Annotated in this window: 104 protein-coding genes (2 of these 104 only partly in view); 62 read left to right on the top strand and 42 right to left on the bottom strand. The window is 72.0% G+C overall.

Annotated elements, in window-relative coordinates; genetic code table 11:
• A protein-coding gene (locus J2X26_RS21290; RefSeq protein ID WP_307494712.1) for a glycoside hydrolase family 2 protein crosses the window boundary here: on the bottom strand, positions 1–441 show its 5' portion. Its footprint begins 2,076 nt before the window's first position; the window shows 441 of its 2,517 coding nt (coding positions 1–441); the start codon lies at positions 439–441; its stop codon lies beyond the left edge, outside the window.
• A gap of 198 nt (positions 442–639) precedes the next feature.
• On the opposite strand from J2X26_RS21290, the gene J2X26_RS21285 reads away from it, so the two are divergent.
• A complete protein-coding gene (locus tag J2X26_RS21285; RefSeq protein WP_307494711.1) occupies positions 640–2,778 on the top strand; it encodes an alpha-galactosidase in 2,139 nt (712 codons plus the stop codon).
• Positions 2,779–2,828: 50 nt separating this feature from the next.
• On the opposite strand, the gene J2X26_RS21280 is transcribed toward J2X26_RS21285, so the two are convergent.
• Genes J2X26_RS21280 through J2X26_RS21270 form a run of 3 tightly spaced genes read right to left on the bottom strand, consistent with a single transcriptional unit; the run spans position 2,829 to position 5,957 of the window.
• Positions 2,829–3,653, bottom strand: coding sequence for a carbohydrate ABC transporter permease (locus tag J2X26_RS21280; protein ID WP_307494710.1), 825 nt, complete (start codon positions 3,651–3,653; stop codon positions 2,829–2,831).
• A complete protein-coding gene (locus tag J2X26_RS21275; RefSeq protein WP_307494709.1) occupies positions 3,650–4,624 on the bottom strand; it encodes a carbohydrate ABC transporter permease in 975 nt (324 codons plus the stop codon). The genes J2X26_RS21280 and J2X26_RS21275 overlap by 4 nt, the downstream gene beginning before the upstream one ends.
• Before the next feature lie 10 nt (positions 4,625–4,634).
• Positions 4,635–5,957, bottom strand: a complete 1,323-nt coding sequence (locus J2X26_RS21270) for an ABC transporter substrate-binding protein (protein WP_307494708.1) — start codon at positions 5,955–5,957, stop codon at positions 4,635–4,637.
• Positions 5,958–6,163: 206 nt separating this feature from the next.
• Here J2X26_RS21270 and J2X26_RS21265 point away from each other — a divergent pair, with 206 nt between their 5' ends.
• Positions 6,164–7,402 (top strand): ROK family transcriptional regulator, encoded by a 1,239-nt coding sequence (locus tag J2X26_RS21265; RefSeq protein ID WP_307494707.1) that lies wholly within the window; start codon positions 6,164–6,166, stop codon positions 7,400–7,402.
• A gap of 7 nt (positions 7,403–7,409) precedes the next feature.
• Here J2X26_RS21265 and J2X26_RS21260 read toward each other — a convergent pair whose 3' ends face one another.
• The 3 genes from J2X26_RS21260 to J2X26_RS21250 form a co-directional block, all read right to left on the bottom strand.
• Entirely contained in the window at positions 7,410–8,660 is a 1,251-nt protein-coding gene (locus J2X26_RS21260; protein ID WP_307494706.1) for a maltokinase N-terminal cap-like domain-containing protein, read from the bottom strand.
• Entirely contained in the window at positions 8,657–10,333 is a 1,677-nt protein-coding gene (treS, locus tag J2X26_RS21255; protein ID WP_307494725.1) for a maltose alpha-D-glucosyltransferase, read from the bottom strand. The genes J2X26_RS21260 and treS overlap by 4 nt, the downstream gene beginning before the upstream one ends.
• Before the next feature lie 86 nt (positions 10,334–10,419).
• A complete protein-coding gene (locus J2X26_RS21250) occupies positions 10,420–12,576 on the bottom strand; it encodes an alpha-1,4-glucan--maltose-1-phosphate maltosyltransferase (RefSeq protein ID WP_439897887.1) in 2,157 nt (718 codons plus the stop codon).
• On the opposite strand from J2X26_RS21250, the gene J2X26_RS21245 reads away from it, so the two are divergent.
• Entirely contained in the window at positions 12,575–14,002 is a 1,428-nt protein-coding gene (locus J2X26_RS21245; RefSeq protein WP_307494704.1) for an NAD(P)/FAD-dependent oxidoreductase, read from the top strand. The genes J2X26_RS21250 and J2X26_RS21245 overlap by 2 nt on opposite strands.
• On the opposite strand, the gene J2X26_RS21240 is transcribed toward J2X26_RS21245, so the two are convergent.
• The gene (locus J2X26_RS21240) at positions 13,999–15,645 is read right to left on the bottom strand and encodes an FAD-binding dehydrogenase (protein ID WP_307494703.1); all 1,647 of its coding nucleotides are present in this window, start codon (positions 15,643–15,645) and stop codon (positions 13,999–14,001) included. The two genes, J2X26_RS21245 and J2X26_RS21240, sit on opposite strands and share 4 nt — an antisense overlap.
• Before the next feature lie 50 nt (positions 15,646–15,695).
• Positions 15,696–17,834: an alpha/beta hydrolase gene (locus J2X26_RS21235; protein ID WP_307494702.1), complete on the bottom strand. Its 2,139-nt coding sequence runs from the start codon at positions 17,832–17,834 to the stop codon at positions 15,696–15,698.
• A gap of 197 nt (positions 17,835–18,031) precedes the next feature.
• Between J2X26_RS21235 and J2X26_RS21230 the strand changes: the two genes are divergently transcribed.
• Complete coding sequence (locus J2X26_RS21230) at positions 18,032–18,310, top strand: GNAT family N-acetyltransferase (RefSeq protein WP_307494701.1); 279 nt, start codon at positions 18,032–18,034, stop codon at positions 18,308–18,310.
• Here J2X26_RS21230 and glgX read toward each other — a convergent pair.
• Positions 18,307–20,493 carry a glycogen debranching protein GlgX gene (gene glgX / locus J2X26_RS21225; protein WP_307494700.1) on the bottom strand — a complete coding sequence of 729 codons (2,187 nt, stop codon included), beginning with the start codon at positions 20,491–20,493 and terminating at the stop codon, positions 18,307–18,309. The two genes, J2X26_RS21230 and glgX, sit on opposite strands and share 4 nt — an antisense overlap.
• A gap of 97 nt (positions 20,494–20,590) precedes the next feature.
• On the opposite strand from glgX, the gene J2X26_RS21220 reads away from it, so the two are divergent.
• The 4 genes from J2X26_RS21220 to J2X26_RS21205 all read left to right on the top strand — a co-directional run bounded on the left by J2X26_RS21220 (position 20,591) and on the right by J2X26_RS21205 (position 24,417).
• The gene (locus J2X26_RS21220) at positions 20,591–21,379 is read left to right on the top strand and encodes an electron transfer flavoprotein subunit beta/FixA family protein (protein WP_307494699.1); all 789 of its coding nucleotides are present in this window, start codon (positions 20,591–20,593) and stop codon (positions 21,377–21,379) included.
• A gap of 25 nt (positions 21,380–21,404) precedes the next feature.
• Positions 21,405–22,388 (top strand): electron transfer flavoprotein subunit alpha/FixB family protein, encoded by a 984-nt coding sequence (locus J2X26_RS21215; protein WP_307494698.1) that lies wholly within the window; start codon positions 21,405–21,407, stop codon positions 22,386–22,388.
• Between the two features lie 124 nt (positions 22,389–22,512).
• On the top strand, positions 22,513–22,902 hold the full coding sequence (locus J2X26_RS21210; RefSeq protein WP_307494697.1) for a PLD nuclease N-terminal domain-containing protein: 390 nt from the start codon (positions 22,513–22,515) through the stop codon (positions 22,900–22,902).
• A 36-nt stretch (positions 22,903–22,938) separates the two neighbouring features.
• Positions 22,939–24,417 (top strand): outer membrane protein assembly factor BamB family protein, encoded by a 1,479-nt coding sequence (locus tag J2X26_RS21205; RefSeq protein ID WP_307494696.1) that lies wholly within the window; start codon positions 22,939–22,941, stop codon positions 24,415–24,417.
• Between the two features lie 9 nt (positions 24,418–24,426).
• Here J2X26_RS21205 and J2X26_RS21200 read toward each other — a convergent pair whose 3' ends face one another.
• A complete protein-coding gene (locus J2X26_RS21200) occupies positions 24,427–25,428 on the bottom strand; it encodes a phosphotransferase family protein (RefSeq protein WP_307494695.1) in 1,002 nt (333 codons plus the stop codon).
• Positions 25,429–25,514: 86 nt separating this feature from the next.
• Between J2X26_RS21200 and J2X26_RS21195 the strand changes: the two genes are divergently transcribed.
• From J2X26_RS21195 to J2X26_RS21170, 6 genes are read left to right on the top strand one after another with little or no spacing between them, the layout of a single operon-like run.
• A complete protein-coding gene (locus J2X26_RS21195; protein WP_307494694.1) occupies positions 25,515–26,705 on the top strand; it encodes a cysteine desulfurase family protein in 1,191 nt (396 codons plus the stop codon).
• Positions 26,705–27,808, top strand: coding sequence for a tRNA 2-thiouridine(34) synthase MnmA (gene mnmA / locus J2X26_RS21190; RefSeq protein WP_307494693.1), 1,104 nt, complete (start codon positions 26,705–26,707; stop codon positions 27,806–27,808). Before J2X26_RS21195 ends, mnmA begins: the two co-directional genes overlap by 1 nt.
• Complete coding sequence (locus J2X26_RS21185; RefSeq protein WP_307494692.1) at positions 27,805–28,827, top strand: hypothetical protein; 1,023 nt, start codon at positions 27,805–27,807, stop codon at positions 28,825–28,827. The genes mnmA and J2X26_RS21185 overlap by 4 nt, the downstream gene beginning before the upstream one ends.
• Positions 28,824–29,210 (top strand): hypothetical protein, encoded by a 387-nt coding sequence (locus tag J2X26_RS21180; protein WP_307494691.1) that lies wholly within the window; start codon positions 28,824–28,826, stop codon positions 29,208–29,210. The genes J2X26_RS21185 and J2X26_RS21180 overlap by 4 nt, the downstream gene beginning before the upstream one ends.
• A gap of 46 nt (positions 29,211–29,256) precedes the next feature.
• Positions 29,257–31,461, top strand: coding sequence for an NAD-dependent DNA ligase LigA (gene ligA, locus J2X26_RS21175; RefSeq protein ID WP_439897886.1), 2,205 nt, complete (start codon positions 29,257–29,259; stop codon positions 31,459–31,461).
• Between the two features lies 1 nt (position 31,462).
• Positions 31,463–32,764, top strand: coding sequence for a GNAT family N-acetyltransferase (locus J2X26_RS21170; protein WP_307494690.1), 1,302 nt, complete (start codon positions 31,463–31,465; stop codon positions 32,762–32,764).
• Here the strand turns inward: J2X26_RS21170 and J2X26_RS21165 are convergent.
• Entirely contained in the window at positions 32,761–33,387 is a 627-nt protein-coding gene (locus J2X26_RS21165; protein ID WP_307494689.1) for a winged helix-turn-helix transcriptional regulator, read from the bottom strand. The two genes, J2X26_RS21170 and J2X26_RS21165, sit on opposite strands and share 4 nt — an antisense overlap.
• Positions 33,388–33,439: 52 nt before the next feature.
• On the opposite strand from J2X26_RS21165, the gene J2X26_RS21160 reads away from it, so the two are divergent.
• A complete protein-coding gene (locus J2X26_RS21160) occupies positions 33,440–34,732 on the top strand; it encodes an MFS transporter (RefSeq protein ID WP_307494688.1) in 1,293 nt (430 codons plus the stop codon).
• On the opposite strand, the gene J2X26_RS21155 is transcribed toward J2X26_RS21160, so the two are convergent.
• The 6 genes from J2X26_RS21155 to J2X26_RS21130 all read right to left on the bottom strand — a co-directional run bounded on the left by J2X26_RS21155 (position 34,727) and on the right by J2X26_RS21130 (position 39,643).
• Positions 34,727–35,476, bottom strand: a complete 750-nt coding sequence (locus J2X26_RS21155; protein WP_307494687.1) for an ABC transporter ATP-binding protein — start codon at positions 35,474–35,476, stop codon at positions 34,727–34,729. The two genes, J2X26_RS21160 and J2X26_RS21155, sit on opposite strands and share 6 nt — an antisense overlap.
• On the bottom strand, positions 35,454–36,443 hold the full coding sequence (locus J2X26_RS21150; RefSeq protein ID WP_307494686.1) for an ABC transporter substrate-binding protein: 990 nt from the start codon (positions 36,441–36,443) through the stop codon (positions 35,454–35,456). Before J2X26_RS21150 ends, J2X26_RS21155 begins: the two co-directional genes overlap by 23 nt.
• Entirely contained in the window at positions 36,440–37,222 is a 783-nt protein-coding gene (locus J2X26_RS21145) for an ABC transporter permease (protein ID WP_307494685.1), read from the bottom strand. Before J2X26_RS21145 ends, J2X26_RS21150 begins: the two co-directional genes overlap by 4 nt.
• Positions 37,223–37,226: 4 nt before the next feature.
• Positions 37,227–37,520 carry a thiamine-binding protein gene (locus J2X26_RS21140; protein WP_307494684.1) on the bottom strand — a complete coding sequence of 98 codons (294 nt, stop codon included), beginning with the start codon at positions 37,518–37,520 and terminating at the stop codon, positions 37,227–37,229.
• Between the two features lie 285 nt (positions 37,521–37,805).
• A complete protein-coding gene (locus tag J2X26_RS21135; protein ID WP_307494683.1) occupies positions 37,806–38,462 on the bottom strand; it encodes a ThuA domain-containing protein in 657 nt (218 codons plus the stop codon).
• A gap of 11 nt (positions 38,463–38,473) precedes the next feature.
• On the bottom strand, positions 38,474–39,643 hold the full coding sequence (locus tag J2X26_RS21130) for an ROK family protein (RefSeq protein ID WP_307494682.1): 1,170 nt from the start codon (positions 39,641–39,643) through the stop codon (positions 38,474–38,476).
• A 108-nt stretch (positions 39,644–39,751) separates the two neighbouring features.
• Here J2X26_RS21130 and J2X26_RS21125 point away from each other — a divergent pair, with 108 nt between their 5' ends.
• From J2X26_RS21125 to J2X26_RS21100, 6 genes are all read left to right on the top strand, one after another.
• On the top strand, positions 39,752–41,266 hold the full coding sequence (locus tag J2X26_RS21125; protein ID WP_307494681.1) for a sugar ABC transporter ATP-binding protein: 1,515 nt from the start codon (positions 39,752–39,754) through the stop codon (positions 41,264–41,266).
• A complete protein-coding gene (locus J2X26_RS21120; RefSeq protein WP_439897885.1) occupies positions 41,263–42,312 on the top strand; it encodes an ABC transporter permease in 1,050 nt (349 codons plus the stop codon). The genes J2X26_RS21125 and J2X26_RS21120 overlap by 4 nt, the downstream gene beginning before the upstream one ends.
• A gap of 52 nt (positions 42,313–42,364) precedes the next feature.
• Entirely contained in the window at positions 42,365–43,414 is a 1,050-nt protein-coding gene (locus tag J2X26_RS21115) for a substrate-binding domain-containing protein (RefSeq protein WP_307494680.1), read from the top strand.
• 104 nt (positions 43,415–43,518) lie between these two features.
• Complete coding sequence (locus J2X26_RS21110) at positions 43,519–44,664, top strand: Gfo/Idh/MocA family protein (protein WP_307494722.1); 1,146 nt, start codon at positions 43,519–43,521, stop codon at positions 44,662–44,664.
• Between the two features lie 3 nt (positions 44,665–44,667).
• Positions 44,668–45,669 (top strand): sugar phosphate isomerase/epimerase family protein, encoded by a 1,002-nt coding sequence (locus J2X26_RS21105; protein WP_307494679.1) that lies wholly within the window; start codon positions 44,668–44,670, stop codon positions 45,667–45,669.
• Between the two features lie 26 nt (positions 45,670–45,695).
• Positions 45,696–46,109, top strand: coding sequence for a pilus assembly protein CpaE (locus J2X26_RS21100; RefSeq protein WP_307494678.1), 414 nt, complete (start codon positions 45,696–45,698; stop codon positions 46,107–46,109).
• Here the strand turns inward: J2X26_RS21100 and J2X26_RS21095 are convergent, their stop codons facing one another.
• The 3 genes from J2X26_RS21095 to J2X26_RS21085 all read right to left on the bottom strand — a co-directional run bounded on the left by J2X26_RS21095 (position 46,110) and on the right by J2X26_RS21085 (position 47,802).
• A complete protein-coding gene (locus tag J2X26_RS21095) occupies positions 46,110–46,868 on the bottom strand; it encodes a PH domain-containing protein (protein WP_307494721.1) in 759 nt (252 codons plus the stop codon).
• Between the two features lie 5 nt (positions 46,869–46,873).
• Positions 46,874–47,041, bottom strand: coding sequence for a hypothetical protein (locus tag J2X26_RS21090; protein ID WP_307494677.1), 168 nt, complete (start codon positions 47,039–47,041; stop codon positions 46,874–46,876).
• Between the two features lie 185 nt (positions 47,042–47,226).
• Positions 47,227–47,802: a DUF5655 domain-containing protein gene (locus tag J2X26_RS21085; RefSeq protein WP_307494676.1), complete on the bottom strand. Its 576-nt coding sequence runs from the start codon at positions 47,800–47,802 to the stop codon at positions 47,227–47,229.
• A gap of 46 nt (positions 47,803–47,848) precedes the next feature.
• On the opposite strand from J2X26_RS21085, the gene gatC reads away from it, so the two are divergent.
• From gatC to J2X26_RS21065, 4 genes are all read left to right on the top strand, one after another.
• Entirely contained in the window at positions 47,849–48,148 is a 300-nt protein-coding gene (gene gatC / locus J2X26_RS21080; protein WP_307494675.1) for an Asp-tRNA(Asn)/Glu-tRNA(Gln) amidotransferase subunit GatC, read from the top strand.
• Between the two features lie 88 nt (positions 48,149–48,236).
• On the top strand, positions 48,237–49,751 hold the full coding sequence (gene gatA, locus J2X26_RS21075; protein WP_307494674.1) for an Asp-tRNA(Asn)/Glu-tRNA(Gln) amidotransferase subunit GatA: 1,515 nt from the start codon (positions 48,237–48,239) through the stop codon (positions 49,749–49,751).
• Positions 49,748–51,244, top strand: a complete 1,497-nt coding sequence (gene gatB / locus J2X26_RS21070; protein ID WP_307494673.1) for an Asp-tRNA(Asn)/Glu-tRNA(Gln) amidotransferase subunit GatB — start codon at positions 49,748–49,750, stop codon at positions 51,242–51,244. Before gatA ends, gatB begins: the two co-directional genes overlap by 4 nt.
• A 112-nt stretch (positions 51,245–51,356) precedes the next feature.
• Positions 51,357–51,902 (top strand): GNAT family N-acetyltransferase, encoded by a 546-nt coding sequence (locus J2X26_RS21065; RefSeq protein WP_307494672.1) that lies wholly within the window; start codon positions 51,357–51,359, stop codon positions 51,900–51,902.
• Here J2X26_RS21065 and J2X26_RS21060 read toward each other — a convergent pair.
• Complete coding sequence (locus J2X26_RS21060; protein ID WP_307494671.1) at positions 51,899–52,492, bottom strand: TetR/AcrR family transcriptional regulator; 594 nt, start codon at positions 52,490–52,492, stop codon at positions 51,899–51,901. The genes J2X26_RS21065 and J2X26_RS21060 overlap by 4 nt on opposite strands.
• A gap of 111 nt (positions 52,493–52,603) precedes the next feature.
• Here J2X26_RS21060 and J2X26_RS21055 point away from each other — a divergent pair, with 111 nt between their 5' ends.
• A complete protein-coding gene (locus J2X26_RS21055; protein WP_307494670.1) occupies positions 52,604–53,605 on the top strand; it encodes a hypothetical protein in 1,002 nt (333 codons plus the stop codon).
• On the opposite strand, the gene J2X26_RS21050 is transcribed toward J2X26_RS21055, so the two are convergent.
• A complete protein-coding gene (locus J2X26_RS21050; RefSeq protein ID WP_307494669.1) occupies positions 53,602–54,393 on the bottom strand; it encodes an SDR family NAD(P)-dependent oxidoreductase in 792 nt (263 codons plus the stop codon). The two genes, J2X26_RS21055 and J2X26_RS21050, sit on opposite strands and share 4 nt — an antisense overlap.
• 136 nt (positions 54,394–54,529) lie before the next feature.
• On the opposite strand from J2X26_RS21050, the gene J2X26_RS21045 reads away from it, so the two are divergent.
• Positions 54,530–55,453 (top strand): RNA polymerase subunit sigma-70, encoded by a 924-nt coding sequence (locus tag J2X26_RS21045; RefSeq protein WP_307494668.1) that lies wholly within the window; start codon positions 54,530–54,532, stop codon positions 55,451–55,453.
• Here the strand turns inward: J2X26_RS21045 and J2X26_RS21040 are convergent.
• The gene (locus J2X26_RS21040; RefSeq protein ID WP_307494667.1) at positions 55,450–56,793 is read right to left on the bottom strand and encodes a cryptochrome/photolyase family protein; all 1,344 of its coding nucleotides are present in this window, start codon (positions 56,791–56,793) and stop codon (positions 55,450–55,452) included. The genes J2X26_RS21045 and J2X26_RS21040 overlap by 4 nt on opposite strands.
• Before the next feature lie 75 nt (positions 56,794–56,868).
• On the opposite strand from J2X26_RS21040, the gene J2X26_RS21035 reads away from it, so the two are divergent.
• From J2X26_RS21035 to J2X26_RS21010, 6 genes are all read left to right on the top strand, one after another.
• A complete protein-coding gene (locus tag J2X26_RS21035) occupies positions 56,869–58,422 on the top strand; it encodes a peptide MFS transporter (protein WP_307494666.1) in 1,554 nt (517 codons plus the stop codon).
• Positions 58,423–58,445: 23 nt separating this feature from the next.
• Positions 58,446–59,108, top strand: coding sequence for a 4a-hydroxytetrahydrobiopterin dehydratase (locus J2X26_RS21030; RefSeq protein ID WP_307494665.1), 663 nt, complete (start codon positions 58,446–58,448; stop codon positions 59,106–59,108).
• Positions 59,109–59,491: 383 nt separating this feature from the next.
• Positions 59,492–60,781, top strand: a complete 1,290-nt coding sequence (locus J2X26_RS21025; RefSeq protein ID WP_307494664.1) for an extracellular solute-binding protein — start codon at positions 59,492–59,494, stop codon at positions 60,779–60,781.
• 8 nt (positions 60,782–60,789) lie between these two features.
• Positions 60,790–61,806: a carbohydrate ABC transporter permease gene (locus tag J2X26_RS21020; RefSeq protein WP_307494663.1), complete on the top strand. Its 1,017-nt coding sequence runs from the start codon at positions 60,790–60,792 to the stop codon at positions 61,804–61,806.
• Complete coding sequence (locus tag J2X26_RS21015) at positions 61,806–62,693, top strand: carbohydrate ABC transporter permease (protein WP_307494662.1); 888 nt, start codon at positions 61,806–61,808, stop codon at positions 62,691–62,693. The genes J2X26_RS21020 and J2X26_RS21015 overlap by 1 nt, the downstream gene beginning before the upstream one ends.
• A 98-nt stretch (positions 62,694–62,791) precedes the next feature.
• Positions 62,792–65,194: a beta-glucosidase family protein gene (locus J2X26_RS21010; RefSeq protein WP_307494720.1), complete on the top strand. Its 2,403-nt coding sequence runs from the start codon at positions 62,792–62,794 to the stop codon at positions 65,192–65,194.
• Positions 65,195–65,239: 45 nt separating this feature from the next.
• Here J2X26_RS21010 and J2X26_RS21005 read toward each other — a convergent pair whose 3' ends face one another.
• Positions 65,240–66,220, bottom strand: coding sequence for a LacI family DNA-binding transcriptional regulator (locus J2X26_RS21005; RefSeq protein WP_439897890.1), 981 nt, complete (start codon positions 66,218–66,220; stop codon positions 65,240–65,242).
• Positions 66,221–66,393: 173 nt separating this feature from the next.
• On the opposite strand from J2X26_RS21005, the gene J2X26_RS21000 reads away from it, so the two are divergent.
• From J2X26_RS21000 to ilvD, 6 genes are all read left to right on the top strand, one after another.
• Positions 66,394–67,695, top strand: a complete 1,302-nt coding sequence (locus J2X26_RS21000) for an ABC transporter substrate-binding protein (protein WP_307494660.1) — start codon at positions 66,394–66,396, stop codon at positions 67,693–67,695.
• Between the two features lie 5 nt (positions 67,696–67,700).
• Positions 67,701–68,738 carry a carbohydrate ABC transporter permease gene (locus J2X26_RS20995; protein WP_307494659.1) on the top strand — a complete coding sequence of 346 codons (1,038 nt, stop codon included), beginning with the start codon at positions 67,701–67,703 and terminating at the stop codon, positions 68,736–68,738.
• Positions 68,735–69,628 (top strand): carbohydrate ABC transporter permease, encoded by an 894-nt coding sequence (locus J2X26_RS20990; RefSeq protein WP_307494658.1) that lies wholly within the window; start codon positions 68,735–68,737, stop codon positions 69,626–69,628. Before J2X26_RS20995 ends, J2X26_RS20990 begins: the two co-directional genes overlap by 4 nt.
• A gap of 108 nt (positions 69,629–69,736) precedes the next feature.
• The gene (locus J2X26_RS20985; RefSeq protein ID WP_307494719.1) at positions 69,737–71,956 is read left to right on the top strand and encodes a glycoside hydrolase family 3 N-terminal domain-containing protein; all 2,220 of its coding nucleotides are present in this window, start codon (positions 69,737–69,739) and stop codon (positions 71,954–71,956) included.
• Between the two features lie 220 nt (positions 71,957–72,176).
• Entirely contained in the window at positions 72,177–73,466 is a 1,290-nt protein-coding gene (locus J2X26_RS20980; RefSeq protein ID WP_307494657.1) for an extracellular solute-binding protein, read from the top strand.
• Between the two features lie 103 nt (positions 73,467–73,569).
• Positions 73,570–75,300, top strand: a complete 1,731-nt coding sequence (gene ilvD, locus J2X26_RS20975; RefSeq protein WP_307494656.1) for a dihydroxy-acid dehydratase — start codon at positions 73,570–73,572, stop codon at positions 75,298–75,300.
• Between the two features lie 47 nt (positions 75,301–75,347).
• Here ilvD and J2X26_RS20970 read toward each other — a convergent pair whose 3' ends face one another.
• The 6 genes from J2X26_RS20970 to J2X26_RS20945 form a co-directional block, all read right to left on the bottom strand.
• A complete protein-coding gene (locus J2X26_RS20970; RefSeq protein ID WP_307494655.1) occupies positions 75,348–75,671 on the bottom strand; it encodes a winged helix-turn-helix domain-containing protein in 324 nt (107 codons plus the stop codon).
• Complete coding sequence (locus J2X26_RS20965; RefSeq protein ID WP_307494654.1) at positions 75,671–76,102, bottom strand: hypothetical protein; 432 nt, start codon at positions 76,100–76,102, stop codon at positions 75,671–75,673. Before J2X26_RS20965 ends, J2X26_RS20970 begins: the two co-directional genes overlap by 1 nt.
• A 109-nt stretch (positions 76,103–76,211) precedes the next feature.
• Positions 76,212–77,120, bottom strand: a complete 909-nt coding sequence (locus J2X26_RS20960) for a carbohydrate ABC transporter permease (RefSeq protein WP_055922676.1) — start codon at positions 77,118–77,120, stop codon at positions 76,212–76,214.
• Positions 77,120–78,055 (bottom strand): carbohydrate ABC transporter permease, encoded by a 936-nt coding sequence (locus J2X26_RS20955; protein WP_082571054.1) that lies wholly within the window; start codon positions 78,053–78,055, stop codon positions 77,120–77,122. The genes J2X26_RS20960 and J2X26_RS20955 overlap by 1 nt, the downstream gene beginning before the upstream one ends.
• Before the next feature lie 2 nt (positions 78,056–78,057).
• Complete coding sequence (locus tag J2X26_RS20950; RefSeq protein ID WP_307494653.1) at positions 78,058–79,317, bottom strand: ABC transporter substrate-binding protein; 1,260 nt, start codon at positions 79,315–79,317, stop codon at positions 78,058–78,060.
• Positions 79,318–79,343: 26 nt separating this feature from the next.
• Positions 79,344–81,554 (bottom strand): alpha-galactosidase, encoded by a 2,211-nt coding sequence (locus J2X26_RS20945; RefSeq protein WP_307494652.1) that lies wholly within the window; start codon positions 81,552–81,554, stop codon positions 79,344–79,346.
• A 112-nt stretch (positions 81,555–81,666) separates the two neighbouring features.
• Between J2X26_RS20945 and J2X26_RS20940 the strand changes: the two genes are divergently transcribed.
• Both J2X26_RS20940 and J2X26_RS20935 read left to right on the top strand, forming a co-directional pair.
• Positions 81,667–82,818: an ROK family transcriptional regulator gene (locus J2X26_RS20940; protein WP_307494651.1), complete on the top strand. Its 1,152-nt coding sequence runs from the start codon at positions 81,667–81,669 to the stop codon at positions 82,816–82,818.
• A 13-nt stretch (positions 82,819–82,831) separates the two neighbouring features.
• A complete protein-coding gene (locus J2X26_RS20935; RefSeq protein ID WP_307494650.1) occupies positions 82,832–84,529 on the top strand; it encodes a glycoside hydrolase family 13 protein in 1,698 nt (565 codons plus the stop codon).
• On the opposite strand, the gene J2X26_RS20930 is transcribed toward J2X26_RS20935, so the two are convergent.
• A complete protein-coding gene (locus J2X26_RS20930; RefSeq protein ID WP_307494649.1) occupies positions 84,508–85,299 on the bottom strand; it encodes a DUF2306 domain-containing protein in 792 nt (263 codons plus the stop codon). The two genes, J2X26_RS20935 and J2X26_RS20930, sit on opposite strands and share 22 nt — an antisense overlap.
• Before the next feature lie 175 nt (positions 85,300–85,474).
• On the opposite strand from J2X26_RS20930, the gene J2X26_RS20925 reads away from it, so the two are divergent.
• From J2X26_RS20925 to J2X26_RS20890, 8 genes are all read left to right on the top strand, one after another.
• On the top strand, positions 85,475–86,053 hold the full coding sequence (locus tag J2X26_RS20925) for a pyridoxamine 5'-phosphate oxidase family protein (protein WP_307494648.1): 579 nt from the start codon (positions 85,475–85,477) through the stop codon (positions 86,051–86,053).
• A 248-nt stretch (positions 86,054–86,301) separates the two neighbouring features.
• A complete protein-coding gene (locus J2X26_RS20920) occupies positions 86,302–88,146 on the top strand; it encodes an acetolactate synthase large subunit (protein WP_307494647.1) in 1,845 nt (614 codons plus the stop codon).
• Positions 88,147–88,149: 3 nt separating this feature from the next.
• A complete protein-coding gene (ilvN, locus tag J2X26_RS20915) occupies positions 88,150–88,674 on the top strand; it encodes an acetolactate synthase small subunit (RefSeq protein WP_055922650.1) in 525 nt (174 codons plus the stop codon).
• Between the two features lie 43 nt (positions 88,675–88,717).
• Positions 88,718–89,746: a ketol-acid reductoisomerase gene (ilvC, locus tag J2X26_RS20910; RefSeq protein WP_307494646.1), complete on the top strand. Its 1,029-nt coding sequence runs from the start codon at positions 88,718–88,720 to the stop codon at positions 89,744–89,746.
• 201 nt (positions 89,747–89,947) lie between these two features.
• Positions 89,948–90,502, top strand: coding sequence for an ASCH domain-containing protein (locus tag J2X26_RS20905; RefSeq protein WP_307494645.1), 555 nt, complete (start codon positions 89,948–89,950; stop codon positions 90,500–90,502).
• A 62-nt stretch (positions 90,503–90,564) separates the two neighbouring features.
• On the top strand, positions 90,565–91,629 hold the full coding sequence (locus J2X26_RS20900; RefSeq protein ID WP_307494644.1) for a 3-isopropylmalate dehydrogenase: 1,065 nt from the start codon (positions 90,565–90,567) through the stop codon (positions 91,627–91,629).
• A gap of 97 nt (positions 91,630–91,726) precedes the next feature.
• On the top strand, positions 91,727–92,836 hold the full coding sequence (locus tag J2X26_RS20895) for a branched-chain amino acid aminotransferase (RefSeq protein ID WP_307494643.1): 1,110 nt from the start codon (positions 91,727–91,729) through the stop codon (positions 92,834–92,836).
• Positions 92,836–93,861, top strand: coding sequence for a serine hydrolase domain-containing protein (locus tag J2X26_RS20890; RefSeq protein WP_307494642.1), 1,026 nt, complete (start codon positions 92,836–92,838; stop codon positions 93,859–93,861). The genes J2X26_RS20895 and J2X26_RS20890 overlap by 1 nt, the downstream gene beginning before the upstream one ends.
• Positions 93,862–93,867: 6 nt before the next feature.
• Here the strand turns inward: J2X26_RS20890 and J2X26_RS20885 are convergent, their stop codons facing one another.
• Positions 93,868–94,479, bottom strand: a complete 612-nt coding sequence (locus J2X26_RS20885) for a hypothetical protein (RefSeq protein ID WP_307494641.1) — start codon at positions 94,477–94,479, stop codon at positions 93,868–93,870.
• Positions 94,480–94,705: 226 nt separating this feature from the next.
• Here J2X26_RS20885 and J2X26_RS20880 point away from each other — a divergent pair, with 226 nt between their 5' ends.
• The 4 genes from J2X26_RS20880 (at position 94,706) to J2X26_RS20865 (ending at position 98,947) form a co-directional block, all read left to right on the top strand.
• On the top strand, positions 94,706–94,987 hold the full coding sequence (locus J2X26_RS20880; protein WP_307494640.1) for a hypothetical protein: 282 nt from the start codon (positions 94,706–94,708) through the stop codon (positions 94,985–94,987).
• Between the two features lie 297 nt (positions 94,988–95,284).
• Positions 95,285–96,907 carry a citramalate synthase gene (gene cimA, locus J2X26_RS20875; protein WP_307494639.1) on the top strand — a complete coding sequence of 541 codons (1,623 nt, stop codon included), beginning with the start codon at positions 95,285–95,287 and terminating at the stop codon, positions 96,905–96,907.
• A gap of 88 nt (positions 96,908–96,995) precedes the next feature.
• Positions 96,996–97,865, top strand: a complete 870-nt coding sequence (locus J2X26_RS20870) for a hypothetical protein (protein WP_307494638.1) — start codon at positions 96,996–96,998, stop codon at positions 97,863–97,865.
• A 23-nt stretch (positions 97,866–97,888) separates the two neighbouring features.
• Entirely contained in the window at positions 97,889–98,947 is a 1,059-nt protein-coding gene (locus tag J2X26_RS20865) for a lipoate--protein ligase family protein (protein ID WP_307494637.1), read from the top strand.
• A gap of 2 nt (positions 98,948–98,949) precedes the next feature.
• Here the strand turns inward: J2X26_RS20865 and J2X26_RS20860 are convergent, their stop codons facing one another.
• The 5 genes from J2X26_RS20860 to ybaK are packed head-to-tail and all read right to left on the bottom strand — an operon-like array spanning position 98,950 to position 101,058.
• On the bottom strand, positions 98,950–99,255 hold the full coding sequence (locus tag J2X26_RS20860; RefSeq protein WP_307494636.1) for a DUF202 domain-containing protein: 306 nt from the start codon (positions 99,253–99,255) through the stop codon (positions 98,950–98,952).
• The gene (locus J2X26_RS20855) at positions 99,252–99,617 is read right to left on the bottom strand and encodes a YidH family protein (protein WP_307494635.1); all 366 of its coding nucleotides are present in this window, start codon (positions 99,615–99,617) and stop codon (positions 99,252–99,254) included. The genes J2X26_RS20860 and J2X26_RS20855 overlap by 4 nt, the downstream gene beginning before the upstream one ends.
• 15 nt (positions 99,618–99,632) lie before the next feature.
• Positions 99,633–99,860 (bottom strand): hypothetical protein, encoded by a 228-nt coding sequence (locus tag J2X26_RS20850; protein ID WP_307494634.1) that lies wholly within the window; start codon positions 99,858–99,860, stop codon positions 99,633–99,635.
• Positions 99,857–100,561, bottom strand: a complete 705-nt coding sequence (locus J2X26_RS20845; protein ID WP_307494633.1) for a YggS family pyridoxal phosphate-dependent enzyme — start codon at positions 100,559–100,561, stop codon at positions 99,857–99,859. The genes J2X26_RS20850 and J2X26_RS20845 overlap by 4 nt, the downstream gene beginning before the upstream one ends.
• Positions 100,558–101,058 (bottom strand): Cys-tRNA(Pro) deacylase, encoded by a 501-nt coding sequence (ybaK, locus tag J2X26_RS20840; RefSeq protein WP_439897889.1) that lies wholly within the window; start codon positions 101,056–101,058, stop codon positions 100,558–100,560. Before ybaK ends, J2X26_RS20845 begins: the two co-directional genes overlap by 4 nt.
• A 75-nt stretch (positions 101,059–101,133) precedes the next feature.
• Here ybaK and J2X26_RS20835 point away from each other — a divergent pair, with 75 nt between their 5' ends.
• Positions 101,134–101,532, top strand: coding sequence for a YccF domain-containing protein (locus tag J2X26_RS20835; RefSeq protein WP_307494631.1), 399 nt, complete (start codon positions 101,134–101,136; stop codon positions 101,530–101,532).
• Here the strand turns inward: J2X26_RS20835 and J2X26_RS20830 are convergent, their stop codons facing one another.
• The 3 genes from J2X26_RS20830 to J2X26_RS20820 are packed head-to-tail and all read right to left on the bottom strand — an operon-like array spanning position 101,533 to position 104,792.
• Positions 101,533–101,793 (bottom strand): hypothetical protein, encoded by a 261-nt coding sequence (locus J2X26_RS20830; RefSeq protein WP_307494630.1) that lies wholly within the window; start codon positions 101,791–101,793, stop codon positions 101,533–101,535.
• Positions 101,794–101,821: 28 nt separating this feature from the next.
• Positions 101,822–102,217, bottom strand: coding sequence for an MmcQ/YjbR family DNA-binding protein (locus tag J2X26_RS20825; RefSeq protein ID WP_307494629.1), 396 nt, complete (start codon positions 102,215–102,217; stop codon positions 101,822–101,824).
• Between the two features lie 10 nt (positions 102,218–102,227).
• A complete protein-coding gene (locus tag J2X26_RS20820) occupies positions 102,228–104,792 on the bottom strand; it encodes a DEAD/DEAH box helicase (protein ID WP_307494628.1) in 2,565 nt (854 codons plus the stop codon).
• Between the two features lie 9 nt (positions 104,793–104,801).
• Here J2X26_RS20820 and rnhA point away from each other — a divergent pair, with 9 nt between their 5' ends.
• The 8 genes from rnhA to J2X26_RS20780 all read left to right on the top strand — a co-directional run bounded on the left by rnhA (position 104,802) and on the right by J2X26_RS20780 (position 112,755).
• Positions 104,802–105,290, top strand: a complete 489-nt coding sequence (rnhA, locus tag J2X26_RS20815; protein ID WP_439897884.1) for a ribonuclease HI — start codon at positions 104,802–104,804, stop codon at positions 105,288–105,290.
• Positions 105,291–105,308: 18 nt separating this feature from the next.
• Entirely contained in the window at positions 105,309–106,184 is an 876-nt protein-coding gene (locus J2X26_RS20810) for an oxygenase MpaB family protein (protein WP_307494626.1), read from the top strand.
• Positions 106,181–106,927: a glutamine amidotransferase gene (locus J2X26_RS20805; protein ID WP_307494625.1), complete on the top strand. Its 747-nt coding sequence runs from the start codon at positions 106,181–106,183 to the stop codon at positions 106,925–106,927. Before J2X26_RS20810 ends, J2X26_RS20805 begins: the two co-directional genes overlap by 4 nt.
• Before the next feature lie 194 nt (positions 106,928–107,121).
• Complete coding sequence (locus J2X26_RS20800; RefSeq protein WP_307494624.1) at positions 107,122–108,552, top strand: pectate lyase family protein; 1,431 nt, start codon at positions 107,122–107,124, stop codon at positions 108,550–108,552.
• A gap of 174 nt (positions 108,553–108,726) precedes the next feature.
• Positions 108,727–110,040 (top strand): TM2 domain-containing protein, encoded by a 1,314-nt coding sequence (locus J2X26_RS20795; protein WP_307494623.1) that lies wholly within the window; start codon positions 108,727–108,729, stop codon positions 110,038–110,040.
• Between the two features lie 112 nt (positions 110,041–110,152).
• Positions 110,153–111,517 carry a ferredoxin reductase family protein gene (locus J2X26_RS20790; RefSeq protein ID WP_307494622.1) on the top strand — a complete coding sequence of 455 codons (1,365 nt, stop codon included), beginning with the start codon at positions 110,153–110,155 and terminating at the stop codon, positions 111,515–111,517.
• Positions 111,514–112,020: an FMN-binding protein gene (locus tag J2X26_RS20785; protein ID WP_307494621.1), complete on the top strand. Its 507-nt coding sequence runs from the start codon at positions 111,514–111,516 to the stop codon at positions 112,018–112,020. The genes J2X26_RS20790 and J2X26_RS20785 overlap by 4 nt, the downstream gene beginning before the upstream one ends.
• Before the next feature lie 3 nt (positions 112,021–112,023).
• Positions 112,024–112,755, top strand: a complete 732-nt coding sequence (locus tag J2X26_RS20780) for an FAD:protein FMN transferase (RefSeq protein WP_307494620.1) — start codon at positions 112,024–112,026, stop codon at positions 112,753–112,755.
• Here the strand turns inward: J2X26_RS20780 and J2X26_RS20775 are convergent.
• Positions 112,727–112,941, bottom strand: partial view of a sensor histidine kinase gene (locus J2X26_RS20775; RefSeq protein WP_307494619.1) — the final stretch only. The gene runs 1,015 nt beyond the window's last position; the window shows 215 of its 1,230 coding nt (coding positions 1,016–1,230); its start codon lies off the right edge, out of view; it ends in the stop codon at positions 112,727–112,729. The two genes, J2X26_RS20780 and J2X26_RS20775, sit on opposite strands and share 29 nt — an antisense overlap.

Here is a 112,941-nt window from a genome sequence, read left to right as displayed (position 1 = left end):
TCCCAGGCGCTCGGCCTCGGCCTCGGCGTGGACCAGGGCGGACTGCAGCAGGACGCGCAGGCGCTGCGTCGTCGGGCGGACCAGGTCGCGGACGTCGAAGCGGTACGAGCGGTGCTGGTTGGCCGTCCGGCCGATCTCCTGCCCGTCGAACGTGAGGGTGGCGACCGTGTCGATGCCGTCGAAGACGAGGTCGACGCGCTCGTCGGCAGCGACCGGTGCGAGGTCCAGGTCGCGCTCGTACGCCCAGTCGGTGCGCCGCATCCACGCCAGGACCTCTTCGTTGCGGTCGAGGTACGGGTCCGGGATGAGGCCGGCCTCGAGCAGGGCCGTGTGGCTCGTGCCCGGCACGCGGGCGCGGACGCGACGGCCGTCGAGGTCGGTCGGGACGGGGCCGGCGACAGCGGTCAGCGACCAGCCGTCGTACAGGTCCTGGGTGTTCATCGTCGAGCTCCTGGGTCCGGGGGTCCGGCGCGTGTCCGCCGCATCCTCGCGACGGGCATCGTCGGCTCCCCCCGGGGAGGGGCCGATCGTCTGGCAAGTACCCTGGAGTCATTCTTAGACAACTGAATAAAGTAAGTCAATGACGCAGCGACGTAGCGTTGCACCGATCCCGCCCCGCCCGACCAGGAGACGCCTCTCGTGACCGCTGCCGCCCTCCCTTCCGAGCTCCTGCACCTGCGTGCCGCGGGGGTGAGCCTCGTCGTCGACCTCAGCGGTGGGACCCTGCCGCGGATCCTGCACTGGGGCGGTGACCTCGGCGAGCTGGACGGTCCGGCGCTCGAGGCCGCGCGCCGGGCGTGGGACGTCGTCGCGCACGGGTTCCCGGTCGACGGCCAGGTCGAGGTCGCGGTCCTGCCGCAGGAGTCGGCCGGGTTCCTCGGCACCCCGGGCCTGGTCGGGAGCCGGGCCGGGCAGGACTTCTCGACGCTGTTCGCCGTGCGCACCCACGAGGTCGTCACGACGGACGACGGGACGCAGCGGCTCACCGTGGACGCGGTCGACGACGCCGCGCGGCTCGTCCTGAGGCTCGTGCTCGAGCTCACCGCGCAGGGCCTGGTCCGCCAGCGGGCCGTGCTCACGAACGACGCCGACGAGGTCTTCAGCCTCGACGGGCTGCTGCTCACGCTGCCCGTCCCCGCCGTCGCGACCGAGCTGCTCGACTTCACCGGGCGCTGGGCGCGCGAACGCAGCCCGCAGCGCACGGCCTTCACCCACGGCACCCGGCTGCGCGAGAACCGGCGCGGACGCACGGGCTACGACGCCGCGTTCGTGCTCGTCGCCGGGACGGCCGGCTTCGCGAACCGCACCGGCGAGGTCTGGGGGCTGCACACCGCCTGGTCCGGCAACCACCGCTCGCTCGCCGAGCGCAGCCACTACCACCCGGGGCTGCTCGGCGGCGGTGAGCTCCTCGGGTCGGGCGAGGTGCGGCTGGGTCGCGGCGAGTCCTACGCCAGCCCGTGGGTCTACGGGTCGTGGGGAACGGGGCTCGACGCGCTGGCCGGCCGGTTCCACGCCTGGATGCGTGCGCGGCCGCAGCACCCGCGCTCGCCGCGGCCCGTCACGCTGAACACCTGGGAGGCCGTCTACTTCCAGCACGACCTCGGCCGGCTGACCGCGCTCGCGGACGCCGCGGCAGCCGTCGGTGCGGAGCGGTTCGTGCTCGACGACGGCTGGTTCGGGGACCGCCGCGACGACACCCGGGCGCTCGGCGACTGGTACGTGTCGGCCGACGTGTGGCCCGACGGGCTGCACCCGCTGGTCGAGCACGTCACCGGGCTCGGGCTCCAGTTCGGCCTCTGGGTGGAGCCGGAGATGGTCAACCCCGACTCCGACCTGGCCCGCGCGCACCCCGACTGGATGCTGCGCGTGCCGTCGCGGCTGCCCCGGGAGGCGCGCCACCAGCAGGTGCTGGACCTCGCCGTGCCCGACGCCTACGCGCACATCCTCGAGCGGCTCGACGCCCTGCTCACCGAGTACCCGATCGGGTACCTCAAGTGGGACCACAACCGCGACCTCGTCGATGCGGGCCACGGGGGAGCGCCCGGGGTGCACGGGCAGACGCTGGCCATCTACCGGCTGCTCGACGAGCTGCGCGCACTGCATCCCGGGGTGGAGATCGAGTCCTGCTCCTCGGGCGGAGCGCGCGTCGACCTGGAGATCCTGCAGCGCACCGACCGGGTGTGGGCGAGCGACTGCATCGACGCCTACGAGCGCCAGCAGATCCAGCGGTGGACCAACCTGCTGATCCCGCTGGAGCTCATCGGCGCGCACGTCGGCTCCGGCACGGCGCACAGCACGGGCCGTCGCCACGCCCTGTCCTTCCGGGCGGCGACCGCGCTGTTCGGGCACCTGGGGATCGAGTGGGACCTGCAGGAGGCCGACGAGGCGCAGCTGGCCGACCTCGGCGCGTGGATCGCCCTCTACAAGGAGCTGCGGCCGCTGCTGCACACCGGGACGGCCGTGCACGCCGACGTCGTCGACCCCGTCCTGGCGGTGCACGGCGTGGTCGCGCAGGACCGCGCCGACGCTCTGTACGCGGTGGCGATGACGGGCCGCTCGACGAGCACGTCACTACCGCGCGTCACCCTGCCGGGGCTCGACCCCGACGCGCTCTACGACGTCCGCCCGCAGGTTCCGGGCGACGACGTCGACCACGCACCGGCGTGGTGGACCTCGGAGGGGGTGCGGCTGCCCGGCCGGCTGCTCTCCGGCGTCGGGCTCGAGGCGCCGCTGCAGCTGCCCGAGCGCATCGCGTTGGTGCGGGCGACGCGCGCCTGAGTCGACGAGAGGGGGCAGCCCGACCGGCTGCCCCCTCTCGTGCGCGTGGACTACTTCGTCGCGCCCGACGTGAAGCCGTTGTAGATGTACCGCTGCAGGAACAGGAAGAGCACGAGGATCGGGATGATCGTGATGACCACGCCTGCCGAGATGATCTCCCACTGCGAGCCGTACGGGCCCTTGAAGTCGAACAGCGTGGTGGAGATGGGCCGCAGGTCCTTCGACGGCAGGTACAGGAACGGCAGGTAGAACTCGTTGTAGATCGCGATGCCCTTGATGATGACGACGGTCGCGATGGCCGGCTTGAGGTTGGGCAGGATGATCTGGAAGAAGATCCTCAGGTGCCCGGCTCCCTCGATCATCGCGGCCTCGTCCAGGGACTTCGGGATCGCCCGGATGAACTGCAGGAAGATGTAGATCGAGATGATGTCCGTGCCCATGAAGAGCAGGATCAGCGCGAAGCGGGAGTCGTAGAGTCCCAGCCCGTTGATGATCTGGAACGTCGCGACCTGCGTCGTGACACCGGGGACCAGCGTCGCGAGCAGGAACAGCCCGAGCACGGTGGCGCGTCCGGCGAAGCGGAAGCGGTCGAGCGCGTAGGCCGTGGCGGCACCGATCAGGATCGTGCCGACGATCGCGGCGCCGAAGATGAAGACGGTGTTGCCGAAGGCCTGGAGCATGTTGCCCCGGGTGAACGCCGTGACGTAGTTCTCGATGTTGCCCCAGTCGGTCGGCGGGGTCATCGGGCCCGTCGAGAGGAACTCCTGGCTCGTCTTGAAGGACCCGAACAGGATGAGGCCCAGGGGCAGCAGCATCACGATCGAGGCGACGACCAGGGAGACGTACTTCCCGGTGCTGGTAGCTGCACGGATCATGTGAGGTCGACCTCCTCCTCGGGGATCACCCGGCGTTGGATCCAGGTCACGATCAGCACGATGAGCAGGAGGACCACGGCCATCGCCGAGGCCAGGCCGACCATGTTGCGGTTGAAGGCCATCCAGACCGTCCTGATGACGAAGGTCTCCGTGCCGTTGGCGCCGCCCGTCATGACGAACGGGACCTCGAACACCGAGAGCGCACCGGAGATCGCGAGGATCAGCGACAGGCCGATGATCGGGCGGATCGACGGCAGGATGATGTACCGGAACTGGTGCCACCGGTTGGCCCCGTCGAGCTCCGACGCCTCGTAGACCTGGGCGTTGATCGACTGGATCGCGCCGAGGAACATGACGAAGTTCAGGCCCATGTAGCGCCACACGGACACCCCGGCCAGCGAGAAGTTCGCGACGTCGGGATCGCCCGTCCACTGCTGGATGAGGCTCTCGAGGCCGGCCGCCATGAGGATCGTGTCGATCCCGCCGCCCGGCTTCAGGAAGTTCAGGAAGATCAGGCCGATCGCGACCCCGTTGATCAGGTACGGGAAGAACAGGATGCCCTTCCACAGGTTCCTGAACCGGGTGTTGAACGACAGGATCGTGGCGAAGTACAGCGCGATCGCCATCTGCACGAACGAGGCGACGAAGTAGTAGAGCGAGACGTAGAACACGCGGACGTTGTCCGGGTCGGTGAAGACCTCGACGTAGTTGTCGAAGCCCACGACGTTCTTGGTCTTGTCGAGTCCGTCCCAGTCCGTGGCCGAGTACCAGAACATGTTGATGACGGGCGCGAACGTGAGAAGAAGCAGGAGCCCGACAGGGATCAGCAGGAAGTAGTACGGCGTGAGCCGGCGATACCACGCGGTGCCGCGGCCCGCACCGCCCCGGGGCTTCCGGGGGGTGCGGACCGCGTCGGACTTCTGCGCGGCCGCCGTCGTCGGGTCAGTGAGACCCGAGGGAGCGGTCGTCATGGGAGAGACCTCAGCCGGCCGAGGCTCGACCCTCGGCCCACTGGGCGTTGAGGTCGTCGAAGATCTGCTGCTTGGTACGAGCGCTCGAACGGGCGTCGTCGATGTTCTTCTGGCGGAACTTCGGGTCCGTCGTGACGATGCCGGACGCCGTGTCGATGTCCGCGAACAGGGACTCCTTGCCCTCGGGCGCCGGGTTCAGCGTGATGAGCTCGACCTGGTCGACGAAGCTCTCCAGGGCCGCAGGGACAGGACCGTCGATGATCGGCGACAGGCCGGCCTGCGACTCCGAGAAGCCCGACTCGTGGTTGAACCAGTCGATCCACGCGCGCGCGGTCGCCTTGTTCTTCGAGTTCACGTTGATGCCGAGGTTGTAGTCACCACCGGCGACGGAGTGGAACTTGCCGTCCACCTGCACCGGCGTGGGGGCGTACGCGATGTCCTCGCCGCTCGCACCGGCCGCCTCCGCGGCGGCTGCCATCTGCGGGATGGCCCACGAGCCGAGGACCATCGTCGCGACGTCGCCGGTGCCCAGGAGCCGCTTCGACTCCTCCCAGTTGGTGGTCGTCGGGTCGGCCTCCGTCAGGCCCTGGGCGACGGCGTCGTAGATCAGTCCGTCGACGACGCCGTAGTCGCTGTCCTCGGTCCAGGGGGTGTCGGACTCGACGATCTTGTTCTTCCAGTCGGGGTCGGCCGTGACCGCGCCGAGCCAGCCGTCCCACTGCGACAGCGGCCAGCCGTCCTTGTAGTTGGTGTACAGGGGTGCGACCTCGACCCCGTTGTCCTTGATGGCCTGGAGCGCGTCGAGGAACGCCTCGGGGGTGTCGGGGAACTCGGTGATCCCGGCTTCCTCCCAGACGCGCTTGTTGTAGACGAAGCCCTGGACGTTGCCGACGACGGGGATGCCGTACGACTGGCCCTCGAAGGACTTGTCGTTGATCCACTGGTACTCGGCGCCGATCTCCTCCTGGGTGCCCAGCGGCTCGAAGAAGTCGCCGTACTGGTCCGGGGTCACCGAGCCGGGGATCGCGAGCACGTCGCCGTAGTTGTCGGTGTTCATGCGCGTCTTCACCTCACCCTCGTAGTCGGTGAGGCCCTCGATCGTGACGTCCGTGACCTCGGGGTACTTGGCCTTGAACTCTTCGACGTACGTGTCGAAGGTGCCGTCCTCGACGAGGTCGGTGCGCCAGGTGAGCACGGTGATCTCACCCGAGGGGGTGCCGTCGTCGTTGGCCTCGTCGCTGCTGCCGCCACCGGACGAGCAGGCGGTGAGAGCGAGGAGCGAGCCGGCGGCCGCGAACGCCATGAGGCGGGTGCGTCGCTTCTGAGGGAACATCGTTGATCCTCTCGTCGGGCCGGCACCTCCGCGTGCCGACCAGGGTCTGATGAGGCACGGCGGCTCGGGGGTCGAGTGCACTGTGCTCCGGGTGGCATTCTTAGGCAAGTGAACAAAGTTAGTCAACGGGCGTGTCCTAGAAGCCTCGTGCCGTACCCGGATCGTTATGGTGTGCGACGAGGGGGACACCCCACGAAGGAGGACTGGTGAGCGGCTCCCAGCCGGGTCTCGGCGCCGCGCACGCGAGCAGCCGGTCGGCGATCCTGGATCTCATCCGGGCCGCCGGGACGATCAGCCGGGTCGAGCTGACGCGCGCGACGGGGCTCACCGCGGCCACCATCTCCACGGTGGTGCGGCGGCTCATCGACGACGGCCTCGTGCTCGAGGTCGGCCGTGCCGAGTCCACCGGCGGCAAGCCGCGCATGCTCCTGCAGCTGGACCCGTCGGCGCGCTACGCCGTCGGCGTCCACCTCGACCACGCCGGCATCACCTACGTCATCGCCAACCTCGGCGGCGCGATCGTCGCGCGCTGGCGGCGGCCCGGTGCCGGGTCCGACGACCCGCGCGAGGTCGTCGCACGAATCGCCGCCGAGATCCGCACGACCATCACGCGCGTCGGGGTGGACCCCAACAGGATCCTGGGGGTGGGCGTCGTCTCGCCCGGACCCATCTCCGCGTCCGCCGGGATGACCCTCACCCCGCCCGTGATGCAGCTGTGGGCCGAGTTCCCGCTCGGTGCCGCGCTCGAGGACGCGCTCGGGCTGCCCGTGCTGCTGGACAACGACGCGACGGCGGCGGCGATCGGCGAGTACTGGTCCGGCGGGATCGCCACCGGGTCGGCGTTCGCGGCGCTCTACATGGGCACCGGCATCGGCGCCGGGATCATCGTCGACGGCACCGTCTACCGCGGGTCCAGCTCGAACGCCGGCGAGATCGGGCACATCTGCGTCGACCTGGACGGCCCGACCTGCTGGTGCGGGAGCATCGGGTGCGTCGAGGTGCTCGCTGGTCCGGCTGCCGTCGTCGCCGCGGCTGAGGACGCCGGGCTCGAGATGCCGGGTCGCAACATCGCCGAGAAGTTCGGGTCGCTCGCGCGTGCCGCCAGCCGCGGCGAGGCCGTCCCGCTGCAGCTGCTCCAGCGCTCGTCGCGCTACCTCGGCGTCGCGGCGCAGACCCTGGCCAACGTGCTCGACCTCGAGCTCGTCATCCTCACGGGACCGGCCTTCGCGCTCGCGGGCTCGCTGTACCTGCCCGAGATCGAGCGTCGGCTCGGCCAGTCGTTCTTCGCCCGCGGGAGCCACCCGGTCCGCGTCACCATCTCCTCGAACGCACCGGAGGCCGCAGCCGTCGGCGCAGCCGCCCTCGTGCTGCAGAGCGAGCTGGCGCCGCGGCAGGTCGGCGTGCGGATGCCGCTGGAGCTCCCGCTCGAGGTCACCGCCGGCTGACGAGCAGTCAGCGCGTCAGGCGCTCGAGGCCCGCGATGGGGATCGGCAGCCACGTCGGCCGGTTGCGCGACTCGTAGACGGCCTCGTAGAGCGTCTTGTCGAGCTCCAGGGCGCGCAGGAGGGTCTGGTCGCCGCCTCCGTAGCCGCGTAGCAGCCCGTCGCGGGCGTCGGCCGTCCAGGCCGCGGCGTCGGCACCCGTCAGACCACCGACGGCGGCGGCGTAGTCCACCGAGCGCAGCAGCCCGGCGAGGTCGCGCAGCGCGAGGTCGGGACGCGTGCGCTGCTCCAGAGGGGCCAGCGGCTCACCCTCGAAGTCCATGATGAACCAGGTGTCGTGCGACCGGAGCACCTGACCGAGGTGCAGGTCGCCGTGCACGCGCTGCCGGGGAGGAGCCGTCGGCAGGCTCCGGACCTGCGCGACGACGTCGGCGACGCCGTCCGCGAACCGGGCCAACGACGGGACGGCCGACAACGCCCACGAGAACCGCCCCGCCACGGCGCGGGCGACCTCCTGCGGCCCCTGGTCCGACGCGTCCACCCCGTAGGCCGACACGAGAGCGACGTGCATGCTCGCGGTGATCGCACCCAGGTCGGTGGCCGCCGCGGCGAAGGACTCGCCCCGGGCCGCGTACGCGCAGGCCAGCTCGAACCCGTCCTCGGCGGCGTCGACGAACGACGCGAGCACCCCGAGGTAGCCCGTCACCAGGGAGCCGTCGGGCCCGGGCCACTGTCCCTGGAGCCACGCGAGCGGCGCCGGGACGTGCTGCCAGCCCACGGCGACCAGGTGACGCGGGACGTCGACGTCGGGGTTCTCGCCGGCGGCGACGGCGCGCAGCACCTTGAGGATGCCGGGGCGGGCTCCCGGCAGGATCACCGACGTGTTGGACTGCTCGCCGGTGACGACGCGTGCCGCGTCGACGTCGACGTCGGCACCCGGTCCGTCGGCGGCGGCCAGCCAGGCGCGCAGGTACGCGGGATGACCGGCCCCGTCGAGGACGCTACGACCGTCGAGGACACCGATCGCCTCGTCGTCGGCGCCGTCGACGAGCACGAGCGGCACCTGCAGGACCACGTCGATGGACCCCGCCCGCACGCGGACCAGCAGGACCGTGACGTCGTCGGCGAGCGCGAACGAGCCCACCGCCGAGAGGTCCGTGCTCGCGCCCTTGGCGGGGAACCAGCGACGCGTCGGCAGCCAGCCCCGCAGGACCTCGAGCAGGCGTGCGTCGTCGGGGGACGTGCGGGCGATCAGGCTCACGGGGCCGTCAGCTCCAGCCAGTAGAAGTCGCGCGAGCCGAGGGTGAACGACGCGGACCCGTCGGTGCCGACGGAGGCGAACGGGGCACCGCCGAAGACGTCGTGCACCGACCAGCCCGCACGGGCGGGCATCTTCACCGTGGCCGCGCGCGCGGTGGACGCCATGTTGGCGACGACGAGGATCGTCTCGTCGGCGGTGTGCCGGCAGAACGCGAGGACCGAGTCGTTGTCGCAGGGCAGCACCTCGAACTCGCCGGCGCCCAGGCTCGGGTGCTGCCGCCGGACGGTGAGCATGCCGCGCACCCAGTGCAGCAGGGACGTCGGCTGCGCCAGCTGCGCCTCGACGTTCGTGTGGCTGAAGTGGTGCACCAGCGACTGCACGAGGGGCAGGTAGAGCTTGCCCGGGTCGGCCGTGGAGAAGCCCGCGTTCCGGTCCGGCGTCCACTGCATCGGGGTGCGGACGGCGTCGCGGTCGGGCAGCCAGATGTTGTCGCCCATGCCGATCTCGTCGCCGTAGTACAGGCAGGGGCTGCCCGGCAGGGAGAGCAGCAGGGCGTGCGCGAGCTCGATCTCCTTGCGGGAGTTGTCCAGCAGCGGGGCGAGCCGGCGCCGGATCCCGACGTTCGCGCGCATCCGGGAGTCGGGCGCGTACCAGCCGTACATGGACGCGCGCTCCTCGGTGGACACCATCTCGAGCGTGAGTTCGTCGTGGTTGCGCAGGAAGGTGCTCCACTGGGCGCCGTTGTCCGGGATCGGCGGGGTGTCGGCCAGGATCTCGACGATGCTCGTGGCCTTCTGGTCCCGGATCGAGTAGTAGATCCGCGGCATCACGGGGAAGTGGAAGCACATGTGGCACTCCGGCTCCTCCTCGGTGCCGAAGTAGTGCACGACGTCCTCGGGCCACTGGTTGGCTTCGGCCAGCATGATCCGCCCGGGGAACTCCTCGTCGATCATCGCCCGGACCTTGCGCAGGAACGCGTGCGTCTCCGGGAGGTTCTCGCAGTTGGTGCCCTCGGCCTCGAACAGGTACGGCACCGCGTCCAGGCGGAAGCCGTCGACGCCGATGCCGAGCCAGAACCGGCCGACGTCCATCATCGCCTCGACCACGCGCGGGTTCTCGAAGTTCAGGTCGGGTTGGTGCCCGAAGAACCGGTGCCAGAAGAACTGCCGGCGGACGGGGTCGAAGGTCCAGTTGGACGTCTCGGTGTCGACGAAGATGATCCGCGCGTCCTGGTAGCGGGTGTTGTCGTCGCTCCACACGTAGAAGTCCCCGTAGGGCCCCTCGGGGTCGGAGCGGGACGCCTGGAACCACGGGTGCTGGTCGCTGGTGTGGTTCATCACCAGGTCGACGACGATGCGCATCCCGCGCGAGTGCACCTGCTCGATGAGCTCCGTGAAGTCGGCCATCGTGCCGTACTGGCCGGCGATCGCGGTGTAGTCGGCGACGTCGTACCCGCCGTCGCGCAGGGGGCTCGGGTAGAACGGCGGGAGCCACAGACAGTCGATGCCGAGCCACTGCAGGTAGTCGAGCCGGTCGATGAGGCCGCGCAGGTCACCGCTGCCCTGACCCGACGAGTCGGAGAACGTGCGGAGCATGACCTCGTAGAACACCGCGGTCCGGTACCACTCGCGGTCCTCGGTCAACGCTCCGGGGACCTCGACGGCGTGCGGCATCGCAGGCTGGCGGCGCCCGGGCAGCATGATCTGCGCAGTCGTCGGTGCGGGCTCGCGCGCGTGCCGACCGGTCCCGGGTGTCTCGGTCACGGCGCCACCAGGTTCACCACGTGCGCCGCGCGGATCATCGGGTCGAGCCGGACGAAGACCGACTGGCCCCACTCGTACGTCTCGTCGGACAGCACGTCGTGCGCGACGACGGGCCGGTCCGGGTCCAGCCCGAACGCGTGCAGGTCCAGGGTCACGGAGCCCGCGCGGGCGTTCCACGGGTCGAGGTTGACGATCACGACGATGGTGTCGGCGCGGCCCGTGGGGGAGTGCTCGGCGTCGAGGTGCTTGGCGAACGCGACGAGCGCGTCGTCCGACGTCGGGAGAACCCGCAGGTTGCGCAGCTGCCGCAGTGCCGGGTGGGTGTGCCGCAGCTCGTTGAGCCGGCCGAGCAGCAGGTTGATGCCGATGGCGTCGGCCTTCGACCAGTCGCGGACCTTGAACTCGTACTTCTCGTTGTCGATCTGCTCGTCCACGCCAGGCCGCGGCACGTCCTCGACCAGCTCGTAGCCCGAGTAGATGCCCCACGTCGGTGCACCGAGCGCAGCCAGCACGGCGCGGACCGCGAAGCCGCGCACGCCCGTGGCCTGCAGGTACGGCGGCAGGATGTCGTGCGTCGTCGGCCAGAAGCTGGGCCGCATCCACGCGCCCTGCTCGCCCGAGACCTCCGCGAGGTACTCGGTGATCTCGTCCTTCGTGTTCCGCCACGTGAAGTACGTGTACGACTGGTGGAAGCCGATCTTGGCCAGCGTCTGCATCATGGCCGGCCGCGTGAACGCCTCGGACAGGAAGATCACGTCGGGGTGGTCGGCGCGCACCGACTCCAGGATCCGCGCCCAGAAGTTCAGCGGCTTGGTGTGCGGGTTGTCGACGCGGAACAGCGTCACGCCGTGGTCGATCCACACCTGCAGGACCCGCCGGATCTCGGTGTAGATGCCCTCGGGGTCGTTGTCGAAGTTCAGCGGGTAGATGTCCTGGTACTTCTTCGGCGGGTTCTCCGCGTACGCGATCGTGCCGTCGGCGCGCGTGGTGAACCACTCCGGGTGCGCGGTCACCCACGGGTGGTCGGGAGAGCACTGCAGCGCGATGTCGAGCGCCACCTCCATGCCCAGGTCCCGGGCCGCGGCGACGAACGCGTCGAAGTCGTCGAACGTGCCCAGGGTCGGCTCGATCGCGTCGTGCCCGCCCGCGGGGGAGCCGATCGCGTACGGGGAGCCCGGGTCGCCCAGGTCCGCGAAGAGCGAGTTGTTCGGGCCCTTGCGGTAGGTCTCGCCGATGGGGTGCACGGGCGTCAGGTAGACGACGTCGAACCCCATGCCGGCGATCCGCGGCAGGTCGAGGGCCGCCGTGCGCAGCGTCCCCGACACCCACTTCCCGGCCGTGGGGTCGTACTTCGCGCCCTGCGAGCGCGGGAACAGCTCGTACCAGGAGCCGGCGAGGGCGAGCGGGCGGTCGACGGTCAACGGGTAGGCGGGCGAGCGCGTCACCGCGTCGCGCAGCGGGTGCTCCGCGAGGGCCGCGTGCACCTTGCCGGACAGCCCCGCCCCGAGGCGCGCCTGGGGGGTGTCGCGGACGTCGCGCAGCCCCATGACCGCGTCCTTGAGGACCCGGGCAGCGGCCTTCGACATCGCGTCGGCACCCGTGCGCGCCGCCGCCCGCTCCAGCAGCAGGGCGCCCTCGGCGAGCATCAGCTCGACGTCGACGCCTGCCTCGACCTTGATCGTGGCGTCGTGCACCCACGTGCCGTACGGGTCCGACCAGCCCTCGACGCGGAACGTCCAGTCGCCCGTGCTCGTCGGCACTAGGCGGGCCTCGAAGCGGTCCAGCCCGGGCGCGATGTCGACCATCCGGGCGCTCGCACGGTCGACACCGGTGGGGTCGGTGAGCACCGCCGTCGCGGCGACGGCGTCGTGTCCTTCGCGGAACACGGTGGCCCGCACGGGCACCGCCTCACCGACGACGGCCTTGGCGGGGAACCGGCCGGCCTCGGCCACGGGGGAGACATCGACGACGGGGATGCGTCCGACAGAGGTGCCCAGAGGCACGGGGCGAATCGTCACGCTCCCGAACCTATCCGTAGGTCCAGGTCGCGGGCATCCGGAGCGCCGTCGCGCGGCGAGAACGGACGGGGTGGCGACGCCGCCCGTGCCACGCGGAAGACTGTGCCGGGACGGCGACGTGGGAGGGGGACCCATGGGACGACGGCGGCCGAGCCGGGTCGTGGTGCTCGGCGCGGGACTTGCCGGCGCCTTCGCCGCCGCGGCCGCGGCAGCTCCCGGGCGCACGGTCACGCTCGTCGAGCGTGACGTGCTGCCCACCGAACCGGCCGCGCGGCCCGGTGTGCCGCAGGGACGGCTGCTCCACGTCTACCTCCATCGCGGTCTGCTGGCGATCGAGGAGCTGCTCCCCGGGTTCCGGGGCGAGATGCAGGCGGCGGGTGCGGTCTCGTTCGACAGCGGGGACCTCGCCTGGCTCGGTGAGTTCGGCTGGGGCTCGACCGGGCGGCGGCAGTTCCCGCTGCTGTCCGCCACGCGTCCCCTCGTCGAGCACGTCGTGCTGGAGCGGGTGCGAGCGCTGCCCGGCGTCGTGGTCCGCGACGGCGTGCGCGTGCAGCGGCTCCGCCGTGGCGCGGGACCGGACGAGCCGGCCTGGTGGGTGGACGGCGTCGCCGGGTCGGATGCCGCCGACGGTGCCGCGAGCGACGAGCGGCTGACGCTCGCCGCCGACCTCCTCGTCGACGCGACCGGAAGGTCCTCGCGCCTGCCCGTGTGGCTCGCCGCCGCCGGGGTCCGGGCGGCCGAGGTCTCCGAGGTGGACGCCCACATCGGTTACGCGGCCCGCCGCTACGCCATGGACGGGGTCGAGGTCGTGCCGCCGGGCGTCGTCGTGCTCCAGACCCCGCGTGACCCCGCGGGGGGCATCGCCCTGCCCGTCGAGGACGGGCGCTGGCTGGTCGGCGCGATCGGCGCCGGCGACCTGCGGCCGCCGCGCGACGCAGAGGGCTTCACCCGGTTCCTCGACGGGCTGCGGCACGACGCCGTCGCGCAGCTCGCGCGCGCCGGCACCCCCGAGGGGGACGTCGTCGTGCACCGCCAGACGGGCAACCGCCGGCACCACTACGAGCGGGTGCGCGACTGGCCGCCCGGCCTGCTCGTCGTCGGCGACGCGCTCTGCGCGTTCAACCCGGTGTACGGGCAAGGTGTCACGGTCGCCGCGTGCGAGGCGCTGGTGCTGCGGGACGCGCTGCGTCGTGGGCTCGCCGCGGGGGACGAGCGCCGGATCCTGCGCCGGTTCGTGCGGGTCGCCGCGCTGCCGTGGGCGGTCGCGACGAGCAGCGACCTCCGCTACTCCACGGATACCCGGCCGTCGCCGCTCCAGGCGCTCCTCGGCCGGTGGACCCAGGAGCTCGACCGGCTCACGAGCCACGGTGACGTGCTGGCGCAGTCGACCGTCGCCCGCGTCTACCACTTGATGGCGTCACCGCTCCTGCTCGTGCGGCCCGGGCTGCTCCGGGCCGCGTTGCGCGCGCGGCGGCACGGCTACGGCCCGGCGGTGCCGGCTCCTGAGGTCATCACCCGGACGGCCACGTTGCCCGACCACCCTCGGGTCGACACACCCTAGGTGCCCAGCGCCCTGCCCACCGTCCGGCCCGTGAACAGGCAGCCGCCCAGGAACGTCCCCTCGAGCGCGCGGTGGCCGTGCACGCCGCCGCCGCCGAACCCGGACGCCTCGCCGACGGCCCACAGGCCGGGCAGGACCTCGCCGTCAGGGCGCAGGACACGGCCCTCGAGGTCGGTGTGCAGGCCACCGAGCGTCTTGCGGGTCAGCACGGAGAGCCGGACGGCGAGCAGGGGTCCGTGCTCGGGGTCGAGGAGCCGGTGCGGCTTGGCCACGCGGATGAGCTTGTCGACGATGTAGCGCCGCGCCATCGCCGTCGCGACGACCTGCGGGTCCTTGCCCAGGCCGGTCTCCACCTGCCGGTCCCGCGCGACGATCGTGCGCTCCAGGGCAGCGGCGTCGATCCGGTCGGAGCCGGACAGCGCGTTCATCTTGGCGGCCAGATCTGCGGGGGTGTCCGCCCACAGGAACTCGTCGGACTTCTCCGCGAACGCCTCGACCGGGCCGACCGCACCCGGCTTCACGCGCTCCAGCAGCAGCTTCATGTCCTTGCCGGTCAGGTCCGGGTTCTGCTCCGAGCCGGACAGCGCGAACTCCGACCCGAGGATCGTCTTGTCGAGCACGAACCACGAGTGGTCGTCGCCACGCTCGGTGATGTGCGTCAGCGAGCCGAGGGAGTCGAAGCCGGGGAACAGCGGCGCGGGCAGCCGATGCCCGTCGGCGTCGAGCCACAGGCTGCTCGGCCCGGCGAGGATGCGGATGCCGTGCTGCGACCACACCGGAGAGTGGTTGGTGATGCCCTCGGGGTAGTGCCACATGCGGTCCTCGTGCACGACGGCGGCGCCGGACGCCTTCGCGGCGGCGATCCCGGAGCCGTCGACGTGGTCGGGCACGCCCGACAGCATCCTCGCCGGGAGCCGGCCCGCGGACGCCGGCCACGTCGAGCGGACCAGGTCGTGGTTGGCGCCGATCCCGCCCGTGGCGATGACGACCGCGCTCGCGGACAGCTCGAACGGCTCCTGCACGGAGCGTGAGCTGGGCACCGCGCGCTCGGCGCTGTCCGGGACCAGCACGTCGCCCCGGACGCCGGTGACACGGCCGTCGGTGGTCACCAGGCCGGTCACCCGGTGGCGGAACCGCACGTCGACCAGGCCCTCGCGGCGGCCGTCGAGCAGGGCGCGGACGAACGGCTCGAGGATGCCCGGCCCGGTGCCCCACGTGACGTGGAACCGCGGCACGGAGTTGCCGTGCCCGTCGGCCAGGTAGCCGCCGCGCTCGGCCCACTGGACCAGCGGGAACCAGCGCACGCCCTGGGCGTACAGCCACGACCGCAGGTCGCCCGCGGCGAACTCGACGAAGCCCTCCGCCCACGCACGGCCCCAGCGGTCCGAGCCGTCGTCGGCGAAGTCGGCGGAGCCGAACCAGTCGGCGAGCGCGAGCTCCGCGGAGTCCTTCACCCCGAGGCGGCGCTGCTCGGGGGAGTCGACGAGGAACAGCCCACCGAACGACCAGAACGCCTGACCGCCCAGGCTCGCGGCGGGCTCGGCGTCGAGCAGGGTGACCCGGCGACCGGCGGCGAGCAGCTCGGTGGTGGCGACGAGCCCGGCGAGGCCCGCGCCGACGACCACGACATCGGAGTGCGTCATGACTCGTACCGTACTGGGTCAGCACCCTGGCTGGACGGGCGTCCAGCTCGTCACAGGAGGTCCGCCACGAGCCTCGCCGCGCGGGCGGCGCCGTCCGTCTCGACAGGGCGGCTGCGCACCGGCGTGCTCAGCGCGCGGACCATCGCGTCGGCCAGGCTCTCGGGGTCGGTCGTCGCGAAGTCCATGCACGTCCCCGCGCGGTACCGCTCGAGCCGGTGCCGCACGTGGAAGGACTGCTCGAAGTGGTGCAGGAGGGGGAAGTAGAGGAACGGCCGCTGTGCCGCCGCGAGCTCCATGGTGGTCGCGAGCCCGCCCTGCACGACCGCCAGGTCGCACACCGCGAGGTGGCGGTAGAGGTCCGGCACGAACCCGCGCACCTCCAGCCCAGGGTGCGGCGGGAAGCCGCGGAGGTCGATGCGCGGCCCGGCCACGGCGATCATCCGGAAGCCCGGCACCGCCCGGGCCACGTGCGGGTACGCGGCGACGGCGAGGTCGAGCAGGGCACGCCCGACGCCCGAGCCGCCCACGGTGACCACGCAGACCTGCTCGTCCTCGCGGTAGCCGAGCCGGCCCCGCCACTCGGCACGCTGCTCGTCGGTCGGAGGCGTGTCACCGGTGACGTACCCGCAGAAGTCGAAGTGCGACCGGGTCCAGTCCGGGATCGTCGGGAGGCCCGGGCCCAGCGCGTCGGGGACGAGGTCCTCCGGGTTGCCGACGAAGACCGACCGGTCGCGGACCCGGGGGAACCGGGCGACGTGCTCGACCATCTCGGCGTTGTAGTCCGCCGTCAGTGCCGCCTCGCGCTCCCCGCCGTCCGGCATCGGCAGGAACCCCACGAAGTCGGTGAACCAGACGTGCGCACCACGCTTGAGCTCGGGGTTCTCGTGCCAGAAGTGGTCGACGTCCCAGGCCTCGTCGCCGACGACGACGTCGTACAGCCCGGACTCGACGACCTCCTGGAAGACCATGAAGTTCGCGACGAGGATCTCGTCCATCCGGCGCAGCGCCTGGAAGCAGTGCAGGTCGTGCCCGTCGGCCTCCGACGCGAGGTGGCCGGACTCCGACGCGAGCCACGGGCTCGCCGGGTGGACGGTCTCGCCCGCGGCCTCCAGGACCGCAGTCACCGGGTTCTGCGCGAGCCAGTCGATCTCGACCTCGGGTCGCAGCCGGCGCAGCTCGCCGGCGATCGCGAGGTCGCGGCGGGCGTGCCCGAGCCCGATCGGCGACGACACGTACAAGGCCCTGGGCGCCCTGCTCCGCGCCCGCGTCCAGCGGTGCGGCGCGGGTCGTCGGCTGAGGCGGTCGACGAAGTCGCCGACCGCCCGGTTGACGCGCACGGGGTCCCGGACGAGCGCGAGGTGGCCGCCGCCCTCGATGACGAGCAGCTCGCCACCGGTCAGCTCCGCCAGCTCCCGGCCCTTGTCGACGTTCTGGCACACGTCCTGGTCACCGTGCACGACGAGCGTCGGCACCCCGATCCCGCGGCACCGCGCGACGATCTCCTCCCTCGTCGGCATGTCGAGGTCATGGCCCTCCTCGCTCGCCGCGAGGATCTGCCCCGTCGACTCGAGCGCCCAGCCGACCGCGTCCTCCAGCTGCTTGGTCGAGTGCGGCTCGACGAGCTGGGCATCGAAGAAGAACTCGACCCACCGGCGGTGCGACGTCGTGATGGCGTGCCGGTTGAACAGCTGCCAGCCCTGCGGGTCCTCGAGGTGCTCGCCCCACGTCTCGACGGCCGCCGCCCAGTGGGCCTGCGGCCCGCCGAGGTGCGGTATCCCGGGCTCGAGAGCCACGAACCCGACCACGCGCTCGGGGTGCACGGCGATCAGGTCGAGCGCCCACCACGCGGCGTCGCAGAGCGTGACCACCACGGCTTGCTGGGTCCCGGTCGCGTCGAGCACGGCGACGATGTCGGCCACGTTCGCGGCGCGGGTGTGGTCCTCGATCGCGGTGGGTCGGCCCGATCGGCCGTTGCCGCGGCCGTCGAAGGTCACCACGCGGTTGTGTCGCGCGAGGTGCGGCAGCAGCGTCTTCCAGATCTGGGCGTGCGTGATCGGCGCCGGCGGCACCAGCAGGACGGTCGGCGACCCCGACCCGTGCACCTCGTAGTGGATCGCGACGCCGCCGCTGCTGACGTCGCCCTCACGATCCGGCAACCGCGCGCGCACCATCGTCACCGCCCTCGGCACGAACGTACTCCGACCGCCCAGCCGCCGACGGCGTCCACCTCCCCGACCCTACGATCCGTCACGTGACCTACGTGCTGAGCGACGCGACCGAGCGTCTGGACCGCGACGTCGTCTGGCAGTTCCTCTCGACGGCGGCCTACTGGGGCCGGTGGCGCAGCCGGGCGGACGTCGAGTAGCAGATCGACGGCGCCTGGCGCGTGGTCGGCGCCTACGACGAGGACTCCGGGGCCCTGGTCGGGTTCGCCCGGGCGGTGTCGGACGGCGTCGGCTTCGCGTACCTGGCGGACGTGTTCGTCGTCCCGGAGCACCGCGGCGTCGGCCTGGGCCGCAGGATCGTCGCGACGATGATCGACGACGGACCCGGCGCCGACTTCCGCTGGATGCTCTTCACCGGCGACGCCCACGGCCTGTACCGGGAGTTCGGGTTCGCGGAACCCGACACCACAGCGATGGTCCGCCCCGCCCGGCAGGGCTAGTCCAGGACGTACACCCGCATGCTCAGCGCCTCCACGACGGTGGCCTCACCGGGCTCGGCGTGCAGGCTGCCCTCGATCGCCGCGGCGCGCTCCTCGGCCGGGCTCTCCCAGACGGAGTCCCACGCCAGGCGCCACCGGCCGCCGTGGTCGTCGGCCAGGATCAGGTGCACGGCGTCGAGCGAGCCGTTGATGACCAGCAGCACCGTGTCCTTCTCGGGCGGCGGGGCGGTCCGCACCATCTGCAGCGTGCGGATCGCCGGGTCGTGCCAGCGGTCGTGGTCGAACGCGACGCCGAGCGCGTCGAACCAGGCGAGGTCCGGCCGGCGGCCCGGCACGTACGGGCGGCCCGAGTAGAACCGCTCCGAGCGCAGCGCGGGGTGCTCGCGCCGCAGCAGAAGGAGCCAGCGGGCGGTCGCGAGCAGGTCCGCGCGCCACGGGGTCACGTCCCAGCGCACCCACGAGAGCTCGTTGTCCTGGCAGTACGCGTTGTTGTTCCCGTACTGGGTGCGGCCCATCTCGTCGCCGGCCGTGATCATCGGCGTCCCCGCAGCGAGCACGAGGGTGGCGAACAGGTTGCGGATCGAGCGGCGGCGCAGGGGCACGATGTCGACCGCGGGGGAGTCGGGCCCGACGTGCCCCTCGATGCCGTGGTTCCAGGAGCGGTTGTCGTCGCTGCCGTCGCGGTTCTGCTCCCCGTTGGCAGCGTTGTGCTTGTGGTCGTAGGCCACCAGGTCCGCGAGCGTGAAGCCGTCGTGGGCGGTGATGTAGTTGACCGACGCGCTGGGCCCCCGGACGAGCGGCGGGTCGCTGTGGCCGAACAGGTCCACGGAGCCCGCCAGGCGGGTGGCCAGGTCGCGGACGCGGTGGCCGGGCAGGCCGTGGGCGGCGCGGCCGGGGTCGGCCAGCCAGAACGAGCGGGCGGCGTTGCGGAAGCGGTCGTTCCACTCGGCGAACGGCACCGGGAACTGCCCGGTCCGCCAGCCGCCGGGGCCGACGTCCCACGGCTCGGCGACGAGCTTGAGTCCGTGCAGCGCCGGGTCGATCGCCATCGCGACGAGCGCGGGGTGGTCGGGCGAGAAGCCGCCCGGGTCGCGGCCGAGGGTCACCGCGAGGTCGAAGCGGAAGCCGTCGACGCCCACGACGTCCGCCCAGTAGCGCAGCGAGTCGAGGGCCATCCGGACGACCTCGGCCCGCCGGAAGTCGAGCGTGTTCCCGGTGCCCGTGACGTCCGCGAGCGCCGCGGGCGCCCCGCCGTCCTGCGCGTAGTAGGTGGCGTTGTCCAGGCCGCGCCAGGACAGGTGCTGGCCGGGCAGCCCGCCCTCGCAGGTGTGGTTGTAGACGACGTCGAGCAGCACCTCGAGGCCGGCCTCGTGCAGTGCGTGGACCGCGCCGCGCAGCTCGGCGAGGACGGCGGCGGGACCGGCCGCCTGGGCCGCCGCCGTCGCGAAGGCCGCGTGCGGGGCGAAGAAGCCGAGCGTGCTGTAGCCCCAGTAGTTGGTGAGGCCCTTCTCGACGAGGTGCGGCTCGGAGGAGAACGCGTGCACCGGGAGCAGCTCGATCGCGGTGACGCCCAGCCCGAGCAGGTGGTCGACGACCGCGGGGTGGGCGAGGCCGGCGTAGGTCCCGCGCAGCTCCTCGGGGATCCGGTCGTCCAGCTGGGTCAGACCGCGGACGTGGGCCTCGTAGACGACCGTGCGGGACCACGGCGTCCAGGGCCGGTTGGTGGTCGGGTCCGGTCCCGGCAGGTCGCGGGTGTCGACGACGACCGAGTACGGGACGTGACCGGCGGAGTCGCGCGGGTCCGCGGGACCGTACGGGTCGCCGGCCAGGTCGGGGCCGACGAGGTGGCCGTACGTCTCGGGCGTGTGCGCGACGTCGCCGTCGAGCCCACGGGCGTACGGGTCGACCAGCAGCTTGGCGGGGTTGTAGCGGTGCCCGGCGGCGGGCTCCCACGGTCCGTGCGCGCGGAAGCCGTACCGCTGGCCGGCGCGGACACCGGGCACGGAGGCACCGAAGACACCGTGCCCCGCGGCGGGCAGGGGGATGCGGGTCTCGTCGGCTCCGTCGAACAGGCACAGGTCGACACCCGTCGCGTGGGCGGCGTAGACCGCGACGTCCACGCCCGCGTCGGTGACATGGACACCGAGGCGTGGCGCTCGCCGGCGGGGGGAGGGCGGGGTCACCCGGACATTGTGGGGGGAAGAAGCCCACACGTGTCGGGTGTCTCCGCCCCTGGACCGTGTGCTCACCGGATCCGGGGTGGGCGGTAACGTTCCGCGGGTGAGGATCGTCGTCTGCGTGAAGCATGTCCCTGACATCCAGTCCGAGCGGGCCCTGGGCCCCGACGGTCGCGTGGTTCGCGACGGCGGGGACGGCACCCTGAACGAGCTGGACGAGAACGCCCTCGAGGCGGCGCTGGCCATCGTCGAGGCAGGTGAGGGGACCGTGACGGCGCTGACCGTAGGCCCCGACGACGCCGTCGACGCCGTCCGCCGTGGCCTGCAGATGGGCGCCGAGGACGCGGTCCACGTGGTCGACGACGCGGTCGCCGGCTCGGACGTCGTCGGCACCGCGCGGGTGCTCGCCGCCGCGATCCGCCACCTGGACGCCCAGGAGCACGTCGACCTGGTCATCCTGGGCATGGCCGGGCTGGACGGTCTGACGTCCCTGCTGCCGACGGCCCTCGCGGAGCTGCTCGACCTGCCGGCGCTGCCGCTCGCCGCCGAGCTGACGGTCGACGGGTCCACCGTGCGGGTACGGCGCAACCTCGACCACGCGTCCGAGGTGCTCGAGGCCACGCTGCCGGCCCTGGTGTCCGTCACGGACCAGGCCAACGAGCCGCGCTACCCCAACTTCAAGGGCATCATGGCGGCCCGCAAGAAGCCCGTCACCACCCTGACGCTGGCGGACCTGGGGGTCGACGCCTCGCGCGTCGGGCTGCTCGGTGCCCGCACGGAGGTGCTCGAGGCTGCTGCCCGGCCGCCCCGCGACAACCGCGTGCTCGTGCAGGACACCGGCGACGCCGGCGTCCGCCTCGCCGCGTACCTCGTCGACAACCAGCTCGTCTGACGTCCCGAACCGAAGGATCGCCGCTGTGACCGCACCCGTGCTCGTGCTCGTCGACCACACCGAGGACGGAGCCGTCCGCGCCCCCGTGCGCGAGCTCCTCACGCTCGCCCGCGAGCTGTCCGGCGGCGCCGGCGTGCACGCCGCGTGGGCCGTGGACGGTGTCGAGCCGTCCCCCGAGGCCGTCGCCGAGCTCGCCGCGCTCGGCGCCACCCACGTCCACCGCGTCGTCGTCGACGCGGACCCGCACCTGTCGGCGGTCCTGGCGGAGGCGCTCGCGTCGCTGCTCGACGCCACCGGGGCCGGGCTCCTGCTGGTGGTCTCGTCGTTCGAGAACAAGGAGGCCGCCGCGCGCCTCGCGATCAGCACCGGGGCAGGCGTCGTGACCGACGCCGACGGTCTCGCGCAGGTCGACGGGCGCTACGTCGCCTCGAAGACGGTGTTCGCCGGCACGTGGAACACGACGTGCGCGGTGACGGCTCCGCTGGCGATCGTCGCGCTCAAGCCCAACTCGGTGCAGCCGTCGGTCCTCGAGGGCGCCCCGGCAGCGCAGGTCGGCGAGCACGCCGTGACCGTGAGCGACAAGGCGCGGCGCGTCGCGCTGGTCGAGCGCACCGAGCGGCCCGCGAGCGGTCGTCCCGACCTGGGCAGCGCCAGCATCGTCGTCGCCGGTGGTCGTGGCACCGAGGGGGACTTCTCCGTGGTCGAGGAGCTGGCAGACGTGCTCGGCGCGGCCGTGGGCGCCACGCGCGTCGCCACCGACGAGGGCTGGATCGGGCACGACGCCCAGATCGGCCAGACGGGCGTCACCATCGCGCCGCGGCTCTACGTCGGCGTCGGCGTGTCCGGAGCCGTCCACCACCGCGGGGGGATGCAGGCGTCCGGGACGATCGTCGCGATCAACTCCGACCCCGACGCCCCGATCTTCGAGATCGCGGACTTCGGCGTCGTCGGTGACCTGTTCACCGTCGTGCCGCAGGCCGCCGCGGAGATCCGTCGCCTGAAGGGCTGACTGCTCCGTACGGGTGATCGCGTCGGTCGGGCAACCGAACCGCGGACAGGTGATCTCCCGCTCCGCTACCGTGCGCGTCGGTCCCGGCTGACAGCACGCCGGGCAGGGGTGCCCGAGGAGTGCCGTGATCCGCTACCTGCCGTTCCTGATCGAGATCGCCCTGCTGGTCTACTGCCTGATCGACTGCATCCAGACCGACGTCCCGCGGAACCTGTCGAAGACCACCTGGGTGTTCGTCATCATCCTGCTGCCGGTCGTCGGCGGGATCGCGTGGCTAGTCGCGGGACGTCCCGAGCACCGGCCGCGGCGGAACGTGCCGTGGCCGACGACGCAGACCGCCGGGTTCCCCGAGTACGAGCGGCCGCGCCGGTCGTCCCCGGACGACGACCCCGAGTTCCTGGCCGGCATGCGCTCGTCGGACGACAAGCACGAGCAGATGCTCAAGGACTGGGAGGCGCAGCTGCGCGACCGGGAGCACAAGCTGCAGGCCGACGAGCCGCGCGACCCGGCCTGACGTCTCGCGGCGCCGTTCCGGGCGGATAATCCGGCCATGCGACGGCGCACGGGCATGGAGGCGGTCGAGCTCGTGGAGCGCGACGACGTGGCCCCGCGTCCCGAGGATCCGGGCGATGTCGCTCCCCGGCGCAGGTCGCGACGGTGGCTGCTCGTCCCTCTGCTCGTGGCCGTCGCGCTCGTCGGCGCGCAGGTCGTCGTGGAGGCGCGCGAACGGGCCGCGGTCGAGGCGTTGGCGCAGGTCGAGGGCGTCGTCCGGCCCGTCGACGAGGACGTGCAGATCCTCTGGACGCTGGACGCCGGCACCCAGTGGGTGCCCTGGTCGGGGCAGACCGGTGGCGTCCTCGTCGGCCTGCAGCGGGCCAGCGACGGGTCGCAGGCGCTCATCGCGGTCGACGAGCTGACCGGGGAGCGCCGCTGGACGACGCCCCTGGCCGACGCGCACGCCGACCATGCGGAGGACGGGTTCAGCCCGGTCGGTGGCTGTGCCGTCGAGCCGGGGGACAGCGGACGGATCGTGTGCCTGGTGACGGACGCGTACCTCGCGTTCCGGCAGACGGAGAACGTGCTCGTCCCGTCGGACGTGAGCCGGATCGTCGTCGCGGACAGCGCGGACGGTTCCGTGGTGGCCGAGCACGAGGCTCCGGGCGCGGTGGCGTTCACGGTGCTCCCGGGTGCCGTCGCGGTCGGCGTCCCCCGCGCCGACGGCGCGCTCGTCGTCACCGCGACGGACCTGCTGACCGGCCGGCAGCACTGGCAGTCGGTCGTGCCGACCGCCGGCGCCGAGCCCGACGAGGGCGGCTTCGTCGACCGGTCCACCACGATGCTCCGCACGGACGACGGCCTCGCCGTCGTGACGGCCGGACGCCGGATCACGGTGCTCGACGGCGACGGTGGTCCGGCGCGCACCGTGATCGACGCGAGCAACGGCTTCGCAGTGGACGAGCGGCTCGGCGTCGTCGTCGCGTTCTCGCTGGACGACGAGGGGCAGGAGACGACGACCATCGTCGGGGGCGGTCCGGACCTCGTGCTCCCGGGGCGGCTGGCGCGGGTCTCGGCCGACGACGGCAGCCTCTCCGACCTCGTGCTCGCGGCCGGCTCGAGGATCCGCGCCTACGACCGGTCCACCGGGCGCGAGCTGTGGGACGTCGGGCACGGCCTGTCGGGCACGGCGGTCGTGGCGCGGGGGAGGGCGTACCTGAGCACCCCGGACGGGGTGGTGGCGATCGACGGCCGCACCGGCGCCGAGCTCTGGCGGGCACCGGTGCTCACGGGCCGGACGATGGGCGACCTGGTGACCGACGGGCACCACCTGCTCAGCGCGCAGCAGCGGCCCGACGAGCCGGGTGCCGTGACGGCGCTGAACGACTGGCCGGGCGTCGGCGAGCTCGTGGCCTACCGGTTCGACGACGGCGGCGAGGACTGGCGCGTCGACCTGCCCGGGACCCTGCTCGGGGTGGCGTCCGAGGGGCACACGCTGCTCGGCTGGGGGCCCGCGGGCGCCGTCCTCGGCTGACGCCTCGTCTCAGGACAGGTCGCGCAGCCAGCGGACGGTGGCGACGCCTTGTGCGGCCTGGAAGCGGCGCAGGTTCGGGATGCCCAGCGGCGCGGGCTGCCGCGAGCTCCACGCGAAGTAGCCGGACAGACCGGCCAGACCCGCGCGCAGGTCGTCGTCGTGCACGCCGTCCGACACGGGGTGCGTCCGGAAGTTGGTCGCCGGGTCACCGCCGCCCTGGAGCGCGACGCTGGGCAGCATGAACGCCAGGTCGAGCCACGGCGCACCGACGCTCGCGTGCGGCCAGTCGATGATCCAGACCCGGTGCTGGTGGTCGGGGTCGATCATGACGTTGTCGGCGCGCAGGTCCCCGTGCACGAGGGAGTCCCCGGCGCACACCCGCAGCGACTCCTGCTCCCAGCGGACCAGCTGCTCCACGTTCTCCAGCGACCAGCGGCCGATGTCGCCGGCCAGGTCCGCGTACTGGTGCTTGGTCTCGTGGTCGAGGGCGTGCAGCTTGCGCCAGCCGGTGAAGTCCTCGGCCAGCTGGTCGTCCGTGCGCGGCAGCGCGTGCCCGGGGAGGGGCTCGGCATCTGCGAGCGCTCCCACGGCGTCGGCGACGGCGCGCAGGTCCTCGGGCTTCCAGGGCAGCTCGGGGGAGCGCCCGTGCACCACCTCGAAGCCGAGGATCACCCAGTCGCCGTCGTCGGAGGACCACAGGAGGTGCGGTGCCGGGACCTGCGGGGGCAGCGCGCGGGAGACCCGGATCTCGGCGCGGGCGAGGTCGGGGGAGACGGGGTTCTGCTCGCCGGAGACGGCCTTGACGAAGACGCCGCGCCCGTCGGCGAGCTCGAGCACGGCGGCGAAACCGGGGCTGAACCCGCTGGTCGCGCTGATCTCTGCCGTGACCTGGGCACCCGCCAGCTCGGCGATCCGGGCCCGTACGTGCCGGGGGAGGTCACGCCAGTCCAGCCGCTGGCCGCTGAAGGCGAGCGGGAGGGCAATGACGTCGTCGGCACTCACGCGGCACATCCTGCCAGTTCGCGCGGGGCGCTCGGTGGGTGATCCCACGGGACGTGCGCACGGGTCTGGCCGCGCGGGTTCGTAGACTGGAGCCGATGAGCGTGTATCTCGACCATGCGGCGACCACGCCCATGCTCCCGGAGGCCGCGCGGGTGCTCGCTGAGCAGCTCGTGCGCACCGGCAACCCTTCGTCCCTGCACGCGTCCGGTCGTGCGGCCCGTCGGGTGGTCGAGGAGGCCCGTGAGCGGCTCGCCGCGGCCCTCGGCGCCCGGCCGAGCGAGGTCGTGTGGACGTCGGGAGGCACGGAGGCCGACAACCTCGCGGTCAAGGGCATGTTCTGGTCGCGACGGAACCAGGACCGACGGCGCCGACGCCTGCTCGTCTCCGGCGTGGAGCACCACGCCGTGCTGGACCCGGCGTTCTGGATGGCCGAGCACGCGGGCGCCGAGCTGGTGCTGCTGCCGGTCGACGCCGACGGGGTGCTGGACGTCGACGCGCTGCACGAGGAGCTGGAGCGCAGCGCCGACCAGGTCGCGCTGATCTCCGTGATGTGGGCGAACAACGAGGTCGGGACCCTGCAGCCGCTGGACGACGTGGTCGCGCTCGCGCGCCGGTACGGCGTCCCGGTGCACGCCGACGCGGTGCAGGCCGTCGGCCAGGTGCCGGTCGACTTCGGTGCGTCGGGTCTCGACGCGATGACCATCAGCGGGCACAAGGTGGGCGGCCCCGGCGGCGCCGGTGCGCTCCTGGCCCGGCGCGGGCTCGACCTGACACCCGTCCTGCACGGCGGCGGGCAGGAGCGCGGGGTGCGGTCCGGCACGCTCGACGCCGCCCTGCTCGCGTCGTTCGGGCTCGCCGTCGAGGACGCCGTCGCGGGGCGTGAGGCGTTCGCCGCTCGCGTGGGAGCGCTCCGCGACTCCTTGGTCGAGGGCGTCGAGGGCGCGGTCCCCGATGCGGTGCTGCGCGGACCGAGGGACACCCCGCGGCGGCTGCCCGCCAACGCCCACTTCACGTTCCCCGGCTGCGAGGGCGACTCGCTGCTCTACCTGCTCGACTCCGCCGGGATCGAGGCGTCGACCGGGTCGGCCTGCCAGGCGGGTGTTCCCCGGCCCAGCCACGTCCTGCTGGCGATGGGGGTCGACGAGGTCGCCGCGCGCGGTGCGCTGCGGTTCAGCCTGGGGCACCCGTCGACCGCCGCCGACGTCGACGCGCTGCTCGCGGCACTGCCCGGCGTGGTCGACCGCGCCCGGGCCGCCGGGCTCGCGACCGTCGGGTCGGTGACCTGATGCGCGTCCTGGCCGCCCTGTCCGGTGGCGTCGACTCCGCCGTCGCGGCGGCGCGTGCGGTGGATGCCGGGCACGACGTCGTCGGCGTGCACATGGCGCTGTCCCGCACGCGCGACCAGTTCCGCACCGGCTCGCGCGGGTGCTGCTCGATCGAGGACGCGGGGGACGCCCGTCGCGCCGCCGACGTGCTGGGCATCCCGTACTACGTGTGGGACCTGTCCGAGCGGTTCGAGGAGACCGTCGTCGCGGACTTCGTCGCCGAGTACGAGGCCGGCCGCACCCCGAACCCGTGCGTGCGCTGCAACGAGCACATCAAGTTCGCCACGCTGCTGGACAAGGCCGTCGCCCTCGGGTTCGACGCCGTCTGCACCGGCCACTACGCCCGCATCGAGACCCGCGCGGACGGCACCCGGGAGCTGCACCGTGCCCGGGATCTGGCCAAGGACCAGTCGTACGTGCTCGCCGTGATGGGCCCGGAGCGCCTGGCGCGGTCGATGTTCCCCCTCGGCGACGTCGCCTCCAAGGAGGAGACCCGCGCCGAGGCGGCCGCCCGCGGGCTGTCCGTGTCCGCCAAGCCGGACTCCTACGACATCTGCTTCGTCGCCGACGGCGACACCCAGGGCTTCCTGCGCTCGCGGCTCGGGTCGCAGCCCGGCGAGATCGTCGACGGCTCCGGCGCGGTGCTCGGGCAGCACGACGGGGCGTACGCGTTCACCGTGGGGCAGCGCAAGGGTCTGTCGATCGGCCGGCCCGCCCCCGACGGCAAGCCGCGGTACGTGCTCTCGGTCGAGCCGGTGAACAACCGGGTGGTCGTCGGGTCCGTCGACGAGCTCGCGGTGCAGGCCGTCGAGGCGGACCGCGCCGTCTGGTTCGCCGACACGGACGGCACCTTCGCGTGCTCCCTGCAGGTCCGCGCACACGGTTCCGCGGTACCCGCGCGGGCCACCGTGCGCGACGGGAACGTCGAGATCGTGCTCGACTCGTCGGGTGACCTCCGGGGTGTCGCCCCGGGGCAGTCGGCGGTGCTCTACGACGGCACCCGCGTGCTCGGCCAAGCGACCGTGACCGCCGCGCAGCGCGCGACCGTCGGCGTCGCCCGGTGAGCGGCGGACGACCGGGCGTCACGGGCAGCGGGCCGTGGCCCGGCCTGGACGTGCTCGAGGCGCAGACCGTCGTCGTCGGCGACCTCGTCGACACCCCGTCCGAGGTCGCCGGTCTCCCGTTCACCGTCACCCTCGCCGAGCGCGGGCCCTGGAGCGACCGCATCGGCCGTCCTGCGGCCCTGCTCGCCGAGCTGCCCACCGAGCTGGGGCCGCACGGCTGGAAGCTCGCCGACCGCCCCAGCCGTGACCTCGCCCGCGCCCAGGCCTACGTGCGCGAGGACGTCGACGCGCTCGCGGTCGCCGGGCACGGCTGGGCCGGACCGCTCGTCGTGCCCGTGCTGGGTCCGATGACGCTCGCCGCCTCCCTCTACCTCTCCCGCGGCGACCGCGTGGTGTCCGACGCCGGTGCCGTCCGCGAGCTCGCCGCGTCCCTGGCTGCCGGCATCGCCGAGCACCTCGCCGCGATCCGTCGCTCGGTGCCCGGTGCGGAGCCGACCGTGCTGCTCCACGAGCCCCTGCTCGCGCAGGTCATGGCCGGGGTGCTGCCGTCGTTCTCCGGCTACTCGGCGCTGCGCTCGGTGCCCGGTCCGGTGGCGGCCGAGCGCATCGGCGAGGTGGCACGCGCCCTCGACGGTGCCCGGGTCATCGTGCACGGCGGCACCGCCTGGACCTCGCTCGGGGCGATCCGCGCGGCCGCCGTCGACGGGTTCGCGCTCGCCGTGCCCGCGCTCGACGAGCGCAGCTGGGAGAAGGTCGCCGAGGTGATCGAGGGCGGTCTCGCGTTCTGGCCCGAGCTCGCGCCGCAGGCCACCTCGCAGTGCGCGGGACCCGACGTGACCGGGCAGGCCGACACGCTCACCCGGCCGTGGCGGTCCGTGGGGCTGCCGATGGCGGGGCTGCGTGACGTCGTGCTCCTCGCCGGCGACATCACCGGGAAGGGCAGCCCGGACGACGCCCGCGCCGTGCTGGCCGGACTGGTCCGGGCCGCGCGGATCGTGGCCGAACGAGCGGAGGCATGACGGTGGCTGCTGCACAGCCGAGCGTGAGGCGCGCCCTGGCGCTGCTCGTGGGGTCCGGGGCGGCGATCGTCGGGATGGTGCTGCTCGTCATCTGCTACACGGGCATCGGCGTGACCACCCTGACCGCCACGAACGACGACCCCGACCCCTGCGTGGAGGCCTACGCCGCCGGGACCGACTCCGCGAGCGTGCGCTACACCGTCGTCCCGCCGAAGGCCATCTGCACGTGGGACGTCGACGGCGAGCCCACCGAGGTCGTCGTGGCCGCCGCGTCGGTCCCGCTGTTCGCCACGGGTGCGGTGCTCGCGGTCGGCGGCGTGCTGGTGTGCGGGGTGCTGGTGGTCGGGCCGTGGCTGAGCAGACGACGGTCGTCCGCGACCTGACGGCGTGGACACCGCAGGTGTGGGCGGTGCGCGAGAGGATGGGCTGGTGAGCGACGAAGCACCCGCGCCTGTGAGCGCGTCCGCCGAGACCGAGATCCCCGCGCACGCCCGTCACCGGTGGGCCGAGCTGGCCGCCCTGATCGAGGCGGACCAGTTCGCGTACTACATCCGCGACGCGCCCGTGTCCTCGGACAAGGAGTACGACGAGCGGCTCCGGGAGCTCCAGGCGCTGGAGGACGAGCACCCGGGGCTGCGAACGCCGGACTCGCCGACGCAGCGCGTGGGCGGCACGTTCTCGACGGAGTTCGCGTCGGTCGCGCACGTCGAGCGGATGCTCTCGCTGGACAACGCGTTCTCCGACGAGGACATCGCCACCTGGGCGGGCCGGCTGCACCGGGACCTGGAGTCGGACGCGTCCATCCACTACCTGTGCGAGCTGAAGATCGACGGGCTGGCCATCGCGCTGCTGTACGAGAAGGGCCGGCTGGTCCGGGCTGCGACCCGCGGGGACGGGCGCACCGGCGAGGACGTCACGCTGAACGTCCGGACGATCTCGACGATCCCCGACGTGCTCGGTGGGGACCCGGCGACGCACCCGGAGCGGATCGAGATCCGTGGCGAGGTGTTCCTGCCGGTCGCGGCGTTCGCGGAGCTCAACGCGTCGCAGGTGGAGGCGGGCAAGAGCCCGTTCGCCAACCCGCGCAACGCGGCCGCCGGCTCGCTGCGGCAGAAGGACCCTCGGGTCACCGCGTCGCGGGACCTGCGGATGTACGCGCACGGCATCGGCGCGCTGGTCTGGGGCGCCGGGCAGGGCACCGGGATCGAGCGGCAGTCGCAGGTCTACGACCTGCTGGCCGGCTGGGGCGTCCCGGTCTCGGGGCACACGCGCATCGTCGAGGGGCTCGACGGGGTGCGGGAGATGATCGCCTACTACGGCGAGCACCGGCACGACGTCGAGCACGAGATCGACGGCATCGTGATGAAGGTCGACGAGATCGCGCTGCAGCGCCGGCTCGGGTCCACCAGCCGGGCGCCGCGCTGGGCGATCGCGTACAAGTACCCGCCCGAGGAGGTGAACACCAAGCTCCTCGACATCCGCGTGAACGTGGGGCGCACCGGGCGCGTGACGCCGTTCGGCGTGATGGAGCCGGTGTTCGTGTCGGGCTCGACGGTCGAGATGGCGACGCTGCACAACGCGAGCGAGGTGGCCCGCAAGGGCGTGCTCATCGGCGACACGGTGGTGCTGCGCAAGGCCGGGGACGTCATCCCCGAGATCGTCGGGCCCGTGGTGGACCTGCGGGACGGCACCGAGCGCGCGTTCGTCATGCCGACCGAGTGCCCCTCGTGCGGCACCCCGCTGGCGCCCGCGAAGGAGGGCGACGTCGACATCCGCTGCCCCAACCAGCGGTCCTGCCCGTCGCAGCTGCGCGAGCGGCTGTTCCACGTCGCGTCCCGCGGCGCGTTCGACATCGAGGCGCTCGGCTGGGAGGCCGCCAGCGCGTTGCTGACCGCCGGGGTGGTGACCGACGAGGGCGACCTGTTCGCGCTCGACGCGGACGCGTTGCGCAAGGTGCCGCTGTTCACGCTGTCGGCCCGCTCCAAGGTGGCCGGCGCCGTCCGCGAGGCGGGAGACCTCAACGCGACCGGTGCGGCGCTGCTCGGCAACCTGGAGAAGGCCAAGGAGGCTGCGCTCTGGCGCGTGATCGTGGCGCTGTCCATCCGGCACGTCGGCCCGACCGCCGCGCGGGCGCTCGCGCAGCACTTCGCGTCGATCCCGGCGATCGCCACCGCGACCGAGGAGGAGATCGGCGCGGCCGAGGGTGTCGGTCCGACGATCGCGGCGGCGGTGGTGTCCTGGTTCGAGCAGCCGGGCGAGGACGACAAGTGGCACGCGGCGATCGTCGAGAAGTGGGCCGCCGCCGGGGTGCGGATGCAGGAGGAGCGCGACGAGTCCGCGCCGCGCACGCTCGAAGGGCTGACCGTCGTGGTCACCGGCGGGCTCGAGCGGTTCAGCCGGGACGGCGCGAAGGAGGCGATCCTGGCGCGCGGCGGCAAGTCGGCGGGCAGCGTCTCCAAGAAGACGGACTACGTGGTGGTCGGCGAGAACGCGGGGTCCAAGGAGGCCAAGGCGCGCGAGCTCGGGCTGCGGATCCTGGACGAGGCGGGCTTCGAGCGGCTGCTGGCGGAGGGGCCGGCAGGCGTGGGGGACAGCCCGGCGGCGGACGAGCGGGTCGACGAGCCGGAGGCATGACGTGACCGGTGCCGTGGTCCGGGTCGCGGCCGGCGCGCAGGTGGCGGACGCCGGGGCGCTGACCGCCGAGGCGTACCTCGCGGACCGCCTGGTCGACGCGAGCGATTCCTACGCCGACGAGCTGCGGGACGCCGAGCGGCGGGCACGGGAGGCGACGCTGCTGGTCGCGCTGATCCCTCCGGGGGAGGGCGACGGTGCGAACGTCCGGGACGACGACCTGGTGGTCGTCGGCACCGTGACGCTCGCCCCGTACGGCACGTCCTACGCCGAGGTCGCGGAGCCGGGCGAGCTGGAGATCCGGATGCTCGCGGTCGCGCCGGAGGCCCGGCGCCGCGGCATCGCTGAGCTCCTGGTGTCGGCCGCGCTGCGCGAGGCGGTCGCCGGCGGTGCGACGCGGGTGGTGCTGTCGACGCTCGACTCGATGCAGGCCGCACAGCGCCTGTACCAGCGGCTCGGGTTCGTGGCCGTCCCGGAGCGCGACTGGGGGCACGTCGAGGTGCACCTGCGCGTGCACACGTGGACCGCGCCGGACGCGCCCGGTGCGCTGGTCGAGTCCGCGACGTGGCCGCCGGCCCGGGTGGTCGACGTGGACGGCTGGCGTGTGGGTCTGTCCGGCGGGCTGACGCGCCGTGCGAACAGCGTCCTGCCGCTCGGCACGCCGCCCGACGTCACGGCGACGCTCGACCGGGTCGAGGAGCTCTACGCGGCTGAAGGGCAGCCCTCGATCGTGCGCGTGTGCCGCGCGTCGCCGCGGGGCCTGGACGACCTGCTCGCGCTGCGCGACTACGAGGTCATGTCCCGGACCGACGTGCTGGTGCGGGAGCTCGACGGGCTCGAACCGCGCCACGGCGCCGTCCGCACGGCCGCCGGACCGGTGCGGGTCGCGGTCGCGGACCGACCCGGCGACGCGTGGCTCGCGGCGTGGTCCGGCTCCAAGGCCCGGCTGCACGCCACCGGCGCCGCGGCGGAGGCCGACGACGCGAGCCTCTCCCTGGCCCGCAGCGTGCTCGGCGGGGCGCCCGCCGTGTACCTCACGGCGACGGACGCAACGGGACTGGTCGGGGTGATCCGTGCGGCGTTCGCCGAGGAGTGGGTCGCGCTGTCGTGCCTCGTCGTCGCGCAGGCCGCTCGTCGCCACGGGCTCGGGCGGTACCTGACCGAGCGGGCGCTCGACGAGGCTGCGCAGCGGGGTGCCCGGCGGGCGTTCCTGCAGGTCGAGGCCGAGAACACCGCCGCAGGGGCGCTCTACACGGCGCTCGGGTTCCGGCCGGCGGAGCGGTACGTCTACCGGGAGCGGAGCTAGGCGAAGTACGTGGCGAAGCGGGCGGCTGCGAGCTCGTCGCCCTCGACGGTCGCCTCTCCGGCTGCGACGACGTCGGCCAGCGTGCGGTCGCCGGACACGATCGCGTCGAGCTCCCGGGGTGTGGTCGTGATGACGGCCTCCGGCGCCTCGGCGGAGCCGCGTGCGACGTCGACGCGGCCGTCGTGCAGCCGGACGGCGAACCGGTACTGGCCCAGTCGCAGCTCGTAGGCGGCGGGCGGGTCGGTGTGGGTGAGCTGCGCGGCCAGCGACAGGATCACCGAGTCGACCCCGACGTGGGCGTCGCGGGGCAGGGTGGGGGAGCGGACGCCCCACGCTCCGAGCGCGAGGACCACGGGTTCGAGCTCGGCGCCGCGAGGCGTCAGCGCGTACACGGCGACGCCGGCCGGGGGTGGCAGCGTGGTGCGCTCGACGATCCCCTCGGCGTCGAGCTCGCGCAGCCGCTGGCTCAGGATGTTCGCGCTGACCCCCGGCAGGCCCGCGCGCAGGTCGGAGAACCGCTTGGGTCCCAGGAGCAGCTCCCGGACGACGAGCAGCGCCCACCGTTCCCCCACCAGGTCGAGCGCGTGGGCGATCCCGCAGCCGTCGTCGTACGTGCGCGTCATGGAGGCATACTAGGGGGTTGTTATTACTAACTAAGCAGTCCTACTGTGCAACATGCACAAGACCTGGACCCTGGTGGTGCTCGGCACGGCGTTCTTCGTCGTCGTCCTCGACAGCACGATCGTGTACGTCGCGCTCCCGTCGATCGCCGACGAGCTCGCGTTCGCGCCCGGCGACGTGCAGTGGGTGCTCAGCGCCTACCTCGTGACGTTCGGCGGGCTCCTGCTGTTCGGGGGGCGGGTGGCTGATCTGCTCGGCCGCCGCCGGGTGTTCCTGGTGGGCATCGCGATCTTCACCGTCGCGTCGCTGGTCTGCGCCCAGGCGGATGAGCCGGTGGTGCTGGTGGCCGCGCGCGTCCTGCAGGGGGCGGGTGCGGCCGTCATGGCGCCGACGGCGTTGTCGCTGCTGCTGACGACGTTCGAGCCCGGGCCGGAGCGCAACCGGGCGCTCGGCGTCTGGGGCGGGATCGGCGGGGTCGGCGGGACGGCCGGGCTGCTGCTGGGCGGGCCGATCACGCAGCTGTGGGGATGGCAGTGGATCTTCCTGGTCAACCTGCCGGTCGGCATCCTGCTGCTCGCGGCGTCGCGCCGACTGCTCCCGAAGGACGCCGCGAGGTCGGGCGGCCCCCGCTCCTTCGACCTGACCGGCGCGGTGACCGTGACCTCGTCGCTCGTGCTCCTCGTCCTGGCCATCACGGAGGCGTCGTGGCCCGCGCTGGTGGCCGCCGCCCTGCTGATGGCGGTCTTCGTCCTGGTCGAGCGGCGCGCGGTCGCTCCGCTGGTCCCGTGGCGCGTGGTGCGGTCGCGACGGCTCGTCGCCGGGAACATCCTACTGCTGGTGGCCGGGATGTGCGTGGACGGGGTCCTGCTGGTGCTGGCGCTCGACGCGCAGGAGTCGGACATGTCGCCGGTGCGGTTCGGGCTGACGACCGCCGCGATGACGGTCGCCTCGGTGGTCGGGTCCTTCGCCGGGCAGGCGGTCGTCACCCGGGCCGGGGTGCGGTCCGTGGCCGTGGCCGGCACCGCGCTGCTCGCGGTCGGCAGCGTCGCGCTGACGACGCTGCCCCCCGTCGTCGGCCTGGTCGTGTTCGGAGCGGGCCTCGGCGCGGCCTTCGTGAGCGCCCAGATCGCTGCGGTGTCCGGGGCGGCGGCCGACGACGCGGGCCTGGCCGCCGGGATCGCGGACACGTCGTTCGCGGTCGGCGGGGCGCTCGGCGTCGCCGTGCTGTCGACGATCGGCGACACCCGCAGTGCGCTCATCGCGGCTGCGGGTGTCGCCGTTCTCGGCCTTGTCGTCGGTACGGCCCTGCGCACCGACCGCTCGACCGTCAGCGTGGAGGCGTCATGACCGCCCCTGCGGGTCGAGCGCGTCGAGCAGAGCATGCCGTGCCCCGTCCGTGCCCTCCCGCGGCACGGGCAGGTCGAGGACCACGCGACCCGGGCGGTCGGAGAGCACCACCACGCGGTCCGCCAGCAGCAGCGCCTCGTCGACGTCGTGCGTCACCAGCACGACCGCACGCCCGTGACCTGCGAGGTCGAGGCCCGCGAGCCACGCGTTCATGCGGCGCCGGGTAATCGCGTCGAGCGCGCCGAACGGCTCGTCGAGGAGCAGCACGGGGCGCCCCGGCAGGCAGGTCCGCAGCAGCGCGAGGCGCTGGCGCATGCCGCCCGACAGCTCGTGCGGCCACGCCCGCTCGAACCCCGCCAGCCCGAACTCGTCGAACAGCGCCCGAGCCCTGGCATCGGCGACGTCCCGGTCGATGCCCGCGATCCGGGCCCCGACCAGCGCGTTCGGCAGCGCCCGCCGCCACGGGAGCAGCCCGTCGCGCTGGGGCATCCATGCTGCGGGTGTGGTGCCGGCAGTCGTGCCGGTCACCGTCGCGCCGGTCGGTGTCAGGCCAGCGAGGACGCGCAGCAGCGTCGACTTGCCGCAGCCGGACGGCCCGACGACCGCGACGAACTCCCCGACGCGCACCTGCAGGTCGACGTCCTGCAGTGCGACGAGGTCGCCTGGGAAGGTCACGGTCAGCCCGATGACCTCGCGGGCCAGGGCGGACGTGCTCGGCGCGTCAGTCGACAGGGAGGTAGTCATCGGTCCACGCCGCATCGGTGTCGAACCCCGCGTCGGCGAGGTCGTTGTCCTGCAGGAACCCGACGAAGTCGTCCCAGACCGACGCCTCCTGGACGCCCCAGTGCTCCGGGTCGTCGGTGTAGCGGGGTGCGAGCCACTGCGCGCTCAGCGTGAGCAGCTCCGCGTCGATCTCGGGTGCCGCCTCGTGGATCGCATCGGCGGCGGCCTGCGGCTCCGCGATGGCGTCCTCGTACCCGTGCGTGAGGGCGGCGAGGAAGTCGCGGACCAGCTCGGGGTCGTCGTCGAGGTGCTGCTGGGAGGTCGCGACCAGCGGCGTGTACCAGTCGGGGATGCAGTCGGTGTAGTCGATGAACGGGATCGTCGACACGTCCAGGCCGTCGATCTGGCCGAGCCGGATGGTGTCCCAGGCGTCGAACACCCAGGCGGTGTCGAACTGGTGCTCCGTCAGACCGATCCGGAAGTCGTCGCTGGACAGCGGCGTGAGCTCGACGGCGTCCGGGTCGCCGCCGTCGCACTCGACGAGCGTGCGGATGAGCGCCTCCTCGAGCTCCGACCCGTACGACCCGTACGAGTGGCCGGCGAGGTCGCGTGGGCGTTCCAGACCGGTCTCGGTCAGGGAGATCAGGCTGGAGGTGTTGTGCTGGATGACGGTCGCCACCGAGACGACCTCGGCCCCCTGCTCGCGAGCGGGGACGAGGCCTTCGGCCACCGAGAAGGCGAAGTCGGCCTTGCCCGCGGCGAGCAGCTGCAGGCCGGACGTGTCCCCGGGCTCGACGATCGTCAGGTCGATCCCCGCGTCGGCGAAGTAGCCGCGTGCCTGGGCGAGGTAGAGGCCGGAGTGGTTGGTGTTCGGCGTCCAGTCGAGGATGACGGACACGGGCCGCAGGGCGGGTTCGTCGGCGGCGACTGCAGTGCAGGCGGTGAGCAGCGAGAGGCTCGCGGCAGCAGCGAGGAGACGGGTTCTCACAAGGGGGTCCTTCCAGGACGAGAGGGGAGCGACGGCCGCTGCCACGGCGTGGCGAGCCGCGCGAGGCCGTCGACGAGCAGGAACAGCAGGCCGGTGAGCACGGCCACGAGGGCGACGGCGACGAGGATCTGGTCGACCTCGTAGCCCTTGCGCGAGCGCTGGACGAACACGCCGAGGCCGCTCTGGCCGGCGAGGTACTCGGCGACGACGGCCGCGCCGATCGCGTACGTCGCGGCCACGCGCAGGCCGCCGAGCGCGCCGGGAACCGACGCGGGGAGCTGGACGAGCCAGAACTGGTGCCGGCGGGTGCCGCCCAGCCCGGCGACCATCTCGGCGTGCTCCGCGTCCACGGCGGCCATCGCCGTCACGGCCGCGACGAGCACCGGGAAGAACGCCGTGAGCGCGACGAGCACCACCTTGGGCAGCAGCCCGAACCCGGCCCACAGGATGAGCAGGGGTGCGAGCACGACGGTCGGCACGGTCTGGGTGAGCGTGACCAGCGGGTAGACGGTGTCCGACACCCAGGGGAACGCCGCGATGAGCACGGCGAGCAGCAGCCCGACCACGGCCCCGACGAGCAGCCCGAGGCCGGCCTCCGTCAGGGTCGTGACGACGTCGGTCCCGAGCAGAGGTGCGACCTCCACCGCGGTGCGGGCGACCTGCGACGGCGGAGGGAGGACGAAGGCCGGGAGGCCCGACAGGCGGACCCCGACCTCCCAGCCGACGAGCAGCACGAGCCCGGCCACCGACGGCGCGACGAGACGACGCCAGCGGTGCACGGCGTCAGGCCCGGAACTTGCCCACGAGGTCCGCGATGGTGGGTCCTGCGTCGTCCTTGCCCTGCCCCACCTTGATCACGCTGGACACGGCCGACGCGCCTGCATGCACGGTCGCCTCGTGCACGGCGCGCAGCAGCGGCCAGATCTGGTCGGGCGTGCCCTGGATGGTGGTGCCCATGGCACCGACCTCGTAGACGAGGCCGGACTGCTGGATGACGGCGATGGCGGCGTCGACGTAGGCGTACCGGTCGTCGTCGGTCCCGCTCGGGCGGGGAGAGACCTGGATCTGTGCGAGCACGGTGTTCCTCCGGGTGGTCGGACCGGGCACGCAGCACAGGTCCACCGGTCCGGGGACGACGACGACGGAGGCCCGGCGACGGCCGGGTGACCGCCCACGCCGCGCTCGGTGGCGCATCCCTCCGCTGGCATTACCCAGTTCAGGTTCTCGGGTCGACGTGCGCTGACACCTGTGGTGTCGCGGCTCGTCCTCTCAGCCCGGCTGTCCCGAGCTCCCCTGCGTTGGCAGGACGAACCTACCCGGACCGGACGGGACCGGCGGTCGCCTTCTCACTGATCGGACGGCTCAGCGAGCGGCCCAGAGCAGGCCGCGCTCGATGATCGTCCGCACCGCGGGCACCTCGAGGTCCGCCAGCAGGTGCCCCGGTGCGCAGACGAACACGCGGCCGGCGCCCCAGCGACGGGTCCAGACGGCGGGGGACGTGACGGGCCGGTGCCACGGGTCGTCGGGACCCGGCGTGATCGTGGTCGTCGCCAGCACGTCGTTGAGCGGGTCGGTCAGCAGCCAGTACTGCTCGGAGCGCAGCGTGAAGTCGTGCACGCCCTCGACGATCGGGTGGTCGCCGGTGACGGAGATCGTGTGCTCGACCAGGGCGCCCCCGGGGTGGGCGGCGAACTGCGCGCCGACGAGCTGGAGATAGTCCGTGGCGACCCGGAACGAGTCGATGATCCCGCCGTGCCACCCGGCGAAACCGGTGCCGGCGGCGACGGCGGTGCGCAGGCCGCGCAGCTCGTCCGCGAGGATGTCGCCCATGGTCCAGCACTGGACCACGAGGTCCGTGGCGGCCATGAGGTCGGGGTCCGCGTAGGCCTCGAGCGAACCCTCGACGACCACGTCGAAGTCGTGCTCGCGCAGGAACGGCACGAACAGGTCGACGGCTTCCTCGGGCGCGTGCCCGTCCCACCCGCCACGAACGACGAGGGCTCGGCGTTGCTCGGTCACGACGGGGTCTCCTAGCTGATCAGGGCGTCGATGGCGGCGGCGGACAGCACGTGCTCGGAGGCCATGGCGCTCGCGCCGAGCACCCCGGCGCGGCCCTTGGTGCGGGACGCGACGATGCGCAGGTGCTGCGTGGCCAACGGCAGCGACCGGCGGTACACCACCTCGCGGATGCCGGCGAGCAGGTGCTCCCCGGCCTCGGCCACGACGCCGCCGATGACGATGACCGACGGGTTCAGCATGCTCACGCACGCAGCGAGTACCTCGCCGATGTGCCGGCCGGCGGCCCGCACCTCGCGGCTGGCGTCGACGTCCCCGGCCCGCACGAGCGCCACGACGTCGGCGCTGGTCGTGGCGTTGGCCAGGGCGTTGGCGATGGCCGGCCCGCTGGCGACCGCCTCGAGACACCCGGTGTTGCCGCAGCGGCACGGAAGGTCGAGCCCGCCGGGGACGGCGATGTGGCCGAGGTCGCCCGCCGCACCTTGGGCGCCACGGCGGATCTGGCCGTCGGAGATGATCCCGGCACCGATGCCCGTCGCCACCTTCACGAACAGGAGGTGGTCGACCTCCGGCCACTGCGACGTGTGCTCGCCGAGGGCCATGACGTTGACGTCGTTGTCCACGAGGACGGGGACGCGCAGCTTGCGGGACAGGAGCCCGGGCACGTCGGCGTCGTCCCAGCCGGGCATGATCGGCGGGTTGATCGGCCGCCCGGTCGAGTGCTCGACGGGGCCGGGCAGGCCCACCCCGACGCTGACCAGGTCGCTGAGCGGGCGTCCGGCGGTGCTGAGCAGCTCGAGACCCAGCTCGACGACGCGGTCCAGCACGGGGCCGGGTCCCTCCGCGATCGCGACGGGCTCGTGGTGCTCGGCCAGGACCGTGCCCACCAGGTCCGTCAGCGCGAGGCGCGAGTGGGTGGCGCCGAGGTCGACGGCCAGCACGACGCGTGCGGCGGGGTTGAACGCGAAGGTTGCGGGCGGGCGTCCGCCGGTCGAGGTGGCCTCGCCGGCCGGCGCGACGAACCCGGAGGACAGCAGGAGGTCCACCCGGGCGGCGATCGTGGAACGCGCTTGCCCGGTCAGGGTGGCCAGGTCGGACCGGGTCCGCGGCTGGCGGTCACGGAGGAGCTGGAACATCTCCCCGGCGCCCGTCGGCCGAGGAGCGAACTTCAGTAGCTCGTCCATGCGCACAGTGAACCATTCCGCCTTCTGTAGGTCACGTTCGTGTAACTGTGCCACAAAGGTAGCGACTTTTGCTTGACCGGCGACAGAAGTGGTTCTACGTTCCTGCTCATGGTCAACGAAGACCCGCCACTGCTGCAGATGCGCGGAATCGTGAAGCAGTTCCCGGGAGCCCGGGCGCTGGACGGCGTCGACCTGGAGATCCGGGCCGGCGAGGTCCACTGCCTCCTGGGCCAGAACGGCGCCGGCAAGTCGACGCTCATCAAGGTGCTCGCCGGCGCCCACCAGCCGACCGAGGGCGAGATCCTCGTGGACGGCACGCCGGTCACCATCACGCACCCGGTCGCCGGCCTCAAGCTCGGCATCGCGACGATGTACCAGGAGCTCGACGTCGTCGACGGCCTGTCCGTCGCGGAGAACATCTACCTCGGCCACGAGCTGGCGACCGGCGGCTTCTCCCAGCGGCGCGCCGCCACCGCGAACACCCGGGCGCTGCTCACTCGCCTCGGCCACGGCGACATGTCCCCGAACCGCGAGGTCGGCCGGCTCTCGGCCGCCGGCAAGCAGATCGTCAGCATGGCGCGAGCCCTGTCGCACGACGCCCGCGTGATCGTCATGGACGAGCCGTCGGCCGTCCTCGACGCGGAGGAGGTCACCAACCTGTTCCGCGTGGTCCGCGAGCTCACCGCCTCGGGCGTGGCCGTCGTGTACATCTCCCACCGCCTCGACGAGATCCGGCAGATCGGCGACCGGATCACCGTGCTCAAGGACGGTCGGACCGTCGCGACGGGTCTGCCGGTCGCGCAGACGCCCACGGCCGAGCTCATCAAGCTCATGACCGGTCGCAACGTCGAGTACGCCATCCCGGCCCGGGACACCGTGGCGGCAGACGCCGCGACCGTGCTCAAGGTCGACGGGCTCGCGCTGCGCGGGTCGTTCAGCGACGTCTCGTTCGAGGTGCGTGCCGGCGAGGTCGTCGGGCTCGCCGGGCTCGTCGGCTCGGGTCGCACCGAGATCTTGGAGACCGTGTTCGGCGCCCGCAAGGCCACGGCCGGCACCGTGCAGGTCTCGGAGAAGAAGCTCCGCGCCGGCTCGGTCAGCGACGCGGTCACCGCCGGGATCGGCCTGTGCCCCGAGGAGCGCAAGAGCCAGGGTCTGATCCTCGACGAGCCGGTCTACCGCAACATCACGCTCTCGACCTTCGCGCGCAACGCCAACGCGTCGTTCCTCGACGAGGGCGCCGAGCGCAAGGTGGCGCGCGAGCAGATCCAGTCGCTCGACGTGCGGCCGTCGGACCCCGACCGCAGCGCGCGGACCCTGTCCGGCGGCAACCAGCAGAAGGTCCTGCTCGCGCGCTGGCTCGTGCACGGCTGCCGGGTGCTGCTGCTCGACGAGCCCACCCGCGGCGTCGACGTCGGCGCCCGCGCAGAGATCTACGGCCTGATCGCCGATCTGGCCGCTCAGGGCGCCGCCGTGGTGGTCGTCTCGAGCGACATCCCGGAGGTGATCGGCCTGTCCGACCGCGTCCTGGTCATCTCCGAAGGGCGTGTGGTCCACGACGGACCGGCGTCCGGCATCGACGAGCACCGCGTGCTCGACCTCGTCATGGAAGGAAGTGCCGCGTGAGCGAGCATGACGTGACAGTCCCGGCTGCCGACGAGTCGGCCCGGGTCGAACAGGTCGCGAAGTCGGGGGACGGCAAGCGCGGGGGACTCCTGAAGGGAGCCACCGGCCGCAACCTCGGGCTGGTGATCGCGCTGGTGGCGCTGTGCATCTTCGGCGTCATCACCGCCGGCGAGCGGTTCGCCAGCATCGACAACCTGCTCACCATCCTCCGGCTCGCGTCGGTGGTCGGGGTGATCAGCATCGGGATGACCTTCGTCATCACCGGGGGCGGCATCGACCTGTCGGTCGGCTCCGTCATCGGGCTGGCGTCGGTGTGGGCGTCCACGCTCGCCACGCAGACCATGGCGAACGACTTCCACTGGATCGTCATCGTCCTGTGCGGGCTCGGCGTCGGGCTCGGGGCAGGCCTGATCAACGGCGTGCTCATCGCCTACGGGAAGGTGGTCGCGTTCATCGCGACCCTGGCCATGCTCGTGTCCGCCCGCGGGCTGGCGGAGATCATCGCCAACCGGCAGACCCAGATCGTCGAGGTCGACGGCTTCCTCGACTTCGCCCGGTCGTCGCCACTCGGCGTACCGATGCTCGTCTGGATCTTCCTCCTCGTGTCCGTGGCGGGGTGGATCCTGCTCAACCGCACCACGTTCGGCCGGCGGACCATCGCGGTCGGTGGCAACCCCGAGGCCGCGCGGCTCGCGGGCATCAAGGTCAAGCGCCACACGATGTACCTCTACGCCCTGTGCGGTCTCACCGCCGGTATCGGTGGCGTGATGATGCTCGGCCGCACCACCGCCGGCAGCTCCACCAACGGCCAGCTCTACGAGCTCGACGCGATCGCCGCCGTCGTCATCGGCGGCACCCTGCTCATCGGTGGCCGCGGCACCATCGTCGGCACCGTCCTGGGCGTCCTCATCTTCTCGACGCTCAGCAACGTGTTCACGCAGAACAACCTGTCCATCTCGGCACAGGCGATCGCCAAGGGCGTGATCATCGTCGTCGCCGTGCTGCTCCAGCAGCGCATCGCCGAGCGCTCCCGCGCCGGAACCTGACCTCACCAGCTCCGCCCCTGCACCACACCCGTACCGATCAAGGAGGATCGTCATGTCCACAGCTATGCGCCGTAAGTGGCTCGCCGCCGCCGGCACCGCCGCAGCTCTCGCACTCGTCGTCGGCTGCACGTCCAACACCCCCGAGGCCGAGGACACCGGCGAGGCCCCGGCACCCGCGGCCGCCGCCGGCAGCAACGACGAGCCCGGCGACAAGGTCGTCATCGGCTTCTCCGCCCCCGCCGCCGACCACGGCTGGATGGGCTCCATCACCAAGTCGGCCGTCGACGAGGCCGCCAAGTACTCCGACGTCGAGCTGGTCCAGGCCGAGGCCACCAACGACGTGAACCTGCAGATCAGCCAGGTCGAGCAGTTCATCAACGACGGCGTCGACGCCATCGTCCTGCTGCCGTTCGACGGCGCGGCGCTCACCGAGGTCGCCATCAAGGCCATGCAGGCCGGGATCGTCGTCATCAACGTCGACCGCGAGTTCGAGGACCCGGACGCCGCCCGCACCACCGTGCTGGGGGACAACTACGGCATGGGCGTCAGCGCCGGCGCGTACATCTGCGGCGAGGTGGGCGGCAACCCGGACGCCAAGGTCGCCGAGATCGCCGGCATCGACAACCTTCCGCTGACGCAGGACCGCAGCCGGGGCTTCTCGGACGCGCTCGCGGCCTGCGGCCTCGAGGTGAGCAACCGCGTGGCGGCCGACTTCACCGTCCAGGGCGGGGAGGCCGCCGCGGCCAACCTGCTGCAGGCGGCGCCGCAGCTCGACGCCATCTGGAACCACGACGACGACCAGGGCGTCGGCGTCATGGCGGCCATCGAGAACGCGGGCCGCGACGAGTTCATCATGGTCGGCGGCGCCGGCTCGAAGAACGTCATGGAGGCCATCAAGGCCGACGACTCCGTCCTCAAGGCGACGGTCATCTACCCGTCCACGCAGGCCGCCGACGGCATCAAGCTGGCCCGCCTGCTGGTGCAGGGCAAGTCGATGAGCGACCTGGTCGAGGTCGAGGTGCCGCGCACGGTCCAGCTCTACGCACCCGTGGTGACCAAGGAGAACGTCGACCAGTACCTGCCGACGGCCTTCGAGTCCTGAGTCTCCCACCGAGCCGGGCGGGTTCCCCTCCGCAGGGAACCCGCCCGGGGCACGGGCCGCGAGGAGGAGCCGTGACAGAAGCAGTCCCACGCCTGGGCATCGGCATGGTCGGGTACGCGTTCATGGGCGTCGCGCACTCGCAGGCCTGGCGCAACGCCCCCCGGTTCTTCGACCTCCCGCTGCGTCCGGACATGGCCGCGGTCGCGGGTCGCGACGAGGCCGCCGTGACCGCCGCGGCGACGAAGCTGGGCTGGTCCAGCACGGAGACCGACTGGAAGGCCCTGGTCTCCCGCGACGACATCGACCTGGTCGACATCTGCACCCCGGGTGACACACACGCCGAGATCGCGATCGCGGCGCTCGAGGCCGGCAAGCACGTGCTGTGCGAGAAGCCGCTGGCCAACTCGGTGCAGGAGGCCGAGGCGATGGTCCGCGCGGCCGAGTCCAGCACCGGTCTCGCGATGGTCGGCTTCACGTACCGGCGCGTCCCCGCGATCCAGCTGGCCCGCACCCTGGTGACGGACGGTCGGATCGGCACCGTCCGGCACGTGCGCGCGCAGTACCTGCAGGACTGGATCGCCGATCCGCAGGCGCCGCTGTCATGGCGGCTGGACAAGCAGAAGGCCGGCTCCGGGGCGCTCGGGGACATCGGCGCGCACATCGTCGACCTCGCCCAGTTCGTCACCGGGGAGTCCGTCACGGGCGTCTCGGCCGTGCTCGAGACGTTCGTCAAGGAGCGCCCGGTCGCGGACTCGTTCGGTGGTCTGCACGGCACCGCGTCGGGCACCGAGACCGGTCCCGTGACGGTGGACGACGCCGCGATCTTCCTCGGCCGGATGTCCGGCGGGGGACTGGCGACGTTCGAGGCGACCCGGTTCGCGTGGGGCCGCAAGAACGCGATCCGCCTGGAGATCAACGGGTCGCACGGGTCCCTCGCGTTCGACTTCGAGGACATGAACGTCCTGCACTACTTCGACGCGACGCAGCCCGCACCCGAGGCGGGGTTCCGGCGGATCGTCGTGACCGAGCCCGAGCACGCCTACGTGGCAGCCTGGTGGCCGCCGGGTCACGGCCTCGGGTACGAGCACGCGTTCACGCACCAGGCGGTGGACCTCATCACCGCGATCGCCGAGCACCGGCAGCCGGTGCCCAGCTTCGCCGACGGGCTCGTCGTGCAGCGCGTGCTGGCCGCCGTCGAGCAGTCCGCCGCGAACGACAGCACGTGGACCTCTGTGCAGAAGGAGAGCTGACCCATGGCACGACCGATCACCCTCTTCACCGGGCAGTGGGCCGACCTGCCGTTCGAGGAGGTCGCGCGACTGGCCAGCGGGTGGGGCTACGACGGCCTCGAGATCGCCTGCTGGGGCGACCACCTGGACCCGTGGCGCTGGGACGACGAGGAGTACGTCAGCGGCAAGCTCGCGCTGCTCGAGAAGTACGGCCTCAAGGTCTACGCGATCTCGAACCACCTCAAGGGCCAGGCCGTCTGCGACGACCCCATCGACCAGCGGCACCGCGACATCCTGCCGGACGTCGTCTGGGGCGACGGCGACCCCGAGGGCGTCCGGCAGCGGGCCGCCGAGGAGATGAAGCACACCGCGCGGATCGCCGCGAAGCTGGGTGTGAAGACGGTCGTCGGGTTCACCGGGTCGAGCATCTGGAAGTACGTCGCGATGTTCCCGCCGGTCTCGCAGGCGGCCGTCGACGCGGGCTACCAGGACTTCGCCGACCGGTGGAACCCGATCCTCGACGTCTTCGACGAGGTCGGGGTGCGGTTCGCGCACGAGGTGCACCCGAGCGAGATCGCCTACGACTACTGGACGACCGTGCGGACCCTGGAGGCGATCGGGCACCGCGAGGCGTTCGGGCTGAACTGGGACCCGAGCCACTTCATCTGGCAGCAGCTGGACCCGGTCGACTTCATCCTCGAGTTCCGCGACCGGATCTACCACGTCGACTGCAAGGACGTGAAGCTCCGCCTCGGCAACGGCCGGAACGGCCGGCTCGGCTCGCACCTGGCGTGGGCGGACCTGCGGCGCGGGTGGGACTTCGTGTCCACCGGCCGCGGCGACGTGCCGTGGGAGGCGTCGTTTCGGGCGCTCAACTCGATCGGCTACGACGGGCCCATCTCGGTCGAGTGGGAGGACGCCGGGATGGACCGGCTGCTCGGCGCGCCGGAGGCCCTGGAGTTCGTGAAGCGCAACGCGTTCGAGCCGCCGACGGCGGCGTTCGACGCGGCGTTCAGCACGCGCTGACCGAGGCGTCGCCGGATACTGAGCAGATGATCAGCGTCTCGCGGGCCGAGCAGCTCCACACCGCCGGCCTGCGCTGGCGCCCGGCGCCGGGGGACCGGTTCGCGGTGCGGACGCTCGCCGACCAGGTGTTCACGATCTCGGACATGGTGGTCGAGCCGCACGAGTACCCGACCGGCACGGTGCTCGGGTTCAACGGCACGACGGAGTGGGCGCTCGACTCGGTCGCGCAGGAGGACGCCCTCTGGCTGCCGCGCGAGGACCAGCTGCGCGAGCTGCTCGGCCGGACGTTCCGGAGCCTGGCGCGGTCGACCGACGGGCAGTACCAGGTGCTCGTGGAGCTCTCGGGTCAGCCGGAGCGCGTGTTCACCGCCGACGACGCGGCCGACGCCTACGCCCAGGCGCTGCACGCGCTGGTCAGTGCGGCAGTGGATCGGGTCTAGTCAGTCGTCGTAGCGGTCGGGCTCCTGGACGGGCACGAACGTGCCGCGCTCACCCGACACGGTCCACCCCGGGCCGTCGTCGTCACCGGCAGGGCGCCGCGGCGGGATGCTGATCGGCTGGGTGTCGTCGGGGCGTACCTCGTGGAGGGGTGGCCACGCGACGCCGCGCTCGGCGGCCACCGGGTCGGCCGGTGCCGGACGGCGCACGGCGACGGAGGGCGGCCGGTTCTGCCCCGCCTGGGGAGCCTGCGTCGGCGTGAAGATGATCGCGCACAGCTCGCGGTAGGTGGAGTCGGGGTTGGCCACCCACGAGATGCGGCTCAGCGCCTGGTCCTGCCCGGCGGACTCCATCAGGAACTCGCCGTAGCCGAGCACGCGGCCGGTGATGGACCGGGAGTACCGCATGTCGGTGACCTTGACCAGCGGCATCATCGAGACCTTCTTGGTGACGAGCCCGTAGAGCAGCAGCATGCGCTTGTCGGTGGCGACGAACCACTCGTTGCGCCAGTCGAGCACCTTCCACACGAGCCGCACCAGCACCGCGACCCACAGCCACCACAGCCACTCGGAGTTCTTGCCGACAGCCGTGGCCGCCACCTCGACGAGCCACGCCACGACCACGAAGCCGACGAACGTGCTCAGGGCGGGCTCCGCGAGCTTGCCCCAGTGGGACCGACGGGTCAGGACCACGCGCTCGCCGGGCAGCACGTACTTCCGCAGGGTCCGGTGCCCCGCGAGTGTCTGCTCGACGGTGTTCATCGCCGTCACTCAGTGAGGTTCTTGAAGAACTGGGCAAAGCTGGAGAACGCGCTGACGATGATGTCCCACACGGCGCGCACGGCGTCGGCGGCGCGGTCCGGGCTCGTGACGATGGCGTACACGAGGAAGATCGCGATGATCCAGAAGAGGGCGGTCTTGATCTTCGGCGGCATGGAGGTCCTCGCAGGGCGTCGTCGGATGGCGCGGGCGCGCTGGGGGGAGCGCGTTCTTGCGGGCAGCACGGTCGGGGCAGGCAGCGGATCGACCCGGGGGCAGGGCCGGCCAGCACCACCAGTCGCGGCAAAGCGTACTTACCGGACGCGCTCGCGTCAGGGAGCACACACCGGGGAGTGCCTCCCTAGCCGCCGTTCTGCTCGTAGGCGATGCGCAGGAGGGGCAGCAGGTCGCGGACCTGCGACACCTCGGTGACGCCGACCTTGTGCGTCGCCGAGCCGGGGGAGGTCGCGGGCACCAGTGCCGGGTGGGCGGGTGGGATGACGAACCGGAGCCCGACGTCGACGCGCGTGGCCGTCGTCGCGGCGACCGCGGCGAACTGGCGGGCGCGGACGAACGGCACATACGTCGACCGGCCCTCCCGACGGACGTCGTCGCCCAGGCCCAGCAGGGCCGCCTCGAGCGCGTCGTAGATCGGCCGCAGCCCTGCCTTGCGACCCGAGTACTGCGCCAGGACGTAGCCGTCGACGTCGGGGCGCTCCCAGCCGGCCCGCTCCGCGACCTCGAACGCGATCGTCCACTGCGTGTTCTGCGGGACCCCGTGCACGTCCTTGAGCCAGCGCCGCACCGCGTTCTGGTCGAGCGGGTCGACGCCGCTGGTGTCGTGCACGAGGGTCGCCCACTCGTCGAGAGAGCGCCCGGTGCGGTCGGCCATGCTCGCCGTGACCGCGGCCCGCATGTCGTCGGGACTCGTCGCCATGCTAGTCAGCGTAGGCAGCCATGCCCAGACGTCTAGACTCCGACCCATGTCCACCCTCTCTCGCGACGAGGTCGCGCGCGTGGCGGGCCTGGCACGGATCGACCTCACGCCGGCGGAGCTCGACCGCCTCGCGGGCGAGCTCGACGTCATCGTCGAGTCGGTCGCCCGCGTGAGCGAGATCGCCACGCCCGACGTGCCGGCCACCAGCCACCCCCTGCCGCTGACCAACGTGTTCCGCCCCGACGTGCCCGTGGAGCCGGTCGACCGCGCCCTCGTGCTCGCGGCCGCGCCGGAGCACATCGACGGCAAGTTCGCGGTCCCGCAGATCCTGGGGGAGGACGCATGAACCGGAGCCCGCACCCGGAGTGCAGTGGACGGTGGGGGACGCCGCAGGCGGCACCCGCCGGGAACGGAACGCAGGGGGAGGGCGACCTATGAGCACCGACCTCACGCGCATCTCCGCCGCCGCACTCGCCGAGAAGCTGGCCGCCAAGGAGGTGTCCAGCGTCGAGGCGACGCAGGCGCACCTCGACCGGATCGCCGACGTGGACCACGCGGTGCACGCGTTCCTGCAGGTCAGCAGCGATGCCGCACTCGCCGCGGCGGCTGACGTCGACGCGCGTCGTGCCGCGGGGGAGTCGCTGCACGCGCTCGCCGGGGTGCCGATCGCCGTCAAGGACGTCGTCGTCACCAAGGGGCTGGAGACGACCGCGGGCTCGAAGATCCTCGAGGGCTGGATCCCGCCCTACGACGCGACGCTCGTCGAGAAGCTCAAGGCCGCCGGGCTGCCGATCCTGGGCAAGACCAACATGGACGAGTTCGCCATGGGGTCGTCCACGGAGCACTCCGCGTACGGCAACACCCACAACCCGTGGGACCTCGACCGCATCCCCGGCGGCTCCGGCGGCGGGTCCGCCGCAGCGGTCGCCGCGTACGAGGCTCCGCTGGCCATCGGCACGGACACGGGCGGCTCCATCCGCCAGCCCGCGGCCGTCACCGGCACGGTCGGCGTCAAGCCCACCTACGGCGGGGTGTCCCGCTACGGGCTCATCGCCCTGGCGTCGTCGCTGGACCAGGCCGGTCCCGTCACGCGGACGGTCCTGGACTCCGCGCTGCTGCACGAGCTCATCGGCGGCCACGACCCGCGCGACTCGACGTCGATCGACGAGCCGCTGCCTGCGCTCGTCGCCGCCGCCCAGCAGGGTGCGAAGGCGGACCTGACCGGCGTGCGCGTCGGCGTGATCCGCGAGCTGCAGGGCGAGGGCTACCAGCCTGGCGTGCTCGCGCGGTTCGAGGAGTCGCTCGAGCTGCTGCGCGGCGCGGGGGCCCAGATCGTCGAGGTCTCCTGCCCGCACTTCACGTACGCGCTCGCGGCGTACTACCTGATCCTCCCGGCGGAGGCGTCCAGCAACCTCGCCAAGTTCGACGGCATGCGCTTCGGCCTGCGCGTCGTGCCCGAGGACAATCCGACCGCCGAGCGCGTCATGTCCGCCACGCGCGGCCAGGGCTTCGGCGACGAGGTCAAGCGCCGGATCATCCTGGGCACCTACGCCCTGTCGGCGGGCTACTACGACGCCTACTACGGCTCGGCGCAGAAGGTCCGCACGCTCATCCAGCGCGACTTCACCGCCGCGTTCGAGCAGGCCGACGTGCTGGTCTCACCGACGGCGCCGACCACGGCGTTCAAGCTGGGCGAGAAGCTCGACGACCCGCTGGCGATGTACCTCAACGACGTCGCGACCATCCCGGCCAACCTCGCGGGCGTGCCGGGCCTGTCGCTGCCGAGCGGCCTGTCCGACGACGGCCTGCCGGTCGGGTTCCAGGTGCTGGCCCCGGCCAAGGCCGACGACCGCCTGTACCGCGTGGGCGCCGCGCTCGAGGCCCTGCTGGAGAACGAGTGGGGCGGGCCGCTGCTGCTCAAGGCTCCTGAGCTGGAGGTCGGACGATGAGCACGCTGGTGGACTACGACGACGCCGTCGCGCGCTACGACACGGTCATCGGCATCGAGGTGCACGTCGAGCTGGGCACGAAGACCAAGATGTTCGACGGCGCCCCGGCCGGGTTCGGCGAGGAGCCGAACACCTCGGTGACGCCTGTCTCGTTGGGCCTGCCGGGCTCGCTGCCCGTGGTCAACGGGGTGGCGGTGGAGTACGCGATCCGCATCGGCCTCGCGCTGAACTGCTCGATCGCCGAGACGTGCCGGTTCGCCCGGAAGAACTACTTCTACCCGGACGTGCCCAAGAACTTCCAGACGTCGCAGTACGACGAGCCCATCGCGTACGAGGGCTGGGTCGACGTCGAGCTCGACGACGGCAGCATCTTCCGCGTCGAGATCGAGCGCGCGCACATGGAGGAGGACGCCGGCAAGAACACCCACATCGGCGGCTCCGACGGGCGCATCCACGGCGCCGAGTACTCGCTGGTCGACTACAACCGCGCGGGCATCCCGCTGGTGGAGATCGTCACCAAGCCGATCACCGGTGCCGGTGCGCGGGCGCCCGAGGTGGCCCGCGCGTACGTGCAGACGCTGCGCGACCTGTTCCGGGCGCTCGAGGTCTCCGAGGCGCGGATGGAGCGCGGCAACGTGCGCGCCGACGTGAACGTGTCGATCCGCCCGACGCCCGAGTCGCCCCTGGGCACCCGCACCGAGACGAAGAACGTGAACTCGTTCCGGTCGGTCGAGCGGGCCGTGCGCTACGAGGTCAGCCGCCAGGCGGGCGTGCTCGACGACGGCATCGCGATCATCCAGGAGACGCGCCACTGGCACGAGGACACCGGCACCACCGCGTCGGGCCGCGTGAAGTCGGACGCGGAGGACTACCGGTACTTCCCGGAGCCCGACCTGGTCCCGATCGCCCCCGACCGCGCGTGGGTCGAGGAGATCCGCGCCGGCCTGCCCGAGCTTCCGGCGGCGCGACGCCGACGGTTGCAGGGGGAGTGGGAGTACGCGGACGCGGAGATGCGCGACGTCGTCAACGCGGGCGCCGTCGAGCTCATCGAGACCACGATCGCCGCGGGGGCCAGCCCGGCCGCCGCGCGCAAGTGGTGGATGGGTGAGCTGGCCCGCACCGCCAAGCAGCAGGAGGTCGAGCTGGCCGAGCTGCCGGTGACGCCGACCCAGATCGGGCAGCTGCAGAAGCTGGTCGACGACGGCCGGATCAACGACAAGCTCGCTCGGCAGGTCCTCGAGGGCGTGCTCGCCGGCGAGGGCGACCCGGAGACGGTGCTCGTCGCGCGCGGCCTGGAGGTCGTGTCCGACGACGGCCCCCTGCTCGAGGCCATCGACGCCGCGCTGGCCGCCCAGCCGGACATCGCGGAGAAGATCCGGTCCGGCAACCTCGGCCCGGTCGGCGCGATCATCGGCGCGGTCATGAAGGCCACCCGCGGGCAGGCCGACGCCGGTCGCGTCCGCGAGCTCTTGCTCGAGCGCATCAAGGACTGAGCCGCTGGTCAGCGCCCCGTCACGGCGGGGCGCTGACCGCCGCCCGTGATCCGCCGGTAACGTCCCTGCCACACCCGGGCCGTAGCGTTCGCCGCAGCGACAGGAGGCACCGATGGAGAAGCCCACGCTCCAGGGCGAGATGATCGTGCTCCGACCCCTCCGGGCGAGCGACGCGGACGCCCTCTGGGAGTCCGTCAACGACGCGGAGGGCAACCGCCTCACCGGGACGACGCAGGTGTTCACGCGCCAGCAGATCGACGACTGGTGCGCGACGATCTCGTCGGTCGACGGGCGGATCGATCTCGCGGTGACCGCGAACGGCTCCGACGAGTACCTGGGCGAGATCGTGCTCAACGAGATCGACGAGGTCGTCCGCTCCGCCAACCTCCGGCTCGCGATGCGTCCGGGCTACCGCGGGCGCGGGTACGGCACGGAGGCGATCCAGCTGATCCTCGGGCTGGCGTTCGACGGTCTGGCCCTGCACCGGGTCGAGCTGGACGTGCTGAGCATCAACGCGCGCGCGAAGTCCCTCTACGAGAACCTCGGGTTCCGGGTCGAGGGCCGCAAGCGCGACGCCTACCGGGACGGCGAGGGGTACTGCGACGCCATCATCATGGCGCTGCTCGAGGACGAGTACCGGGCGAGCCAGCTGGACTAGCGGGGCAAGTACTTCTCGACGCTGGCCAGGTACGCCTCGCCGTCGAAGTCCGGCACGATCGCCGACTGGACCACGAACCCCTGCACGGCGGAGATGAGCAGCGGCGCCTGCTCGGCCGCGAGCACGTCGGCCTCCTCGGGCGGGGTGCCGTGCGTGCGCTGGTGCCACAGGGACGTGTACTCGACGAGCGCGCCGCGCAGCCGCACGATGACGTCGTGCGCGACGGTGCGCACCGCGGGGTCCGTGACGCCCTCGCCCCACAGCTGCAGCATGATCGCCGGGTTGCCGATCGCGCGGAGCATGCCGGCGACCAGCACGCGGGGGAGGGTGGGGGGCGGAGCGAGGGGCTCGGTCTGCGCGAGACGCTCGACGTCGAGGATCCGGTTGCCGACGACCCGGGACGCGACGTCGACGATGATCGCGTCCTTGCTGGCGTAGTGCCCGTAGATCGCACCGGCGGACAGCCCCGACTCCGCGATGATCTCCGCCATCGACGTGGCCTGGAAGCCCTTGCGGCGGAAGGCGCGCAGGGCCGCCTCGGCGATCTCGTCGCGACGGGCGACGCGGTACTCCTCGGTGACCTTGGGCACGCTTCACAGTAGAACACGAATAAAAACGAATGATCGTTCTTGACAACGGTGGCGCGCGGGAGTTCGCTGTACCTACAAGAACGAACGTTCGGTTTACGAGAGGATCGTGTCATGCCGCACACCCCGTGGCGTCACCTGCTCGGCGTGGGTGCCGGGCTCGTCGGCGTCCTCACCGTCCTGGTGGTCGCCTTCCTCTGGCCGGCGTTCACGTCCGAACCCCGCGACCTCCCGATCGCCGTCGCCGGCCCCGCCGCCGCGGTCGCGCCGGTCGCACAGGGGCTCGGCGAGCGCGCGCCCGGTGCGTTCGAGGTGGTCCCCGCCGCCGACCGCGCCGCGGCGGTCGACCTCGTCGAGACCCGCGAGGCGTACGGCGCCCTGGTGCTGGGGGAGGAGCCCGAGATCCTCGTCGCCTCCGGCGGCAGCCCGCTCGTCGCGCAGCAGCTCACCGCGCTCGCGCCCGCGCTGCAGGCGCAGCTCGGCGTCCCCGTCACGGTGACCGAGGTCGCCCCGCTCCTCGCCGGCGACCCGCGCGGCGCCATCCTCGGCGCAGTCACGTTCCCGCTGGTCATCGGCGGGATGATCGGCGGCATCGCCATCTCGGTCACGGTCGTCGGCGTCTGGCGCCGGGTCACCGCGGTCACCGCGTACTCGGCCCTCGGCGGGCTCGCCGTCGCGGGTGTCCTACAGGGTTGGTTCGGTGCGCTCGCCGGCTCCTACTGGGTCAACGCGGGCATTATCGGCCTGGCGATCCTGGCCATCGGCGGCGTGATCGTCGGCGTCGTCTCCATCGTCGGCCGACCCGGCATCGCGATCGGCCCGGTGCTGTTCCTCCTGATCGCCAACCCGATCGCGTCCGCCGCCCAGCCGTGGCAGATGCTGCCGGCGCCGTGGGGTGCGATCGGCCAGTGGATGCCCCCGGGCGCCGCCGCCGCGCTCCTGCGCGACGAGTCGTACTTCCCGCAGGCCGACACCATGCAGCTCTGGGTCGCACTCGCGTCGTGGGCGCTCCTCGGTCTGCTGCTGGCGACCGTCGGACACTTCCGCGACACGGGCGCCGCCTCGCAGGCGGCCCTCGAGGAAGCATCCGAGGCCTCCGAGCTCGTGAACGCCTAGTCGTCCAGGCTGCCCATCGTCAGGTTGACGGTCGTCCCGGTCATCCCGCTCGCCCGGTCCGACGCGAGGAAGACCGCGGCGTCCGTCATCTCCTCGAGCCGCATCAGGCGGCGCGGGTGCGTCCGGGCGGCGAGCATCTCCTGCCACTGCTCCCAGGTCAGCCCCGACGCGGCGGCGCGCGGCTCGTAGGCCCGCCGGATGGTGCGGGTCGCCGGCATGGCCTGGGGGCGCAGGCCGACCACGCGGATGCCATGCGGGGCGAGCTCGGCGGACAGGTCCCGCGTGAGCGCCTCCTTGGCCGCCTGCGCGGGGCCGTAGCCGCCGACCAGGGGGAGCCCGGTCCGCGAGTGCAGGGCGGTGACGGTCATGATCACCCCCGACCCTGCGGGGATCATCCGCCGGGCCGCGAGCCGGGCCGTGAGGAAGTACGACGTCGTGTACGTGGCGAGGGGGAGCGCGAACTGCGTGGCGTCGAGCTCGACGAGCGGCAGCCCCAGGATGTCCCCGTCGGGGATGCCGATGGCGTTCACCGAGATGTCGACGCGGCCCGAGGTGTCGACGACGTGGCGCAGGTGCTCGTCGACGGCCTGCTCGTCGAGCGCGTCGACCTGCGCGGCCTCGGCGGTGAAGCCCTCCGCGCGGATCTTGTCGGTGACGACGTCGACCGCCGCCTTGTCGCGCCCCGTGACGTGGACCGTCGCGCCCTGGCCCGCGAACGCCCTGGCGAGCGCGCTGCCGATGGAGCCCGCGCCCCCGTAGACCACGGCGACCTTGTCCTGCAGCAACATGGTGAGTCCTCTTCCTGTCGGTGCGCCGACCCTCTGACGGCAGCCGACCAGGTAGACCCCGCGACGCAGCGGAACTGGGCGCCCAGTTCGTGCACCGCCCGGTGTCTGTACGCCAGGGTGGGACGAGGGAGGTCGCATGACGCAGGTGGACGACGACACCGCCTTCAGTGAGCTGACGGCGCCGTACCGCAGGGAGCTCCTGGTGCACTGCTACCGGATGCTCGGGTCGCTGCAGGACGCCGAGGACGTCCTGCAGGACGTGCTCCTCGCCGCGTGGCAGGGGCTGGATGCCTTCGAGGGACGGTCGTCCCTGCGCACCTGGCTGTACCGGATCGCCACCAACCGGTGCCTCAACGCGCGTCGCGCGGCCGCCCGCCGCCCACCTCGGGCGTGGGACGTGCCGGGCGTGGACCTGGTCGAACCCAGCGGCCTCGGGGAGGTCGTGTGGCTGGAGCCGTTCCCCGACGCCCTTCTCGGTGCGAGCCCCGAGGCGCGCTACGAGCGCACCGAGTCGATCTCGCTGGCCTTCGTGACGGCGCTCCAGGTGCTGCCGCACCGGCAGGTCGCCGTCCTCCTCCTGCGCGACGTCCTGGGGTTCCCCGCGCGGGAGGTGGCCGAGATGCTCGACACGACGGTCGACTCGGTGACCAGCGCCCTGAAGCGCGCCAGGGCCGGCCTGCGGGGGTCCCCGTCGTCGGGCACCGCCACCGCCGCCGACGACGCGCTCGTCGCCAGGTTCGTCAGTGCGTACGAGTCGGCCGACGTGGTCGCGCTGGTCGCCCTGCTCACCGACGACGTGTTCATCTCGATGCCGCCGATGCCGTACGAGTACGTCGGCCGTGAGCTCGCCGCCCGCTTCTGCGCGGGCATCCTGGGCGGGGGCCGTCGGTTCGAGCTCGTCGCGACGCGCGCCAACGGGCAGCCGGCGTTCGTGACGTACCTGCGGGCGTCCGACGGCTCCCGTCGCGCGACGGGTCTCCTGGTCCTCACCCTGGACGGCGGGCGGGTCTCCGCGCTGACCCGCTTCGACGCGGCGGTGCTGAGCGGGTTCGCTACCTAGCCGCGGCCGCGGTGGAAGTCGTCGAGCGCGACCTTGCGCTCGACCGCGTGGTCGACGATCGGCGGTGGGTAGTCCTCGGGCGCCTCGAGGCCCAGCTTCCACGGCTGGTGGACGGCGCGCCCGGGGATGCCGCGCAGCTCCGGCACCCACTGCCGGACGTAGGTGCCGTCGGGGTCGAACTTCTCGCCCTGCGTCACCGGGTTGAACACCCGGAAGTACGGCGCCGCGTCCCGGCCGGTGCCGGCCACCCACTGCCAGTTCAGCTGGTTCTGCGAGACGTCCCCGTCGATCAGCCGGTCCATGAAGTGCGCCGCCCCGCGCTGCCAGCGCACGTGCAGGTCCTTGACCAGGAACGACGCCACGACCATGCGGACCCGGTTGTGCATCCAGCCCAGCGCTCGCAGCTGCCGCATGCCGGCGTCGACGAACGGGTAGCCGGTCCGCCCGGCCGCCCACGCTTCGAACGCAGCGTCGCCGGTGTCCCAGGAGTCCTCCGGCACGACGGTCCGCAGCGACCGCTGCGCAGCGCCGGGGTGGTGCCAGAGCACGTCGGCGTGGAACTCCCGCCAGGCCAGCTCGGACCGGAACGTGGCGACGTCGAACGGCACCTCCGCCAGGTCGGCCAGCAGCGTGCGCGGGTGCAGCTCGCCGTACTTCAGCGGGATCGACAGCATCGAGGTGCCGTCGAGGTCGGGTCGGTCCCGCAGGGTGGCGTACTCGGCGAGCCCGTCGTGCAGGTACTGCGTCCAGCGTGCGTGCGCGGTGCGTTCCCCCGCCGGCGGGACGTGCGCGTCCGTCGCGGGCTCGTCGGGGATGCCGTCGGAGCGGACGTCCGCCCACGGGTTCCGCTGCGGTCGGCGCGCGGGGGCGGACCAGCCGTGGTCGAGCCACGCGCCGCGGAACGGGGTGAACACCTGGAACGGCGTGCCGCCCTGCGTCGTCAACCGGCCGGGTGCGACGGCGTACGGCGAGCCGGTGCGGACCAGCGGCACCTCGAGCGCCCGCTCGACGGCGTCGTCGCGCCGCCGACCGTAGGGCTCGGTCGCCGCGGTGACGTGCACGGCGGGAGCGTCGACCTCCCGCGCGACCGCGGGGACCACGTCGGACGCGCGCCCGTGGCGGACCACGAGGCGTCCGCCGAGCGACTCGTCGAGCGCCCGCAGGCTGCGCGCGAGGTAGGCCAGGCGGGGTGCGCCGGCCGAGCGCCAGAGCGCCGGGTCGACGACGAACAGCGGCACGACCTCGTCGTCGTCGGCGGCGCGCGCCTGCTCCTCCGCTGCGAGCAGCGCGGGGTTGTCCGCGAGTCGCAGGTCGCGACGGAACCAGTGGATCGTGGGCACCTGGCGACGGTAGCCGCCGACCGTGCGCGCCGCCCGCCAGTGGTGCGCATCCACCGGCGAGGCCACGATGGGCAGATGAGCGGCGCAGCCGATGCGCAGGTGGGGGGCCCTGGGGGGACCGAGCCGAGCGCCCGCAAGAGCGACACCCTGCCCAAGGACCGCGCCTTCTTCGGCCAGCCGCTCGGCCTGTTCACGCTGTTCGGCACCGAGCTCTGGGAGCGGTTCAGCTACTACGGGATGCGCGCCATCCTGCTCTTCTACCTGACGGACACGCTGGCCAACGGCGGTCTGGGGATCGAGCAGACGTCCGGCGAGGCGCTCGTCGCGGTCTACGGGTCGTCGGTCTACCTGCTGTCCGTCCTGGGTGGCTGGCTCGCGGACCGGTTCATCGGCGCACGGCGGTCGGTCCTGTACGGCGGCATCATCATCGCCGCCGGCCACCTCTTCCTCACGGTGCCGCAGGCGTCCTTCTCGTTCCTCGGCATCGTGCTGGTGGCCCTCGGCACCGGCCTGCTCAAGCCGAACGTGTCCAGCATGGTCGGCGAGCTGTACGACCGGGACGACCCGCGGCGCGACTCGGGCTTCTCGATCTTCTACATGGGCATCAACATCGGCTCGCTCGCCGCACCGTTCCTCGTCGGCGCGGCGCGGGCGGTCGGCGGGTACCACTGGGGCTTCGCGGTCGCGGCGATCGGCATGGCGATCGCCCTCGTCTTCTTCGTCGCCGGCCGCAAGTACCTGGGCGGGGCGGGGGACGTCCCGCCGAACCCGATGACCCCGCAGGAGCGCCCCGCGGTGGCCCGGCTGCTGGCGGTCGTCGGCGTGGGCGTCGTCCTCGCGTTCGCCCTCGCCGCACTGATCCAGGGCGGCTTCGGCCTCACGTCGTTCATCGACGGGATCTCCTACCTCGCGTTCGCCGCCCCGGTCGCGACGTTCGTCGTGATGTTCCGCTCGCGCAAGGTGAACGACCACGAGCGGACGCGGCTGCGTGCCTACATCCCGCTCTTCGTCGCAGCGATGATCTTCTGGATGATCTTCGAGCAGGCCGCCAGCACCCTGGCGTCCTACGCGCAGGACAACACCGACCTGACACTGTTCGGCGTCACCATCTCGCCCGAGCTGTTCCAGTCGGTCAACCCCGCCGCGATCATCATCCTGGCGCCGGTGTTCGCGTGGCTGTGGATCAAGCTCGACGACCGCCCGCCGACGGCCGTGAAGTTCGCGCTCGGCCTCACGTTCGCGGCGCTGAGCTTCGTGTTCCTGGCCGGGGCGTCGTGGCTGGCCGACGGAGCCAAGACCTCGGCGTGGGTGCTGATCATCGTCTACGTCATCCAGACGATCGGTGAGCTGTGCCTGTCGCCCGTCGGCCTCGCGGCGACCACGCTGCTCGCGCCGAAGGCCTACCGCGGGCAGGCGATGGCGCTGTGGTTCCTGGCACCGTCGGCCGGCAACGCCATCGCCGCGCAGGTGATCCAGTCGACGCCGGACGTCGCGCCGGCGGCCTACTTCGGTGTCATCGGGCTCGTCGCGCTCGTCTTCGCCGGGGGCATGTTCGCCCTCGCCCCGTGGGTGACCCGGCACATCCGTGCGGGGGCGGACTCCGAAGCAGAGGCGGCGCTGCAGCACTGACCGCACGGTGGCAGGGTGGACGCATGGCTGACACCACCCTCCTGCGCCACTCCGACGTCACGGCCGCGGTGGACGTCCGGCACTGGCGGGTGCTCCTGCAGTCGCTGCGTGCCACCTTCTCGGCTCCGGACTTCGCCACCGCCGCCGCGTTCGTCGCGCGGATCGCGGAGGCGGCCGACGAGGCGAACCACCACCCCGACGTGGTGCTGCGCTGGGGGCAGGTGACCGTGACGACCACCAGCCACGACGCCGGAGGCCTCACCCAGCGCGACGTCGACCTGGCCGCGACGGTCAGCGCCCTCGCCGACGAGCTCGGTCTGGAGGGCGACGTCCCCCGCAGCGAGATCCTCGAGATCGCGATCGACGCCCTCGACATTCCCGCTGTGGTGCCGTTCTGGTCGGCGGTCATGGGCTACGACGTCAGTGGCGACGACGAGGTGACCGACCCGGCGGGGATCGGTCCGACCATCTGGTTCCAGCAGATGGACGCGCCTCGGCCGCAGCGCAACCGGATCCACTTCGACATCACCGTCCCGCACGACCAGGCCGAGGCGCGCATCGCGGCGGCGATCTCGGCGGGCGGGCACCTGGTCAGCGACGACCGGGCACCGGCCTTCACGATCCTGGCCGACGCCGAGGGCAACGAGGTGTGCGTCTGCACGTGGGAGGCGCGGCGCAACAGCTGACGGGGAGTACCCGGCCCGCACCGCTGTCGTCGAGCTCGTGGAGCTGCCAGCCGTGCTGGGCACGGGCCTGCCTCGCCGCCCTGTGCCCAGAGTGTTAGTAAAACGTTATCGAGAGCGTTGGACGGTCGTCGTCCGCGGTGCGACAGTGGCCGTCGCGCCCTATTTGTCAGTGGAGACCGGGCGCGGGTCTGGTGATCGGGACCGCACCCCTGTCCCCCGGTGGTGCCGCCCCATGCGCGGCCGGCGCGGAACCGGCGACGATGCCGATCTGCGGCGGTGATGGACGGTGCGGACAGCCCGGGCCGACGGTCCCGCGACCGTAGCCGTTCGCCCCGCACGAGGCCCGCTTCCCACGCTCTGCAACTCGACGAAGAGGACAGATCATGATTGCTCGCAAGCTCGTGGCGGTCTCGGCCGCCTTGGTGCTGGGTGCCGCCGGGCTCACCGCCTGCAGCGGCGACGACGGTGGTGGCGGCGGCGGTGAGTCGGGCGACACCGAGATGACCTTCTGGCACAACTCGACCACCGGCGAGGGGAAGGCCTACTGGGACGCCACCGTGGCCGACTTCGAGGCCGCGAACCCCGGTGTGACCATCAAGATCCAGTCCATCCAGAACGAGGACATGGACGGCAAGCTCCAGACGGCGCTCAACTCCGGGGACGCCCCCGACATCTTCATGGCGCGCGGCGGCGGCAAGCTGGCCGACGTGGTCGAGGCGGGCCAGGCGCAGGAGGTCGCGGTCGACGACGCGACGCGGACCGCGGTCGGTGACGCGGCGTTCGACGCCTTCACCATCGACGGCAAGGTCTACGGCATGCCGATGTCGATCCTCCCGGGCGGCATCTACTACAGCAAGGACCTGTTCACGCAGGCCGGCATCACGGACACCCCGAAGACGATCGAGGACCTCGAGGCGGCAGTCGGCAAGCTCAAGGCGGCCGGCATCGCCCCGATCGCCCTCGGTGCCAAGGACGCGTGGCCCGCAGCGCACTGGTACTACTTCTTCGCGCTGCGCGCCTGCTCGCAGGAGACGCTGGACAAGGCCGCCGCCGACATGACGTTCGACGACCCGTGCTGGCAGAAGGCCGGCGACGACCTCGCGGCGTTCTCCGAGACAGAGCCGTTCAACGAGGGCTTCCTGACCACCTCCGCCCAGCAGGGCGCGGGCTCGTCGGCCGGCCTGATCGCCAACCACCAGGCGGCGATGGAGCTCATGGGCGCCTGGGACCCGGGCGTGATCGCCTCCCTGACGCCCGACCAGAAGCCGCTCGCTGACCTCGCGTGGTTCCCGTTCCCGGCGATCGAGGGCGGTGACGGCGAGGCCGGCGCCATGATGGGTGGCCTCGACGGCTTCTCCTGCTCCACCGACGCACCGCCGGAGTGCTCGGAGTTCCTCAACTTCGTGATGCAGAAGCAGTACCAGGAGGGCTACGCCAACGCGTTCCACACCCTGCCCGCGAGCCAGGAGGCGCAGGGCGTCGTCACCGAGCCCGCACTGCTGGACGTCCTCGCGTCGTACAACGAGGCGCCGTACGTCTCGCTGTGGCTCGACACCCTGTACGGCCAGAACGTCGGCAACGCCCTCAACACCGGGGTGGTGAACATGCTCGCCGGCCAGGGTGACTCGGAGGCCATCGTCCAGGGTGTCGTCGATGCGGCGGCGAAGGAGTAGTCCCCACCATGAGTGACTCCTCGGACGAGGGCAGGCTCGCCGTGACCTCCTCGCCCGAGGGTCCCTCGGGCGAGGGGGGCGGCGCCCGCACGGCGCCGCCCCCGGTGCACCGAGCCGGGGGCCCGCGGTGGCGCCAGCGACTGGAGGTCGCCCTTCTCGCCGGTCCCGCCATCCTGATGTTCCTGGCGTTCGTGATCTTCCCTGTGCTGCTCGCGGGGTACTACGGGTTCTTCAAGTGGAAGGGCTTCGGGCCGCCCACCGACTTCGTGGGCCTGCAGAACTACGCCGTCATCCTGCGGGACACCACGTTCCACGACGCGGTGCGGCACAACTTCGTGATCGTCGTGCTGTCCCTGGTCCTGCAGGGACCGGCCGCGGTCCTGCTCGCACTCCTGCTCAACCAGAAGATGCGCGGGCGGTCGGTGGTGCGCGTGCTGATCTTCGTGCCCTACGTGATCTCCGAGGTGATCGTCGGGACGGGCTGGAGCCTCATGCTCCAGACCAACGGAGCGGTGAACGACGTGCTGGTGAAGATCGGGCTGCCGGACTGGACCGTCGACTGGCTGTCGGACCCGCAGGTCGCCATGGCATCGCTCATGATCATCATCACCTGGAAGTACATCGGCTTCGCCGTGATCCTGTTCCTGGCGGGGCTGCAGGGCATCCCCGAGGAGCTCTTCGAGGCAGCCGCGATCGACGGCGCCAGCTACTGGCAGACCCAGCGGCGCATCACCCTGCCGCTGCTCGGGCCGACGATCCGGATCTGGGCGTTCCTGTCGATCATCGGCGCGCTGCAGCTCTTCGACCTCGTCTACATCATCTGGGGCCAGTACGTCGCCGCGACGGCCGGGACCTCGACCATGGCCACCTACATGGTGGTCAACGGCCGCAACGCCGCGAACTACGGCTATGGGAGCGCCGTCGCCGTCGTCCTGTTCCTCATCTCGCTCGTCGTCGCGCTGACCTACCAGCGGTTCGTGCTGCGGCGCGACACCGAGGGTGCACTCACGGAAGGAAAGAAGTGATGGCGACGGTCGTCGCACCTCCGCTGGACCCGACGGCGCCGGGCCCGGTGGCCGGCCGCAAGCGACCCAGCCTGAGCAGGGCCGGCTGGGCGACCTACGTCGTCGCGTGGGTCCTCGTGGGCCTGTGCATCGCGCCGGTGCTCTACATCATCATCGGCGGTTTCCGCACCAACGCCGAGATCACCGTCGACCCCTCGGGCTTCCCGTCGACGTGGCAGTTCGTCAACTACTCCGAGGTCCTCCAGAGCTCGACCTTCTGGCGCCAGGTCGGCAACTCCGTGATCTGCGGCGTCTTCACGACCCTCGGCGTCGTCGTCCTCGGCGTGGCGGCCAGCTATGTGCTCGCCCGGTACAGCTTCTCGGGTCGGGCTGCGCTGTACGCGCTGTTCGCGGCAGGGTTGATGTTCCCGATGACCGTGGCCATCACGCCGCTCTACATCATGGTCAGGGGGCTGGGGCTGAGCGACAGCCTGGCGGGGATCATCCTCCCGCAGATCGCCTTCGCCCTGCCCGCGACCGTCATCATCCTCGTGCCGTTCCTGCGGGCCATCCCCAAGGAGCTCGAGGAGGCCGCCTCGATCGACGGGGCGAGCCGGCTCGGGTTCTTCTTCCGGATGGTGATCCCGCTGTCGGTCCCCGGTGTGGTGACCGTCGGCATCCTGGCCTTCATCGCGAGCTGGAACAGCTACCTGCTGCCGCTGTTCATCCTGAACAACGAGAACATGTACACGCTGCCGCTGGGGGTGCAGGCCTTCGCGTCCCAGTACTCCGTGGACACCGCGCGGGTGCTCGCGTTCACCTCGCTGTCGATGATTCCCGCGCTGCTGTTCTTCACCATCTTCGAGCGCCGCATCGTCGGGGGTCTCACCGGCGCGGTCAAGGGCTGAGACTGGCCTGAGCGGCCTCGAACGCTCCCGCCCGTCGTGCCGCCCGCCCACCCGTGTCGACGAAGGAGACGAGACCCGTGGCCGATGCCGTACCCGCCATGCCGCAGGTGTCGGAGCGCGTGCGCGCCCTGCACGCGCGGATGACCCTCGAGGAGAAGCTGGCCCAGCTGGTGGGCTACTGGCTCGACCAGAACGGCACGGTCGCGCCGCTGCAGTCCGAGATGGCGGCCGGCCAGAGGCCGTCGAGCGAGGTGCGCGACGTCACGCGGGACGGGATCGGCCACTACACCCGCGTGTACGGCACCCGTCCGGTGGACCCCGCCGAACGGGCGGCCTGGCTCTGGGCGGAGCAGCGTCGCCTCAAGCGCGAGACGAGGCTGGGCATCCCTGCGCTCGTGCACGAGGAGTGCCTGACGGGCCTGGCGGCGTGGCAGGCGGCCACCTATCCGACGCCGCTGGCGTGGGGCGCGTCGTTCGACCCGGACCTCGTGCACGACGCGGCGCGCGCGATCGGAGACTCGATGCGGCAGCTGGGCATCCACCAGGGCCTGGCGCCCGTGCTCGACGTCGTGCGGGACCCCCGGTGGGGCCGGGTGGACGAGTGCATCGGGGAGGACCCGTACCTCGTCGGCACCATCGGGACCGCGTTCGTGCGCGGGCTGCAGGAGGCCGGCGTGCACGCCACGCTCAAGCACTTCGCGGGCCACTCGGGGTCGAGGTCGGGCCGCAACCACGCGCCGGTGAGTGCGGGGCCGCGCGAGCTGGCCGACCTCTACCTGCCGCCCTTCGAGATGGCGATCGTCGAGGGCGGGGCCCGGTCCGTGATGAACGCCTACAACGACCTCGACGGTGTGCCCGTCGCGTCGAGCGAGGAGCTGCTCACCGGCATTTTGCGGGAGCAGTGGGGCTTCGACGGGGTCGTTGTCGCGGACTACTTCGCCGTCGCGTTCCTGCAGGTGATGCATGGTGTCGCGGCCGACCGTGGCGACGCCGCGGCACTGGCCCTCGTGGCCGGCATCGACGTCGAGCTGCCGGCCGGGGACGCCTACCTGCAGCCGCTGGCCGACAACGTCCGAGCAGGCGCCGTCGACGAGGCTTACGTCGACCGCGCCGTGCTGCGAGCCCTGGCCCAGAAGGAGGAGCTCGGTCTCCTCGACCCCGACGTCTTCGAGGACGAGCCGCCCACCGACATCGACCTGGACCCGCCACGTCACCGGGAGCTCGCCCGTCGGCTGGCGGAGGAGTCGGTCGTCCTGCTGTCGAACACCGGCGTGCTGCCACTGAACCAGTGGGCGACCCCTCCGACCCGCGTCGCCGTCATCGGACCCAACGCCGACCGCGCGCAGGCGCTCATGGGCTGCTACTCGTTCGTCAACCACGTGCTGGCCCACCACCCCGGGCAGCCGTTCGGCTTCGAGATCCCGACGGTCGCCGAGGCCCTGGGTGCGGCGTTCGATCGCGCCGGCATGGCCCGTCCGGAGCTGGTGCTCGCCGAGGGCTGCTCCGTCGAGGGCGAGGACACCGCGGGCTTCGCCGACGCCGTGAACGCCGCCGAGGGGGCCGACGTGGCCGTCGTCGTCGTGGGCGACGAGGCCGGCCTGTTCGGACGCGGCACGGTCGGTGAGGGCAACGACTCCGAGACCCTCGAGCTGCCCGGCGTGCAGACCCGGCTCGTCGAGGCCGTCGTGGCGACGGGCACACCCGTCGTGATGGTGCTGCTGACCGGCCGGCCCTACGCGGTCGGCTGGGCCCTCGACGGCGACGGCGTGCGGCCGGGCGCTGTGCTGCAGGCGTTCTTCCCCGGCGAGGGCGGTGGCTCGGCGATCGCCGGCGTCGTCACCGGAGCCGTGAACCCGTCGGGTCGGCTCCCGGTCTCGATGCCGCGCTCGACCGGTGCCCAGCCGTACTCCTACCTGCACCCGACGCTCGGTGGACCGTCCGACGTGACGTCGACCGACTCGACGCCGCTGCGGCCCTTCGGGTTCGGCCTGTCGTACACGAGATTCGTCCACTCCGACCTCGTCGTCGACGCGGCAGTGGCGTCGAGCGGCACGTTCACCGCCACCGTGACGGTGACCAACACGGGTTCGGTCGCGGGCACCGACACGGTCCAGCTCTACGGCCACGACGTGCTGGGCTCCGTCGCCCGGCCCGTGGCAGCCCTCCTCGGCTACGCGCGCGTCGAGCTCGAGCCTGGAGCCTCCAGCCGCGTGACGTACTCGGTGCCGACGACCCGGTTCGCGTTCTCGGACCGGCGCATGGTCAGGGTGGTGGAACCGGGGGACGTCGAGGTGTGGGTCGGGTCGCACGCCGAGTCGTCGACCGCCCGGGCGAGCGCGCAGGAGTCCACCGGCGGGGTGATCTCCCAGCACCGGGCGACTGAGGTGCGCGCGGTGCCCGGCACCGCGACGGCCCGCGCCGTCGTCTCGATCACCGGGGAGGTCCACGAGGTCATGGCGGCCGACGCGCGCACGGTGCAGGTCACGGTCGTCGGCATCTGACTCGCGCGCACGTCGGCCCGGACGGCCTCGGCGGCCCGCAGCAGGTCAGTGGCGGGGCGGTGCGCAGGACGCGCGCAGGACCAGCTCGGTCGGCAGCCGCAGGTGGGTGGACCGCTCCTTGCCGTCGATGAGGTCCACCAGCAGCCGCAGGGCCTCGGCGCCCATCTCCTGCAGCGGCTGGTTGATCGTGGTCAGCGGGGGAGAGGCCAGCGCCGACTCGGGGACGTTGTCGAACCCGATCACCGACAGGTCGTCCGGCACGGTCATGCCGAGCTCGACCGCGACCGCCATCACCTGGATGGCCGACAGGTCGTTCGCGGCGAACACCGCGGTGGGCCGGTCCGCCCGGCCCAGCAGAACGCGTGCCGGCCCGTCGGCGGTCTCGGGCCGGTACCCGCCGACGGCCACGAGAGCCTCGTCGACCGGGAGGCCGGCCGTGTCCATCGCCTTGCGGAAGCCGTCCTCGCGCAGCCGGGCAGACTCGAGGTCCAGGCGCCCGCCGAGGAAGCCGATCCGGCGGTGCCCCAGGCCGATGAGGTGCTCGGTGGCCAGCACGGCGCCGGCGAAGTTGTCGGAGTCGACGGTCGGCAGGCCGGTGGGGCCGGTGTGCGGGTCGACGGCCACGACGGGGACACCGGTGTTCGCCTCGACGACCGTCGGGGTCACGATGATGGCGCCGTCGATCAGGGTGCCGGACAACCGCGACAGGTAGCGTCGCTCCCATCCCACGTCGGCGCCGCGGCCTCCGCCGGAGTAGGCGAGCAGCTCGTAGCCGGTCGAGCCGACAGCGGAGGAGGCCCCCTTGAGCAGCTCGGTGCTGAACGGCTCGAACTCGGCCACGAGGATGCCGAGGACGTTGGTGCGGTGGCTGCGCAGCGACCGCGCACCCAGGCTCGCCTCGTACCCGAGCTCGTCGATGACTTCCTGGACGCGGGTCAGCGTCGCCTGGGCGACGCCGTACCGCCCGTTGACCACCTTGGAGACCGTCGCGACCGAGACGCCTGCGGTCCGGGCGACGTCTTCCATCTTCACGCGAGGTGTCGAGTCCACGTCTCGGAGCATAGAGCATAGTTTCGATAACGTTATCTACCCGAGACCTTCGTTTCGATAACGTTATCGACAACGATTGACACCACACAGATTCGGGTGCCAACCTTGGCGCCGTCCAGCCCTGTCAGTGACGACGAGGAGATTCAACGATGATGAGGACAACAGTCCTTCGCACCCTTGCCCTGGGTGCTGGTATTGCCCTGCTCGCGACCGCCTGCAGCTCGGGCGACGCGGGCGACGACTCGACCGACGGCGCCTCCGGCGACACGACGATCACGTGGTGGCACAACTCCAACACCGGTGACGGCAAGGACTACTACGACAAGGTCGCGGCCGACTTCGAGGCCGCCAACCCAGGCGTGACCGTCGAGGTCAACGCCATGCAGCACGAGGACATGCTCACCAAGCTCGACGCCGCGTTCCAGAGCGGAGACGCCCCCGACGTCTACATGGAGCGTGGTGGCGGCGAGCTGGCCGACCACGTCGAGGCGGGCCTGACGAAGGACATCTCCGAGGCGGCCGCCGACACGATCGAGAAGATCGGTGGCTCCATCGCCGGCTGGCAGGTGGACGACAAGACCTACGGCCTCCCGTTCTCCGTCGGCGTCGTCGGCTTCTGGTACAACAAGGCGCTCTTCGAGCAGGCCGGCATCACCGAGCCCCCCGCCACGTGGGACGACTTCAACGCGGCCACCGACAAGCTCAAGGCCGCGGGCATCGAGCCCGTCTCCGTCGGCGCCGGTGACAAGTGGCCCGCCGCGCACTACTGGTACTACTTCGCGCTGCGCGAGTGCTCGCAGGACGTCCTGACGGACGCCGTGCAGACGCTCGACTTCTCCGACCAGTGCTTCGTCAAGGCAGGCGAGGACCTCGAGGCGCTCATCGGCACCGAGCCGTTCAACGCGGGCTTCCTGCAGACGAAGGCGCAGGAGGGCGCGACCAGCGCCTCCGGTCTGCTGGCCACCGGCAAGGTCGCCATGGAGATGCAGGGACACTGGGAGCCCGGCGTCATGCAGGGCCTCACCGAGGACGGCAAGGGTCTCGGCGAGAACACGGGCTGGTTCCCGTTCCCGGCCGTCGACGGCGGCGAGGGCGACTCGGAGGCCGCACTCGGTGGCGGTGACGCCTGGGCCGTCTCGCAGGAGGCGCCCGACGCCGCGGTCGACTTCGCGGTCTACCTGCTGTCCGACGAGGTCCAGAAGGGCTTCGCGGAGCTGGACATGGGTCTGCCGACCAACTCCACGGCCTCGCAGTACGTCTCGGACCCGGCCCTGGCCGAGCTCCTCAAGATCCGTGACGCGGCGCCGTACGTCCAGCTCTACTTCGACACGGCGTTCGGTGCCTCCGTCGGTGGCGCCATGAACGACGAGATCGCCCTGGCCTTCGCCGGCCAGGCCACCCCGCAGGACATCGTCGACGCCACGCAGGCGGCGGCTGACGCGGAGAAGTGACCGACGTGGCAGACGAGACGACCGCCCGCGTGGGCGTCACCGACTCGCCTGCGACGTCCTCCCCGCAGGCCCCGGTCACCGGTCGCGCTTCGGCGCGGCCGGTGGCCCCGGCCACGGGCGGACGCCGTGGGACGGGGTCGGCTGTCCGCAAGCGCCTGGAGATCGCCTTCTTCGTGGCACCCGCCCTGCTGCTGTTCCTGCTCTTCGTGGTGGTGCCGATCATCAGGGCGGTCCAGCTCTCGGCCTACCGCTGGAAGGGCTACGGCCCCCTGGTCGACTTCGTCGGCCTGAAGAACTACGTCAGCGTCCTGCAGAACGACGTCTTCATCGGCGCGCTCCAGCACAACCTGATCGTCGTGGTGGCCTCGATCGCCCTCCAGCTCCCGCTCGGCCTGGCCATCGCCCTCCTGCTCAACCGCAGGATGTGGGGCCAGGGCGTCCTGCGCACCATCATCTTCGTCCCGTACGTGCTGGCGGAGGTCATCGCCGGTGTGGTGTGGCTGCAGATGCTGCAGCCGAAGTACGGCGTCATCGACACCGTGCTCGCCGCGGTCGGCATCAGCGGTCCGGAGCAAGGCTTCCTCGGCACCCCCGAGTACGCGCTGTGGACGGTCATCGTCGTCCTGACCTGGAAGTACCTCGGTCTCGCGGTGATCCTGTTCCTCGCCGGCCTGCAGAGCGTCCCCGAGGAGCTGTACGAGGCGTCCCAGATCGACGGGGCCAGCTGGTGGCAGACGCAGCGCAAGATCACGCTCCCGCTGCTCGGCCCGACCATCCGCACCTGGGCGTTCCTGTCGATGCTCGGCTCGCTCCAGCTCTTCGACATGGTCTGGATCCTCACCGGCGGCGGCCCCGCCAACGCGACCACGACCATGGCGACCTTCCTCATCAACGAGGGCACCAAGCGGCAGAACTACGGGATCGCCGGAGCAGCCTCCGTGATCCTCTTCATCGTCGCCCTCGTCCTGGCCCTCCTGTACCAGCGCTTCATCCTGCGCCGTGACATCCAGGACCCCGCACCCCGGAAGAAGGCCAAGGCATGAGCGCCCTGACCGTGCCGTCGACCACCCCATCGACCACCCCCAAGGCCGCCAAGGGCGCGCGACGACGGACCGGCAAGTACACCGGCGGCAACCCGCTGGTCTACGGCCTGGCGCTCGTCGTCGTCGCCCTGACCGTCGGGCCCGTGCTCTACGGCGTGCTGAGCGGCTTCCGCACCAACGCGCAGCTGGCCGAGACCCCGGCCGGCCTGCCGGACCCGTGGGTGCTGACCAACTACGTGGGCGTGCTGAGCAACCCGAGCTTCTGGAAGTACGCGCTCAACTCCACGGCGATCGCGCTGCTCACCACCGCCCTCGTGGTGGTCTTCGGGATCATGGCCGCCTACCCGCTGGCCCGGTACAAGTTCAAGGGCCGCGAGCAGCTGTTCATGGTCTTCGTGCTCGGCCTGCTGTTCCCGGCGACGGTCGCGATCATCCCGTTGTTCATCCTCATCACGGACCTGGGCATGGGGAACACCTGGTGGGGCGTCGCACTGCCGCAGGCGGCGTTCGCGCTGCCGGTGACGGTCGTCATCCTGCGGCCCTTCCTGCAGGCGCTCCCCGACGAGCTCGAGGAGGCGGCCCTGCTCGACGGCGCCTCCCGCATCGGCTTCTTCTGGCGGATCCTGCTGCCGCTGTCCGGCCCGGGCATGGTCACCGTCGGCGTGCTCGCCTTCGTGGGCTCGTGGAACGCGTACCTGCTCCCGCTGCTCCTGCTGCAGAGCGAGATGAAGACGCTGCCCCTGGGCGTCGCCGACTTCTCCTCGGAGCACTCCTCCGACATGGCGGGCGTGTTCGCGTTCACCAGCCTGGCCATGATCCCGGCGCTCGTGTTCTTCCTGGCCATGCAGAAGCGGATCGTCAACGGCCTCCAGGGTGCGGTCAAGGGCTGATCCGTGAGCATCCAGAACGTCACCACCGAAGGAGACAGATCCGTGACGGATCTTCAGACCCTGGCTGTTCCTGCGGCCGTCGACCGAGCGAGCGAGCTGCTCGCCCGGATGACCCTCGAGGAGAAGCTGGCCCAGATCGTCGGGTTCTGGGAGAAGGGCGACGGCGAGGTCGTCGCCCCGCTCCAGGGCGAGTTCACGCGCGAGCAGACTCTCGACGAGGCCATGCAGCACGGGCTCGGGCACCTGACCCGCGTGTACGGCACCCGCCCGGTCGACGCGGCAGAGCGCGCGACGTGGCTCTGGAACCTCCAGCGCCGGCTGGTGCGCGGGACCCGGTTGGGCATCCCGGCGCTCGTGCACGAGGAGTGCCTCACGGGGCTCTCGGCGTGGCGCGCGGCGACGTTCCCGACGCCGCTGGCCTGGGGTGCGTCGTTCGACCCCGACCTGGTCGAGCAGATGGGTGAGGCGATCGGGGGGTCGATGCGCACGCTCGGCATCCACCAGGGCCTCGCACCCGTCCTCGACGTCATCCGGGACCCTCGGTGGGGCCGTGTCGACGAGTGCATCGCGGAGGACCCGTACGTCGTCGGCACGATCGGTACGTCGTACGTGCGCGGCCTGCAGTCGACGGGCGTGCACGCGACGCTCAAGCACTTCGTCGGCTACTCGGGCTCCCAGTCGGGGCGGAACTTCGCGCCGGTGCACGCCGGCCCGCGCGAGGTCGAGGACGTCCTGCTGGTGCCGTTCGAGATGGCGCTCCTCGACGGCGGGGCGCGCTCGGTCATGAGCTCGTACAACGAGATCGACGGCGTCCCGGTGGCGGCCGACCCCCGCCTGCTGACGGGTGTCCTGCGCGACCGGTGGGGCTTCGACGGACCGGTGGTCGCCGACTACTTCGGGGTGGCGTTCCTGCACCTCCTGCACGAGGTCGCCGGCGACCTCGGCGAGGCCGCCGGGCTCGCCCTCGCGGCGGGCGTGGACATCGAGCTGCCGACGGGGGACGCCTACCTGGCCCCGCTCGCCGAGGCGGTCCGTACCGGGCGCGTCGACGAGGCGCTGGTCGACCGGGCCGTCCTGCGGGCGCTGCGGCAGAAGGACGAGCTCGGGCTGCTCGACGCGACGTTCGACGACGAGCCGCCGACGACCGTCGACCTCGACAGCCCCGTGCACCGCGGGCTGGCGGCCCAGCTGGCCGAGGAGTCCGTCGTCCTGCTGTCCAACGACGGCACGCTGCCCCTGGGGCACGCGGGGCGCGTGGCCGTGATCGGCCCCAACGCCGACCGCGCCGAGGCGTTGTTCGGCTGCTACTCCTTCCTGAACCACGTGCTCGCGCACCACCCCGAGGCCGAGGTCGGGTTCGAGAGCCCGACGGTCCGGCAGGCCCTCGCGGCCGAGCTCCCCACAGCCGAGATCGTCACGGCCGTCGGCTGTGCGGTCGACGACGACGACCGGTCCGGCTTCGGGGAGGCCGTCCGAGCGGCGGCGTCCGCCGAGGTGGCCGTGCTCGTCGTCGGCGACCACGCCGGGCTGTTCGGCCGGGGGACCGTGGGGGAGGGCTGCGACCGCGACGACCTGGAGCTGCCCGGCGTGCAGCGCGAGCTGGTCGAGGCGGTCCTGGACTCGGGCACGCCCGTCGTGCTCGTCCTGCTCACCGGCCGGCCCTACGCGATCGACTGGGCGCTGGACCGCTGCGCGGCCGTGGTGCAGGCGTTCTTCCCGGGCGAGGAGGGCGGCACCGCCGTCGCCGGGGTGCTCTCCGGCCGGGTGAACCCCTCGGGGCACCTTCCGGTGAGCATGCCGCGCTCCGCCGGCGCGCAGCCGTTCACGTACCTGCACCCGCAGCTGGGCGGGAACGGGGACGTCACCAACCTGCGCAGCACCCCGGCGCTCCCGTTCGGGCACGGGCTGTCCTACACGACGTTCGCGCACACTGATCTCGAGGTGGATGCGCAGGTGCCGACCGACGGGCACATCGGGGCGAGCGTCCGCGTCACCAACACGGGGGACCGGCCCGGGGCCGACGTCGTGCAGCTCTACGCGCACGACGTCGTCGGCTCGGTGACCCGCCCGGTGGCGCAGCTCGTCGGGTACCGGCGTGTCCACCTCGAGGCCGGCGAGTCCGCCGTGCTGACCTTCTCGGTCCCGACGACCCGGCTGGCGTTCTCCGACCGCGACCTCGTGCGCGTGGTCGAGCCGGGTGCGGTCGAGCTCTGGGTGGGCCCGTCCTGCGCCGAGCGCGAGACCGAGGCGCGCATCACCCTCACCGGCCCGGTCCACCAGGTCGGCGTGGACAGCCCGCGCTGGACCACGGTGTCGGTCACCGGCTGAGCAGTCGAGAGGCCGTCGTCCGCGGGCTGCCGCCGACGACGGCCTCGCTGTACCCGCTGAGTGCCTGCTGACCTGCAGAAAGACCTGGATCCGCCGATCGGGGGACTTTTCTCCTGTTCCTCGATAACGATGTCGATAACGATGTCGGAACACCGCACCGTCGCGCTGGCCCTGCCCGCGCTGTCCCAGCACGTCAACGACGACCTGAGAGGACTACGACATGGGAATCGCGCGCACCGGGAGGTCGATCGTGGCGATCGCCGCCACGACAGCACTGCTGGCCGCCTGCGGGGGCGCCGGCGGAGACGCGGGAGGCTCCGACGGCGAGCCGGTCACCCTGACGTGGTGGCACAACGGCATCGACGAGCCGCTGAACAGCTACTTCGAGCGGGTGGCCCTCGGCTTCGAGGCCGACCACCCGAACGTCACGATCGAGAACGTGCCCATCCAGAACGAGGAGCTCAAGGCCAAGCTCGCCGACGCCCTGGCGACGGGGGCCTTCCCGGACATCTTCCAGCAGTGGGGTGGCGGGCAGATGGGTGAGCAGGTGGCCGCCGGAGTCCTGCTCGACCTGACCGACGACGTGAGCTCCGAGCTCGAGCTCATCGGCGGCTCGGCCGCCGGGTGGCAGCTCGAGGGCCGCACGTACGGGCTGCCGTTCAGCATGGGCGTGGAGGGGTTCTGGTACAACCGCGCGCTGTTCGCGCAGGCCGGGATCGAGAGCACCCCGATCCTCCAGGAGGACCTGGACGCCGCGGTCGTGAAGCTCCGGGCGGCGGGCATCGTGCCCATCGCCGTCGGCGCGGGCGACAAGTGGCCGGCCGCGCACTACTGGTACAACTACGCGCTGCGCGCCTGCGAGCCCGACACGATGATCGCGGCGGGTGCGTCGAAGAGCTTCAGCGACCCGTGCTTCGAGAAGGCAGGGGAGGACCTGGAGGCATTCCTCGCGACGTCGCCGTTCCAGGACGGCTTCCTCGAGGCCCCCGCGCAGCAGGGCGACACGAGCTCCGCGGCGCTCCTGGCCAACGGCGGTGCGGCGATGGAGCTGATGGGCCACTGGCACCCCGGTGTCATGTCGGGCCTGGCGGAGAACGGCACAGGCCTGGGCGACGACCTCGGCTGGTTCCCGTTCCCCCTCACCGCGGGTGGCCAGGGCAACGCGTACTCGGCGCTCGGTGGCGGCGACGGCTTCTCCTGCTCGGCGGACGCGCCGCCGGAGTGCGTCGAGTTCCTGAAGTACATCCTGAGCGTCGACGTCCAGACGGACTACGCCGAGACGGGCGCGGGGCTGCCGGTCACCCAGGGGTCCGAGGCCGGGGTGAGCGACCCGAACATGGCGGCGCTGCTCGGCTTCCGCAACAAGGCGCCGTACGTGCAGCTCTGGCTCGACGTCGCGTACGGCAGCACGGTCGGTGGCGCGCTGAACGACGCGATCGCCCAGCAGTTCGCCGGCACCGGTTCGGCCGCGGACGTCGTCGACGCGATGAACGCCGCCGCCGGAGGCTGAGCCGGAGCGTCCCCTGTCGATCTCTCCCGAGGTCGACGGGGGACGCCGTCCGCAGGGTGACCCTCCCGCTGCCGGGCGCGGGCGCAGTCATACACTCGCGAGCATGACCGTGACGTCGGACAACGCCCCCAGCTCCACTGCTCCCCCCGTCGACATCAAGCCCCGCTCGCGCACCGTCACCGACGGCCTCGAGGCCACGGCCTCGCGCGGCATGCTCCGCGCGGTAGGCCTCGGCGACGACGACTTCGCGAAGCCCCAGATCGGCGTCGCCAGCTCCTGGAACGAGATCACGCCCTGCAACCTCTCGCTCCAGCGGCTGGCCCAGGCGGCCAAGGCCGGCGTGCACGCGGCGGGCGGCTACCCGCTCGAGTTCGGCACGATCTCGGTGTCCGACGGCATCTCCATGGGCCACGAGGGCATGCACTTCTCGCTGGTCAGCCGCGACATCATCGCCGACTCGGTGGAGACCGTCATGCAGGCCGAACGTCTCGACGGCTCGGTGCTGCTGGCCGGCTGCGACAAGTCCCTGCCGGGCATGCTCATGGCCGCCGCCCGCCTCGACCTGGCCAGCGTGTTCCTCTACGCCGGGTCGATCGCGCCGGGCTGGGTCAAGCTCGAGGACGGCACCGAGAAGGACGTCACGATCATCGACGCGTTCGAGGCCGTCGGCGCGTGCGCCCGCGGGCTCATGAGCCGCGAGGACGTCGACCGGATCGAGCGGGCCATCTGTCCCGGCGAGGGCGCCTGCGGCGGCATGTACACCGCCAACACGATGGCGTCGGTGGCCGAGGCGATCGGCATGTCGATCCCCGGCTCCGCGGCCCCGCCGTCGGCCGACCGCCGCCGGGACGCGTTCGCCAAGAAGTCCGGCGAGGCGGTCGTCGAGCTGCTGCGCCAGGGCATCACGGCGCGCCAGATCATGACCAAGGAGGCGTTCGAGAACGCCATCGCCGTCGTCATGGCGTTCGGCGGCTCCACCAACGCGGTCCTGCACCTGCTCGCGATCGCGCACGAGGCCGAGGTCGACCTCACGCTCGCCGACTTCTCGCGCGTCGCCGCGAAGGTCCCGCACCTGGGCGACCTCAAGCCGTTCGGCCGCTTCGTCATGAACGACGTCGACCGCATCGGTGGTGTCCCGGTCGTGATGAAGGCGCTGCTCGACGCGGGTCTCCTGCACGGCGACTGCCTGACCGTGACCGGCAAGACGGTCGCGGAGAACCTGGCCGACGTGAACCCGCCCGACCCGGACGGCAAGATCCTGCGCGCCCTGGACAACCCGATCCACAAGACGGGCGGCATCACGATCCTGCACGGCTCGCTCGCACCCGAGGGTGCCGTGGTGAAGTCGGCCGGCTTCGACTCCGACGTGTTCGAGGGGACCGCACGCGTCTTCGAGCGCGAGCGCGCCGCGATGGACGCGCTGGAGGACGGCACGATCGTCGCCGGCGACGTGGTCGTCATCCGCTACGAGGGCCCCAAGGGCGGCCCGGGCATGCGCGAGATGCTCGCCATCACGGGCGCGATCAAGGGCGCCGGCCTGGGCAAGGACGTCCTGCTGCTCACCGACGGTCGCTTCTCCGGGGGCACCACCGGCCTCTGTGTCGGGCACGTGGCACCCGAGGCGGTCGACGGCGGACCGATCGCATTCGTCCAGGACGGCGACCGGATCCAGCTGGACGTGGCCAACGGGACGCTGGACCTGCTGGTCAGCGCCGAGGAGCTCGAGGCTCGCAAGGCCGGCTGGGCGCCGCTGCCCCCCACGTACACGCGCGGCGTGCTGGCCAAGTACGCGAAGCTGGTGCAGTCGGCGTCGAAGGGCGCGGTGCTGATCTGAGCGGCTCGAACGGCCCGGTCCTCCCACGGACCGGGCCGTTCGCGCGTTCAGGCGCCCGCGATCGCCCGCAGCGCCGCCAGGTGCTCGCGCAAGGCGTCGCGGCCCGCGGGCGTGAGCTTGAGCCACGTGCGGGGTCGCTTGCCGACGTACCCCTTGCGCACGTGCACGTACTCGGCCTGCTCGAGGGCGGTCACGGCCTTGCTGAGCGCCGAGTCGCTGATCTGCACCGCGTCGCGGACGGCGGCGAACTCGGCCTCGTCCGTGGCGGCGAGGGCGGCGACCACGGACAGCCGCACGGGGGAGTGGATGACGTCGTCCAGGCGGGCGCGCGCCTCCTCACCGACGGAGTCGCTCCCGGGGAGCGGGGGCATCAGGCGCGTCCCTCGCGCCAGGCGCCGACGGCCAGCGGTGCAGTGACGACGACCGAGGCGAGCAGCCAGAAGAGGACGGACTCGCGCAGCCAGGTGAGCCCGACGATGAGGGTGACCGTGTAGGCGATGCCCCAGCCACGGATGGCGCCGATCCAGCGCCGGCCCATGCCTTCCTTCGTCACGGTGACGCCCCGGAGCAGGGAGACGGACAGGACCAGGCACGACGCCATGTACGCGCCGCACAGGACGAGAGCCGGGCCGTCGTCGGGGATGGTGCTCAGGCCGACGTAGAACATGAAGGTGCTGGTCGCGAGGCCGGTGAGCCACTGGGCGTGCCGGTTCTGGCCGGCGGCGCGCAGGGAACCGGCGGCTCCGGCGCTCATGGCGAGCAGCTGGCGTGCCTCGTCGGGCGTGGGGTTCGTGGAGGTCATGGAAGTACTTTCCACTAGTGAAAGTACTTTCGCAAGGCCCAGCACGACGACGGGCCCGCTCCGGAGGGGGAGCGGGCCCGTCTTCGCGCGGGTGTCGAGCAGTCGTGCCCTACTTGATCGACCCCCGCGTGACCCCGGAGATGACCCAGCGCTGGCTGAAGATGTAGACCACCAGCAGCGGCGCCATGGCCATGAGGTAGGACGCGAACGCCACCGTGTAGTCGGTGTTGAACTGGCCCTGGAACACGTACTGCGCGAGCGGGAGCGTCCGGGCTCCCGGGTCGGTGAGCACCACGAGCGGCATGATGAAGTCGTTCCACGCCCACACGCAGGTGAGGATGCCGACCGTCGCGTTCATGGGGGTCAGCAGCGGGAAGATGATCTGCCGGAACACCCGCCACGTCGAGGCGCCGTCGACCCGCGCCGCCTCCTCCAGCTCGATCGGGATCGATCGGATGTAGGCGGTGTAGATGAAGATGTTCAGCGACAGCCCGTAGATCGTGTAGAGCACGATCATGCCCGCCTGGTTGTCGAGGCCCAGGAGCGAGGTCTGCTTCACGAGCGGCAGCATGATGATCGGGAACGGGATGAACAGGGCCGCCAGCAGGTAGAAGAAGACGCCCTTGAAGAACGGTCGGTGGATGTTCCGCGCGATGCCGTAGGCGACGACCGAGCTGGTGAGCAGCGTGAGGACGACCGCCCCGACGGTGATCATCGCGGTGTTCATGAGCGCCTGGGGAAAGCTCGTCCGCTCCCACGCCTCGGCGAAGTTCTCCCAGCGGACGGGGTTCGGCCACTCGAAGCCGGTGCCGGCGGCGAGCTGGTCGGGAGTCTTGAGGGCCACGACGACCGCCAGGTACAGCGGGATCAGGATCGTCAGGGAGCACACCGCGATCAGTGCGGTCACCCACCAGTTGATCTTGCGGGAGTCGTCGTCGGCGACGTTCTTCGTGCGGCGCCGCCGAGGCTCGGGAAGGACGGCCTCGGCCTGGCCGAGCGCGGTGCCTGCGGTGGTCATCAGAAGTCCGCCTCTCTGCGCTGAAGGACCTTGAACTGGAACAGCGAGACGATGGTGATGACGATGAAGAAGATCACCGCGTTCGCCGACTGGTAGGCGAACTCCCCGCCGGAGAACCCGCCTCGGAAGATGAGCAGGGTCACGGACTCGGTCGCCGTGCCCGGGCCGCCGTTCGTCAGGGCGACGATCTGGTCGAAGACCTGCAGGAAGCCCTTGAGGCTCAGCACGACGTTGATCGTGAAGAACGCGCTGATCAACGGGAAGGTGATCGACGAGAACTGCCGCCAGGGCTTGGCGCCGTCCAGGGACGCGGCCTCGTAGAGCTCGCGCGGGATCGTCTGCAAGCCGGACAGGTAGATGATGATCGTGAAGGCGCAGGCCTGCCAGACGGCGAGCGCGACGATCGCGGTCCACGCCCACGTCTCGTTCGTGAGGATGTTGTCGGCGATCAGGGGGATGCCCGACAGGATCTTCGGCAGCGAGCTGGAGAACAGGAACTGGAACACGTAGCCGATGACCAGGGCCGCCAGGACGTAGGGCACGAAGTACACGCCACGGAACAGGTTGCGGGCCATGATCTTGGCGTTCAGGCCCATCGCGATGGCCAGCGAGATCGCGTTCGTCAGGATGGTCGCGGCGATCGCGAACAGGAACGAGAACCCGTACGCCGCCAGGATTCGGTCGTCCTTGAACAGGTTGGCGTAGTTGGACAGCCCGACGAAGTTCCACCCGCCGTAGCCGGCGTAGTTGGTGAAGCTGTAGAAGATGCCGACGAGCACCGGGACGGTGTGGAACAGGAAGAACGCGATGACTGCGGGCCAGACCATCCAGTAGAACGTGGTCTGCGCGCGGCCGACCTTGACGGGCGGGATCGTCGTGCGACCGGTGCCGCCGGCCGCGGGTGGGGCCGGTGGGGCTTGCGTGGAGGACGTCATCGTCATTCTCCCGTCACGGGGATGGTGCGAGCGGCGACCTTGCTCCACTCGCTGTCGAGGGTGGCGAGCGCAGCCTCTGCGTCGCCGCTGAACAGGAACTGCTGGTCGATGGCCGCCAGCGGGATGCTGGGCGGGATCTGGTGGTCGATGAAGCCGGCGATCCGGCCCTCGTCGAAGTACGGCGCGACCGACTGGATCGCCGGCTCGTCGCTGAGCTCGGCCCCCTCCACGGACGGGACCATGTTCTGCGAGGCGGCGAACTCCTCGATCACGTCCTTCTGGAACAGGTAGTCGATGAACCGCAGCGCCTCCTCCTTGCGGGGCGAGTCCTTGGCCATCGTCACGACGACGTCGACGCCGGAGACCAGCACGCGGTCGGCCGGGTCGTCCGCGGCCGGGTACGGGAAGATCCCCGTCCGGATGTCCGGGTTGATCCCCTTGACCGGGCTCAGCGCCCAGATGCCCTGCAGGAGCATGGCCACCTCGCCGTTCGCGAACGCGGCGTTGCCGTCGTCGTAGGTCGCGCCCCGGTAGCCGTCCTGCATGTACTCGAACAGCTGGTACTGCTGGTCCATCGCCTCGGCGAAGTTCTTCTCGAACGACACCTCCGAGTCGGGGCCGGTGTCCTCGCCCTGCTCGCGCATCTTGTCGAAGAAGTCGTCCATCGCCGGGTAGGCACCGAGAGCGTTGAAGGACGGCAGCCCGGTCCACGAGTCCGCCAGGGTGCCGTAGAACGGGGTGATGCCGGCGGCCTCGAGCGCGTCGCACACGGCGATGAGCTCGTCCCACGTCTCGGGGACCTCCAGGCCCTGCTCCTCGAAGATGTCCTGGTTGTAGATGACGCCGTTGGCGTTGTTGACGTAGCCGAGGCCGCTCACCTCGTCACCGTTGGTGCCCAGGTCCGCGATGATCTCCTGCACCGCCGGGTTGATGGTGCCCAGCACCGGCTCGTCGGAGAAGTCGTAGAAGACCCCGGCCTGGGCGAGCCGCCCGAAGTTCCCGCTGGCGTTCAGCGTGATGACGTCCGGCGCCTTGTCCTTGACCAGCAGCGTCCGGATGGCCGTGTCGGCGTCGGCGACCTGGTTCTGCACGACGCGGATGTCCGGGTTCTCCGCCTCGAAGTCGGCGATGATCTGGTTGAAGTCCTCGAGCGCCTCACCCTTGAACTGGAAGAAGCTCAGGGTGGTCACGCCGTCGGACGGTTCGTTGCCGCAGCCGCCGACGACGGTCAGCAGGGCCACCGCCCCGGCTGCCGCTGCCACGCGACCTCGTCGCGTCATTCGGTGTCTCATCGTGCGCCTCCTTGCGCCTGGTGTGGTGCTCCGTCCTCGGCTGTCAGCTCGATGACGGTGGATCTCTGGGGGTACTGGACCGGGGGCCGCAGGCCGACGGCGTCGAGCTCACGGCCCGTCAGTGCGATGCCGTGGTCCTGCCACTCGAGGCCCGACTGGGCCGCGGCGGTCGTCGAGCCGCCGACGACCCGGATGCGGTACTGCCGTCCGGGGTCGAGCCCGGGGATCCGGACCCGTCCGGGCGGGTAGGCCACGGTCGTGTCGGTCTGCGTGAGGGTGAACACGGCCGAAGAGCGGTCGCGCGCGACGATGCCGCGGACGTCGATGCCGGGCTCGGTGCCGTCGACGTCGACGGTGCGACCGGCCGCCACGAGCGGGCGGACGTGCTTGGCGAGCTCCACCCACGCGGCGATGCGGGAGCGCGTCTCGTCGTCGGTCGCGGTGAGGTCCCACTCGATCCCGACGTGACCGAGCAGCGCGACCGCGGCGCTGAAGTCCAGGTCCACGGTCCGGCCGGTGGAGTGCACGACGGGGCTGGTCAGGTGCATGCCCATCAGCTCGGGCGGCACCAGCAGGGCGGTGTACCGCTGGTTGGTCAGCCGCTCGAGCGGGTCGAGGGTGTCGCTGGTCCAGATGCGGTCCGTGCGGGCCAGGATGCCCAGGTCGACCCGCGCACCCCCCGATGCGCAGCTCTCGATCTCGAGCCCGGGGTGGGCGGCCTTGAGCTCGTCCAGCAGGCGGTAGAGGGCGAGCGTGTGCTCGCGGACCCGGGCGACGCCCTCCGGGCCGCTGCCGGCGTCGAGCAGGTCGCGGTTGTGGTCCCACTTCAGGTACGCGATCGGGTACTCGTCGAGCAGCGCGTGCAAGCGCGCGGCGATGTAGGCGTAGGCGTCCTCGTGGGCGAGGTCGAGCACCTGCTGCTGGCGTGCCGACTGCGGCAGCGCCATCCGCGCCCGCAGGATCCAGTCCGGGTGCTCCCGCGCGAGGTCGCTGTCGGGGTTGACCATCTCGGGCTCCACCCACAGCCCGAACTCCATGCCGCGGTCGTGGACGTGGTCCACGAGGGGGTGCAGCCCGTCGGGCCAGACCGTCGGGTCGACATACCAGTCACCCAGCCCGGCCGTGTCGTCGCGGCGGCCGACGAACCAGCCGTCGTCGAGCACGAACCGCTCGACACCGACGGATGCGGCGGCGTCCGCGAGCGCGGTCAGTCGCTCGAGCGAGTGGTCGAAGTACACAGCCTCCCACGTGTTGAGCGTGATGGGCCGGGGTCGGCGCGGATGGGCCGGCCGGCTGCGCCACTCGTCGTGGAAGCGGTGCGCGAGCTCGCTCAGCCCGTCTCCCCAGGATCCGATGGCCTCCGGGGACGTGATCGACCCGCCGGGTGCGAGGACCACCTCCCCGGGTGCGAACAGCTCGCCTCCCGCAAGGAACGCCTCGCCCGACACGGACCGCTCCGCGACGAGCCGGTGGTTGCCGCTCCACGCGACGTGGACGGCGTGGACGCGTCCGCGCTCGAAGCCGAACCCGGGGCGACCGGCGGCCAGCACGAGGGTGGCGTCCGCGCCGGGCCGCCCGCGACGGCTCTCGCGCAGGTACGTCCCGTATCCGAACGGGTGCCGCTGCGGCGACCGTTCCCGCAGGTGGCGTCCGGTGGTGTCGAGGATCTCGGTGGCGTCCCACGGCACGGGGAACGCGAGGTGCAGGTGCTGGACGGTGTAGCGGGAGTCGCCGTCGTTGCGCAGCGTGATGCGCTGGTGGAACAGCCCGGCGGTGCCGACGCTGAGCTCCAGCTGCACGCTGAGACGGGCCTCCCGGTCGACGAGCGACAGCTGCGCCCGGTGGTCGTCTGCCTGGACGTCGACGAGCTCCAGGCGGACGCTGAACGAGGCTCCGTCGCGGTGCCCTTCCAAGCCGGGTGTGCCGAGCCATCCGCCCCCCGGAGTCGCCACGAGCGTGGCGCGAGCGGGTTCGTCCAGGCCGCCCGAGACCCGCTGCGGACGTGCCGCGACGGCCAGGCCGCGCAGCGTCTGCTCGCTCGAGCCCGTGAGCTCCTCGCCCCAGTGCACGATCGCCGGGTGCGGGGCGGCGTCGAGGTCGACCACGACGCTGGTGCCCCCACGGTGCAGGTGGAGCACCCGTCCCGCCGCGTCGGGCTGGGGCGCGGTGGGGGTGTGGTCGGTCGTCACCTCGTCGTGGGAGAGCATGAGTTAGTTCTAACACGGAAGAAACAGATCGCACAAGACTCGCCAAACACGGAAATCACCCGGTTCCCACCGCTGTTCGTGCCATGATGGAACCAATGAACCGGTCGAGTGCATGCTGAGCGACAGCGAGAGAGCCCTCGCACGCGCGGTGCTGATCCACGGGCCGATCTCCCGCAGCGAGCTCACCAGCCGCCTCGGGCTGTCGCCGCCGAGCCTCACGCGGCTGGCCAAGCCGTTCCTCGACCGCGGGCTCATGGTCGAGCTCGACGACCGGTCCGACGGGTCGGTCGGCCGGCCCGTCCGGCCGCTCGACGTGCGGCCGGGCCTGGCCCACTTCGCGGGCGTCAAGATCACGGGGGACGCCCTCCACGTGGTCGCTACGGACGTGCGCGCCGGGCTCCTGGCCTACGAGGAGCACCCGCTGCAGCGCCGCGACCCGGAAGGCGTCGCCGCCGAGATCGCTCGCGCGGTCCGCGGGCTGGGCATCGATCGCCTCGCGGGCGTCGGGGTGTCGCTCGGGGGCGCCGTCCGGGACGGCCGTGTGGAGTTCGCCCCGTTCCTCGACTGGACCGACGTGCCCCTGGCCGGCCTCGTCGAGGCCGAGCTGGGAGTCCCCGCGTCGATCGAGAACGACCTCGTCGCCCTCGCCGAGGCCGAGCGCTGGTTCGGGCGGGGCGCCGGCATCCCCGGCTTCGTCGTCATCACCATCGGCGCCGGCATCGGCTATGCGCTCGTCGTGAACGGCCAGGCCGTGCACTCGCGCGAGGCGGGCGTGGGCCTGGGCGGGCACATCCCGCTGGGTGGCACCGGGCCCGTCTGCCACGCGGGTCACCGCGGCTGCGCGGAGGCCATGCTGACGTCGGGGTCGATCGCGGCCCAGGTGACGGCGGCGCTGCAGCGCCCGGTCGACTACGACGAGGTGCTGCGGCTCGCCGCCGCGGGCGACCCGGCCGCGACGACCGTCGTCGACGAGGCCGCGGCCGCGCTCGGGCGTCTCGTCGCGATGGCCGCCAACCTGACCCTGCAGCCCGCGGCCGTGCTCGCCGGCGAGGGCATCGGGCTGTTCTCCCTCGCGGAGGACCGGGTGCGGGCGGCCATCGCCGCCGACCGGGACCCGCGCGCCGAACCCGTCAGGCTCTACGTCGACGACTCCGGCTTCTCCGCGTGGGCCCGGGGAGCGGCGACGATCGCGATCCAGGACGCCGTCGACCGCATCGACCTCGACCAGGTGGAGCAGGAGCTGCTCCCCACTCCCGCACCCTGAGAGGAGCCCTCGCATGACGTGGACGACGCAGGACGCCCCCTGGTGGACCCGGGCCGTCGTGTACCAGGTCTACCCACGCTCGTTCGCGGACTCGGACGGCGACGGCATCGGCGACCTGCGGGGCATCCTCGGGCGGCTCGACCACCTGGCTGAGCTCGGCGTCGACGTGGTCTGGCTGTCGCCGATCTACGCCTCCCCGCAGGACGACAACGGCTATGACATCAGCGACTACCAGGCCGTCGACCCCGTGTTCGGCACGCTCGAGGACCTCGACGACCTGGTCGCGGCGCTGCACGTGCGGGGCATGAAGCTGGTCATGGACCTGGTCGTCAACCACACGTCCGACGAGCACGCGTGGTTCGTCGAGTCCCGGGACCCGTCGAGCCCCAAGCGCGACTGGTACTGGTGGCGGCCGCCCCGCGACGGGATGGTGGCGGGCGCCCCGGGGGCGGAGCCGACCAACTGGGGCTCGTTCTTCGGCGGGTCGGTCTGGGAGCTCGACGAGGCCTCCGGCGAGTACTTCCTGCACCTGTTCAGCCGCAAGCAGCCGGACCTGAACTGGGAGAACCCGCAGGTCCGCGACGCTGTCTACGCGATGATGCGCTGGTGGCTGGACCGCGGGGTCGACGGCTTCCGCATGGACGTCATCAACCTCGTCTCCAAGGACACGACGCTTCCCGACGGCGTGGTCACGGGCGGCCTGCTCGCCGACGGCTCCGCGTCCTACGTCTGCGGCCCGCGCATCCACGAGTTCCTCGCGGAGATGCACCAGGCGGTCTTCGCCGGTCGTCCCGAGCGGCTGCTGACGGTCGGGGAGATGCCGGGCGTGACGGTCGAGCAGGCGCGGGACTTCACCGACCCGGCGCGCGCCGAGGTCGACATGGTGTTCCAGTTCGAGCACGTCGGCCTCGACCACGGCCCGGGCGGCAAGTTCGACGTCCGCCCGCTGCGGCTGCTCGACCTGAAGGCGTCGTTCGGTCGCTGGCAGGCGGGGCTGGCCGACGTCGGCTGGAACAGCCTCTACTGGGACAACCACGACCAGCCGCGCATCGTGTCGCGGTTCGGCGACGACGGTGCGTTCCGACGGGAGTCGGCGACCATGCTCGCCACCGTCCTGCACCTGCACCGCGGCACGCCGTACGTGTACCAGGGCGAAGAGCTGGGGATGACGAACGCGCACTTCACGCGGTTCGACCAGTACCGCGACATCGAGACGCTGAACCACGTGGCGGTCGCGCGCTCGGTGGGGACCGGGACCGACGAGGACCTGCTGGCGGGCATCGCCGCGATGGGCCGCGACAACGCCCGGACCCCGATGCAGTGGGACGGCTCCCCGCACGCCGGGTTCACCACGGGCACCCCGTGGATCGAGGTGAACGCCAACTACCCGGCGATCAACGCCGCGGCGGAGCGCGCCGACCCCGGCTCGGTCTTCCACTACTACCGGGCGCTCATCGCGCTGCGGCACGAGGACCCGGTGGTCGCGCTCGGCGACTTCACGATGCTCCTGCCGGACCACGAGCACGTGTACGCGTTCACGCGACGGCTCGGCGACGTCACGCTGACAGTCCTGGGCAACTTCTCGGGCGAGGAGCAGGAGGCCGCGCTCGAGCACCACCCCGGTGAGCTGCTGATCGGCAACTACCCTCCCGCGCCCGGCCCTGCCCTGCGCCCGTGGGAGGCGCGCGTCTACCGCCGGTCGTCCGACTGAGCGGTCCGGGCCACCGGGTCGACGATCCGCAGCCCCGGGAGCCCGCGCCGCCGGATCATCCACTCGGCGACCACGAGGTTCGGCACCCACGCCAGGAAGGTCACCGCGTTGTACGCGTTCTCGAAGGCGGCGTCGAAGTCGAACGCGTCACCGGCGGCGAACGCCTGCGCGGCGACGAGCGTCCCCGTCCAGATGCGCAGCATGACCGCCCCGAACGTGAGCGAGAAGTTCCGGATCATCCATGCCTGGTGCGACCGGACGTCACCGGTCCGGATCGCCCGGTAGGCGCGCCAGCCCGTCCAGACCCACAGCACGCCGAGCGTCCCGAACCCGAGGAACCCGATCATGCCCGCGGTGTTGTACGGGGCCATGACCAACGACGCGAGCCCACCCACCCACACCCCGACGAGGTAGGTGCGGCCCAGCCACCGGTGCAGTCCCGGGAACCGACGCCGCGACGCCGCCCAGAACTGGAAGGGGCCGACGAACAGCGCGACGGCCGCCCCGACGATGTGGACGACGAGCGCGACCTGCACCACGGTCGGCGTCTGCGCGTACGCGGGTGCGAGCGGCGCCCGGTCGGGGTCGAGCTGCTCGAGCGACCCCAGGAGATAGGGCACCGCCGAGTAGGCGACGATCGTGAGCGACGTGAGCAGCACCGCGACCCAGCCGATGCGGCCGACGGCCCGGCGGCGTCGTCGGGCGGACCGGGACGGACGGGACGGACGCGCGGGAGGGCTCGGCGGCGCGTCGGTCGAGAGGGTCGTCATGTCCGACAACGGTAGGTATGTCCCCGGCCCATGTCGGTGGGGCACACCCACGCGTCAACACGGTGGCGCGCCCCCGGGCTCGGCCCTCCTGACCGGAAGGCGAGACCGTCCGAGCCGCGTCCGGGGCGTTGGTTAGGGTCGTCGTGCCGATGTTCCGGCGGAGAGGTGGTCGACCATGGGCAAGGTCCACGAGAAGATCGACGGCCGGCTGCGGGCGTTCATCGACGCACAGCCGATGTTCTTCGTCGCGACGGCGCCGAGCGGCCCCGACGGTCACGTGAACCTCTCACCCAAGGGCATCGCCGGCTCGTTCGTGGTGCTCGACGAGCACACGGTCGCCTACCTCGACCTGACCGCCAGCGGCGCCGAGACCATCGCGCACCTGCGCGACGACGGCCGGATCACGCTCATGTTCTGCGCGTTCGAGGGGCCGCCCAACATCGTCCGGCTGTACGGCCGCGGCCGGTTCGTGACGCTGTACGACGAGGGTTTCGACGAGCTCGCGGCGCTGTTCCCCGAGACGCGGGGCGCCCGTGCGGTGATCGTCGTCGAGGTCGACCGGGTCTCCGACTCGTGCGGCTACGGCGTCCCGCTCATGACGCTCGAGGGGGAGCGGGACCTGCTGCCGCCGTACATGGAGCGCAAGGGCGTCGAGGGTCAGGCGGACTACCGGCGGCTCAAGAACCGGACCAGCATCGACGGGCTGCCGGCGTTCGACATGGATCCCGTGCCTACGGCGCTGTCCACCGACTGATCCCGTGAACCACGATGTGAGACGCCACCGTGGTGGCGTGACACATCGGAAACGTGGGCGTAGTGTCCAACGGGTGCAGACGATCCTTCTCGTAGTACTTCCTGAGCGCGCCGGCTAGAGGCCTCCCGCACAGGCCCCGTCAGCGCGCTCGCCCCTCGTCCAGCCCGTACGTGGCTCGAGGGGCTTTTCTGTGTTCAGCCCCCGTACGCCATACGCAGTACCCAGCAGCACGACCCAGGGAGACATCGATGGTCCAGGGCCCTCACCCGGCACCGCCGCGAACGCCCACGCCTACCACCGCGCGCGTCTCGGTTCCCGCCGCGACGACGAGCACGGCCGGCCCCGAGCAGGTCACCGGCGCGCAGTCGATCGTCCGCTCGCTCGAGGAGGCCGGCGTCGAGGTCGTCTTCGGCATCCCCGGCGGCGCGATCCTCCCGACGTACGACCCGCTGATGGACTCCACCAAGGTCCGCCACATCCTGGTCCGGCACGAGCAGGGCGGTGGCCACGCGGCCGCCGGCTACGCCGCCGCGACCGGCCGCGTCGGCGTCTGCATGGCGACCTCGGGCCCGGGCGCCACGAACCTCGTGACCCCCATCGCCGACGCGCACATGGACTCCGTGCCGCTGGTCGCGATCACCGGGCAGGTGGCCGCGTCCATGATCGGCACGGACGCGTTCCAGGAGGCCGACATCGTCGGCATCACGCTGCCGGTGACCAAGCACAACTACCTGGTGACCGACCCCGACGACATCCCGCGGGTCATCGCCGAGGCGTTCCACATCGCGTCGACGGGTCGCCCCGGTCCGGTGCTCGTCGACATCGCGAAGTCCGCGATGGTCTCGCGCACCACGTTCTCGTGGCCGCAGGAGCTGAACCTGCCCGGCTACCACCCGGTGACCAAGCCGCACGCCAAGCAGATCCGCGAGGCCGCCCGGCTCATCGCGACGTCGCGCCGCCCGGTGTTCTACGTCGGCGGCGGGGTCATCCGGGCCCGTGCGGCAGCCGAGCTGCGCGCTCTGACCGAGGCTGCGGGTGCCCCCGTCGTCACCACCCTCATGGCGCGCGGTGCACTGCCCGACTCGCACCCGCAGAACCTCGGGATGCCCGGCATGCACGGCACGGTGGCCGCGGTCGCCGCGCTGCAGAAGGCCGACCTCGTCGTCGCCCTGGGCGCGCGCTTCGACGACCGCGTGACCGGGCTCCTGTCGAGCTTCGCGCCCAACGCGACCATCGTGCACGCGGACATCGACCCGGCCGAGATCGGCAAGAACCGCACGGTCGACGTGCCGATCGTCGGTGACCTCAAGGAGGTCATGGCGGACCTGCTGCCCGAGCTCGCCCGCGAGCACACGCAGCACGGCAAGCCGGACCTCGAGGAGTGGTGGCGTCAGCTGGACGACTGGCGCTCGACGTTCCCGCTCGGGTTCGACGAGCCCGCCGACGGCCACCTGGCCCCGCAACACGTCATCCAGCGGATCGGCGAGCTGTCCGGGCCGGAGTCGATCTTCGCCGCGGGCGTCGGTCAGCACCAGATGTGGGCCGCGCAGTTCATCAAGTACCAGCGGCCCAACTCGTGGCTGAACTCGGGCGGCCTGGGCACCATGGGCTACGCGGTGCCGGCGGCGATGGGTGCCAAGGTCGGGGACCCGTCCCGGACCGTCTGGGCGATCGACGGCGACGGCTGCTTCCAGATGACCAACCAGGAGCTGGCCACCTGCACCATCAACGAGATCCCGATCAAGGTCGCGATCATCAACAACTCGTCGCTCGGCATGGTGCGGCAGTGGCAGACCCTGTTCTACGAGTCCCGCTACTCCAACACCGACCTCAACACCGGGCACGGCACCGTGCGCATCCCCGACTTCGTGAAGATGGCCGACGCGTACGGCTGCGCCGGGCTGCGCTGCGAGACCGTCGGTGACGTGGACGCCACCATCAAGCGCGCCCTCGAGATCAACGACCAGCCGGTCGTCATCGACTTCACCGTGTCACGTGACGCGATGGTGTGGCCGATGGTCGCCGCCGGCGTCAGCAACGACGACATCCAGTACGCGCGTGGGATCAGCCCCGCGTGGGACCGGGAGGACTGAGCCATGTCCCGTCACACACTCTCGGTCCTCGTCGAGAACAAGCCCGGCGTGCTGACACGCGTCGCCGGCCTGTTCGCGCGGCGGTCGTTCAACATCCACTCGCTCGCGGTCGGTCCCACCGAGCACGACGAGATCTCCCGCATCACGGTCGTCGTCGACGTCGACGCCCTGCCGCTGGAGCAGGTGACCAAGCAGCTGAACAAGCTGATCAACGTCATCAAGATCGTCGAGCTGGAGGACTCCGCGTCCGTCCAGCGCGAGCTGCTGCTGGTGAAGGTCAAGGCCGACGCCACGCAGCGCACCGGTGTCCTCGAGGTCGTCCAGCTGTTCCGGGCGCACGTCGTCGACGTCGTGCCGGACACCGTCGTCATCGAGGCGACCGGCGGACCGGGCAAGCTCGACGCCCTGCTCGCCGCCCTGGAGCCGTTCGGCATCCGGGAGATCGTGCAGTCCGGCACCGTGGCCATCGGCCGCGGGTCGCGCTCGATCACCGACCGCGCCCTGGAGCGCGTCAACCGCTCCGCCTGACTCTTTCCCCTTTCAGCAGCACCAATCACCGAGGAGACCCATCGTGGCCGAGCTGTTCTACGACGACGACGCCGACCTGTCGATCATCGCCAACAAGAAGGTCGCCGTCATCGGCTACGGCAGCCAGGGGCACGCGCACAGCCTCAACCTGCGCGACTCCGGTGTCGACGTGACCGTCGGCCTGCGCGAGGGCTCCGCGTCCCGCGCCAAGGCCGAGAACCAGGGCCTCAAGGTCGCCTCCGTGGCCGACGCGGTCCGCGAGGCCGACGTCGTCGTCATCCTGGCCCCCGACCAGGTGCAGCGCATCGTCTACCGCGACGAGATCGAGCCCAACCTGAAGGACGGCGCCGCGCTCGTCTTCGGCCACGGCTTCAACATCCGCTTCGGCTACATCAAGCCGGCCGCGGGTCACGACGTGCTCATGGTCGCCCCCAAGGGCCCGGGTCACCTGGTCCGCCGCGAGTACGTCGACGGCCGCGGCGTGCCCGTGATCGTCGCCGTCGAGCAGGACGCGTCGGGCTCCGCCTGGGACCTCGCGCTGTCCTACGCCAAGGCGATCGGTGGCCTGCGCGCCGCCGGCATCAAGACGACCTTCACCGAGGAGACCGAGACCGACCTGTTCGGTGAGCAGGCCGTCCTGTGCGGTGGCGTCTCGCAGCTCATCCAGTACGGCTTCGAGACCCTGACGGAGGCCGGCTACCAGCCCGAGGTCGCGTACTTCGAGGTCCTGCACGAGCTGAAGCTGATCGTCGACCTCATCTTCGAGGGCGGCATCACCAAGCAGCGCTGGTCCGTGTCCGACACCGCCGAGTACGGCGACTACGTGTCCGGTCCGCGCGTCATCACGCCCGACGTGAAGACGAACATGCAGGCGGTCCTCGCGGACATCCAGAACGGCGCCTTCGCGGAGCGCTTCATCAACGACCAGGACGCCGGCGCGCCGGAGTTCAAGGAGCTGCGCGAGAAGGGCCAGAACCACCCGATCGAGCCCGTCGGCCGCGAGCTGCGCAAGCTGTTCGCCTGGGTCAAGCCGACGGAGACCGACTACGTCGAGGGCAGCGCGGCGCGCTGATCCACCCTCACCCCAGAACGGCACCCGGGCTCACCCGGGTGCCGTTCTGCGTCTCCGACCCGAGATCGTGGGTTCGTCGCGAGATCGTGGGTGCGCACCGACGATCTCGTGCCGCACCCACGATCGCGGTCGGCACCCCGGCGATGTGCCGGTGGCCAGCGGGTACGCAAGGATGGGGCACACCACGACGGAGGGACGACGATGACCTACGAGCAGGTAGAGCCGGCCGAGCACGCAGCCGAGGGAACGGTCGACGACCTCCGCATCGCGGCGTTCTGGCAGGCCGCCCGCGGCCATGTCGGGATGGGCAAGCTGGACAGCGTCGTCGGTGGCACGCCCGAGGACGTGGTCCCCCCGCCGTCGTGGTCCTACGGGGACGACGCCGAGGCGGACGAGCTGCTGGCCCGGGTGCTCGACGGGCGCAAGACCGCCACCGCGCTGGCCGTCGCCGAGCTGCAGCAGGTGGGTCTCGAGGTCCCGCACGTGGGAGACCTGTCGATCGTCGTGGACGGTGCGGGCGACCCGCGCGCGCTGCTGCGCACCACCGAGGTCGAGGTGGTCCCGTTCGACCAGGTGTCGGCGGAGCACGCGGCGGCGGAGGCCGAGGGCGACGGCACTCTGGAGTCGTGGCGGGCGCAGCACGAGGCGTCGTGGCGGCGGGTGCTGGGGGAGGCGTTCTCACCGTCGCTCGACGTGATGCTGGAGCGGTTCGAGCTGATCTATCCGACCCTCGGCCCGACCCCCGCCGTCGACTGATCGCGCGTCCCGCAGGATGAGACATCCGTCCCGAGCGGTGGGACGGGGTCTACGCTCGGTCCATGGTCGACACCACTGCTGCCCGGGACATCCGCCTCGCCGTCGTCGCTGGTGACGGCATCGGCACGGAGGTCGTCGAGCAGGGTCTGCTGGCCCTCGACACCGCCCTGCACGGTGGCGCGGTCACGGTCTCGACGACGGACTTCGACCTGGGCGCCCGCCGCTGGCACGCGACCGGCGAGACCCTCACGGACACCGACCTCGAGGCGATCCGCGCGCACGACGCCATCCTGCTGGGCGCCATCGGCGACCCCAGCGTGCCGTCGGGCGTGCTGGAGCGGGGGCTGCTGCTCAAGCTGCGCTTCGCGCTGGACCACTACGTCAACCTGCGCCCGAGCCGGCTCTACCCGGGCGTCGCGTCGCCGCTGGGCAACCCAGGCGAGATCGACTTCGTGGTGGTCCGCGAGGGCACCGAGGGCCCGTACGTGGGCAACGGCGGCGCCATCCGCGTGGGCACCCCGCACGAGGTGGCCAACGAGGTCAGCGTGAACACCGCGTTCGGCGTCGAGCGCGTGGTCCGCGACGCCTTCGCGCGTGCCGCGGCCCGCCCGCGCAAGAAGCTCACGCTCGTGCACAAGCACAACGTCCTCGTGCACGCCGGCCACCTGTGGCGCCGCACGGTCGAGGCCGTGAACGCCGAGTTCCCCGACGTGACGGTCGACTACCTGCACGTGGACGCGGCGACCATCTTCCTGGTCACCAACCCGGCGCGTTTCGACGTCATCGTCACCGACAACCTGTTCGGCGACATCCTCACGGACCTCGCCGCGGCCATCACCGGCGGCATCGGGCTCGCGGCGTCGGCCAACATCAACCCGGACCGGACAGCGCCCAGCATGTTCGAGCCGGTGCACGGCTCCGCGCCGGACATCGCGGGCCAGGGCAAGGCCGACCCCACCGCCACGGTGCTGTCCGTCGCCCTGCTGCTCGAGCACCTCGGCCTTCCGGAGGCGGCAGCGCGCGTGGAGAAGGCCGTGGCCGACGACATCGTCGAGCGCGGCCAGGTCGAGCGAGTACGGTCGACGGCCGAGGTGGGCAAGGACCTCGCCGCGCGCATCGCCGGCTGATCCACATCCTCGCGGGGCCGCTGCGCCCCGCCCCGGATGCCACCCGGCCGTCCTCACCGGTACCGTCAAACCTGACTCTGGTGAAAGGCCCCCGCACATGAGCACCACGACCCACCCCACGTCCGCCGACCTCTTCGAGATCACCCGGACCGACACCCCCGTCCCCGACGCGCAGCGCGACGCAGCGCTGGCGTCGCCGAAGTTCGGCACCGTGTTCACCGAGCACATGGCCCGCATCACGTACTCGAACGAGAACGGCTGGACGGGTCGGCGCGTCGAGAAGTACGGCCCGCTGCTGCTGGACCCGGCGACGGCCGTCCTGCACTACGGCCAGGAGATCTTCGAGGGCATGAAGGCGTACCGCCACGCCGACGGCTCCGTCTGGACGTTCCGGCCGCGCGACAACGCGGCCCGGTTCACGCGCTCGGCCCGACGGCTCGCGCTGCCGGAGCTGTCGGAGGCGGACTTCCTCGGTGCCATCGAGGCGCTCGTCGCCACCGACCTGGCCTGGGTGCCCTCCGGCGAGGAGACGAGCCTGTACCTGCGGCCGTTCATGTACGCCTCGGAGACGTTCCTCGGCGTGCGGCCCTCGCTGGAGGCGGAGTTCCTCGTCATCGCGTCGCCGGTCGGCCCGTACTTCGCGGGCGGCGTGCGGCCGGTGTCCATCTGGGTGGACCAGGAGTACCACCGCGCGGGTGCCGGTGGCACGGGTGCCGCCAAGTGCGGCGGCAACTACGCCGCGAGCCTCCTCCCGCAGCAGCTGGCCTACGCCAAGGGCTTCGAGCAGGTGTGCTTCCTCGACGCGTCGACGAACACGCAGATCGAGGAGCTGGGCGGGATGAACGTGTTCGTCGTCCACGCCGACGGCAGCGTGGCGACGCCGCCGGTCTCGGGGTCGATCCTCGAGGGCGTCACGCGGTCGTCGATCCTGCGCCTGCTGACGGACGCCGGTCACGAGGTCTCCGAGCGCCAGATCCCGCTGACGGAGCTGCGGGAGGGGCTCGCCGACGGGTCGGTGCGCGAGGTGTTCGCGTGCGGCACGGCCGCCGTCATGACGCCGATCGGGCGACTGGCCAGCGACGACTTCGACCTCACGGTGGGCGACGGCGACGCCGGGCCGGTGACCACGCGCATCCGCGCCGAGCTCACCGACATCCAGTACGGCCGCGCGACCGACCGGCACGGTTGGCTCCACCGGCTCGCGTGATGGAACCGTCCGCGAACGCCGACCTGGCCGCTGACGTCGACCGCGTCGCGGCCGAGACCGGCTTCGCGGGGGTGGTGCGGGTGGACCGTGCCGGCACCACGGAGCTCTCGGCCGCGTACGGGCTCGCCGACCGGCGGCACGGCATCGCCATGACGCCGGACACCCAGGTGGGGATCGCGAGCGGTTCCAAGGGCATGACCGCGCTCGCCGTGATGAGCCTGGTCGAGGACGGCACGCTCTCGCTCGGCACGACGGCCCGGTCGCTGCTGGGCACGGACCTGCCGCTGATCGCCGACGACGTCACCATCGAGCACCTCCTGGGGCACACGTCGGGCATCGGCGACTACCTCGACGAGGACGACGACATCCCGATCACCGCGTACGCGATGACGGTCCCGGTGCACGAGCTGGACACCACGGAGGCGTTCCTCCGCGTGCTCGACGGGTTCCCGACGGCGTTCCCGGCGGGGGACCGGTTCTTCTACTGCAACGGCGGGTTCGTGGTGCTGGCCCTGCTGGCGGAACGTGCGTCGGGGGTGCCGTTCCACGACCTCGTCCGCGACCGGGTGTGCCGCCCGGCCGGTCTGGTGGACACCGACTTCCTGCGGTCGGACGCCCTGCCCGGCCGCGCGGCGCTGGGGTACGTCGAGATGGACGGGCAGTGGCGCACCAACGTGTTCCACCTGCCGGTGCTCGGCACGGGCGACGGCGGGATCTACACGACCGGTGCGGACGTGCACCGGTTCTGGACGGCGTTGTTCGACGGCGCGATCGTCAGCCCGGACAGCGTGGCCCAGATGGTCCGGCCGCGCAGCACGGCGCCCGAGGACCCGCGGCGGTACGGCCTGGGGTTCTGGGTGCACGCCACCCGCGACGACGTCGTCGAGCTCGAGGGCTACGACGCGGGCGTGTCGTTCCTGAGCCTGCACGACCCGGCGGCCGGGCTGACCGCGACGGTCGTCGGGACGACCGCCGAGGCCGCGTGGCCGCTGGCCCGCCTGCTGCAGGAGCGGTTGATCGACTGAGTCGCGTCAGTCGATCGGTGTCGTCCCCGGGCGCAGCGTGCGGCTCAGCACACCGAGCAGCAGGGACCAGATCGCGATGCCGATGAGCGCGTTCACGAGGCCGGCGGAGATCGACGACTCGAGCACGTCGGTCCAGGTCAGCGGCAGGAGCGCTGCCGTCAGGGTGCCCAGGAACATGATCCAGCCGAAGAACGCCTTGGGCTTCGGGGTGGTGAGCACCAGCAGGTGCAGCAGCCCGCCCGCGAGCACCGCGATGACCGCGGCGCCGACCACGTACGCGGCCCCGGTCGAGTCGACGCCGAAGACGTCCTGGACGGCGAGCTCGAAGCCGAGGATCTGGTCGACGATCACGACACCTACCAGGCCGACGAGCGCCGCCACCAGGGCAGTCGCGACGACCCCGGCCCAGAAGCGTCCGGCGTCCACCGACGGGTCCGCGGGCCGGGCGGGTGCCACGGGCACGGGCTGGACGGGCTGCACGGGCTGGACCGGAGCGGGCTGCAGCGCGGCCGGGTAGACGACCGTGGGATCCGCGGGCGGCGGAGGAGCCGGCGACGGGGTCGGTGTCTGGTGCGGGTAGGCGGACTGGCGCTCAGGCGGGGGAGTGGGGATGGACATTGCTGCCTCCTGGAGGTCGGCCGACCTGCGCGCCGCCGGTGACGACACGGAGCAACGCTAGCGAATCGGACATCCCGCCGCGCGGACGTCGGGACACATGGCTCGGCGGCCGTCAGAGGACCGGTCGGGTGAACGTCGGCCGGTACCCGTCGCGACCACACGTCTCGGGGCTACCGTGCGGTCGGCCTGAGGAGGCGGAATGCCGGACGATCATGAGGGTGGGGACGTGAGCGAGGGTCGTCCCGGCATCCCCTGGGCGCCGCCGATCCGGGTGGCCGAGGTCCGCGGCCCGGTGGTGTCGGTGGGCCTCTGCGCCATCGGCGCCCTCCTGGGTGCAGGCCTCCTGGTCGGCGGGGCAGCCCTCATGGCTCCGTTCTTCGCGCCCGCGACGGACGGGATCAACGAGCCGTACGGCGTCGTGATCGCCCTCCCACTCATCGTCACCGGTCTGCTGGTGCTGGGGTTCTCGGTCGGCCCCATCGCTCGCCGGGTCTTCCGCCGGGAGTAGCGCGGAGTGGGTGGCCGCCACGGCGGGAGTGTCCAGCACGTGGAACGGGCGACCACGGAACGTGACGTGTGCCACCATGCAGGTGTGACCCGCTTCTCCCTCATTATCGAGTAGCGCGTCGGCCCACCAGCTGACGCGCAGACCTCCCGTACCCCGGGGGGTCTTTTTGTTGGTCGGAGCACCACCCCCGCCCCGACTACCGTCGACTGCAACCGGCACACCCCCGCCGGGAAGAACGAGGAAGCAGCCGGCGCAGTTCGAGTACGTCGCCCGTCCCAGCACCGAAGAGAGCACATCGTGTCCGTCACCAGCAGCACGCCGTTCCAGGTCTACGACACGACCCTGCGCGACGGCGCCCAGCAGGAGGGGATGAACCTCTCCGTCGCCGACAAGCTGGCCATCGCGCCGCTGCTCGACGAGCTCGGTGTCGGCTTCATCGAGGGGGGCTGGCCGGGCGCGGTGCCCAAGGACACCGAGTTCTTCAAGCGGGCCGCCAAGGAGCTGGACTTCCGCAACGCGGAGCTGGCCGCGTTCGGCAGCACGCGCAAGGCCGGGACGCGCGCGGTCGACGACCCGCAGGTCCGGGCTCTGGTCGACTCCGAGGCACCGGTCGTCGCGCTCGTCGCCAAGCACGACCTGCGGCACGCGGAGCGCGCTCTGCGGACCACGGGCGACGAGAACATCGCGATGATCGCGGACACCGTCGCCTTCCTGGTGCGCGAGGGGCGGCGGGTCGTGGTGGACGCCGAGCACTTCTTCGACGGCTACCGGTTCGACCCGGCGTACTCCCGCGCCGCCGTGCTCGCCGGGTTCGAGGCGGGCGCCGAGGTGGTCGCCCTCTGCGACACCAACGGGGGCATGGTCCCCACCTGGATCGCGGACATCGTGCACGAGATCCGGGGAGCCGTCGGGCCCGACGCCGTCCTCGGCATCCACGCGCACAACGACTCCGGCTGCGCGGTTGCCAACACGCTCGCCGCGGTCGAGGCCGGGTGCTCGCACGTCCAGGGCACCGTCAACGGGTACGGCGAGCGCACGGGGAACGCCGACCTGCTGTCCGTCGTCGCCAACCTGCAGCTCAAGTACGGGCTGCCGGTGCTCAAGGTGACGGACGGGCTGCCCGGCGGGCTCCCGGAGCTGACCCGGATCGCCCACGCGATCAGCGAGATCACGAACATCTCGCCGTTCGCCCGGTCGGCGTACGTCGGCGCCAGCGCGTTCGCGCACAAGGCGGGCATCCACGCGTCCGCCATCAAGGTGGACCCCGACCTCTACCAGCACATCGACCCTGCCGCCGTGGGCAACGACATGCGGATGCTGATCTCCGACATGGCCGGCCGCGCGTCGATCGAGCTCAAGGGGCGGGAGCTCGGGTTCGACCTCGCCGGGCGCCCCGAGCTGCTCGGCCGGGTCACGGACCGGGTCAAGGACGCCGAGGCGAACGGCTACACGTACGAGGCGGCGGACGCGTCGTTCGAGCTCCTCCTGCTCGAGGAGATCGACGGGCAGCGCCCGCAGTACTTCCGGGTCGAGTCGTGGCGGACCATCGTCGAGCGCAGCGGCGGCCGCGGCACGCCCGCAACGGCCGAGGCGACCGTCAAGCTGCACGCCGGCGGGGAGCGGGTCGTCAGCACGGGGGAGGGCAACGGGCCGGTCAACGCGCTCGACCACGCCCTGCGCCAGGCGCTCGTCCGGGTCTACCCCGAGCTCGAGACGTTCGAGCTCATCGACTTCAAGGTGCGCATCCTCGACTCGATGCACGGCACCGACGCGATCACCCGCGTGCTGATCGAGATGACCGACGGCCAGCGCTCCTGGAGCACCGTCGGCGTCGGCCCCAACCTGCTGGAGGCGTCGTGGGAGGCCCTCACCGACTCCGCCATCTGGGGGCTTCGCCACAACGGTGTGACGCCTCGCTGAACTTCATCCCTGCGCACCTGACCGTCGCGGCTTAGCCTCGGGGGACCGGCCGCTGCAGCGCGGCCGCCGACGTGCGGGAGGAGCGGTCGTGTCCGGCAGTACGCCGCCGCCTGATCCGGCACCGGGCTGGCCGTCCGGGTCGAGGAGGTCGGGTACCAGCTGGTGGTGGCTGCTCGTGGCCGTCCTGGCGATCGCCCTGGTCACCGCGCTCGTCGCGCAGCCGTGGGCACCGGTGGAGACCGAGCCGACACCGACCGGTACCGTCACCGACACCGAGCCGACGACCGCCCCCACCACGCAGCCGCCGTCGCTCGCGCCGTCCGTCGCACCGCCCGGGGCGGACGCGATGTTCGACGCGATCACGGCACCCACCCTGTTCGTCACGTCGGCGGAGCTGCTCGTGAACGTCCCGGCGGCCGAGCCCGAGGTGCGGCAGCTGATCACGTCCGGGCAGCTGCCGTGGGGCCTGCCGGCGGGCTCGACGGTCGACCCGCCGGAGTGCACGGCGGCCGTCACCGTCGTCGCCACCCCGCCCACCTGGTTCGACGCGCTGATGTGGGGCAACGACGCGATGTCCTTCGAGCAGGAGGTCGTCCTGCTGCCCGACCCCGCCGCGGCGCGCGAGGCGTTCCGTGAGCTGGTGACGACCGTCGACGGCTGCCCGGAGTACAGCCAGGTGAACCTGGGCATCGACGGCGCCACCTGGAGTGCCGAGCCGGCGATCGAGGGGCAGGGCGTGTACCCGTCGATCGTGCAGGAGATCACGCACTCCGCCGAGGGGAGCGAGATCCCGGGGTACCGGGGGCACATGCTCGTCGGCAACACCATCGTCACGTGGACGGCCGAGGCGCTCGGTCCCGGGGACGCGGACGCCGCGCGAGCCACCCTGGGCGATGCGGCCAGCCTGTCCGCGATGATCCAGGACCGCGCGCAGTCGGCCGTGCAGTCGCTCGGCTGACGGAGCCGCCTACGCTGGGCGGCGTGCACGGTGAGTACAAGGTCCCCGGCGGCAAGCTCGTCGCGGTCGACCTCGACGTGGTGGACGGGCTGCTGACCGGCGTCAGCGTCAGCGGCGACTTCTTCCTCGAGCCCGACGAAGCACTGCCGGTGCTGTCGTCGGCCCTGGACGGGCTGCCGCGGGACACCCCCGTGAGCCGGCTCGCCGAGGCCGTGACCACGGCACTCGCCCACGAGGACCAGCCGGTGACGATGGTCGGGTTCGACGCCCACGCGGTGGCGGTCGCGGTGCGTCGGGCGCTCGGGTACTCCACCGGGTGGGCCGACCACACGTTCGAGCTCATCCACCCCGGGCCGCTGCCCCCGGCGATGCACACGGCGCTCGACCAGGTGCTCACCGAGGAGCTGGGGGTGGGGCGTCGCGGCCCGACCCTGCGGTTCTGGGAGTGGGTCGAGCCCGCGGTGATCATCGGGTCGTTCCAGTCGCTGCGCAACGAGGTGGACCTCGAGGCGGCGGAGCGCCACGGCATCACGGTGGTCCGGCGGATCTCCGGCGGCGGCGCGATGTTCATGGAGGCCGGCAACTGCATCACGTTCTCGCTGGTGGTGCCGGCGTCGCTGGTGGACGGCATGACCTTCGAGGACTCCTACGCGTTCCTCAACCAGTGGGTGCTGGGTGCGCTCGCGGACGTCGGCGTGCACGCGTTCACCAGCGGGCTCAACGACATCGCCTCACCGGCCGGCAAGCTGGCCGGCTCCGCGCAGAAGCGGATGGTCGGCGGCGCGGTCCTGCACCACGTGACCATGTCCTACGACATCGACGCCGACAAGATGCTCGAGGTGCTCCGGATCGGGCGCGAGAAGCTGTCGGACAAGGGGACGACCAGCGCGAACAAGCGGGTGGACCCGGTGCGCTCGCAGACCCAGCTGCCGCGCGAGGCGGTCATCGCCGCGTTCGCGGCCCACTTCCGCGGGCTGTACCCCACGGTCGACGGCGCGCTGCGACCCGAGGAGCTGGAGCGCGCAGCCGAGCTGATGCGGACCAAGTTCACGGACCCGGCCTGGACCGCCCGCGTGCCCTGACCTCAGGGGCCGTGCAGCACCACGAACGCGAGCGCGGCGACGCCGATCACGACGACTCCCGCGGCGCTGACCGCCACGAGCCGCCCACCGGGAGGCAGCGCACCGCCGACGAGGTGCCTCCGGTGCGAGACGACCGCCAGCGCGACGGAGATCACGAGTGCGGAGGCCGCGAGGCTCCAGGCGGCCGGACCGAGGAACTCCTGCAGCAGGTGCGCGGCTGCGATCGCGCCGCCCGTGAGCCCGATCGCGGTGCGGCGCCAGGCCAGGTGGGTGCGCTCGGCTGCGAGCGTCGGAGGTGGCTCGCTCATCCGACGGCCATCCCGACGAGGACCAGGACACCGGCGACGCAGACGCCGACGACGAGCAGGCCGAACGCCGACGGCGCCGGGAGCGAGGTGCCCAGCCGGACCGCACGCTCGGCGCGGGCCCAGCTCATCCACGCCAGCACGGGGGCCAGGACGCCCAGCACGACCAGGACCATCGCTGCGGCGAACCGCAGGTCCGGCTGCACCGGCAGCGCGAGGGCCTCCAGGGCCACCCCACCGGCCAGCAGCGCGAGCGACGTCCGGATCCACGCGAGGAAGGTCCGTTCGTTCGCCAGCGAGAACCGGGCGTCCGGATCGGACCCCGTGCCGTAGACCCACCGCGGGAACCGGCGCTCGTCGCTCATGGCCCCATCCTGCCGTCAGAGCCGACGGGACAGCAGGACGGACGCTCCGACGATCGTGCTGGACGCGTGTATCAGTGCAGGGCCGGCGCGCTCCTGACCCGTGACGAGGGGAGTCACATGGACCTGGATCGAGAGCTTCGCCGCCTCACCGTGCTGCACGCGCGCGAGGTCGCCGTCGTGCGCCGCCGCGCACCCGGTGCAGCGACGCGCACCGCGCAGCTGGTGCTGCTGCGCGGGGGTCACGTCGGGCGAGCGCCGAAGACCGCGCTGCCGACGCGCACCAGCGTCGCACCCTCCGCGACGGCCAGCTCGAGGTCGCCGCTCATGCCCATGGACAGCTCGGTCGCCGTCTGAGTGCCCACTGCGACGAGCTCGTCCCGCAGCGACCGCAGGAGGGCGTAGCCGGACCGGACGACGGCGGTGTCGTCGGAACGCGCGCCGATCGTCATCAGGCCGGCCACCCGCAGGCCGGGGAGTGCTGCGACGGCCCCCGCGAGCGCGACCGCCTCGTCCGGCACGACCCCGTGCTTCGTCGCCTCGCCGGACACGTTCACCTGCACGTACACGTCCAGAGGCCCGGTCGCCCGCGCGGAGAGTCGCTCGGCCAGGTCCAGCGACTCCACCGACTCGATGCACGACACCCAGCGCAGGGCCGCGTTGACCTTGTTGGACTGCAGCGGCCCGATCAGGTGCACCGTCGCCAGCCCGGCGAGCTCGGGTCCCTTGGCGACGAGCTCCTGCACGCGGTTCTCGCCGACGAGCACGGCGGTCAGGTTCGGGTCCTCGGCCCTGGCCCGGGCGTCGGCCGCGATCGCCTCGCGGACCAGGTCGACCGGCTGCGTCTTGGTCGCCAGGAGCAGGCGGACGTCCGCGGGGTCGCGGCCGGCGGAGACGGCGGCCTGCGCCACGCGGCGGCGGACGTCGGACAGTCGCTCGGCGATCACGGGTCGGACCGCGCGATGTCCGCGACGGTCGCCGACGTGAGCCGGACCAGGTCGTCGGGGGAGAGCTCGACGTCGAGGCCGCGTCGCCCGCCGGAGACCAGGACGGTGTCGAAGAGCCACGCGGTCTCGTCGACCACCGTGGGGTGCGGCGATCGCTGGCCGAGCGGGGAGATGCCACCGACGACGTACCCCGTGGCGCGCTCGGCGTCCGGCTTGGGCGCCAGCGTGGCGCGCTTGCCCCCGACGGCCTGCGCGAGCGCCTTGAGGTCCAGCTGCCCGGTCACGGGCACGACCGCCACCGTGAGCGTGCCGTCCACGACCGTCATCAGGGTCTTGAACACCTGCTCCGGCGGGACGCCGAGCGCGGCCGCGGCCTCCAGGCCGTACCCGAGGGAGCTCGCGGGGTCGTGCGTGTAGGCGTGTGCCGTGTGCGTGACACCTGCCGCGGTCAGCGCGACGAGCGCCGGCGTGCCGGTGGGCGCGTGCTCCTTCTTCACCACGGAGCCACGATAGGGCGGGATCAGGGTCCTCCCGGATACCGTCCGCGGCCGTCGGGGGTGCAGGCTGGCCTGGTGAAGACGCTGCTCAACATCATCTGGCTCGTGCTCGCGGGTTTCTGGCTGGCCCTGGGCTACGTGCTCGCCGGCATCATCTGCTGCATCCTCATCGTCACGATCCCGTTCGGCATCGCGTCGTTCCGGATGGCCAGCTACGCGCTGTGGCCGTTCGGCCGCACGGTCGTCGACAAGCCGACGTCCGGGGCGTGGTCCGTGATCGGGAACGTCATCTGGGTGATCGTCGCCGGCTGGTGGCTGGCGCTCACGCACATCATCACGGGCATCCTCGAGGCGATCACGATCATCGGCATCCCGCTGGCCCTGGCCAACTGGAAGATGGTGCCCATCTCGCTGTTCCCGCTGGGCAAGCAGATCGTCCCGTCCGACCGGATGATGGCGGCCTACGGGCAGTAGCTACTGGCCGGTGATCAGCACGATGACCAGGTAGATCAGCGTCCCGGCGGCGACGCCCGTGCTCGCCGCGAACCACGTGGCGGGGTTCTTGCCGCGGGCCTGGAGCACCATCGCGGTCACCACGAGGATCACCGCGGCGGCGATCGTCAGGATGCCGAGCACCCAGATCGCGGACACGAGCGCGGCCACCAGGCAGATGAGGAACACGAACCGCGGCGACCTGGTGCGGCGCACGGGGGCGTCTGTGGGCTGGGTGCTCATGCGCGAACGGTAACCCGCCGGGGCGGTCTCAGTCCGGACCGTCCGGGTGACTGTCCAGCCAGGCCTTCGCGACGCGCTTCGGCGCCTGCGTCAGCCACGCCTCGACCACCAGGTCCTGGAGCTCGTCGGTGTCGATCGCGTCGAGCCGCACCAGGATCGCCGGGTAGCCGTCGAAGTGCGGTGTCACGAAGTAGACGTCCGGCAGGCGCGCGAGCAGCTCCTCCTTGGCGTCGAGGTCCGGCACGCGGGCGCCGAGGATCGGTCCGTCGGGGGCCGACGAGCCCAGCGCCTGGTGGTCGACCGCGCGCAGCGGCCGGTCCCAGACGAGCGGCTTCCTCGACCCGACCCGCCAGCTGCGCTCGGGCTCCTCGAACGTCTCCGGCAGCGCCGCCACGGCGTCCCGCACGTCGTCCCACGTGGCCATGACGGCCAACTTACGTGAGGTCGCCCAGGGGGCCTAAGGCCACGATCCGCAGCTGCACCTCGCCGGTCTCGTCGGAGCCGGCCAGGTCGACCGCCGCGTCGATGCGCCAGTCGTGGTCGCCCTCGGGGTCGTCGAGCAGCTGCCGGACCTGCCAGGTCCCCCGGCCGGGCGTGACCTGGAACAGCGCCGGGCCGCGGGCGGGCGCGCCCGTGAGGATCTCGTCGTGGTCGTCGTAGAACGGGTCCAGCGCGGTCCGCCAGCGGTCGGCGTCCCAGGGCTCGCCGTCGGCGTCGAGGTCCCCCAGCTGCGCGAGCCCGCCGTAGAACTCGCGCGCGGCCAGCTCCACCCGGCGGAACAACGCACCGCGCACGAGGGCGCGGAACACCCGGGGGTTGGCCGTGATGGGCTCGGGGACGTCCTCGTCGATACCGCCGGGGGCGTCCGCGCCGTGCTCGTCGAGCGGGTTGCTGAGGCGCTCCCACTCGTCGAGGAGGCTGGAGTCCGTGCGGCGGACCAGGTCGCCCAGCCACTCGATGATCTCCCACAGCTCCTCGGTGCGCGCCTCCTCGGGGACCGTCTGGCGCAGGGCGCGGTAGGCGTCGGCGAGGTAGCGCAGCAGGACACCCTCGGTGCGGTCCAGCTGGTAGTAGGCGACGTACTCCGCGAAGCTCATCGCCCGCTCGTGCATGTCCCGGACCACCGACTTGGGGGACAGCGCCAGGTCGGCCACCCACGGGTTGGTCTGCCGGTAGGTGACGAACATGGCCTCGAGCAGCTCGGCGAGCGGCTTGGGGTAGCCGACGTCCTCGAGCAGGGCCATGCGCTGGTCGTACTCGAGCCCGTCGGACTTCATCTGGGCGACGGCCTCGCCCCGGGCCTTGTTCTCCTGCGCGGACAGCACCTGGCGCGGGTCGTCGAGGGTGGCCTCGATGACGGAGACGACGTCGTGCGCGTACGCCGGGTCGTCGCGGTCGAGCAGGTCGAGCGCCGCGTAGGCGAACGGCGACAGGGCCTGGTTGAGCGCGAAGTTCGGGGCGAGCTCCGCGGTCAGCTGCACGGCCCGTCGACGCCCGTGCGGTGCGGTCGGGTCCTCGACCCAGGGCCGCTCGATCACGCCGGCGGCGCGCAGCGACCGGTAGACCGCGATCGCGCGCCGGACGTGCCTGCCCTGGGCACCGGTGGGCTCGTGGTTGTCGGTGAGCAACTTCGTCATCGCGGCGACGGGATCGCCCTCGCGGGCCAGCACGTGCAGCACCATCGCGTGCGACACCGCGAAGCTGCTGGTCAGCGGCTCGGGCGGCGCGTCCCGCAGGCGCTCGAACGTGGAGTCCGTCCAGTTGACCTGCCCCTCGGGCGCCTTCTTGCGGATGATCTTCTTCAGCTTGCGGGGGTCGTCGCCGGCCTTCTCCAGCAGCTTGCGGTTCTCGATCACGTGCTCCGGCGCCAGGATGATGACCTCGCCCACGGTGTCGAACCCCGCCCGCCCGGCGCGCCCCGAGATCTGGTGGAACTCGCGCGCGGACAGGTGCCGCATGCGGACGCCGTCGTACTTGACCAGGCTGGTCAGCAGGACCGTGCGGATGGGGACGTTGATGCCGACGCCGAGCGTGTCCGTGCCGCAGACGACCGGCAGCAGGCCCCGCTGCGTGAGGCGCTCGACCACGCGGCGGTACTTGGGCAGCATCCCCGCGTGGTGCACACCGACGCCGTGCCGCAGCAGCCGGTTGAGGGTGCGACCGAAGCCCGGACCGAAGCGGAACCCCGCGATCTCGTCGGCGATCCGGTCCCGCTGCTCGCGGCTGGCCAGGGGCGTCGACATGAGCGACTGCGCCCGCTCGACGGCTTCCTTCTGGGTGAAGTGCACGACGTAGACGGGGGCCCGACGGGTCTTCACCAGCTCGTCGAGGAGCTCGTGCAGCGGCTCGATCGCGTAGGAGAACGTCAGCGGCACGGGCCGTTCGGCGTTCGCGATGACGGCGACGGGCTGGTGGGTCCGCCGCGTCAGGTCCTCCGCGAAGAAGCCGACGTCGCCGAGCGTGGCGGACATGAGCACGAACTGGACCTTCGTGAGCTCCAGCAGCGGCACCTGCCACGCCCAGCCGCGCTGCGGGTCGGCGTAGAAGTGGAACTCGTCCATGACGACCTGGCCGACGTCCGCGTCGTCACCGTCGCGCAGGGCCACGTTGGCCAGGATCTCCGCGGTGCAGCAGATGATCGGGGCGCCCGGGTTGACCGCGGAGTCGCCCGTCATCATCCCCACGTTGGCGGAGCCGAACGCCTCGACGAGCGCGAAGAACTTCTCGCTGACCAGCGCCTTCAGGGGGGCGGTGTAGTAGGTCCGTCGGCCCTGGGCCAGCGCGACGAAGTGCGCGGCGACCGCGACGAGCGACTTCCCCGAACCTGTCGGCGTCGACAGGATCACGTGGGCTCCTGTGACCAGCTCGAGCAGCGCCTCGTCCTGGTGGGGGTACAACGCCAGGCCCTGGTCGGTCGCCCAGTCGGTGAACGCCTCGTACAGGGCGTCGGGGTCCGTGGGATCTGCGGGGATGCGGTCGGCCAGTGTGCGGGTGCTCATCGTGCGTCGATGGTCCCACGGGCACCGACGTCTAGGGTGTGGGCCGTGAGCGAGCGGCCGACGGTGGAGATGTGGACCGACGGGGCCTGCAAGGGCAACCCGGGTGTCGGTGGCTGGGGTGCGTGGATGCGGTACGGCGCGCACGAGCGCGAGCTGTTCGGCGGCGAGATCCTCACGACGAACAACCGCATGGAGCTCACCGCCGTGATCGAGGGTCTGCGCGCCCTGACCAAGCCGTGCGACGTCACGCTGCACGTCGACTCGACCTACGTGATGAACGGCGTCACCAAGTGGGTCGCCGGCTGGAAGCGGAACGGCTGGCGCACGGGCGACAAGAAGCCCGTGAAGAACCAGGAGCTGTGGGAGGCCCTCGACGCGGAGGTCGCCCGGCACACCGTCCGGTGGGTGTGGGTCAAGGGTCACGCGGGGGACCCGGGCAACGAGCGCGCCGACCAGCTGGCCAACCGTGGTGTCGAGCAGGTGCGCTCCCGAGCCTGACGGCCGCAGGATGGGGACGTGAGCCCCCTCTCGTCCGTCCGTGACCGCGCCGGCACCTCCTTGTTCCTGCGCGTGGCCGGACCCGACGGGCTGGCCAGCCGCGAACGGATCCACGGCACGCCAGGACCGCGGTGGTACCCGCCGGGCTCGCCGATCCGGACCGTGCACGGCGACGCCTCGATGTTCGTCGGCGGCATGCGTGCCCTCCTCCTGCAGTCCCTGCACCCGGCGGCGATGGCGGCGGTCGCGGCGCACTCGGGCTACCGCGGCGACCCGTGGGGTCGGCTGGCCCGGACGAGCACGTTCCTCGCGACGACGACGTTCGCCACCATCGACGACGCGACCGCCATGATCGACCGCGTCCGCAGCGTGCACGAGCGGATCCGGGGCGTCACGCCGGACGGTGTCGAGTACTTCGCGGGCGACCCGACGCTGCTGCGCTGGGTGCACGTCGCCGAGGTGGACAGCTTTCTGCGGTCGCACCGGGTGTACGGGCAGCGACCGCTGGACCGGGCAGGTGCCGACGAGTACCTCGCGCAGGCGGCGCGGGTGGCGGTCGCGCTCGGCGCCGAGCGGGTTCCCGAGTCGGTGGCCGAGCTGGAGAAGGCCCTCGACGAGTTCCGGCCGGTCCTCGGCCCGTCCGCCGCCGCGCGCGACGCCGCCGACTTCCTCCTGCACGATCCGCCCGTGCCGCGCTCGCTGCGGCCCGGCTACACGCTGCTGGCCCGGGCGGCTGTCGCGTCGATGCCGGCGTGGTCGTTCGAGATGCTCGGCCTCGACCGGCCCGGCCCGGCCGGGCTGCGCGCGGCCCGTGCCGCGGGGGCCGTGGCCACCCGGTCGATCCGGTGGATGCTCGGACCCGACGACGCCAGCCGGGTGGCGGGCGTCGGATGACCCGCTTCCTGCTGCTCAGCTCCCGTGCGGAGGAGATCGCCGCCGACGGGGAGTACGCGTCGTTCCTGAGGTTCGGCGGCCTGCGCGCCGACGAGCTCGAGCGGGTCCGCATGGAGCAGGCGTCCATCCTTCCGCTGCCGCTCGACCGGTACGACGGGGTGATCGTCGGCGGCAGCCCGTTCGACGCGAGCACGCCCGAGGAGCGCAAGTCGCCGGCTCAGCGCCGGGTCGAGGCCGAGGTGTCGACGCTCCTCGACGAGATCGTCGCGCGCGACCTGCCGTTCCTCGGCGCCTGCTACGGCGTCGGCACGCTGGGCGTGCACCAGGGTGCGGTCATCGACCGCACGTATGCCGAGCCGATCAGCGCGGTCACCATCACCCTCACGGAAGCCGGGCGGCTGGACCCCCTGCTCGCGGACCTGCCCGAGTCGTTCGACGCGTTCGTCGGGCACAAGGAGGCGTGCAGCGTGCTCCCGCCGAACGCGATCCTGCTCGCGTCGTCCCCGACGTGCCCGGTGCAGATGTTCCGGGTGCGCGAGAACCTCTACGCGACGCAGTTCCACCCCGAGCTCGACCTCCCGGGCATCGTCACGCGCATCGGCGTGTACCGGGACTACGGCTACTTCCAGCCGAGGGAGCACGACGAGGTGGTCGCACGGGTGCGCAACGCGGACGTGTGGGCGCCGCCGCGCATCCTCAAGGCCTTCGTGCGCCGCTACCGCCGGGACTGGACGCCCGACTGAACACATGAGAAACGGCCCGATGAAACCATTCGGGAAACCGGTTCCCCCTGGTGCGTCGAAGCGCTTCTCCCTAGTTTGGCCGACGAGCGGAAAGCGCTTGTCCCATCGCGGCGGATCGGCCGGTCCGCCGCGGTCCTCGACGTCCTCCCGGACGCCCTCGGCTCAACTCCACTCGAACATCCCCAGGGGGATCGATGAGGATCCAGAAGAAGACCAGCGTCCGCAGGCGGCTCGCCGCGGCGCTGGCGACGGGCACGGCCCTCGTGCTCGCAGGCGTCGGGCTCACCGCCCTCCCTGCGGCAGCAGCGAGCGTCGACACCGGTGCCTACTACGTCCTGGTCAACCGCCAGAGCGCGAAGGCGCTCGAGGTGCGCGACTTCTCCACCGCCGACGGCGGCATCATGCAGCAGTGGACCCGCAACGACGGGAACTGGCAGCAGTTCAAGTTCATCGACTCGGGCTCCGGCTGGTACCGGCTGCAGAACCGGCACTCCGGCAAGGTGCTGGACGTGTGGGGCTGGAGCACCGCGGACGGCGGCGAGATCCGTCAGTACACCGACGCCAACGCCGCCAACCAGAAGTTCAAGCTGGTCGACTCCGAGGGCGGCCGCGTGCGGCTGGTGAACCAGAACAGCGGCAAGGCCGTGACGGTCACCGACCGGTCGACCGCCGACGGCGCCACGATCACGCAGCTCACGGAGAAGAACCAGTACAACCAGCAGTGGGAGCTGGTGAAGGTCGGGAGCGGCTCGGAGCCGACCTCGAACCCGACCACTCCGCCAGCGGGCGGGCTGGTGGGCTGGGCGTCGCAGAACGGTGGCACCAGTGGTGGTGGGTCGGCGGCGGCGACCACGGTGACCAGCTCGTCGGCGCTGGTCAGTGCCGCGTCGGGCGCGGGTGCGGCGGTGGTGCGGGTCTCGGGCACGATCTCGTGCTCGGGGATGCTGGCGATCGGGTCGAACAAGACGATCCTGGGGGCCAGTGGCGCCAAGATCGTGGGCTGTGGTCTGAACATCAAGAACGCGAAGAACGTGATCGTGCGCAACCTGACGTTCGACGACTGGGACGACGACGCGATCAACGTCGAGACGTCCACGAACGTGTGGATCGACCGGAACACGTTCTTCACCGGGTACGACGGGTCGGTGGACACCAAGCGGGCCTCGGACTACGTGACGATCTCCTGGAACCACTTCGACGGTCAGGACAAGAACTCCCTGGTCGGGCACTCGGATGACAACGGGTCCCAGGACCGCGGCAAGCTGCGGGTGACGTATCACCACAACTGGTTCGACGGCACCAACCAGCGCAACCCGCGGGTGCGGTTCGGTAACCCGGTGCACGTGTTCAACAACCTGTACAGCTCGGTCGGGTCGTATGGGGTGGCGTCCACGATGGAGGCCGGGGTGCTGGTCGAGGGGAACTACTTCGAGAACACCGACGACACGTTCCACCTCGGTGAGGGGTCCTCGCCGGCGGGTTCTTTGGTGGCGCGGAACAACCACTTCGTGGGCTCGTCGGCCGGGCAGACCGGCGGGTCGGTCAAGTCGATCCCGTACGCCTACTCGCTGGACACCGCGAGCTCGGTGAAGTCGATCGTGAGCTCGGGCGCCGGCGCACGCTGAGCGCCTGCACCACGCACGGCCCGCGACGGATCCACTCCGCCGCGGGCCGTCCGGCTGCCCGCAGCCTTCCGGGCCGAGGCCGGCGCCGATACTGTGAAGAACGGCTGGGGGGCTGAAGGGCCGCGGTGTCCCGGCGCCCGCCCGAGTCGGCTCCGACGCACGCGGGAGCCAACGATGTCTCACGACCCCACCACGCCCGAGGGTGATCAACCCGACCCGGTCCCGCCCGCAGCGCCGCCGACGGAGCCCGTCGCACCCGGCATGGTCCCGCCGCCACCGCCGTCACCGCCGGTCGCTCCGCCGCCCCCGCCTCCGGAGACCCAGGTCATCGGCCCGCCACCGCCGGCCCCGGCGCCGGACGGGAGCGCGCCGGCGGCGAGCTACGGAGCTCCGCCTCCGGCGGCGAGCTACGGAGCTCCGCCTCCGGCCGGCTACGGCGCTCCGCCTCCGGCCGCGTACGGATCGGCTGCTGCATACGGCCCACCCGGTGCGTACGGCCCGCCGCCCGTGGTGGGTGTCTCCGACAAGTCCTTCATCGCCACGTGGCTCTTCGCCGTGTTCCTGGGCTTCTTCGGCGTCGACCGCTTCTACCTCGGCAAGGTCGGCACCGGGGTGCTCAAGCTCGTCACGCTCGGCGGGTGCGGGATCTGGGTCCTCGTCGACATCATCCTGGTGCTCGCCGGTGCCCAGAAGGACAAGGTCGGCAGGCCGCTCGCGGGGTACGACGAGTACAAGAAGACCGCCTGGATCATCACGGGCGTGCTGTTCCTGCTCTCCGCGATCCTCGGGGCGATCAACGGCCCCAACGCTGCGAACAACCTCGTCGACGACGTCGCGGACGCCCCGACCGCGGAGGCACCGGAAGCCGTCGAGACCGAGGACGCGGCGGACGCTCCGGCTGCCGACGCCGACGAGCCGGCGGAACCGGAGGCGACGGTCCAGTCGTGGGCCGACGAGACCTTCGGCATCTTCACGCCCGCCACCCAGGCGGGGACCGGGGACAACCTGGTGGCTCTCCCCGCAGGCGCGACCGCGGGGATCGTCACGGCGACGCACGACGGCGCCGCGAACTTCGCGATCTCGGTGCTGGACGCGGAGAACGGGTCGACCGGCGAGCTGCTGGTGAACACGATCGGTCCCTACACCGGGACGACCCTGTTCGGTCGAGGGCTGAGCGAGCCCGTGACCCTGCAGATCACGGCCGACGGGAGCTGGACGCTGACCATCGCCCCGTTCTCGACCGCCCCTCTGCTGGCCCCCGCGGGCTCGGGCGACGCGGTGTTCCTCTACGACGGCGGGACGGGGGCCCTCACTGCGACCCACGACGGGGACGGCAACTTCGTGGTCAGCGAGGACACCGGCGAGCTGTTCGAGTTCGGCCTGCTCGTGAACGAGATCGGGCCGTACTCGGGGACCGTCCCGCTCAGTGCGGGACCGTCGGTCGTCGACGTCAAGGCGAACGGAGGGTGGACCCTGACGGTGGGGTGACGGGCCAGGTCGTCATCGCGTCGTGCTTCACGTCCCGATGCCGCGGGCGTCGCACAGTGAGCGGACAGGAAGCTCCGAGAATCCTCGGAGAATCCACGCCGAGACTCGTCACATGACAACGACGACCTGGGAGGCGCCACCGCTGGCGCCGCTCACCCGGCCGCGACGCACCCGGACGCGCAGCGGCGTCCTGCCGACGCTCTGGCTCGGCGTGCTCGCGGTGCTGGCGTTCTGGTGGACGGGCACGACCGCGTCGACCGGCGCCACGCCGGGCGGGGCGCTGATGTCGCTGGGCGAGCTGGCGGGGCTGCTCGCCTCGTACCTCGTCTGTGCGCAGCTGCTGCTCATCGGTCGCGTGCCGTGGTTCGAGCGAGGCATCGGCTTCGACCGCCTCGTCGCGTGGCACCGGTCGCTCGGCACCTCCGTCGTCCTGCTGGTCCTCACCCACGTGGTCCTGATGATCGTCGGCGGGTCGCTGCTGGACGGGCTCAGCGTGTGGTCCGAGGTGCCGGCGGTGCTGGCGACGCAGCCGTACCTGTGGCCCGCCGTCATCGGCACGATCCTGTTCCTGGCCGTCGGGATCTCGAGCGCCAGGCTGGCCCGGCGCCACCTCTCGTACGAGGTCTGGTTCGCCGTGCACCTGACCGTCTACGTCGGGATCTTCCTCGCGTTCGCCCACCAGGTGGCCGGCGGCACGCACTTCGTCGACTCGCTGGTCGCCCGCGGACTCTGGATCGTGCTGTACGCCGGCACGGCCGCAGCGCTGCTGACCTGGCGCGTCGCCCTGCCGTTGCTGGCGCACCGGCGGTTCGGCATGCGGGTCTCCGCCGTCGTGCCCGAGGCGAACGGGCTGGCGAGCGTCTGGGTGCACGGCCACGGGCTCTCGCGCCTGGGGGCCCGCGGCGGCCAGTTCTTCCTGGTCCGCTTCCTCACCCCCGGCCACCGCGCGACGGCCCACCCCTACTCGTTGTCGATGGCACCGACCGACGACCACCTGCGGTTCACCGTGGGCGCGCTCGGAGACCACTCGTCCGCCGTCGCGGACCTCCGACCCGGCACCCGGGTGCAGGTCGAGGGGCCCTTCGGGACGTTCACCGCGGACCGGGCGACGTCCGACCGGGCCTTGCTGGTGGCCGGGGGCGCCGGGGTCGGACCGGTGCGTGCGCTCGCGGAGGAGCTGCTCGCCCAAGGTCGTCACCTCGTGGTCCTGCATCGCGCGCACGATGCCGCGAGCCTGGCGCTGGCTGCTGAGTTCACCCCGTCGCCCGGCCTGACCTACGTGCCCGTACCCGGCCGGCGTGCCCAGCTGGGCTACGACCCCCTCGACGCGCAGCACCTGCTCCGGCTCGTCCCGGACATCGCGTCGCGCGACGTGTTCGTGTGCGGCCCGCCCGCGATGGCCGACGCCGTCGCGCGCTCCGCCCGCGCCGTCGGGGTGCCCAGGTCCGCCATCCACCGGGAGGAGATCGACTCATGACGACACCACGCTGGCGCGGCACCGTGATCTACCTGGGGTCGCTGGCCGCGATCGGGGCCGCAGGCTTCACCAAGTTCGCGGTCCTGGCTCCCACGGCAACGGTCGCGGAGTCGAGCACCGACAGCACGGCCGACGGGTCGTCCGGTACCGGCCAGGCCGCCCCGAGCACGGATCCGGCGACGAGCACCGGGGCAGGGTCCACGTCCGACGCCGGGACGACCACCAACGACACCGTCACCGTCGTCGGCTCCTCGGTGCAGACCCGCTACGGCCCCGTGCAGGTGTCGGTGACGTTCACGGCGGGGCAGATCACCGACGTGCAGACGCTGCAGGTCCCCGGTGGCCACCACGAGAGCGTGCAGATCAACGCGCGGGCGGCGCCGATCCTCGCGCAGGAGGTGGTCGACGCGCAGTCGGCGCAGATCGACACCGTCTCGGGCGCCACCTACACGTCGGAGGCGTACGCCCAGTCCGTGCAGTCCGCCATCGACCAGCAGGGCTGACGCGTGCGCCACCTGGAGCTCGTCATGGGCATCCCGATGTCCGTCGACGTCCGCGGCGCGCCGGACGAGCGGGCCGAGCGAGCTGCGGTCCAGGAGGCGTTCGAGCGCATGCATGCAGCCGACCGACGGTTCAGTCGCTTCCGTCCGGACAGCGAGGTGAGCCGCTACGACGACGACGGGGAGCCCAGCCCCGACCTCCGCGAGGTCCTGGGGATCGCGGCACGCTTCGGCGCCCTGTCCGGAGGCGCGTTCTCGGTCCGGCGGCCCGACGGCTCGCTCGACACGGACGGCGTGGTCAAGGGCTGGGCCGCGCAGCGGGCGGCCGACACCCTGCTGGCGGCCGGGCTGACCACCTTCTGCCTGAACGCCGGCGGTGACGTCGTCGTCCGCGGCGAGCCCGAGCCGGGCCGCGGCTGGCACGTCGGCGTGCGGGACCCGTCCGACCCGCAGTCGTTCCGCACCGTGCTCGAGGTCCGCGACGGGGCGGTGGCGACCTCCGGGACGTACGAGCGCGGTGAGCACGTCTGGGACGGCCGCAGCGGGCAGCCCGCGACCGGTCTGCGCGCGGCCACCGTCGTCGCCGCCGACCTCACCACCGCGGACGTGCTGGCCACCTGCGTCCTGGCCCTCGGCCGCGACGGGATCGCCTGGGCGGCGGAGCACGGCGCCGTGGCGGTGCTCGCCGTGGACGCCGACGGCGAGCTGCTCACCGCGCTGCAGGCAGCTCCAGCGTGACGGCGGCGCCGGGACGTCCGTCGGTGCGCGCCGACGCGCTGACCGAACCACCGTGCTGGGCGGCGACCTCCGCGACGAGCGCGAGCCCGATGCCGTAGTGCCGACGGTCGTCGCCCGACGTCCTGGCGTCCCGGTGGGAGGCGAACCGGCGGAACAGCTGGTCGGTCTCCGGCAGGCCGGGACCGT

It is taken from the genome of Cellulomonas humilata, from assembly GCF_030814415.1.
GTDB classification, from domain to species: domain Bacteria; phylum Actinomycetota; class Actinomycetes; order Actinomycetales; family Cellulomonadaceae; genus Cellulomonas; species Cellulomonas humilata_A.
This window is presented reverse-complemented; position numbering and strand designations above follow the sequence as displayed.

What these genes read in the sequence shown, in the direction of transcription:
- J2X26_RS20985 (WP_307494719.1), top strand. Translation starts at nt 69,737, where the DNA reads ATGACCCTCGAGGAGAAGCTGGCCCAGATCGTCGGGTTCTGGGAGAAG.
- J2X26_RS21195 (WP_307494694.1), top strand. Translation starts at nt 25,515, where the DNA reads ATGAGCGTGTATCTCGACCATGCGGCGACCACGCCCATGCTCCCGGAG.
- J2X26_RS21095 (WP_307494721.1), bottom strand. Translation starts at nt 46,868, where the DNA reads ATGAACACCGTCGAGCAGACACTCGCGGGGCACCGGACCCTGCGGAAG.
- J2X26_RS20805 (WP_307494625.1), top strand. Translation starts at nt 106,181, where the DNA reads ATGACCCGCTTCCTGCTGCTCAGCTCCCGTGCGGAGGAGATCGCCGCC.
- J2X26_RS20930 (WP_307494649.1), bottom strand. Translation starts at nt 85,299, where the DNA reads ATGACGACCCTCTCGACCGACGCGCCGCCGAGCCCTCCCGCGCGTCCG.
- J2X26_RS20920 (WP_307494647.1), top strand. Translation starts at nt 86,302, where the DNA reads ATGGTCCAGGGCCCTCACCCGGCACCGCCGCGAACGCCCACGCCTACC.
- J2X26_RS20795 (WP_307494623.1), top strand. Translation starts at nt 108,727, where the DNA reads ATGTCTCACGACCCCACCACGCCCGAGGGTGATCAACCCGACCCGGTC.
- J2X26_RS21205 (WP_307494696.1), top strand. Translation starts at nt 22,939, where the DNA reads ATGCGACGGCGCACGGGCATGGAGGCGGTCGAGCTCGTGGAGCGCGAC.
- J2X26_RS21270 (WP_307494708.1), bottom strand. Translation starts at nt 5,957, where the DNA reads ATGTTCCCTCAGAAGCGACGCACCCGCCTCATGGCGTTCGCGGCCGCC.
- J2X26_RS20860 (WP_307494636.1), bottom strand. Translation starts at nt 99,255, where the DNA reads ATGAGCGAGCCACCTCCGACGCTCGCAGCCGAGCGCACCCACCTGGCC.
- J2X26_RS20945 (WP_307494652.1), bottom strand. Translation starts at nt 81,554, where the DNA reads ATGCTCTCCCACGACGAGGTGACGACCGACCACACCCCCACCGCGCCC.
- J2X26_RS21015 (WP_307494662.1), top strand. Translation starts at nt 61,806, where the DNA reads ATGGCGACGGTCGTCGCACCTCCGCTGGACCCGACGGCGCCGGGCCCG.
- rnhA (WP_439897884.1), top strand. Translation starts at nt 104,802, where the DNA reads ATGGTCCCACGGGCACCGACGTCTAGGGTGTGGGCCGTGAGCGAGCGG.
- J2X26_RS20790 (WP_307494622.1), top strand. Translation starts at nt 110,153, where the DNA reads ATGACAACGACGACCTGGGAGGCGCCACCGCTGGCGCCGCTCACCCGG.
- mnmA (WP_307494693.1), top strand. Translation starts at nt 26,705, where the DNA reads ATGCGCGTCCTGGCCGCCCTGTCCGGTGGCGTCGACTCCGCCGTCGCG.
- J2X26_RS21035 (WP_307494666.1), top strand. Translation starts at nt 56,869, where the DNA reads ATGAGCGGCGCAGCCGATGCGCAGGTGGGGGGCCCTGGGGGGACCGAG.
- J2X26_RS21165 (WP_307494689.1), bottom strand. Translation starts at nt 33,387, where the DNA reads ATGACGCGCACGTACGACGACGGCTGCGGGATCGCCCACGCGCTCGAC.
- J2X26_RS20855 (WP_307494635.1), bottom strand. Translation starts at nt 99,617, where the DNA reads ATGAGCGACGAGCGCCGGTTCCCGCGGTGGGTCTACGGCACGGGGTCC.
- J2X26_RS20785 (WP_307494621.1), top strand. Translation starts at nt 111,514, where the DNA reads ATGACGACACCACGCTGGCGCGGCACCGTGATCTACCTGGGGTCGCTG.
- gatA (WP_307494674.1), top strand. Translation starts at nt 48,237, where the DNA reads ATGAGCACCGACCTCACGCGCATCTCCGCCGCCGCACTCGCCGAGAAG.
- J2X26_RS20830 (WP_307494630.1), bottom strand. Translation starts at nt 101,793, where the DNA reads ATGAGCACCCAGCCCACAGACGCCCCCGTGCGCCGCACCAGGTCGCCG.
- J2X26_RS21045 (WP_307494668.1), top strand. Translation starts at nt 54,530, where the DNA reads ATGACGCAGGTGGACGACGACACCGCCTTCAGTGAGCTGACGGCGCCG.
- J2X26_RS20905 (WP_307494645.1), top strand. Translation starts at nt 89,948, where the DNA reads ATGACCTACGAGCAGGTAGAGCCGGCCGAGCACGCAGCCGAGGGAACG.
- J2X26_RS20900 (WP_307494644.1), top strand. Translation starts at nt 90,565, where the DNA reads ATGGTCGACACCACTGCTGCCCGGGACATCCGCCTCGCCGTCGTCGCT.
- J2X26_RS21115 (WP_307494680.1), top strand. Translation starts at nt 42,365, where the DNA reads ATGTCCACAGCTATGCGCCGTAAGTGGCTCGCCGCCGCCGGCACCGCC.
- J2X26_RS21275 (WP_307494709.1), bottom strand. Translation starts at nt 4,624, where the DNA reads ATGACGACCGCTCCCTCGGGTCTCACTGACCCGACGACGGCGGCCGCG.
- J2X26_RS20890 (WP_307494642.1), top strand. Translation starts at nt 92,836, where the DNA reads ATGGAACCGTCCGCGAACGCCGACCTGGCCGCTGACGTCGACCGCGTC.
- gatB (WP_307494673.1), top strand. Translation starts at nt 49,748, where the DNA reads ATGAGCACGCTGGTGGACTACGACGACGCCGTCGCGCGCTACGACACG.
- J2X26_RS20895 (WP_307494643.1), top strand. Translation starts at nt 91,727, where the DNA reads ATGAGCACCACGACCCACCCCACGTCCGCCGACCTCTTCGAGATCACC.
- treS (WP_307494725.1), bottom strand. Translation starts at nt 10,333, where the DNA reads ATGCCGCACGCCGTCGAGGTCCCCGGAGCGTTGACCGAGGACCGCGAG.
- gatC (WP_307494675.1), top strand. Translation starts at nt 47,849, where the DNA reads ATGTCCACCCTCTCTCGCGACGAGGTCGCGCGCGTGGCGGGCCTGGCA.
- J2X26_RS20820 (WP_307494628.1), bottom strand. Translation starts at nt 104,792, where the DNA reads ATGAGCACCCGCACACTGGCCGACCGCATCCCCGCAGATCCCACGGAC.
- J2X26_RS21200 (WP_307494695.1), bottom strand. Translation starts at nt 25,428, where the DNA reads ATGTGCCGCGTGAGTGCCGACGACGTCATTGCCCTCCCGCTCGCCTTC.
- J2X26_RS20960 (WP_055922676.1), bottom strand. Translation starts at nt 77,120, where the DNA reads ATGACCACCGCAGGCACCGCGCTCGGCCAGGCCGAGGCCGTCCTTCCC.
- J2X26_RS21245 (WP_307494704.1), top strand. Translation starts at nt 12,575, where the DNA reads ATGGGACGACGGCGGCCGAGCCGGGTCGTGGTGCTCGGCGCGGGACTT.
- ilvD (WP_307494656.1), top strand. Translation starts at nt 73,570, where the DNA reads ATGACCGTGACGTCGGACAACGCCCCCAGCTCCACTGCTCCCCCCGTC.
- J2X26_RS20965 (WP_307494654.1), bottom strand. Translation starts at nt 76,102, where the DNA reads ATGACCTCCACGAACCCCACGCCCGACGAGGCACGCCAGCTGCTCGCC.
- J2X26_RS20925 (WP_307494648.1), top strand. Translation starts at nt 85,475, where the DNA reads ATGGGCAAGGTCCACGAGAAGATCGACGGCCGGCTGCGGGCGTTCATC.
- J2X26_RS20990 (WP_307494658.1), top strand. Translation starts at nt 68,735, where the DNA reads ATGAGCGCCCTGACCGTGCCGTCGACCACCCCATCGACCACCCCCAAG.
- J2X26_RS21050 (WP_307494669.1), bottom strand. Translation starts at nt 54,393, where the DNA reads ATGTTGCTGCAGGACAAGGTCGCCGTGGTCTACGGGGGCGCGGGCTCC.
- J2X26_RS20955 (WP_082571054.1), bottom strand. Translation starts at nt 78,055, where the DNA reads ATGACGTCCTCCACGCAAGCCCCACCGGCCCCACCCGCGGCCGGCGGC.
- J2X26_RS21010 (WP_307494720.1), top strand. Translation starts at nt 62,792, where the DNA reads ATGCCGCAGGTGTCGGAGCGCGTGCGCGCCCTGCACGCGCGGATGACC.
- J2X26_RS20800 (WP_307494624.1), top strand. Translation starts at nt 107,122, where the DNA reads ATGAGGATCCAGAAGAAGACCAGCGTCCGCAGGCGGCTCGCCGCGGCG.
- J2X26_RS21000 (WP_307494660.1), top strand. Translation starts at nt 66,394, where the DNA reads ATGATGAGGACAACAGTCCTTCGCACCCTTGCCCTGGGTGCTGGTATT.
- J2X26_RS20970 (WP_307494655.1), bottom strand. Translation starts at nt 75,671, where the DNA reads ATGCCCCCGCTCCCCGGGAGCGACTCCGTCGGTGAGGAGGCGCGCGCC.
- J2X26_RS21055 (WP_307494670.1), top strand. Translation starts at nt 52,604, where the DNA reads ATGCCGCACACCCCGTGGCGTCACCTGCTCGGCGTGGGTGCCGGGCTC.
- J2X26_RS21105 (WP_307494679.1), top strand. Translation starts at nt 44,668, where the DNA reads ATGGCACGACCGATCACCCTCTTCACCGGGCAGTGGGCCGACCTGCCG.
- J2X26_RS20825 (WP_307494629.1), bottom strand. Translation starts at nt 102,217, where the DNA reads ATGGCCACGTGGGACGACGTGCGGGACGCCGTGGCGGCGCTGCCGGAG.
- J2X26_RS21030 (WP_307494665.1), top strand. Translation starts at nt 58,446, where the DNA reads ATGGCTGACACCACCCTCCTGCGCCACTCCGACGTCACGGCCGCGGTG.
- J2X26_RS21005 (WP_439897890.1), bottom strand. Translation starts at nt 66,220, where the DNA reads ATGGAAGACGTCGCCCGGACCGCAGGCGTCTCGGTCGCGACGGTCTCC.
- J2X26_RS20980 (WP_307494657.1), top strand. Translation starts at nt 72,177, where the DNA reads ATGGGAATCGCGCGCACCGGGAGGTCGATCGTGGCGATCGCCGCCACG.
- J2X26_RS21155 (WP_307494687.1), bottom strand. Translation starts at nt 35,476, where the DNA reads ATGACTACCTCCCTGTCGACTGACGCGCCGAGCACGTCCGCCCTGGCC.
- J2X26_RS21020 (WP_307494663.1), top strand. Translation starts at nt 60,790, where the DNA reads ATGAGTGACTCCTCGGACGAGGGCAGGCTCGCCGTGACCTCCTCGCCC.
- J2X26_RS21025 (WP_307494664.1), top strand. Translation starts at nt 59,492, where the DNA reads ATGATTGCTCGCAAGCTCGTGGCGGTCTCGGCCGCCTTGGTGCTGGGT.
- J2X26_RS21130 (WP_307494682.1), bottom strand. Translation starts at nt 39,643, where the DNA reads ATGGACGAGCTACTGAAGTTCGCTCCTCGGCCGACGGGCGCCGGGGAG.
- J2X26_RS21180 (WP_307494691.1), top strand. Translation starts at nt 28,824, where the DNA reads ATGACGGTGGCTGCTGCACAGCCGAGCGTGAGGCGCGCCCTGGCGCTG.
- J2X26_RS21065 (WP_307494672.1), top strand. Translation starts at nt 51,357, where the DNA reads ATGGAGAAGCCCACGCTCCAGGGCGAGATGATCGTGCTCCGACCCCTC.
- J2X26_RS21160 (WP_307494688.1), top strand. Translation starts at nt 33,440, where the DNA reads ATGCACAAGACCTGGACCCTGGTGGTGCTCGGCACGGCGTTCTTCGTC.
- J2X26_RS21100 (WP_307494678.1), top strand. Translation starts at nt 45,696, where the DNA reads ATGATCAGCGTCTCGCGGGCCGAGCAGCTCCACACCGCCGGCCTGCGC.
- J2X26_RS20885 (WP_307494641.1), bottom strand. Translation starts at nt 94,479, where the DNA reads ATGTCCATCCCCACTCCCCCGCCTGAGCGCCAGTCCGCCTACCCGCAC.
- J2X26_RS21085 (WP_307494676.1), bottom strand. Translation starts at nt 47,802, where the DNA reads ATGGCGACGAGTCCCGACGACATGCGGGCCGCGGTCACGGCGAGCATG.
- J2X26_RS21110 (WP_307494722.1), top strand. Translation starts at nt 43,519, where the DNA reads ATGGTCGGGTACGCGTTCATGGGCGTCGCGCACTCGCAGGCCTGGCGC.
- J2X26_RS21240 (WP_307494703.1), bottom strand. Translation starts at nt 15,645, where the DNA reads ATGACGCACTCCGATGTCGTGGTCGTCGGCGCGGGCCTCGCCGGGCTC.
- J2X26_RS21090 (WP_307494677.1), bottom strand. Translation starts at nt 47,041, where the DNA reads ATGCCGCCGAAGATCAAGACCGCCCTCTTCTGGATCATCGCGATCTTC.
- J2X26_RS21125 (WP_307494681.1), top strand. Translation starts at nt 39,752, where the DNA reads ATGGTCAACGAAGACCCGCCACTGCTGCAGATGCGCGGAATCGTGAAG.
- ilvN (WP_055922650.1), top strand. Translation starts at nt 88,150, where the DNA reads ATGTCCCGTCACACACTCTCGGTCCTCGTCGAGAACAAGCCCGGCGTG.
- J2X26_RS21250 (WP_439897887.1), bottom strand. Translation starts at nt 12,576, where the DNA reads ATGGGTCCCCCTCCCACGTCGCCGTCCCGGCACAGTCTTCCGCGTGGC.
- J2X26_RS20935 (WP_307494650.1), top strand. Translation starts at nt 82,832, where the DNA reads ATGACGTGGACGACGCAGGACGCCCCCTGGTGGACCCGGGCCGTCGTG.
- J2X26_RS20940 (WP_307494651.1), top strand. Translation starts at nt 81,667, where the DNA reads ATGCTGAGCGACAGCGAGAGAGCCCTCGCACGCGCGGTGCTGATCCAC.
- J2X26_RS21280 (WP_307494710.1), bottom strand. Translation starts at nt 3,653, where the DNA reads ATGATCCGTGCAGCTACCAGCACCGGGAAGTACGTCTCCCTGGTCGTC.